Origin of the sequence: Mesorhizobium sp. B4-1-4, assembly GCF_006439395.2 — a bacterium.
In the GTDB taxonomy this organism is placed as follows: domain Bacteria; phylum Pseudomonadota; class Alphaproteobacteria; order Rhizobiales; family Rhizobiaceae; genus Mesorhizobium.
This window is the reverse complement of sequence record NZ_CP083950.1, coordinates 2319876-2431626: the sequence shown is the minus strand read 5'-3', so window position 1 is coordinate 2431626 and position 111751 is coordinate 2319876. Positions and strand designations below refer to the sequence as shown.

Annotated in this window: 109 protein-coding genes, 1 tRNA gene, 1 other RNA gene, 3 pseudogenes and 1 riboswitch (2 of these 115 only partly in view); of the genes and pseudogenes, 71 read left to right on the top strand and 43 right to left on the bottom strand. The window is 63.4% G+C overall.

Features of this window, described 5'->3' with window-relative positions; translation table 11 throughout:
- Both FJW03_RS11845 and FJW03_RS11840 read right to left on the bottom strand, forming a co-directional pair.
- Window positions 1–440, bottom strand: partial view of a hydrolase gene (locus FJW03_RS11845; protein WP_140765255.1) — the 5' portion only. Its footprint begins 217 nt before the window's first position; only the first 440 of its 657 coding nucleotides appear in the window; its start codon is at window positions 438–440; its stop codon lies beyond the left edge, outside the window.
- A gap of 381 nt (window positions 441–821) precedes the next feature.
- Window positions 822–1076 carry a LysR family transcriptional regulator gene (locus FJW03_RS11840; protein WP_413466487.1) on the bottom strand — a complete coding sequence of 85 codons (255 nt, stop codon included), beginning with the start codon at window positions 1074–1076 and terminating at the stop codon, window positions 822–824.
- A 108-nt stretch (window positions 1077–1184) separates the two neighbouring features.
- On the opposite strand from FJW03_RS11840, the gene FJW03_RS11835 reads away from it, so the two are divergent.
- The gene (locus tag FJW03_RS11835; protein WP_140765257.1) at window positions 1185–1784 is read left to right on the top strand and encodes an NADPH-dependent F420 reductase; all 600 of its coding nucleotides are present in this window, start codon (window positions 1185–1187) and stop codon (window positions 1782–1784) included.
- 162 nt (window positions 1785–1946) lie between these two features.
- Here FJW03_RS11835 and FJW03_RS11830 read toward each other — a convergent pair whose 3' ends face one another.
- Window positions 1947–2384: a MarR family winged helix-turn-helix transcriptional regulator gene (locus tag FJW03_RS11830; RefSeq protein WP_140607942.1), complete on the bottom strand. Its 438-nt coding sequence runs from the start codon at window positions 2382–2384 to the stop codon at window positions 1947–1949.
- A gap of 156 nt (window positions 2385–2540) precedes the next feature.
- On the opposite strand from FJW03_RS11830, the gene FJW03_RS11825 reads away from it, so the two are divergent.
- The gene (locus FJW03_RS11825) at window positions 2541–4334 is read left to right on the top strand and encodes a chloride channel protein (protein WP_140765259.1); all 1794 of its coding nucleotides are present in this window, start codon (window positions 2541–2543) and stop codon (window positions 4332–4334) included.
- Between the two features lie 128 nt (window positions 4335–4462).
- On the top strand, window positions 4463–5419 hold the full coding sequence (locus tag FJW03_RS11820; RefSeq protein WP_226890634.1) for a dimethylarginine dimethylaminohydrolase family protein: 957 nt from the start codon (window positions 4463–4465) through the stop codon (window positions 5417–5419).
- Window positions 5420–5458: 39 nt separating this feature from the next.
- Here FJW03_RS11820 and FJW03_RS11815 read toward each other — a convergent pair whose 3' ends face one another.
- The 6 genes from FJW03_RS11815 to FJW03_RS11790 form a co-directional block, all read right to left on the bottom strand.
- Window positions 5459–7015 carry a phenylacetate--CoA ligase family protein gene (locus FJW03_RS11815; protein ID WP_140765972.1) on the bottom strand — a complete coding sequence of 519 codons (1557 nt, stop codon included), beginning with the start codon at window positions 7013–7015 and terminating at the stop codon, window positions 5459–5461.
- Window positions 7006–8049: a hypothetical protein gene (locus FJW03_RS11810; protein WP_140765973.1), complete on the bottom strand. Its 1044-nt coding sequence runs from the start codon at window positions 8047–8049 to the stop codon at window positions 7006–7008. The genes FJW03_RS11815 and FJW03_RS11810 overlap by 10 nt, the downstream gene beginning before the upstream one ends.
- A 141-nt stretch (window positions 8050–8190) precedes the next feature.
- Window positions 8191–8448 carry a ribbon-helix-helix domain-containing protein gene (locus tag FJW03_RS11805; protein WP_140765974.1) on the bottom strand — a complete coding sequence of 86 codons (258 nt, stop codon included), beginning with the start codon at window positions 8446–8448 and terminating at the stop codon, window positions 8191–8193.
- A 10-nt stretch (window positions 8449–8458) separates the two neighbouring features.
- A complete protein-coding gene (locus FJW03_RS11800) occupies window positions 8459–8653 on the bottom strand; it encodes a DUF4169 family protein (protein WP_140607930.1) in 195 nt (64 codons plus the stop codon).
- A gap of 11 nt (window positions 8654–8664) precedes the next feature.
- A complete protein-coding gene (locus tag FJW03_RS11795) occupies window positions 8665–9201 on the bottom strand; it encodes an SspB family protein (RefSeq protein ID WP_140765975.1) in 537 nt (178 codons plus the stop codon).
- A gap of 145 nt (window positions 9202–9346) precedes the next feature.
- Window positions 9347–10036, bottom strand: a complete 690-nt coding sequence (locus FJW03_RS11790; RefSeq protein WP_140765976.1) for a TetR/AcrR family transcriptional regulator — start codon at window positions 10034–10036, stop codon at window positions 9347–9349.
- Window positions 10037–10222: 186 nt separating this feature from the next.
- Between FJW03_RS11790 and FJW03_RS11785 the strand changes: the two genes are divergently transcribed.
- On the top strand, window positions 10223–11428 hold the full coding sequence (locus FJW03_RS11785) for a multidrug effflux MFS transporter (RefSeq protein ID WP_140765977.1): 1206 nt from the start codon (window positions 10223–10225) through the stop codon (window positions 11426–11428).
- A gap of 57 nt (window positions 11429–11485) precedes the next feature.
- On the opposite strand, the pseudogene FJW03_RS11780 reads toward FJW03_RS11785, so the two are convergent.
- Window positions 11486–12036: pseudogene (locus FJW03_RS11780) on the bottom strand (AAA family ATPase).
- A gap of 116 nt (window positions 12037–12152) precedes the next feature.
- Window positions 12153–12513: a transfer-messenger RNA gene (gene ssrA, locus FJW03_RS11775) on the bottom strand.
- A gap of 166 nt (window positions 12514–12679) precedes the next feature.
- Between ssrA and FJW03_RS11770 the strand changes: the two genes are divergently transcribed.
- A complete protein-coding gene (locus FJW03_RS11770; protein ID WP_140607920.1) occupies window positions 12680–12991 on the top strand; it encodes a DUF2853 family protein in 312 nt (103 codons plus the stop codon).
- Window positions 12992–13228: 237 nt separating this feature from the next.
- Window positions 13229–14023: a thymidylate synthase gene (locus FJW03_RS11765; RefSeq protein WP_140765978.1), complete on the top strand. Its 795-nt coding sequence runs from the start codon at window positions 13229–13231 to the stop codon at window positions 14021–14023.
- A gap of 10 nt (window positions 14024–14033) precedes the next feature.
- Here FJW03_RS11765 and FJW03_RS11760 read toward each other — a convergent pair whose 3' ends face one another.
- A complete protein-coding gene (locus FJW03_RS11760) occupies window positions 14034–14243 on the bottom strand; it encodes a TOBE domain-containing protein (protein WP_140765979.1) in 210 nt (69 codons plus the stop codon).
- 172 nt (window positions 14244–14415) lie between these two features.
- On the opposite strand from FJW03_RS11760, the gene modA reads away from it, so the two are divergent.
- The 4 genes from modA to FJW03_RS11740 all read left to right on the top strand — a co-directional run bounded on the left by modA (window position 14416) and on the right by FJW03_RS11740 (window position 17482).
- Complete coding sequence (modA, locus tag FJW03_RS11755; RefSeq protein WP_140765980.1) at window positions 14416–15210, top strand: molybdate ABC transporter substrate-binding protein; 795 nt, start codon at window positions 14416–14418, stop codon at window positions 15208–15210.
- 27 nt (window positions 15211–15237) lie between these two features.
- Window positions 15238–15942, top strand: a complete 705-nt coding sequence (modB, locus tag FJW03_RS11750) for a molybdate ABC transporter permease subunit (RefSeq protein ID WP_140765981.1) — start codon at window positions 15238–15240, stop codon at window positions 15940–15942.
- Window positions 15939–17051 (top strand): molybdenum ABC transporter ATP-binding protein, encoded by a 1113-nt coding sequence (gene modC / locus FJW03_RS11745; protein WP_140699963.1) that lies wholly within the window; start codon window positions 15939–15941, stop codon window positions 17049–17051. The genes modB and modC overlap by 4 nt, the downstream gene beginning before the upstream one ends.
- Before the next feature lie 89 nt (window positions 17052–17140).
- Window positions 17141–17482, top strand: coding sequence for a winged helix-turn-helix domain-containing protein (locus tag FJW03_RS11740; protein ID WP_140607905.1), 342 nt, complete (start codon window positions 17141–17143; stop codon window positions 17480–17482).
- Between the two features lie 134 nt (window positions 17483–17616).
- On the opposite strand, the gene cobF is transcribed toward FJW03_RS11740, so the two are convergent.
- Window positions 17617–18378: a precorrin-6A synthase (deacetylating) gene (gene cobF, locus FJW03_RS11735; RefSeq protein ID WP_140765982.1), complete on the bottom strand. Its 762-nt coding sequence runs from the start codon at window positions 18376–18378 to the stop codon at window positions 17617–17619.
- A 126-nt stretch (window positions 18379–18504) separates the two neighbouring features.
- Between cobF and FJW03_RS11730 the strand changes: the two genes are divergently transcribed.
- From FJW03_RS11730 to FJW03_RS11705, 6 genes are all read left to right on the top strand, one after another.
- Window positions 18505–19524 carry a DUF4424 domain-containing protein gene (locus FJW03_RS11730; protein ID WP_140765983.1) on the top strand — a complete coding sequence of 340 codons (1020 nt, stop codon included), beginning with the start codon at window positions 18505–18507 and terminating at the stop codon, window positions 19522–19524.
- The gene (locus tag FJW03_RS11725; RefSeq protein ID WP_140699622.1) at window positions 19524–20042 is read left to right on the top strand and encodes a dihydrofolate reductase; all 519 of its coding nucleotides are present in this window, start codon (window positions 19524–19526) and stop codon (window positions 20040–20042) included. Before FJW03_RS11730 ends, FJW03_RS11725 begins: the two co-directional genes overlap by 1 nt.
- Window positions 20043–20207: 165 nt before the next feature.
- On the top strand, window positions 20208–21323 hold the full coding sequence (gene hflK / locus FJW03_RS11720; protein ID WP_140765984.1) for an FtsH protease activity modulator HflK: 1116 nt from the start codon (window positions 20208–20210) through the stop codon (window positions 21321–21323).
- Complete coding sequence (gene hflC / locus FJW03_RS11715) at window positions 21323–22276, top strand: protease modulator HflC (RefSeq protein WP_140765985.1); 954 nt, start codon at window positions 21323–21325, stop codon at window positions 22274–22276. The genes hflK and hflC overlap by 1 nt, the downstream gene beginning before the upstream one ends.
- Before the next feature lie 6 nt (window positions 22277–22282).
- Entirely contained in the window at window positions 22283–22471 is a 189-nt protein-coding gene (locus tag FJW03_RS11710) for a DUF2065 domain-containing protein (protein ID WP_140607894.1), read from the top strand.
- A gap of 148 nt (window positions 22472–22619) precedes the next feature.
- Window positions 22620–24137: a DegQ family serine endoprotease gene (locus tag FJW03_RS11705; protein ID WP_140607892.1), complete on the top strand. Its 1518-nt coding sequence runs from the start codon at window positions 22620–22622 to the stop codon at window positions 24135–24137.
- Window positions 24138–24167: 30 nt separating this feature from the next.
- On the opposite strand, the gene FJW03_RS11700 is transcribed toward FJW03_RS11705, so the two are convergent.
- Entirely contained in the window at window positions 24168–24740 is a 573-nt protein-coding gene (locus FJW03_RS11700; RefSeq protein ID WP_140765986.1) for a GNAT family N-acetyltransferase, read from the bottom strand.
- Window positions 24737–25624 (bottom strand): phosphoserine phosphatase SerB, encoded by an 888-nt coding sequence (gene serB / locus FJW03_RS11695; RefSeq protein WP_140607887.1) that lies wholly within the window; start codon window positions 25622–25624, stop codon window positions 24737–24739. The genes FJW03_RS11700 and serB overlap by 4 nt, the downstream gene beginning before the upstream one ends.
- On the opposite strand from serB, the gene miaA reads away from it, so the two are divergent.
- Both miaA and FJW03_RS11685 read left to right on the top strand, forming a co-directional pair.
- The gene (gene miaA / locus FJW03_RS11690; protein ID WP_140765987.1) at window positions 25614–26579 is read left to right on the top strand and encodes a tRNA (adenosine(37)-N6)-dimethylallyltransferase MiaA; all 966 of its coding nucleotides are present in this window, start codon (window positions 25614–25616) and stop codon (window positions 26577–26579) included. The two genes, serB and miaA, sit on opposite strands and share 11 nt — an antisense overlap.
- A 105-nt stretch (window positions 26580–26684) precedes the next feature.
- Window positions 26685–27476 (top strand): GGDEF domain-containing protein, encoded by a 792-nt coding sequence (locus tag FJW03_RS11685; protein WP_140607883.1) that lies wholly within the window; start codon window positions 26685–26687, stop codon window positions 27474–27476.
- Window positions 27477–27655: 179 nt separating this feature from the next.
- On the opposite strand, the gene FJW03_RS11680 is transcribed toward FJW03_RS11685, so the two are convergent.
- A complete protein-coding gene (locus FJW03_RS11680) occupies window positions 27656–29488 on the bottom strand; it encodes an ATP-binding protein (protein ID WP_140607881.1) in 1833 nt (610 codons plus the stop codon).
- A gap of 154 nt (window positions 29489–29642) precedes the next feature.
- Between FJW03_RS11680 and FJW03_RS11675 the strand changes: the two genes are divergently transcribed.
- Genes FJW03_RS11675 through FJW03_RS11665 form a run of 3 tightly spaced genes read left to right on the top strand, consistent with a single transcriptional unit; the run spans window position 29643 to window position 31091 of the window.
- Complete coding sequence (locus tag FJW03_RS11675) at window positions 29643–30206, top strand: XRE family transcriptional regulator (protein WP_140607879.1); 564 nt, start codon at window positions 29643–29645, stop codon at window positions 30204–30206.
- Window positions 30207–30210: 4 nt separating this feature from the next.
- On the top strand, window positions 30211–30519 hold the full coding sequence (locus FJW03_RS11670; RefSeq protein ID WP_140699656.1) for a hypothetical protein: 309 nt from the start codon (window positions 30211–30213) through the stop codon (window positions 30517–30519).
- 41 nt (window positions 30520–30560) lie between these two features.
- Complete coding sequence (locus FJW03_RS11665) at window positions 30561–31091, top strand: GNAT family N-acetyltransferase (RefSeq protein ID WP_140607875.1); 531 nt, start codon at window positions 30561–30563, stop codon at window positions 31089–31091.
- A 10-nt stretch (window positions 31092–31101) separates the two neighbouring features.
- Here FJW03_RS11665 and FJW03_RS11660 read toward each other — a convergent pair whose 3' ends face one another.
- Window positions 31102–31989: a LysR family transcriptional regulator gene (locus tag FJW03_RS11660; RefSeq protein WP_140699659.1), complete on the bottom strand. Its 888-nt coding sequence runs from the start codon at window positions 31987–31989 to the stop codon at window positions 31102–31104.
- A gap of 120 nt (window positions 31990–32109) precedes the next feature.
- Between FJW03_RS11660 and FJW03_RS11655 the strand changes: the two genes are divergently transcribed.
- Together FJW03_RS11655 and FJW03_RS11650 are read left to right on the top strand one after the other, a co-directional pair.
- On the top strand, window positions 32110–33261 hold the full coding sequence (locus tag FJW03_RS11655) for a gamma-butyrobetaine dioxygenase (protein ID WP_140699665.1): 1152 nt from the start codon (window positions 32110–32112) through the stop codon (window positions 33259–33261).
- Entirely contained in the window at window positions 33258–33848 is a 591-nt protein-coding gene (locus FJW03_RS11650) for an HD domain-containing protein (protein WP_140765988.1), read from the top strand. The genes FJW03_RS11655 and FJW03_RS11650 overlap by 4 nt, the downstream gene beginning before the upstream one ends.
- Before the next feature lie 49 nt (window positions 33849–33897).
- Here the strand turns inward: FJW03_RS11650 and FJW03_RS11645 are convergent, their stop codons facing one another.
- Window positions 33898–35700: an NAD(P)/FAD-dependent oxidoreductase gene (locus FJW03_RS11645; RefSeq protein ID WP_140699671.1), complete on the bottom strand. Its 1803-nt coding sequence runs from the start codon at window positions 35698–35700 to the stop codon at window positions 33898–33900.
- A 442-nt stretch (window positions 35701–36142) separates the two neighbouring features.
- Between FJW03_RS11645 and FJW03_RS11640 the strand changes: the two genes are divergently transcribed.
- The 9 genes from FJW03_RS11640 to FJW03_RS11600 all read left to right on the top strand — a co-directional run bounded on the left by FJW03_RS11640 (window position 36143) and on the right by FJW03_RS11600 (window position 46934).
- Window positions 36143–37924 carry an acetolactate synthase 3 large subunit gene (locus FJW03_RS11640; RefSeq protein WP_140765989.1) on the top strand — a complete coding sequence of 594 codons (1782 nt, stop codon included), beginning with the start codon at window positions 36143–36145 and terminating at the stop codon, window positions 37922–37924.
- 78 nt (window positions 37925–38002) lie between these two features.
- Complete coding sequence (gene ilvN / locus FJW03_RS11635; RefSeq protein WP_013894763.1) at window positions 38003–38578, top strand: acetolactate synthase small subunit; 576 nt, start codon at window positions 38003–38005, stop codon at window positions 38576–38578.
- A gap of 112 nt (window positions 38579–38690) precedes the next feature.
- Window positions 38691–39287 carry a LysE family translocator gene (locus FJW03_RS11630; RefSeq protein ID WP_140765990.1) on the top strand — a complete coding sequence of 199 codons (597 nt, stop codon included), beginning with the start codon at window positions 38691–38693 and terminating at the stop codon, window positions 39285–39287.
- Window positions 39288–39500: 213 nt separating this feature from the next.
- Window positions 39501–40826: an efflux RND transporter periplasmic adaptor subunit gene (locus FJW03_RS11625; protein ID WP_140766024.1), complete on the top strand. Its 1326-nt coding sequence runs from the start codon at window positions 39501–39503 to the stop codon at window positions 40824–40826.
- The gene (locus FJW03_RS11620; protein WP_140765991.1) at window positions 40823–43984 is read left to right on the top strand and encodes an efflux RND transporter permease subunit; all 3162 of its coding nucleotides are present in this window, start codon (window positions 40823–40825) and stop codon (window positions 43982–43984) included. The genes FJW03_RS11625 and FJW03_RS11620 overlap by 4 nt, the downstream gene beginning before the upstream one ends.
- A 73-nt stretch (window positions 43985–44057) precedes the next feature.
- Window positions 44058–44663: a nitrile hydratase subunit alpha gene (gene nthA, locus FJW03_RS11615; RefSeq protein WP_140765992.1), complete on the top strand. Its 606-nt coding sequence runs from the start codon at window positions 44058–44060 to the stop codon at window positions 44661–44663.
- Complete coding sequence (nthB, locus tag FJW03_RS11610) at window positions 44660–45319, top strand: nitrile hydratase subunit beta (RefSeq protein ID WP_140765993.1); 660 nt, start codon at window positions 44660–44662, stop codon at window positions 45317–45319. Before nthA ends, nthB begins: the two co-directional genes overlap by 4 nt.
- A complete protein-coding gene (locus FJW03_RS11605) occupies window positions 45306–45671 on the top strand; it encodes a nitrile hydratase accessory protein (RefSeq protein ID WP_226890633.1) in 366 nt (121 codons plus the stop codon). Before nthB ends, FJW03_RS11605 begins: the two co-directional genes overlap by 14 nt.
- 135 nt (window positions 45672–45806) lie before the next feature.
- The gene (locus FJW03_RS11600; protein ID WP_140765994.1) at window positions 45807–46934 is read left to right on the top strand and encodes an ATP-dependent DNA helicase; all 1128 of its coding nucleotides are present in this window, start codon (window positions 45807–45809) and stop codon (window positions 46932–46934) included.
- 30 nt (window positions 46935–46964) lie between these two features.
- Here the strand turns inward: FJW03_RS11600 and FJW03_RS11595 are convergent, their stop codons facing one another.
- Window positions 46965–47393 carry an STAS/SEC14 domain-containing protein gene (locus FJW03_RS11595; protein WP_140765995.1) on the bottom strand — a complete coding sequence of 143 codons (429 nt, stop codon included), beginning with the start codon at window positions 47391–47393 and terminating at the stop codon, window positions 46965–46967.
- Window positions 47394–47551: 158 nt separating this feature from the next.
- On the opposite strand from FJW03_RS11595, the gene FJW03_RS11590 reads away from it, so the two are divergent.
- From FJW03_RS11590 to FJW03_RS11575, 4 genes and pseudogenes are all read left to right on the top strand, one after another.
- Window positions 47552–48292, top strand: coding sequence for a pyridoxine 5'-phosphate synthase (locus tag FJW03_RS11590; protein ID WP_140699860.1), 741 nt, complete (start codon window positions 47552–47554; stop codon window positions 48290–48292).
- Between the two features lie 97 nt (window positions 48293–48389).
- A complete protein-coding gene (locus FJW03_RS11585; protein ID WP_140765996.1) occupies window positions 48390–50303 on the top strand; it encodes a potassium transporter Kup in 1914 nt (637 codons plus the stop codon).
- A 184-nt stretch (window positions 50304–50487) separates the two neighbouring features.
- Window positions 50488–52407, top strand: a complete 1920-nt coding sequence (locus FJW03_RS11580) for a potassium transporter Kup (RefSeq protein ID WP_140765997.1) — start codon at window positions 50488–50490, stop codon at window positions 52405–52407.
- A gap of 131 nt (window positions 52408–52538) precedes the next feature.
- Window positions 52539–53578: pseudogene (locus FJW03_RS11575) on the top strand (SDR family oxidoreductase).
- 122 nt (window positions 53579–53700) lie between these two features.
- Here FJW03_RS11575 and FJW03_RS11570 read toward each other — a convergent pair.
- On the bottom strand, window positions 53701–54615 hold the full coding sequence (locus FJW03_RS11570; protein ID WP_140765998.1) for an SDR family oxidoreductase: 915 nt from the start codon (window positions 54613–54615) through the stop codon (window positions 53701–53703).
- 147 nt (window positions 54616–54762) lie between these two features.
- Here FJW03_RS11570 and FJW03_RS11565 point away from each other — a divergent pair, with 147 nt between their 5' ends.
- Both FJW03_RS11565 and FJW03_RS11560 read left to right on the top strand, forming a co-directional pair.
- On the top strand, window positions 54763–55173 hold the full coding sequence (locus tag FJW03_RS11565; RefSeq protein WP_140610442.1) for a winged helix-turn-helix transcriptional regulator: 411 nt from the start codon (window positions 54763–54765) through the stop codon (window positions 55171–55173).
- An 82-nt stretch (window positions 55174–55255) separates the two neighbouring features.
- Window positions 55256–55501 (top strand): annotated as a pseudogene (locus tag FJW03_RS11560) (FAD-dependent monooxygenase); the annotation flags it as partial.
- 8 nt (window positions 55502–55509) lie between these two features.
- Here FJW03_RS11560 and FJW03_RS11555 read toward each other — a convergent pair.
- Entirely contained in the window at window positions 55510–55941 is a 432-nt protein-coding gene (locus tag FJW03_RS11555; RefSeq protein WP_181173299.1) for a DUF1772 domain-containing protein, read from the bottom strand.
- A gap of 151 nt (window positions 55942–56092) precedes the next feature.
- Here FJW03_RS11555 and FJW03_RS11550 point away from each other — a divergent pair, with 151 nt between their 5' ends.
- Window positions 56093–56743: a TetR/AcrR family transcriptional regulator gene (locus tag FJW03_RS11550; RefSeq protein WP_140766000.1), complete on the top strand. Its 651-nt coding sequence runs from the start codon at window positions 56093–56095 to the stop codon at window positions 56741–56743.
- 26 nt (window positions 56744–56769) lie between these two features.
- Window positions 56770–57789, top strand: coding sequence for a ketol-acid reductoisomerase (ilvC, locus tag FJW03_RS11545; protein ID WP_010910140.1), 1020 nt, complete (start codon window positions 56770–56772; stop codon window positions 57787–57789).
- 134 nt (window positions 57790–57923) lie between these two features.
- On the opposite strand, the gene FJW03_RS11540 is transcribed toward ilvC, so the two are convergent.
- Complete coding sequence (locus FJW03_RS11540) at window positions 57924–58478, bottom strand: BA14K family protein (RefSeq protein ID WP_140766001.1); 555 nt, start codon at window positions 58476–58478, stop codon at window positions 57924–57926.
- A gap of 189 nt (window positions 58479–58667) precedes the next feature.
- Here FJW03_RS11540 and FJW03_RS11535 point away from each other — a divergent pair, with 189 nt between their 5' ends.
- Window positions 58668–59783 (top strand): endonuclease/exonuclease/phosphatase family protein, encoded by a 1116-nt coding sequence (locus tag FJW03_RS11535; protein WP_140766002.1) that lies wholly within the window; start codon window positions 58668–58670, stop codon window positions 59781–59783.
- A 21-nt stretch (window positions 59784–59804) separates the two neighbouring features.
- Entirely contained in the window at window positions 59805–60521 is a 717-nt protein-coding gene (locus FJW03_RS11530) for a hypothetical protein (RefSeq protein WP_140766003.1), read from the top strand.
- A 23-nt stretch (window positions 60522–60544) separates the two neighbouring features.
- On the opposite strand, the gene FJW03_RS11525 is transcribed toward FJW03_RS11530, so the two are convergent.
- The 3 genes from FJW03_RS11525 to FJW03_RS11515 are packed head-to-tail and all read right to left on the bottom strand — an operon-like array spanning window position 60545 to window position 63768.
- Window positions 60545–61762: an ABC transporter permease gene (locus FJW03_RS11525; protein WP_140766004.1), complete on the bottom strand. Its 1218-nt coding sequence runs from the start codon at window positions 61760–61762 to the stop codon at window positions 60545–60547.
- 2 nt (window positions 61763–61764) lie between these two features.
- Complete coding sequence (locus FJW03_RS11520; protein ID WP_140766005.1) at window positions 61765–62472, bottom strand: ABC transporter ATP-binding protein; 708 nt, start codon at window positions 62470–62472, stop codon at window positions 61765–61767.
- 3 nt (window positions 62473–62475) lie between these two features.
- Entirely contained in the window at window positions 62476–63768 is a 1293-nt protein-coding gene (locus FJW03_RS11515; RefSeq protein ID WP_140766006.1) for an efflux RND transporter periplasmic adaptor subunit, read from the bottom strand.
- A gap of 102 nt (window positions 63769–63870) precedes the next feature.
- On the opposite strand from FJW03_RS11515, the gene FJW03_RS11510 reads away from it, so the two are divergent.
- The 4 genes from FJW03_RS11510 (at window position 63871) to map (ending at window position 66189) form a co-directional block, all read left to right on the top strand.
- Window positions 63871–64779, top strand: coding sequence for a PhzF family phenazine biosynthesis protein (locus FJW03_RS11510; protein ID WP_140766007.1), 909 nt, complete (start codon window positions 63871–63873; stop codon window positions 64777–64779).
- 128 nt (window positions 64780–64907) lie between these two features.
- Window positions 64908–64983 (top strand) — tRNA-Lys (locus FJW03_RS11505).
- Window positions 64984–65200: 217 nt separating this feature from the next.
- Window positions 65201–65413 (top strand): ParD-like family protein, encoded by a 213-nt coding sequence (locus FJW03_RS11500; protein WP_140610451.1) that lies wholly within the window; start codon window positions 65201–65203, stop codon window positions 65411–65413.
- The gene (gene map / locus FJW03_RS11495) at window positions 65410–66189 is read left to right on the top strand and encodes a type I methionyl aminopeptidase (RefSeq protein ID WP_140766008.1); all 780 of its coding nucleotides are present in this window, start codon (window positions 65410–65412) and stop codon (window positions 66187–66189) included. Before FJW03_RS11500 ends, map begins: the two co-directional genes overlap by 4 nt.
- Before the next feature lie 78 nt (window positions 66190–66267).
- On the opposite strand, the gene cobT is transcribed toward map, so the two are convergent.
- The 7 genes from cobT to cbiE are packed head-to-tail and all read right to left on the bottom strand — an operon-like array spanning window position 66268 to window position 72600.
- Window positions 66268–67278, bottom strand: coding sequence for a nicotinate-nucleotide--dimethylbenzimidazole phosphoribosyltransferase (cobT, locus tag FJW03_RS11490; protein WP_140766009.1), 1011 nt, complete (start codon window positions 67276–67278; stop codon window positions 66268–66270).
- A 24-nt stretch (window positions 67279–67302) separates the two neighbouring features.
- The gene (cobS, locus tag FJW03_RS11485; protein WP_140766010.1) at window positions 67303–68079 is read right to left on the bottom strand and encodes an adenosylcobinamide-GDP ribazoletransferase; all 777 of its coding nucleotides are present in this window, start codon (window positions 68077–68079) and stop codon (window positions 67303–67305) included.
- Window positions 68076–69395 (bottom strand): cobyrinate a,c-diamide synthase, encoded by a 1320-nt coding sequence (locus FJW03_RS11480; RefSeq protein WP_140766011.1) that lies wholly within the window; start codon window positions 69393–69395, stop codon window positions 68076–68078. The genes cobS and FJW03_RS11480 overlap by 4 nt, the downstream gene beginning before the upstream one ends.
- The gene (gene cobA, locus FJW03_RS11475; RefSeq protein WP_140766012.1) at window positions 69392–70210 is read right to left on the bottom strand and encodes a uroporphyrinogen-III C-methyltransferase; all 819 of its coding nucleotides are present in this window, start codon (window positions 70208–70210) and stop codon (window positions 69392–69394) included. The genes FJW03_RS11480 and cobA overlap by 4 nt, the downstream gene beginning before the upstream one ends.
- Window positions 70207–70971: a precorrin-4 C(11)-methyltransferase gene (gene cobM, locus FJW03_RS11470; RefSeq protein ID WP_140766013.1), complete on the bottom strand. Its 765-nt coding sequence runs from the start codon at window positions 70969–70971 to the stop codon at window positions 70207–70209. The genes cobA and cobM overlap by 4 nt, the downstream gene beginning before the upstream one ends.
- On the bottom strand, window positions 70968–71354 hold the full coding sequence (locus FJW03_RS11465; protein ID WP_140766014.1) for a cobalamin biosynthesis protein: 387 nt from the start codon (window positions 71352–71354) through the stop codon (window positions 70968–70970). Before FJW03_RS11465 ends, cobM begins: the two co-directional genes overlap by 4 nt.
- A 19-nt stretch (window positions 71355–71373) precedes the next feature.
- On the bottom strand, window positions 71374–72600 hold the full coding sequence (gene cbiE / locus FJW03_RS11460) for a precorrin-6y C5,15-methyltransferase (decarboxylating) subunit CbiE (protein WP_140766015.1): 1227 nt from the start codon (window positions 72598–72600) through the stop codon (window positions 71374–71376).
- A 149-nt stretch (window positions 72601–72749) separates the two neighbouring features.
- On the opposite strand from cbiE, the gene FJW03_RS11455 reads away from it, so the two are divergent.
- Window positions 72750–73514 carry a cobalt-precorrin-6A reductase gene (locus FJW03_RS11455; protein ID WP_140766016.1) on the top strand — a complete coding sequence of 255 codons (765 nt, stop codon included), beginning with the start codon at window positions 72750–72752 and terminating at the stop codon, window positions 73512–73514.
- On the opposite strand, the gene FJW03_RS11450 is transcribed toward FJW03_RS11455, so the two are convergent.
- The 8 genes from FJW03_RS11450 to FJW03_RS11415 form a co-directional block, all read right to left on the bottom strand.
- Complete coding sequence (locus FJW03_RS11450) at window positions 73478–74242, bottom strand: precorrin-3B C(17)-methyltransferase (protein ID WP_140766017.1); 765 nt, start codon at window positions 74240–74242, stop codon at window positions 73478–73480. The genes FJW03_RS11455 and FJW03_RS11450 overlap by 37 nt on opposite strands.
- A complete protein-coding gene (locus tag FJW03_RS11445; RefSeq protein WP_140766018.1) occupies window positions 74239–74997 on the bottom strand; it encodes a precorrin-2 C(20)-methyltransferase in 759 nt (252 codons plus the stop codon). The genes FJW03_RS11450 and FJW03_RS11445 overlap by 4 nt, the downstream gene beginning before the upstream one ends.
- A complete protein-coding gene (locus tag FJW03_RS11440; protein ID WP_140766019.1) occupies window positions 74994–75626 on the bottom strand; it encodes a precorrin-8X methylmutase in 633 nt (210 codons plus the stop codon). Before FJW03_RS11440 ends, FJW03_RS11445 begins: the two co-directional genes overlap by 4 nt.
- A gap of 2 nt (window positions 75627–75628) precedes the next feature.
- Window positions 75629–77113 (bottom strand): precorrin-3B synthase, encoded by a 1485-nt coding sequence (gene cobG / locus FJW03_RS11435; protein WP_140766020.1) that lies wholly within the window; start codon window positions 77111–77113, stop codon window positions 75629–75631.
- The gene (gene cobN, locus FJW03_RS11430; RefSeq protein ID WP_140766021.1) at window positions 77110–80742 is read right to left on the bottom strand and encodes a cobaltochelatase subunit CobN; all 3633 of its coding nucleotides are present in this window, start codon (window positions 80740–80742) and stop codon (window positions 77110–77112) included. Before cobN ends, cobG begins: the two co-directional genes overlap by 4 nt.
- Before the next feature lie 19 nt (window positions 80743–80761).
- Window positions 80762–81799, bottom strand: coding sequence for a cobalamin biosynthesis protein CobW (gene cobW / locus FJW03_RS11425; protein ID WP_140766022.1), 1038 nt, complete (start codon window positions 81797–81799; stop codon window positions 80762–80764).
- A gap of 2 nt (window positions 81800–81801) precedes the next feature.
- Window positions 81802–82230: a DUF1636 family protein gene (locus FJW03_RS11420; protein ID WP_140766023.1), complete on the bottom strand. Its 429-nt coding sequence runs from the start codon at window positions 82228–82230 to the stop codon at window positions 81802–81804.
- A 38-nt stretch (window positions 82231–82268) separates the two neighbouring features.
- Window positions 82269–82475, bottom strand: a riboswitch (cobalamin riboswitch).
- Window positions 82476–82504: 29 nt separating this feature from the next.
- Window positions 82505–83704 (bottom strand): winged helix-turn-helix domain-containing protein, encoded by a 1200-nt coding sequence (locus tag FJW03_RS11415; RefSeq protein ID WP_226890632.1) that lies wholly within the window; start codon window positions 83702–83704, stop codon window positions 82505–82507.
- Window positions 83705–84033: 329 nt separating this feature from the next.
- On the opposite strand from FJW03_RS11415, the gene FJW03_RS11410 reads away from it, so the two are divergent.
- The 19 genes from FJW03_RS11410 (at window position 84034) to FJW03_RS11320 (ending at window position 103653) form a co-directional block, all read left to right on the top strand.
- A complete protein-coding gene (locus tag FJW03_RS11410) occupies window positions 84034–84399 on the top strand; it encodes an NADH-quinone oxidoreductase subunit A (RefSeq protein WP_140610469.1) in 366 nt (121 codons plus the stop codon).
- Window positions 84390–84971 (top strand): NuoB/complex I 20 kDa subunit family protein, encoded by a 582-nt coding sequence (locus FJW03_RS11405; RefSeq protein WP_015317338.1) that lies wholly within the window; start codon window positions 84390–84392, stop codon window positions 84969–84971. Before FJW03_RS11410 ends, FJW03_RS11405 begins: the two co-directional genes overlap by 10 nt.
- 4 nt (window positions 84972–84975) lie before the next feature.
- Window positions 84976–85581 carry an NADH-quinone oxidoreductase subunit C gene (locus FJW03_RS11400; RefSeq protein WP_140610471.1) on the top strand — a complete coding sequence of 202 codons (606 nt, stop codon included), beginning with the start codon at window positions 84976–84978 and terminating at the stop codon, window positions 85579–85581.
- Window positions 85582–85590: 9 nt separating this feature from the next.
- A complete protein-coding gene (locus FJW03_RS11395; protein ID WP_140767072.1) occupies window positions 85591–86781 on the top strand; it encodes an NADH-quinone oxidoreductase subunit D in 1191 nt (396 codons plus the stop codon).
- A complete protein-coding gene (locus FJW03_RS11390) occupies window positions 86782–88083 on the top strand; it encodes an NADH-quinone oxidoreductase subunit E (RefSeq protein ID WP_140767071.1) in 1302 nt (433 codons plus the stop codon).
- Between the two features lie 10 nt (window positions 88084–88093).
- Window positions 88094–89398: an NADH-quinone oxidoreductase subunit NuoF gene (gene nuoF / locus FJW03_RS11385; RefSeq protein WP_140767070.1), complete on the top strand. Its 1305-nt coding sequence runs from the start codon at window positions 88094–88096 to the stop codon at window positions 89396–89398.
- A 63-nt stretch (window positions 89399–89461) separates the two neighbouring features.
- Entirely contained in the window at window positions 89462–90157 is a 696-nt protein-coding gene (locus FJW03_RS11380) for an NADH-ubiquinone dehydrogenase (protein ID WP_140610475.1), read from the top strand.
- A 73-nt stretch (window positions 90158–90230) separates the two neighbouring features.
- Window positions 90231–92312 (top strand): NADH-quinone oxidoreductase subunit NuoG, encoded by a 2082-nt coding sequence (gene nuoG, locus FJW03_RS11375; RefSeq protein WP_140767069.1) that lies wholly within the window; start codon window positions 90231–90233, stop codon window positions 92310–92312.
- A 2-nt stretch (window positions 92313–92314) separates the two neighbouring features.
- Window positions 92315–93358 carry an NADH-quinone oxidoreductase subunit NuoH gene (nuoH, locus tag FJW03_RS11370; protein WP_140610477.1) on the top strand — a complete coding sequence of 348 codons (1044 nt, stop codon included), beginning with the start codon at window positions 92315–92317 and terminating at the stop codon, window positions 93356–93358.
- 205 nt (window positions 93359–93563) lie between these two features.
- Window positions 93564–94055 carry an NADH-quinone oxidoreductase subunit NuoI gene (nuoI, locus tag FJW03_RS11365; protein WP_140610478.1) on the top strand — a complete coding sequence of 164 codons (492 nt, stop codon included), beginning with the start codon at window positions 93564–93566 and terminating at the stop codon, window positions 94053–94055.
- 232 nt (window positions 94056–94287) lie between these two features.
- Window positions 94288–94908 (top strand): NADH-quinone oxidoreductase subunit J, encoded by a 621-nt coding sequence (locus tag FJW03_RS11360; protein WP_140610479.1) that lies wholly within the window; start codon window positions 94288–94290, stop codon window positions 94906–94908.
- Window position 94909: 1 nt separating this feature from the next.
- Entirely contained in the window at window positions 94910–95218 is a 309-nt protein-coding gene (nuoK, locus tag FJW03_RS11355; protein ID WP_019858930.1) for an NADH-quinone oxidoreductase subunit NuoK, read from the top strand.
- 9 nt (window positions 95219–95227) lie between these two features.
- Window positions 95228–97201 (top strand): NADH-quinone oxidoreductase subunit L, encoded by a 1974-nt coding sequence (nuoL, locus tag FJW03_RS11350; protein WP_140767068.1) that lies wholly within the window; start codon window positions 95228–95230, stop codon window positions 97199–97201.
- Complete coding sequence (locus FJW03_RS11345) at window positions 97201–98706, top strand: NADH-quinone oxidoreductase subunit M (RefSeq protein WP_140610481.1); 1506 nt, start codon at window positions 97201–97203, stop codon at window positions 98704–98706. Before nuoL ends, FJW03_RS11345 begins: the two co-directional genes overlap by 1 nt.
- Window positions 98707–98725: 19 nt before the next feature.
- On the top strand, window positions 98726–100162 hold the full coding sequence (gene nuoN, locus FJW03_RS11340) for an NADH-quinone oxidoreductase subunit NuoN (RefSeq protein ID WP_140610482.1): 1437 nt from the start codon (window positions 98726–98728) through the stop codon (window positions 100160–100162).
- Between the two features lie 168 nt (window positions 100163–100330).
- A complete protein-coding gene (locus tag FJW03_RS11335; RefSeq protein ID WP_140767067.1) occupies window positions 100331–101152 on the top strand; it encodes a biotin--[acetyl-CoA-carboxylase] ligase in 822 nt (273 codons plus the stop codon).
- 22 nt (window positions 101153–101174) lie between these two features.
- The gene (locus tag FJW03_RS11330) at window positions 101175–102845 is read left to right on the top strand and encodes a ribonuclease J (RefSeq protein WP_140767066.1); all 1671 of its coding nucleotides are present in this window, start codon (window positions 101175–101177) and stop codon (window positions 102843–102845) included.
- Window positions 102846–102967: 122 nt separating this feature from the next.
- The gene (mce, locus tag FJW03_RS11325) at window positions 102968–103372 is read left to right on the top strand and encodes a methylmalonyl-CoA epimerase (RefSeq protein ID WP_140767065.1); all 405 of its coding nucleotides are present in this window, start codon (window positions 102968–102970) and stop codon (window positions 103370–103372) included.
- Window positions 103369–103653 carry a DUF1467 family protein gene (locus FJW03_RS11320; protein ID WP_010910093.1) on the top strand — a complete coding sequence of 95 codons (285 nt, stop codon included), beginning with the start codon at window positions 103369–103371 and terminating at the stop codon, window positions 103651–103653. The genes mce and FJW03_RS11320 overlap by 4 nt, the downstream gene beginning before the upstream one ends.
- Window positions 103654–104072: 419 nt before the next feature.
- Here the strand turns inward: FJW03_RS11320 and FJW03_RS11315 are convergent, their stop codons facing one another.
- Window positions 104073–104309, bottom strand: coding sequence for a hypothetical protein (locus FJW03_RS11315; protein ID WP_140767064.1), 237 nt, complete (start codon window positions 104307–104309; stop codon window positions 104073–104075).
- Between FJW03_RS11315 and proS the strand changes: the two genes are divergently transcribed.
- The 4 genes from proS (at window position 104308) to FJW03_RS11295 (ending at window position 108023) form a co-directional block, all read left to right on the top strand.
- Window positions 104308–105636: a proline--tRNA ligase gene (proS, locus tag FJW03_RS11310; protein WP_140767063.1), complete on the top strand. Its 1329-nt coding sequence runs from the start codon at window positions 104308–104310 to the stop codon at window positions 105634–105636. The two genes, FJW03_RS11315 and proS, sit on opposite strands and share 2 nt — an antisense overlap.
- Window positions 105633–106919 carry a lipoprotein-releasing ABC transporter permease subunit gene (locus FJW03_RS11305; protein WP_140767062.1) on the top strand — a complete coding sequence of 429 codons (1287 nt, stop codon included), beginning with the start codon at window positions 105633–105635 and terminating at the stop codon, window positions 106917–106919. The genes proS and FJW03_RS11305 overlap by 4 nt, the downstream gene beginning before the upstream one ends.
- Entirely contained in the window at window positions 106916–107599 is a 684-nt protein-coding gene (locus FJW03_RS11300) for an ABC transporter ATP-binding protein (protein WP_181165635.1), read from the top strand. The genes FJW03_RS11305 and FJW03_RS11300 overlap by 4 nt, the downstream gene beginning before the upstream one ends.
- 130 nt (window positions 107600–107729) lie before the next feature.
- Window positions 107730–108023, top strand: coding sequence for a GYD domain-containing protein (locus FJW03_RS11295; protein WP_140610489.1), 294 nt, complete (start codon window positions 107730–107732; stop codon window positions 108021–108023).
- Window positions 108024–108364: 341 nt separating this feature from the next.
- Here the strand turns inward: FJW03_RS11295 and FJW03_RS11290 are convergent, their stop codons facing one another.
- Window positions 108365–108841 carry a tetratricopeptide repeat protein gene (locus FJW03_RS11290; RefSeq protein WP_140767061.1) on the bottom strand — a complete coding sequence of 159 codons (477 nt, stop codon included), beginning with the start codon at window positions 108839–108841 and terminating at the stop codon, window positions 108365–108367.
- 1205 nt (window positions 108842–110046) lie between these two features.
- On the opposite strand from FJW03_RS11290, the gene FJW03_RS11285 reads away from it, so the two are divergent.
- Window positions 110047–111297, top strand: a complete 1251-nt coding sequence (locus tag FJW03_RS11285; RefSeq protein ID WP_140767060.1) for a site-2 protease family protein — start codon at window positions 110047–110049, stop codon at window positions 111295–111297.
- Between the two features lie 16 nt (window positions 111298–111313).
- Here FJW03_RS11285 and lipB read toward each other — a convergent pair whose 3' ends face one another.
- A protein-coding gene (gene lipB / locus FJW03_RS11280; protein WP_140767059.1) for a lipoyl(octanoyl) transferase LipB crosses the window boundary here: on the bottom strand, window positions 111314–111751 show its 3' portion. It continues 306 nt past the right edge of the window; the window shows 438 of its 744 coding nt (coding positions 307–744); its start codon lies beyond the right edge, outside the window — the gene reads right to left on this strand; its stop codon occupies window positions 111314–111316.

Below are 111751 nucleotides of genomic sequence, written 5' to 3'. Positions count from 1 at the left end.
CCGCCGGAAGCGTCGGTCACAAAGTAGACTTCCCAGCCTTCGCCAAGCGCCTGGATGACGGGGAAAGCGAGGCATATTTCGGTCCACAGGCCCGCGATGACGACTTTCTTCCGACCGGTCTTCTTCACCCAGTCGACGCAGGCCTTGTCCTCCCAGGTGTTGATAGTGGTCCGGTCGATCGGAACCTGATCGGGAAACACGTCCTGGATCGCCTTGAGAAGCTCGCCACCGCGATCCTTGATCGCCGTCGTCAGAAGTGTCGGCACATTGAACGCTTTGGCCACCTTTGCGAGAGCAACCGTGTTGTTGATCATGATTTGCGGGTCGATGTTTCGAACACCCGCAACCTGGAAGGCCTGATGATCGATAAGCACAAGGACGCAATTTTCGGGCGTCAACATCGCCTCGAGACCAACCTTGGGGAATACTGCAGCCGCCATGTAATTTCCTTTTGTCGTTTTCGCAGACGGGCCTGCGCCCATCCGCATGGTGGTTCAATCTTCAATTCAAGTGATCGAATAGCTGTTTCGTACGGGATCAGATTTGACCGCAGTTGCATCAGGCGAACAGTCAGATACGGTCGAGCGTGACGTTCGATGCCATCGACAAGCCGTTACGAGGCGTGTGGATCATCGAACCAAATTGACTGTCTTGCAGCGAGGCCGGCGCTACGCGCCGACTGGAGTCAGCGCTCCAAGCGCGTCGTCTCTCAACGGATTCAGGCGACCGGCCTCAGGTCCTTGTCTTAATGCATGTCGTGTTGCCAAACCGAAATCACTTTTGGGTGACATGCATTCGCTCGCTATTCCCGGTTCATCTGCTCAATTCGACGTCTGCTGCTCGGGCGACATTGCGCGCTCCCGAAAGCAGCGCTTTCCCGTCGTCAGTGAGCCGGGCCGGCGGGTGGAATCTCGTTCGAAAGCGTGACGCCAAGCTGTGCTCAGATTGGTGATCGTGTAGCTGATAACCGAAGTGGCTCGGTTGAGCTGGCGCGCCGTGCGCGCGAAACTTCCAACGTCGATCACGGTCAGAAACACTCGCAATTGATCAAACGTTGGCGTGCCGGGATCAGACATGACGATTTCCTCGAATAGAAGACTCGAAATTTTACAAGTTTCGTACCCCAGGTCAGGGGCGCTACCATTCGCGACAGACGACTCCACCGACTTCAGAGGACCTAGCAAATGACCTATGTGATAATCGGATCTGGCGCCATCGGCCATGCCATCGCCACGCAATTCGCGCGCCAAGGCATCGATGTGATGGTGGCCAACAGCCGGGGACCGTCGTCGCTCACCGACATGGCACGCGCACTCGGTCCCAACATCAAGCCTGCCACCACCGGTGACGTGGTCCACGCTGATGTGGTGATCTTGGCGATTCCGTTTGGTGCCATTCAGGCGTTCGCCGGGAGCGCGGGTGCAGATTGGAACAACCGTGTGGTGATCGACGCGAGCAACGCGGTCGATTTTCCAGCGTTCAAGCCCGCCGATCTGGGCGGCCGTCTCTCAACCGAAATCGTTGCGGAGGCTTTCCCTGGCGCCCGTGTCGTGAAGGCCTTCAATACGGTCCCGGCGGCAAAACTGGAAGCGCCGCCAGCGCAGGCGGGCGGGCGGCGCGTTGTGGTGTTGTCCGGTGATGACGGCAGCGCGAGGTCCCAGGTTGCCGCTCTCATCGAGCGACTCGGCTATGCGGCGCTTGACCTCGGCACGCTGCGGCAGGCCAGCCATCTGCAGCAGTTTGGCGGCACGCTGGTGGCTCAGGACCTGATCAAGCTGGCCTGATCTTGCCATGCACCGAGACAGCGCCGCTGGCGGCAACGGGGACAGCCGTTGATTTCACGGCATCGGCTGCTTTGGCTGTCCTGCGTCCAAGACGCTGCGGCGAAGCCACAGGATTCGGGCGCCGGGAAATAATCAGTATCGTTCCACCCAAGACCCGAGACGTCACTCGCGGTCCCGATCGAGCAGGCGCCTCAGCACGGGTTCGATGCGCGAGAGCTCGTCGAGATGCGCCGCCGACAGCTCGGCCAGGCAATCGTCGGCGCGCTCCGTCAGCCGCAGCAGCACACGGCGATGGTCGTCCGTGTCCTGATCCCGCACGACCAGTCCCGCCTCGCTAAGGCGGTTGACCAGTTCGACGGCGCTGTGGTGGCGGATGCGCAGGCGCTCCGCCAGATCGCCGACCGTCACCGGTCCGCCGCCGGGATATCCCTTGATCGCCAGCAGCGCCTGATGCTGGCGCGGTGTCAGGCCGGCGTCTTCCGCCTGCAGCTGGCTGAATTCGAGAAAGCGGCGGATCAGATAGCGAAACTCGGACAGCCGCTGGTAGTCGGTCTGTTTGATGGCGGGGCGAGGTTTTGCGGGCTGCGTCATGCCAGACATTTGTTCGTTTTCCGGCGAAAGCTCAAACGGATTTCAGGCGAAACCGGCTTGAATAATTATGTCGTGTTACGATACATAGCCAGCCGACAATCCGGCTGGCCGTTTCGACCGTGCCGCATATCCCAGACACGGCCCGCCGCCAGGAAGCAAACCACGATGAAGACCCATCAACCCAACCCCGGTCATCTCAGGGATTTCACCACCGATGCACGAGTGCTGTTCATCGCGGCAATAGCCGTTGTGGTCGCCACGGCGGGGCTGTTTGCCGGCATCGCGCTGCTGAAGCTGATCCGGCTCGCCACCAATATCGCCTATTTCGGCCAGTTCTCACTCGCCGAGCTGAAGCTGCAGGACACGCCGCTTGGGCTTGCCGCCGTCATCGTCCCGGTCATCGGTGCGCTGATCATCGGCCTGATGGCGCGCTATGGCAGCGAGAAGATCCGAGGCCATGGCATTCCCGAGGCCATCGAGGCGATCCTGCTCGGACGTTCAAAGCTCGATGCCAAGGTGGCGATCTTGAAGCCGCTGTCGTCGGCGATCTCGATTGGCTCCGGCGGGCCGTTCGGCGCCGAGGGGCCGATCATCATGACCGGCGGCGCCATCGGCTCATTGATCGCGCAGATGCTGCCGGTCAGCGACAATGAGCGCAAGACATTGCTGGTGGCGGGGGCGGCGGCGGGCATGACCACCGTGTTCGGCACGCCGATCGCCGCGATCATGCTCGCGGTGGAGCTGCTTCTGTTCGAATGGACGCCGCGCAGCTTCATTCCGGTGGCGGTTGCCGTGATCATCGCCGAGGTCGAGCGCACTCTGCTGCATCTGCCTGGGCCGATTTTCCTGTTCCAGGGCGGCATGGCGGTCTCGTTCCTTGGGCTTGGCGGCTGGGTTCTGGTCGGCATCTGCGCCGGCTTGTTATCGGGGCTTTTGACGCGGTTGGTTTATGCCTGCGAGGACGGCTTCCAGAAGCTGCCCATCCACTGGATGTGGTGGCCGATGCTCGGCGGCTTGGTGGTCGGCATCGGCGGGCTGATCGAACCGCAGGCGCTTGGTGTCGGCTACGACAATATCGCCGACATGCTCGATGGCCGCACGCTCGCCACCGCGGCACTGCTCCTGCTCGTGGTCAAGGCCATCATCTGGTCGGTGGCGCTCGGTTCGGGAACATCCGGAGGCGTGCTCGCGCCGCTTCTGATCATGGGCGGGGCGATGGGAGCGGTACTTGCCGGAATTCTGCCTCCGGCCGATCCGGGTTTCTGGACGCTGCTGGCCATGGCCGCCACGATGGGCGGCACGATGCGCGCGCCGCTGACGGCGACTTTCTTCGCCGTCGAGTTGACCGGCAACACGCATGTGCTGGTGCCGCTGATCACGGCCTGTGCGGCGGCGCACGCCGTGACGGTGCTGCTGATGAAACGTTCGATCCTGACCGAGAAGATCGCCAGAAGAGGACATCATCTGGTTCGTGAATATCGTGTCGATCTCTTCGCGCTGACCAGGGTGCGCGAGGTGATGACCTCGCAGGTCGAGAGCGTGCCGGCGACCATGACGCTGCATGGCGCGGCGGCTTTCCTGATCGCACCGGAAACGCGGCATCCGAGCTTTCCTGTGGTCGACGAGAACAGGCAGGTGCTCGGCCTCATCGATCCGCCGGCAATTTTGCGCTGGCGCCGTGCCGGCAAGCACAGGACGACGACGCTCGGCGACTTGCTCGCCGGAAGCAAGGTGACGCTCGCCTATCCCGACGAATATCTGGAAGGCCTCTCCGACAAGCTGCTGATGGCCAACGTGTCCCATCTGCCGGTGGTCAATCCCGAAAGCCTGCAGCTGGTCGGCTATGTCGGCTGGAAGGATCTGATGCGCGTACGGTCTCGGAAACAGGCCGAAGAACGCGACCGCTCGACCTTGCTCGGCTTCGGCACCCGCCGCGGGAAACAACAAGGCGTTGCTTGACGAAGCCCGATTGCCGATCCGATGCCGGTCGCCAGCAGTCGGCTGCTGACGGCCGCCCATGGCGGTTGGAACGTCTAACGTTTTGTGAGGATATCGGACTTAACATGCGTGCCCGAAGGGGTGCTGCCTTGGATACGACCGGTGACGATTTTTCCGAATATAACGTGCCGCCGCGGCGCATCCTCATGCATCATCCGCGCCACGGCTCGTCGCTGGAGCGTTTGAGCAGGGAACGGCTGGTGGAACTCAATTTCCTTGAGTTGCCGCATACCCCCGAGCTCTACACCGAATACGACGCCTTCGCCGCTTTGCTGGGAACGCATGTCGAAACACTTTATCTCGATGATGTGATTGGCGACCACGAGCCGTTTCATGCCGAGGCGGCAAACAATCCCAATCTCATTTTCATGCGCGACAGTTCGGTGACGTTACCCTGGGCGCCCGACAAATTCATCCCGACCCGCCCGGCCTTGCCAAGCCGCGCCCGCGAAGCGGTCGTGGTCAGCGCCGCGCTGCAAAGACTTGGCATGAGCCCGCTCACGCAGTTCGAGCACGACGAATATCTGGAAGGCGGTGACGTGCTTCCGGTGACCTTCAACGACAAGCGCGTCCTGCTCGTCGGGTTCGGGGTACGCACGACCAAGGCGGCCGCGATAAAACTGGCGCTCGATCTGATCCCGCAGCATGTCGACTATATCATCGGCCTCTCGCACGATCCTGAGCTGCTTCATCTGGATACCGGGTTCACCGTCCTACCTGAAAAGGTGATCCTGGCCGCGGCCGGAATGTTCGGCGCCGGGTTCCTTATCGATGAGGAACGCAGGCTGAGCGCCGTCAATCCGCTGGCCTATGCCGAGGCGTTGGGCTGCTCGATCATTCGCTGCAACAAGGCCGATGCGATCGCCCACGAGCGGTGCAATCTGCTGCCGCTTGGCAACCGTCGCTACCTCGCCTTCGATCTTCCCGGCGAGTTGAAGGCTGTTCTCGAAAAGGCAGCCGGCATCCGCATCGATGTCGTCAAGGGCACCGAGATCGCCAAGGCGACCGGCGGCGTTCACTGCCTTACCCGGCCGCTCTACATCTAGGAATATCCAGAACTTGCCGAGACTGCTTGAACGGGCGCCTCAAAGCTTGTCGTAGGTTATTTTGGAAGCGACATACTCATTCTTGAGCCGCCGCTGGCCACCTTCGAATGGTCCGGTGTTGAAGGCATATATTTTGAGCTCCGGCATGTTTTCAGGGGTCGCCGTGCGTTTCCAGGCATTCAGGAAATCGCCGCTCATTGCTGCCAGTTTGGTGAAGACCGTATCTTGCAGCGTCTCGATGGGATGGGCGAAGACAGCGGCGTCGACGAGCTCGATGGCGACCTCCATGCGCTTGTTGTGCGCTGCGTCCTCATAAGAGATCAGCCGGAAGGTGCTCAGCACCGGTGCCAGAATATCGAGGCTGAACAGGATTTCTCGAAGGCTGTCAGGGGTAACCTTGGCGCCGTAGTATTCGATGGACATGTCCGAGCGGCCATAGATGAACAGCAGCGGCAGGTCGAGATTGCGGTTGCTTGCCCTCAGGATATCCTCGCGGCCAAGTCTTTTGAGAATGCGCCTGAGGTCCCCGAAACGCAGCACATGCCCGCGATCGCGGATGTTGTAACGGATTTTGGGTGAGATGTTGTAGGGCCGCGAAATCGTCGCCACCAATTCGCCCTTGGCGTTTTCCTCCAGATGATAGGCAAGCGGATTGTACTGGAAGATCATCGGTGTGACGCCGTAGCCAACCCGGATAATGGCTTCGCGCAACCGCTCATCCGTCAGAAGCGCGCGCCGCAGATTGATGGTGAGTTCGCTCTCGAGCGCCATGTTGACCTCAAGGTCGGAGGCGCCGTAGCTGCCAACCACGCGCTGGAATTTCTTGAGCAGATAGCCGCGCAGGCTCTCCGACACGCCTTCGCCGCCGAAGGCCGCATCGATGGTAAATTTGGACCAGTCAAGTCGCGGATCGTCGGCGAGCGTCTTGAGGAAAGGCGGATAGCCCATGACCACGTAACGAAAACGAGGGCCGAATTCGTGGATCGTGTTGATGATCTTATCGAGATTGGGACCCGTCGATTTGAGGATCGTGGTGTCGCTGAGCGAAATCGCGACGTTCATCCCGGTTGCCCATGCGCCGAGCGCGAAGGCGTTGAGAATGAAGATGGTCTCGCCCTCGCCGGTGATACGATGGAACGTCATCTGCATCATACGCGTGGTGATCCGTCGCTCGGTCCTGCCGCGAACCCAGCTTGTCGGCGTGCCGCTGCTGCCGGAGGATTCATCGACGGTGACACCCGTAGACGGCAAGATGCCCCCCAGGACCCGCTCTTCCTGGCTGTACTTGCGGACGTAGGATTCCTTGTCCATCTCGGGGATCGACGTGAGGTCGGGCTTGGTGACGTGATCGAGCAGAATCTCAGGCTTGCCGCCGAGAGAATCGATATAGGCGCGGTAGGCCGGCACCCGATCGTAGGCGTGGTAGAAATTGGCCCAGGCGCGCCAGGCGCCCAAACCCCAGCGCACGCGCTCGAAGCCGGGAACGAGCAGGAGCCTGTAGGCGTGGCGCGACGACGCAAAGGCGCCTTCAACCAGATTGACCACTGCAACCAGGAACAGGAAGAACGGCCGTGCCAGATGTTTCATCAACCGCATAGCACGATGTCCTCGAAGGGTAGCCTGTTGCTGATCGGCGGGGCCTCGCTCCTGCCCAGTCGCAGCAGCAACCAGACCATGTCGGTTCCGCCTTTTTCATCGGGCATGCCGAAATAGCGGATCATGTTGAGGCGCGCCTCGTCCGATGTGATCACCGAGCCATAGGGCTGCCAGTAGTAGCCGTGGCGGGCCACAATCAACCACAGACGGATCATAGTGATGCCGGCGCGATACCAGTCGTCGATGCCGACATAGGGACCCCGCAGCCAGCCGATGGTGCCGACGCCCTTCATGCTGCGTGCGTAGAGAAAACTGACCAGGCTGCGTATGCCCGGCATGGTCCAGAACCGCGGCCTGCTGAAGAAGCTGTGCAACAGCGGACCCGAGAAGCCGAGACAGCGTGCCGACAGTCCGTCGCCGGTGATGTCTTCCTCGCGGCCACTGAAGCGGAGCCAGCGCACCAACTCCAGGCGGATCGGGTCGTTCAGCATGTCATGGAACAGGGCCTGACGGTTGAGCTCGATGACCCAGTCGATGGCTTCACGGTCGCTTCGCGATTCGAAACTGTGGCCGGTACGTCGCGCTTCCGTTCGTAGGTCGGCCAGCAATTGCTCGGAGATCGGGTGCCCATCGTAGGGCAATCGTGATGTGTGCCGATCAAGGATCAGCGCAGGATCAAAATCCGCGATGGGCCCGGAAGCTCGCCGAAGGGTCAAGCGGGCGATCGTCTGAGGTGTTTCGGTGTCGTTGTCGGGATACATCGGCGAGAAGTGAGTTTCCCGATCGAGCTCAAATCCCAAGCCGTGCGCCGCGATCGAACAGATTTCGACGAAGATGCCGGCCGTGAGCCAGGTAAAGCGCCCATGTGGATCGGCGACCCAGAGCCCGCGGCGCGGGAGAAAGATGACGTCTGCCTCGCTGTCGCTGCGGATGCGAAGCCGGAATGGCTGGGTGTTGTGGGGGCTTGGGCAACTGACTGCATAGCGGGCGATGTCCAGCCATGCCGCGCCCGTAGGCGCTTTGATCGGTTTCAAGCCTACCCCCAAGTTACCAAGTAAACTCGGGTACCGTAGCGAAGAATTGATACCGAAATGTGAGCGGCGGTGGCTAACAAATCCTATCCGCGATCGGAAAATTTAAGGCGGGCGACATGATTGTGTTGCCACGCCCGGCATTCAAGGCGGCTCCATTGATGTATTTCTTGTTGGCGTGCTGGCTGTGCCGTGCTTCGCCCACGCCAGTACATGGAGCCTGAGCGCCGAGGACAGGTTGGTGTCGCGAGGCCGGGCCTCGTCGACTTCAGCGACAAGCGCGGCGAGTGTCAGCTTTCTCTCCGCGGCAATGGCGACGAGATCGTCATAGAAGGGTTTTTCGAGGGAATAGCTGGTGCGGTGGCCGCGAATGGTCACCGAGCGCTTTTCGACGGCGCTCACGGCCAAAGGCTCATTGTTCGTCCTTGCCGGAGGGGTCGAGGCGATGGCCGGCGACAAATTTCTCGGCCTTGTCGGCAATCAGCCGGTCGCGCTGCCTGTCCGCCTTGGACCGGCCGTGCAGCGCCCGGTTCTGTTCAGCAACGCGCGCCTTGTCGTCCCGCGCCTTCTGCTTGCGAGCCTGGCGGAGATTGACGATGTCGGCCATGGCCCGCGAGACTATTTCTTGCGGAAGGCGTCGAGCGAAACCACTTCGGCACCCTTGGTGCCGGCGTCAGCCGCGGCGGGTTTCTTCTCCGGTTCGGCCGGGGCCTTCTTCTCGGCTTTCGGCTTCTTCTCCGTGACGATGGTCAGCGGTTCGGGGGAAGGTTGGACCGGCTCCTCGTCGGCCTGCGCGTCGGTTTTGACGTCGAATTCCAGCTCGAAATTGACCGAGGGATCGTAGAAGCCGCGCACGGCCGAGAACGGGATCTCGAGCTTCTCCGGCACGTCGGAGAACGACAGGCCGACCTCGAAGCCGGTGTCGGTCACCTTCAGGTCCCAGTACTGGAACTGGATGACGATGGTCATCTGCTCGGGGTAGCGCTCGCGCAGGCGCGACGACACGCGCACGCCAGGCGCGCCAGTCAGGAAGGTGATGAAGAAGTGGTGATTGCCGGGGAGGCCGGTGCGCGCGACTTCGGCCAGGACCTTGCGCATGACGCCGCGCAACGCCTCCTGGGCCAGAATGTCGTAGCGGATGTGGTCGTCGGCCATGTGGTGGTCGGGTTCCGTTGAATCGTCCGTATAGCTGTAATCAAGCTTGAGCGCGGCGTAAACCGCATATAGACCGCAGCCGCGTCGAAGCGAGGACTATTGGCGACGATTTGATCGGCGAAGCCGGCTTCATCAATCGCAAATGTTATGCGCTGGCCAGCGCGCTTTGCTTTTTGACGCTGCTCGGGGAAGGACGCTTGCCGAAAGCACGCAGGAAAGTGCGCACGCCATTGGTCGCCGATTGCACCACCTCGTCCTCGCGCGGCGTGCCGCCGAGCATGAAGGTGGTCTGCAGTTCGGCATTGACCAGGCCGAGGAACTGGCGCGCCGCGACATCGGGGTCCTCGATTGCGAGATAGCCGCCATAAGCGAGGCGGGCGAAGCGGGCGGCGATTGCCGGCCATGTCCTGCCCGGACCCTGTTCGCGCCACTCGGCAAACAATTCGGGATAGCGCTCGCCTTCGGTCTGGATCAGCTTGCGCAGGAATTTTCCGTCGCGGTTGCAGATGCAGTTCTGGTTCAAACGGACGGCAAAGCCGATCAGGTCGGCTTCGAGATCTCCGGGCTGATCGGGGAAGGTGGCAATGGTGGCGAAGATGCCGGCGTTGCAGCGCTCGGTAAGGTCGCGCACCACGGCCATGAAGAGCTTCTCCTTGTCGCCATGGTGATTGTAGACAGTCTGGCGCGACACGCCTGCCTCGGCGGCGATCAGGTCGATATTGGCGCCGGCGAAGCCCTCGCGGCAGAATACGCCGGCCGCAGCTCCAACGATCGACAGCCTCTTGGCCTCGTGGCCGCGTGGCGGGAAAGTGTCAGGAGAAACGCCCAATCTCATCGAAATCTATATAGGAGTGATTGACGATTTGGACAAGCCTGTCTAAATTTGTGGGCATAAGATAAAAGGGATTTCATCCCGAAGCGGATATTTTCGTGCTTGGGGAGTCGGAATCTTACGGGATGGAACGTCCTAGGGTTACGTGCTGCTTCGGCGCGGCAACCAGATTCGAAAGAAGCCGATATCATGAGTCCCAAATTCCTCCGCATCGCGGTCGTGCTCGGCCTGTTGTCCGCCATCGGCCCGTTCGCGATCGACATGTATCTTCCCGCTTTGCCGTCGATCGGCGCGGATCTGCATGCCGGCACCGCCGCCGTGCAGATGAGCCTGCTGATCTTCTTCCTGTCGATGGGGTTTGGCCAGATCGTCGTCGGGCCGATCTCCGACATGGTCGGCCGCAAGCTGCCGCTCTATGGCGGTTTGACGCTGTTCATGGTCGGTGGCATCGGCTCGGCAATGAGCCCGACCATCGAGTGGTTGATCGCCTTCCGCTTCCTGCAAGGGCTTGGCGCCAGTGCCGGCATGGCCGTGCCGCGCGCCATCGTGCGCGATCTGCACACCGGCAACGAGGCCGCCAAGCTGATGTCCTTGCTGATGCTGGTGTTCTCGGTGTCGCCGATCCTGGCGCCGCTGACCGGCAGCCAGATTATCGAGAATTTCGGCTGGCGCGCCGTCTTCTGGACGGTGACCGGCGCGGCGGCCCTTGCCACTATTTTGCTCGCGACCTCGCTCAAGGAGACGCGGCCGGCGGAAGAACGCCTTGGCTCCTCCTTTGGCACCGCCCTTGCTGGCTACCGCTTCCTGATGGGCGACCGCAACTTCCTTGGCCTGGTGGCGATCGCCGGCTTCGGCATTGCGAGCTTCTTCGTCTATCTGTCGAGCTCATCCTTCATCCTGATCGACCACTACGGGCTGTCGCCTTCGGTCTACAGCGTGTTCTTCTCGATCAACGCGGTGGCCTTCATCGGCATGTCGCAGCTGACGGGGCTGCTGGCCGAGCGCTTCGGGCTGCGGCGCGTGGTGCGCGTCGCGGTGACGGGCTATGCGACCACGATGGTGGTGCTGCTGGCGGTGATGGCGACGGGTGTCGACCGGCTCGACGTGATGGCAGCCTTGCTGTTCGTCGGCTACGGCTTCCTCGGCCTGGTCATCCCCACCACTTCGGTGCTGGCCATGGAAGAGCATGGGGAGATCGCCGGCACTGCTTCGGCGCTGATGGGCACGCTGCACTTCGCCATCGGCGCGCTGGCGATGGGCGTTGCCGGCGTGTTCTTCGACGGCACGCCGCTGCCGATGGTCGCCGGCATCACGCTCTGCGCGGTGATTTCGTTCACGCTGGCCAAAGTCACGCTCGGCCGCTCGCGCGAAGCGGTCGAGGCGCCTGCGGAATAAGCAGCCGCAAACGCACGAAAAAGGCCGGGTTCGTCCCGGCCTTTTTCATGTCCGCTTTCATGTCTGGAGCCCCGCCTCTTCAAGGATGAAGCGAACACGCTCGTCGACCGGCACAAGCGGCAGGGGCACCAGTTCGTAGCCGAGTTCGGCGTAGACGCCAGCCACCGAGTCATGGGTGCGTCTGGCCTCGTCCAGCATCTGCTTGCGCTCTTCATCCTGCACGAAGATTTCCGGCCATGGCGGTGCGATGAAGACACGGCGCGCATAACGGAATTTCTCCGCCGCATTGACGAGGTGATCCGGCACCGGCAGGCCGCAAAGCCTGAGGTAGCCGACCGTGTCCGGCACGCCGCGATCGAAGAAAACCGGGCCTCGGAGTGCGCGGCATGCCAGGAACGCAGTTCCCATAACAGCATCAGTTCGGCAAAGAGCGCACGGTCCTGCCAGGGCAGGGCGGGACCGCCGATCGCCATCTGGTCGCGAATGATGCCGCGCCCGGCTTCCGGCGCCGTCGCAAACCCAGCCTGTCTCAGCGCCTCGATCAAAGTGGTCTTGCCGGAGCCCGGGCCGCCGGTCAGCACGAAGAATCGATCGGAATCGTTCTGCATCTCTTTGTCCATTGAGAAGGGTACGCGACGCGGCGGCTTCGCGGCCAGCAGGTCGAGCGAAGTCCGGACAGCAAGAGCCTTGCCGTCGTGCGTGACGTATATTGAAGGAGGGGAGAAGTGGAGGTTTCTGTTGCCAGGTACCTCCGAACCCCGCCTAGAAGTGCGAACCCCTAGGGCTTGATTTGAAGCTATCGCACTGCATTAAGCAGCGAGACGTGCTTCCGCATAGTTGTCGTTGGCAACTATAAGTTTAGCCCGATAACGGTGGTACAATGCCGGGCAAAAGTACGATCTTTACACCTTCGTCGATCCTATTTCGCCCCCAGCAAAAACCGCTCTGTCGTCAACAGCGGCTTTTGGTGGAGGCGCCGGGTACCGCCCCCGGGTCCGAACGGCTTATTTCATCGCCTGTTTATCGCCATAGTCGGTCAAGCCGACAAAACGAATATAGGGGGCGTTTCGCGGAAATGAAAGGCCGCAATGGGGCTTTGTCCCTGTGTCAAATTGCGACGGCAAGGGTTGACTTGGGCACGGTCTCAACCGAAGCTTTGCGGGCGGTGAGGAGTTACCGACCTAGCGCACAAGTTGCGAAGCGCCACAGCCCTCATCGATCGGATCCGTGGCGCCGACGAGGGGAATTTTGATGGCCGACTATCTTGCGGATGTGAAGAAATACGACGCGGGCGCCAGCGCCGACGCCGTCGAAAAGATCGTCAAGCATCTGGGTATTGCGCTGAGGAACCGCGACTCCTCGCTGGTGTCCTGCACGGATCCGAAAGAGCTTGAGCGCGTCAAGGAGAGCTGGGTTGCCAAGAAGCTCGGGGTTAGCGACGGGGCGAAAGCCGACGCCGCGATCGAGAAAACCTGCAAGGCAATGCATGCGGACCACAGCAAGGGCCGGGTGACCTTCTATTATCTGGTGGCCAAGGAACTGGGCAAGCTCGGCTCGCTTTGACTGTCGTGTCGGGTTACGAAGGGTTGGCGTGGCTGACCGATTGCTTCAGCTTTGAATTTGCGGTTCTCCGGACGGTGGCGCTGCCCCTCACCTGCCTGCCGGCATCCCCTCCCCGTATAGAGACGGGGAGAGGGAGGCTGCGATTGCCGTGGTACCAGCAACGCTGACATCGTTTTGAGTGTTCGGCCGCCTGTCTGGCAGCTATAATGCCTGAACTTTCGAATCGAGCCGGAACCGATGCGCCAGTATCTCGACCTCCTGCAGCATGTGCTGGAAAACGGCGCCGATCGCGGCGACCGCACCGGTACCGGCACGCGCTCCGTCTTCGGCTACCAGATGCGGTTCGACCTCTCGCGCGGCTTTCCGGTCACCACCACCAAGAAGCTGCATTTGAAGTCGATCATCCATGAACTCCTGTGGTTCCTGGCCGGCGACACCAACATCAAATACCTGACCGACCACGGCGTTACGATCTGGGACGAATGGGCGGATGAGAATGGCGATCTCGGCCCGGTCTACGGCAAGCAGTGGCGTTCCTGGCCGGATGGCCATGGCGGTTCGATCGACCAGATCGCCAATCTTCTGAAAGAGATACGCCGTAATCCTCAATCGCGGCGGCTGATCGTTTCGGCCTGGAATCCGGCCGAGGTGGAGGCGATGGCGCTGCCACCTTGCCACTGCCTGTTCCAGTTCTATGTGTCCGAAGGCCGGCTTTCCTGCCAGCTTTACCAGCGTTCGGCCGATATCTTCCTCGGCGTGCCGTTCAACATCGCGTCTTACGCGCTGCTGACCATGATGGTGGCGCAGGTGACCGGGCTGAAGCCGGGCGATTTCGTCCACACGCTCGGCGACGCGCATCTCTATTCCAACCATTTCGAACAGGCGCGCGAACAGCTGCGGCGCACGCCGAGGGCGCTGCCGACGATGTGGATCAACCCGGAGGTGAAGGACCTGTTCGCCTTCCGCTTCGAGGATTTCCGGCTGGAAAACTACATCGCCGATGCGTCGATCAAGGCGCCGATCGCGGTGTGAGCCACCAGGCTCAATCGATCGCCACCATGACGTCCGAAGCCTTGATGACGGCGTAAGCCGGCTTGCCCGCCTGGAGCTTGAGGTCGGCCACGGCTTCGTTGGTGATCGAGGCCGTCACGATGGCGTCGCCGCCAATGTCGATCCTGACATGCGAGGTGGTGGCTCCCTTGACGATCTCGATGATCGTTCCCTTGAGAAGGTTGCGGGCGCTGATCTTCATGCGGTCAACTCTTTTGCTTTTCGCTGTATCCAAACCAGCCCTATCGTAGGTCGGCCCGACGCCCGCGTGCAATGCCGCCGTCGGGTGAAACGTCTTCCCTTGTTATGTTCAAACGGATATATCGATCGGCAGGCCAAGAGCCGATCGGATTTCAAACCAGGGAGAGTTTTCGATGACGCGCGAAGGTTTCGGATCGAGGGCGATCGCCATTGGCGGTTTTGCGGCGGCACTGATGGTCGCGGTGCCGGCGGCACACGCGCAAGACAAGGTCGTGGTGTTCGCGGCGGCCAGCCTCAAGGATGCGCTCGACGCGGTGAACAAGGCCTGCGAGGCCGATGTCGGCGAGGTCGCGACGGTGTCCTACGCCGCGAGTTCGGCGCTGGCCAAGCAGATCGAGGGCGGGGCGCCGGCCGACGTGTTCATCTCGGCCGACCTCGACTGGATGAAGTATCTCTCCGACAAGAAGCTGACCAGGCCCGACACCGAAGTGAAGCTGCTCGGCAATGAAATCGTGCTGGTGGCACCAAGCGATTCGACGGTCGAAGCCAAGATCGAGAAGGGGTTCGACCTGGCCAGGCTGATTGGCGATGGCAAGCTCGCCATGGGTGATTTCAAGGCGGTGCCTGCCGGCAAATACGGCAAGGCCGCGCTGGAATCGCTCGGCGTCTGGTCCTCTGTCGAGGGCAAGGTGGCGCAGGCGGAGAATGTTCGCGCAGCCCTGAAGCTGGTTTCGATCGGCGAAGCGGCGCTGGGCATCGTCTACGCCACCGACGCGCATGCCGAAAAAGGCGTCAGGGTGGTCGGCACCTTCCCGGAGGATTCGCATGCGCCGATCATCTATCCGGTTGCCCAGACCGCCGATTCGAAGGACAAGGACACGCCGGCCTTCCTGAAGTGCCTGCAGTCGGCCAAGGCCGGCGCGCTCTTCAAGGAGCAGGGCTTCACGGTGCTCACCCCGAGCAACTGAGTTTCGAAAAGGACCTGATGCCTCGACATGACCTGGCTGCTGGACCTCACTCCCGACGAATGGAATGCGGTCCGGCTGTCCATCAAGGTGGCGACTGTCGCGATGCTCGCCAGCCTGCCGCCCGGCATAGCGATCGCGCTGCTGCTTGCCCGGAGCCAGTTCTGGGGCAAGACGCTGCTCAATGGCGTGGTTCACCTGCCGCTGATCCTGCCGCCTGTCGTGACCGGCTATCTTTTGCTTTTGACTTTCGGCAAGCGCGGCCCGGCCGGAACCTTCCTGGCCGACCATTTCGGCCTCGTCTTTTCGTTCCGCTGGACAGGTGCGGCACTCGCCTGCGGTGTCATGGGCTTTCCGCTGATGGTGCGGGCGATCCGGCTGTCGATCGAGGCGGTGGACCGCAAGATGGAAGCGGCGGCGGGAACACTCGGCGCCAATCCTTTGTGGGTGTTCGGCACCATCACGCTGCCGCTGATCCTGCCCGGGCTGATCGCCGGCGCCATCCTGTCTTTCGCCAAGGCGATGGGCGAGTTCGGCGCGACCATCACCTTCGTCTCCAACATCCCCGGCGAGACGCAGACGCTGCCGTCGGCGATCTACACCTTCACGCAGGTGCCGGGCGGCGATGAGGGCGCGCTGCGGCTGACGCTGATCTCGATTATCATTTCGATGGCGGCACTGGTCGCCTCGGAAGTGCTGGCGCGGCGGGTCGGCCGGCGGATGGATATCGAATGAGCGTCCTCGTCGATATCCGCCATCGGCTCGGCGATTTCGCCATCGACGTCCGCTTCGAAAGCGCCGGGCGGCTGACGGCGCTGTTCGGGCCGTCCGGTTCGGGCAAGACGACGCTGATCAACATGATCGCCGGGCTGATCCGGCCCGACAAGGGGCGCATCGAGGTCGAGGGCCGCGTGCTGGTCGACACCGATGCCGGCATTTTCGTGCCGAAGCACAAACGCCGCATCGGCATGGTGTTCCAGGACGCGCGCCTGTTTCCGCATATGAGCGTGGCTGGCAATCTGCGCTACGGCCGTTGGTTCACGCCGGCAAAGGAACGCTACGCCGACATGGAGGCTGTTGTCGACCTGCTCGGCATCGGACCGCTGCTGGACAGGCGCCCGGAAAAGCTCTCAGGTGGCGAGAAGCAGCGGGTGGCGATCGGGCGGGCGTTGCTGGCCAGCCCCAGATTGCTGCTCATGGACGAGCCGCTGGCTTCGCTCGACGAGGCGCGCAAGGCCGAGATCCTGCCCTATATCGAGCGGCTGCGCGACGAGACGAAGATCCCGATCGTCTATGTCAGCCATTCGGTCGCCGAAGTGGCGCGGTTGGCCAGCGACGTGGTGATGCTGGCGCAGGGCAAGGTCGTTGCCTCAGGTCCGACCGAGGCGGTCATGCAAAGGCTCGACCTGTTGCCGGCCGAAGAGCGCGGCGAGGGCGGTGCGGTTCTGGATACCAAAGTGCTGCGTCACGACGAGGCTTTTGGCATGACCGTGCTCGGCTCGGCCGCCGGCGAGATCCGCGTGCCGCGCCTTGCAATGAAGCCCGGAGCGCCTGTGCGTATCCGCATTCGTGCCCGCGATGTGATGATCGCGACGGAGGAACCAACGGGCCTCAGCGCGCTCAACATTCTGCCCGGCATGATCGTGGCGATCAATCCGGGCGAGGGGCCGACCGTCGAGATCGGCATCGATTGCCATGGCGCGACCGTGCTGGCCCGGATCACCGAACAGTCGCGGCAGGCGCTGAGGCTGCGGCTTGGCGGCAAGGTTTTCGCGGTGGTCAAGACAGTGAGTTTCGACCGCGCCAACACCAGCGCCGGCTTGCCGCTCGAAGCGCATGGCTGACAGGGGCGGCGAGCGTCGCTATATTGTTTTGGAATAACGATATCACCCAAGCAGTTCCGACAGGCTGGGGTGATCGCGGAGAAGCAAAAATGCCGTCGCTGAGCTTGCGGATAAATCTCGATCCCGACGGGCGAATCGGTCCGGGCAAGATCGAACTCCTGGAGCAGATTGCCGCTTTCGGCTCGATTTCGGCCGCCGCGCGCGGCATGGAGATGTCCTACAAGCATGCCTGGGATCTGGTCGAGGACATGAACCGGGTGTTCGGCAAGCCGCTGGTTTCGGCGCAGACCGGTGGCCGCAAGGGCGGCGGTGCGCAGCTGACGTCCGTTGGCCTTGCGGTGGTCAGCCGCTTTCGAGCCATCGAACGCGCGGCGACCGCCGCGGCGGTGACGCATATGGAGGCATTGCAGGCGGAGATTGATGCGGGGTAGGCAATAAGAGAGTAGGCAGTAGGCACTAGGCAGTTGGGTGGCAGCACCGTTCTCGACGGTCGGAGCTTTTTGTTCGAACAGATGACTTACTTCACTTCGGGAATATCATTCCCTACTGCCTACTGCCTACTGCCTCATTCCGGCTTGCGCAGAAGATAGGTGTCCATGATCCAGCCCTTTTCCTTGCGGACCTCTTCGCGACGCTTTTCGATCTCGGCGCCGACATCGCGGAGACGGCCGGAGATGATGATCTCGTCCGGCGTGCCGAGATAGGCGCCCCACTGGATGACGACATCCTGGTCGGCCAGCGTGTTGAAGGCGCATTTGCCATCGAGCATGACGACGGTGCTGCCGGCATTTTCGGGCAGCCCCTCGTCGGTAAGCCTGCGGCCGGTGGTGATCAGGATGGAATCGCCGATCCGGTTCAGCGCCGTCTTGTGGCTGGCGGCAAGCGCCTGGATGGCTGTGATGCCGGGGATGACGTCCAGTTCGAAGACGACATTGCCTCGCAGGCGCACCCGCTCGAGGATGCGTAGCGCGCTGTCGTAGAGCGAGGGATCGCCCCAGATCAGGAATGCGCCGCAGCCGTCGTCGCCGAGCTCGTCGCCGATCAAGCCTTCATAGATGGCGGCGATGGCTTCGTGCCAGTCGTCGACGGTCGAGCGGTAGGAGGATGTCGGCTCGGCGCGCACCGGCACGTCGAACTCGACCCGGCGTGACTTGGGGTTGGTGACGAAGCGGTCGCAGATCTCGCGCCGCAGTTCGGCAAGGTCGTTCTTGTCAGCCCCTTTGTCGGGGATGAACAGCACATCGGCCCGGTTCAGGCCTGATATGGCCTGCACGGTCAGGTGGTCGGGATTGCCGGCGCCGATGCCGATGACGAGAAGTTTGCGCATGGAGCGAACTCCTGCCTGATCGGAACCTGATAGTCCAGACCGGCGTGCCTCGGATGCGGAAGGGCTTTGAAACGCCACGTCGAAACGGCTAGGGTCATTCCAGGCATTCCAGCCGAGGGGGCTTCGATGTTGCGATATGTTCTGGGCGGAGCGTTAGCGTTTTCAATCGCGCCTGCCTTTGCCAACGACTCGATTGCCGAACTCGGCACTGGCGGCCTGATCCTGTCGCGCAGCGACGCCGTGGCGATGCAAAGCGAGGACCTCTTCATCTCGCCAGAAAAGGTGGCAGTCGACTACGTCTTCCACAACAACACCGACAAGGACGTTGACGCGATCGTCGCCTTCCCGATGCCCGACATCTCGGGCGATCCGGAGGAGATGCCGGCGATCCCCGAAAACCAGAGCGACAATTTCCTCGGTTTCGAGGTGACGATCGACGGTGCCGCGGCAAAACCGCAGCTCGAGCAGAAGGTATTTGCGCTCGGCATCGACATCAGTGCCGACCTCAAGGCGCAGAATGTGCCGTTCAATCCGTTCGGCGATGCGGCCAAAGCGGCACTGGCGAAGCTGCCGCAGGCGGTTGCTCGGGACTGGGAGAGCCGCGGCATCATCATCGAGGATCCAGAGGCGGACAGCGGCCCGGGCGCCACCCCAGCCTATACACCCTTCTGGCAATTGCGCTCGACCTATTGGTGGCGCTCGACCTTTCCGGCGAACAAGGACGTTCATGTCTCGCACCGCTACAAGCCCAGCGTCGGCGGTACGTCTTCGGTCAGTTTCTTCTACGACGGCAAGTTCCAGGGGCAGTACGCGGCCTACAAGACCCGCTACTGCATGGACGACACGTTCGAGAATGCGGTGCGAAAGGCCGCCAAGGACAATGCGGACGGTTATCCCCGGTATTACGAGCGCCGTATCGCCTATATCCTGACCACCGGCGGCAACTGGGCGGCCGGCACTATCGGCAAGTTCAAGCTGACCGTCGACAAGGGCAATCCGAAAGCGCTGGTTTCGTTCTGTGGCGACAATGTCAAAAAGGTCGGGCCGACGACCTTCGAGGTGACGGCGGACGATTTTTATCCCGAGCACGATATCGATATCCTGCTGCTCGAACCGTCGGACAGCAATGGCGGGGATGCGAACTGATGCACGTCGCGATCTACGTTGCCATCGCAGAGAATGGCGTGATCGGCCGGGACGGTGGATTGCCCTGGCGGCTCTCCACCGATCTCAAGCGTTTCAAGGCAGACACGATGGGCAAGCCCATCATCATGGGCCGCAAGACCTATGAAGGTATAGGCAGGCCATTGCCGGGCCGGCTGAACATCGTCGTCACGCGCGACAAGGCCTGGCGCGCCGAGGGCGTCGAGGTGGCGCATACGCTGGAAGCCGCGATTCAGCTGGCAACGGTGCGCGGACGCTGCATGGCTGGCGTGGACGAGGTCTGCGTTGTCGGCGGCGGCGAGATCTATGCCCAGGCGCTGCCGTTGGCCGACCGGCTGCACGTCACCCATGTGCTGGCCGCCGTCGACGGCGATGCGCATTTCCCGCCGATCGATCCGAAATCCTGGCGCGTGGTGAGCACGCAGGATGTTCCGGCCGGCGAAAAGGACAGCCATGCAACACGCTATACGGTTTACGAGCGCCGCAGCGAGATACTTTGAAAGACAAAAACGGTATTGAGGACGACAAAGGGTCGCTATCGGCCCAAAACGGATGAAGTCGGCGGCGCATCGCGTTGAAAGCGTGCGGTGGCGTCCCTATAGAAGAACAACTGGATTTGCGCCGCAACGCCGGCGCTTGAGGGAATTCCAAGCGAAAGGACATTCATGCCCTGGAACGACAAGAGTGGCGGAGGCGGCGGCCCGTGGGGGGGCGGCGGCAACAATCAGGGACCCTGGGGGCAGGGGCCAAAGGGACCGAGCGGCCCGCAGGGCTCGCCTCCCGATCTTGAAGACATCATCCGCCGCGGCCAGGACCGGCTGCGGCGCGCTCTGCCCGGCGGCGGTGGCACCAGTCCGGCCGTGTTCGGGCTGATCGCCGCGGTGCTGGTCGTTCTGTGGGCGTTCCAGGCTGTCTATACGGTGCAGCCCGACGAGGTTGCGGTCGAACTGCGCTTTGGCAAGCCGAAGGCCCAACTGTCGCAGCCCGGCCTGCATTTCCATTGGTGGCCGCTTGAAACCGTCGAGACGGCCAAGATTTCCGAGCAGCTCGTCGATATCGGCGGCGGCAACACCAGTGGCAACGGCCTGATGTTGTCGGGCGACCAGAACATCGTCAACGTGCAGTTTTCGGTGGCCTATCAGGTCTCCGATCCCCGGGCCTATCTGTTCGACGTCTCCGATCCGGACGGCATGCTGCGGCAGGTCGCCGAAAGCGCCATGCGCGAAGCCGTCGGCCGCAGGCCGGCGCAGGATATCTTCCGCGACGACCGCCAGGGCATTGCGGCCTCGGTGCGCGAGATCATCCAGACGACGCTGGACGGCTACAAGGCCGGTCTGCAGGTCAACGCCATCTCGATCGAGGACGCGGCACCGCCACGCGAAGTGGCTGACGCGTTCGACGAGGTGCAGCGCGCCGAACAAGACGAGGACAAGTTCGTCGAGCAGGCCAACCAGTATTCCAACCAGAAGCTGGGTCAGGCGCGCGGCGAGGCCGCACAGATCCGCGAAGACGCGGCCGCCTACAAGAACAGGGTGGTGCAGGAAGCCGAAGGTGAGGCGCAGCGCTTTATCTCCGTCTACGACGAATACGCCAAGGCGCCCGACGTGACGCGCAAGCGCCTCTATCTCGAAACCATGGAGAGGGTTCTGAAGGACTCCGGCAAGGTCATCGTCGAGCAGGGCAACGGGCAAGGGGTCGTTCCCTATCTGCCGCTGCCGGCATTGCAGCAGAAAGCGCCTGCATCAGCCGCGCCTGGCGCGAACACGGGAGGTAACCGGTGATGGGCAACCGTCTTCCCGTCTTCGTCGTTATCGCGGCGGTTATCCTGTTCCTGATCTATTCGTCGGTTTTCGTGGTCAATGCGCGCCAGCAGGCGCTGGTGCTGCGCTTCGGCGAAATCGTCGACGTCAAGACCGAACCCGGCATCTACTTCAAGGCGCCGTTCTCGTTCTTTGACGCCGACACGGTGCAACTGATCGAGAACCGGGTGCTGCGTTTCGACCTCGACAACATCCGCGTCCAGGTTTCGGGCGGCAAGTTCTACGAGGTCGATGCCTTCATCGCCTACCGCATTTCGGATCCGCGTGTGTTCCGTGCTGCCGTGTCCGGCCAGATCGAACTGGCCGAAGCCCGGCTGAGGACCCGTCTCGACGCCGCCTTGCGCCGCGTCTACGGTCTGCGCGACTTCGAGGCCGCCCTCTCCGAAGAGCGCGCGGTAATGATGCGCGAAGTGCGCGATCAGCTCCGGCCCGACGCCACCTCGCTCGGTCTGCAGATCGAGGATGTCCGCATCCGCCGCACCGACCTCACGGCCGAGGTCTCGCAACAGACCTACGATCGCATGAAGGCCGAACGTCTGGCCGAGGCCGAAAGACTCAGGGCACGCGGCAACGAGGCGGCGCAGCGCATCCGCGCTCGCGCCGACCGCGAGGTCGTCGAGATTATCGCCGAAGCGCAGAAGGAGTCCGAGATCCTGCGCGGTGAGGGCGAGGCCCAACGCAGCGCCACCTTCGCCGACGCTTACAAGCGCGATCCGGCCTTCTTCGATTTCTATCGGTCGATGAACGCCTACGGCACGGCGCTGGACAATACCGGGACGACCATGGTGCTGTCGCCGAGTTCGGAGTTCTTCCGCTACTTCCGCGACCCCGATGGCAAGGAAGGGCCGGCGAAACCAGCGCCGACACCTGCCGCACCTGCCGCGCCGACGACACAACCCAGCACCGGCCAGTAACGGCCGGTGCAGGATTTCTTCGCGGCGATAGGCCTGGTCCTCGTCATAGAGGGCCTGGTCTATGGCGGCTTCCCCGCCTTCGCGAGGAAGCTCGCGGGCGAGGTGCTGTCGATGCCGGAGAATGCGTTGCGGATCGCCGGGCTGGCCGCGGTCGCCATCGGTGTCGGCATCGTCTGGCTGGTGCGAGGCGGGTGAGGCGGCCGGTTTTCGTCTTGGCGCTAACGGAGGATTTATCCTCCGCGGATAGTCCTAGCCGCAAACGTGCCGTATTTTTTGCCAACATGGCGCAGCACGGTGTTTTCGCCGTTGCGCTTTCTTTCTCAGAATACCGGGAGGCCTCTCGATGACATCCACACTGCTTTTGCGCACGGTACGGCGGACGTTCATCGCTGGCACGGCAGCGCTTCTTGTCGGCACCGTCGCCATCCCGTCCTTCGTGACGCCGACATTCGCCAATGACGGGCCTGCTTCGGTGGCCGACCTCGCGGCAGGCCTGCTCGGCGCGGTGGTCAACATCTCGACCTCGCAGACGGTGAAGGGCACGGAGGGTCCGGGTGCCGTGCCGATGCCGCAGCTTCCCGAAGGCTCGCCGTTCCAGGACTTCTTCGACGATTTCTTCAAGAATCGCGGCGGCGGCAAGGACAATAGCGCGCAGAAGGTGCAGTCGCTGGGCTCGGGGTTCGTCATCGACGCCGAACAAGGCATCGTCGTCACCAACAACCACGTGATCGCCGATGCCGACGACATCGAGGTCAATTTCTCGGATGGGGTGACGCTGAAGGCGACGCTGGTCGGCACCGACACCAAGACCGACGTCGCCGTGCTGAAGGTCGATCCGAAAGGCCACAAGCTCACCGCAGTGAAATTCGGCGATTCCACCAAGATGCGCGTCGGCGACTGGGTGATGGCGGTCGGCAATCCGTTCGGCCTTGGCGGCACGGTCACGGTCGGCATCGTCTCGGCGCGCAACCGCGACATCAATTCCGGTCCTTATGACGACTTCATCCAGACTGATGCCGCGATCAATCGGGGCAATTCGGGCGGACCGCTGTTCAACAGCGCCGGTGAGGTTATCGGCATCAACACGGCGATCATTTCGCCGTCCGGCGGCTCGATCGGCATCGGTTTTTCCATCCCCTCGCAGCTCGCCTCGGGTGTTGTCGACCAGTTGCGCCAGTATGGCGAGACGCGGCGCGGCTGGCTCGGCGTGCGCATCCAACCGGTGACGGACGACATCGCCGAAAGCCTCGGCATGACCACGGCCAAGGGCGCGTTGGTCGCCGGCGTCATCAAGGGCGGTCCCGTCGACAACGGCACCATCCAGGCCGGTGACGTCATCATCAAGTTCGATGGCAAGGACATCCATGAAATGCGCGACCTGCCGCGCGTGGTCGCCGAAAGCCCCGTCGGCAAGGCCGTCGACGTGCTGATCGTGCGCAAGGGTGTCGAGCAGACCGTGAAGGTGACGCTCGGCCGGCTTGAGGATGGCGAGAAGCTCGCAAGCGGCGAGCCGGGCAATACCAATCAGGACAAGGGCGGCGACAAGGCTCCGGCCGTCTCGACCGCCTCGGTGCTTGGCATGACCGTTGGCGAGCTCAACGACGAGACGCGCAAGAAGTTCAGCATCGCCGCCGATGTCTCCGGGGTCGTCATCACCGACGTGGCAAAGGACTCGGCCGCCGCCGAGCGCGGCATCCAGCCGGGCGAGGTGATCACCGAGATCGCGCAGGAATCGGTCGCCACGCCCAAGGATGTCATGGACCGGATCGGTGCGCTGAAGGAGCAGGGCCGAAAGAACGCGCTGCTGATGCTGGCATCGAAGACCGGTGAGTTGCGCTTCGTGACGATCCGGATGGATTGAGCTTTCAATCGAGCGACTTCTAAAAGGCGGCTAACCGGCCGCCTTTTTTCGCGCCTGCCACTCGGCGCGCGAGAGCCGATAGAGCACATGCCGCTTGAGCGCGGAGTGGCTGTCGGGGATGCCGGGATGATCGAAATCGGCCGACGGGTCGGTCGTCATGCCGAGGCGTTTCATGACGGCGGTCGAGCGGTGGTTTTCCGCAACGGCGAAGGACACTATCTCGTCGAGGCCAAGCGTCTCGAACCCATAGGCGAGCCATGCCTCGGCGGCCTCGGTGACATAGCCCTTGCCCCAGAATTCGGGCGCCAGCCGCCAGCCGATCTCGATCGTGCCAGCCGGCAGGACGTCCATATCCTCGGTTCCTGAGAGCCCGACAAAGCCGATGCACTGACCGGTGGCGGCAATCTCGGCAGCGGCGAAGCCATGGCCGTCCGCATCGACCCAGGCACGGACCTGGTCCATCTTGGCGTCGGCGGCGGCGCGGTCGCGGCGGAACGGGAAGAACTCCATGATGCGGTCATCGGAGTTGATGCGATGGAAGAGCTCACGATCGCGCTCTTCCCAGTTGCGCAGGACGAGGCGCTCGGTGCGCATGGGTTTCATTGCACAAACTCTTCCTGACGATAGCCTTGGACATAGAGCAACGCGGTGAGGTCGCCATGGTCGATGCGAACCCTGGCCTGCGCCGCCACGGCTGGCTTGGCATGAAGCGCCACACCGGTGCCGGCGAGGCGGATCATGTCGAGATCGTTGGCGCCGTCGCCAACGGCAATGGCGTCGGCCGGTGTCAATTCCAGGCGCGCCGCGATTTCGAGCAGCGCCTCGGCCTTGGCGGCGCGGCCGAGGATCGGCTCGCCAACCAGCCCGGTGAAGCGTCCGTCCTGTTCGAGCAGGCGGTTGGCGCGGTTTTCCTGAAAGCCGAGCATATCGGCGATGCGCGTGGTGAAGACCTCGAAGCCACCCGAGATGAGCGCTGTCCAGGCGCCGTTGGCGCGCATGGTCCGGACCAGCGCCCGGCCGCCCGAGGCCAATGTCAGGCGGTTGGCGACGATGCGGTCGACGACGGCGGCATCGAGGCCCCTGAGCAGCGCCACGCGTTCGCGCAGCGCCGGCTCGAAGGCGATCTCACCGTTCATCGATCGCGCGGTGATCGAGGCGACGTGCTCCTTGACGCCGATCTCGTCGGCCAGTTCGTCGATGCATTCCTGATCGATCATGGTCGAATCCATGTCGGCGAGGAGGATTTTCTTGCGACGCGTTTCGGCCTGCTGGACGATCACATCGACCGGTTCGGCGGCCAGTGCGGTGCGCAGCGTAGCGGTGATATCGGCGGTGTCGACCGCCTGCGGCAAAGCGAGATCGCAGGCAATTCCTTCTGCCAGCCAGACGACAGTGCTTGCGCCCACCGAGCGCGAGGCCATATTCGCAAGCGACGGCGACAGGGCGCGGTCGGCGGGACGGGAAACAAGCGTGGCAATGAGCGGCATCGAAAATTCCGGCACGGATGCGGGCGAAGGCCGCGTGAAGAACGCGATCCTGATAGCCGGGCCGACCGCCAGCGGCAAGTCAGCACTGGCGCTCGATCTGGCCGAGCGCGCAGGCGGCGTCATCGTCAATACCGATTCCATGCAAGGCTATTCTGTTCTCGACGTGTTGACCGCGAGGCCGGAGGCGGCCGAGCTTGCACGCGTGCCGCATTTTCTCTACGGGCACGTCCATCCCGGCAGCGCCTATTCGACCGGCGCCTGGCTGCGCGACGTGATGAAACTCATCGACGACGGAACGCTCTCGCGGCGGCCGATCTTCGTCGGCGGCACCGGCCTTTATTTTCGCGCGCTTGCCGAAGGCGTTTCGGAAATGCCCGATATTCCGCAGCCGATCCGCGACCGTTGGCGCTATGAGCTGAAGGAGCAAGGCGCGGTCAAGCTGCACGCCCTGCTGCTGCGCGAGGATTCGAGAGCCGCCATGCAGCTGAAGCCAACCGACAGCCAGCGCATCGTACGGGCGCTGGAGGTTCTCGACGCCTCCGGCCGATCGATCCTGGACTGGCAGGCCGCGCGCGGTCGCCCTCTCATCGACAGGCAGACGGCCGGTTTCCTGGTCATCGAGCCGGACCGGGCGGCGCTGGTTGATCGCATCGAAAGGCGCTTCGACCAGATGCTGGACAAGGGTGCGCTGGAGGAGGTCAGGCAATTAGTGGCCCTTCGCCTCGATCCGGATCTGCCGGCGATGAAGGCGATCGGCGTTCGCGAACTGCAGGCCGCGATGGCCGGACAATCCAGTTTTCCCGAGGCGATCGAACGCGCCAAGATCGCAACACGGCAATATGCCAAGCGGCAGGCGACCTGGTTTCGACATCAGCTGGGGCCTGAATGGCAAAGACTGTGCCCGGGTGACGATCTCGAAACCAAGATTTCAACGCTGGTTGCTAATGCAACTTAAAAAGTCGACATCGAGGGAAGGGTTCCCGCCGAAGTTGTTGGAATTAACGCTCCGTAAGTCGGTCCGTGCCATAAGGTCGATGGGTACTTTTCCATCGGGGAGCAGATGCGTTTCCATAAGGCGGAATCCGCTTTCTTCGTCTTTATCTTCGTGATCCTGGCCGCCGGCCTGGTGACGCTGCACGCTTATGGGCTCTTGCAATCCTTCGCCACCGAACTCCATACGGCCTCGGGCCTGGACAAGGTCATCTACCTCAACAAGCTGTTGTTCGCGACGGGCGTGCTGCTTGCGACCGCGCTGTTTTTCGGCATCTTCTTCATCTATCCGCTGATCCGCAAACAGGCGACGGAAGAAGGCAAGCTGCGCGCCATGACTGTTTCACTCAGCGCCCGCTCCGAAACGCTCGAGCACGCCGCCCTGACAGACGGCCTGACCGGCATGCAGAACCGGCGCTATTTCGATGATGCGCTGAAGGAATATCTCGAGGAGTTCCGGCGCATCGAAAAGCCGGTCGGGCTGATGATCCTCGATCTCGACCATTTCAAGCAGGTCAACGACACCCATGGCCACGATGTCGGCGACGAGGTGCTCAGGGCTGTCGCCAACTGCCTCAAGGACATGACACGCTACCACGATGTGGTGGCACGGCTGGGCGGCGAGGAGTTCGCCGTGGTCACGCCCAATATGGAGGCGGAACTGCTGGCCAAATTCGCCGAGCGCATCCGCAGGGCGGTCGCCAACATGTCGATCCTTTCGGGCAATGTCCGGCTCAAGATCACGACAAGCGTGGGCCTTGCCGTCTGGGACCGCAAGGAGACCGCCGAGGAATTCTATCGCCGGGCTGACCGCCAGCTCTATGAAGCGAAGAGGCAAGGCCGCAACCGCGTCTGCGCCTAAAATCCCATCATTGAATTCGTGAGGCTGGCCGTCTGCCGCTGTTTTCTGCGCTTCCGGTGCTCACGGACTGAATGTCCGCTCCGCTCCGGTTCTCGAAAACAGCACCACCCGGACTCAGCCTGACGAATTCCCTGACGGGATTTAACCAAGGTGGCCTACGAAGTCCGCAAGCTGCAGGTTCAATCGTTCTGGGGACGCAGGCCGAAGGTGGCGGGCTTGAGGCCATAGCGCGTGTCGAAATCGTCGTCCGACTGGACGCGAGCGGTTGCCGGCTTGCGATAATCAGGATCACCGGCCTGCCGGCCGGAATCGACCACCTCGGCGAAGGCCATCGCCTGCTGCTGTGGTTTTGGCACGTTGCGCAGTCGCTCGACGATCGCCACCAGGTCGACATCGTCGCCGCTCTTCGGCGACGCGGTTTCTTCGCGCCTGGACGTGCCGGGGATCAAATGCGCCGGCAGTCTTTCGAATTTCAGCCGCATCGTCGTCGCCACGCCTTCGCCGAAGGCGATGGCTTCGCGCTGGCCCATGGACGACAGGAAGGCAAGCGTGGAGGCGGACGAGTCGGCGATGGCCGAGCGGATGATCGCCTGGTCCTGCTCGTTGGCGAGCCGCATGGCGAAGAAGGTCGAGCACTGTGACAGGATGGTCGGGTCGAGCTCGCCCGGACGCTGGGTGACGACGCCGAGATAGCAGCCATATTTGCGGCCTTCCTTGGCGATGCGCGACAGCGCGTGGCGTGTCGGCGCAAAGCCGAGGCGCGCATCGGCCGGCATGTAGCGGTGGGCTTCCTCGCACAGCAACAGGAGTTGCAGCTTGCCCTCGCTCCACAGAGCGAGGTCGAAGGCCAGGCGCGCCAGCACCGAACAGACGGAGTTGACCACTTCGGAGGGCATGCCGGCCATCTCGAAGCAGGTTACCGGGCGGCCGTGATGCGGCACGCGGAAAATGTTGCCGATCGTCTCGTGGATGGTGTCCTCGATCAGGCGCGAGCTGAACATGAAGCGGTAGCGCGGATCGGCGGCGGCCGATTCGATCCGCGTCTTCAGCGATTTGAGCGTCGGGCGGTCGTTCTTGCTTTCGAGCATGCCCATGCGCTCGTCGATCTGCTTGAGCAGGTCGGCGATGCGGTAAGGCACAGGCGTATCGGCGGTCAGCGCATCGTTGCCGCGCCTGAGATAGGTGCCCGAGCTCGGGTTGCGGTAGAGATTCTTGGCGAGCGGAATGAGATCGCGCAAAGCGTCGATTTCTTCCGGGACCGTTTCACGGCCCCGAAACAGCACTTCGGCGAATTCCTCCAGCCGGAACATCCAGAACGGCAGGTCGAGCGTCTTGGAATCGACCTTGACGCAATATTCGGGCAGCGAGGCCGCGAACTCGTTATGCGGGTCGAGGATCAGGATGCGCAGGTCGGGTCGCGCCGTGATCGATTTGCGCAGCAGCAGCGAGACGGCGGTGGACTTGCCGACGCCGGTGGTGCCGACGATGGCGAAATGGCGCGCCAGCGTGTCGTCGATGGCGATGTTGGCGGCGATCGCGTCGTCCTGCGACAGCGAGCCGATGGTGATGGAATGCCGCCCGGCCAGGTCGTAGACGGCCTGGAGATCGCGGCTGCGGATGCGGTGCGCGATGGCGCCAATGTGCGGATAGGTGGTGATGCCGCGGTCGAAGATCGGCTTGGCGCCGGGTTCGGCCGCGTCGCGGACTTCGCCGATCAGCTCGATGCTGACCTCGATAGCGTTCTGGCCCTCATTGCTCCAGGCGCGGTCCGATTTGCCGATGGCATAGACCAGGCCGACGGTTCGCGTCGTGCCCAGATTGATGGAGATCATCTTGCCGACCGTCCACAGGCCGGTGACGGCGCCATCAATGTCGTCGGCATAGGCGCTGATGGTGGCGCGCGCGCCGTCGCATTGCACGACATTGCCCAGGATGCGCCGGTCGTTCTGCTCTGCGTTGCGGCGCTCCTGCGATGTCGGTTCTCCGACGGAAGCTTCGCGTTCGACATACATGGACAGGCCAATCCCTATTTTCCCTGGAGCATGGACCCTAGCGGGATGGGGTTAAGGTCGGATGAGGCTGGATGGTGTAAGGAGGATTAAGCGCCTGTTGAAAATTGTCGCAAATGGCTCTTCTGCATCGTCTGAGTTTCGCTATAATGTACGAATGAATAATATAGCGAACGATATTTCCTTGGGCATCGGCAGCCGAATCCACACCGAACGGACCATGCGGGACTGGTCATTGGCCGAGCTCGCCGAGCGGTCCGGCGTTTCCAAGGCGATGCTGAGCACGATCGAGCGCGGCATGACCAGCCCGACGGCGACCCTTCTGGTGCGCATCGCGGCGGCCTTCGGGATGACGCTGTCGACCCTCATCGCACGGGCGGAATTGCAAGGCGGCGGGGTGCTGCGCGAGGCCGACCAGCCGGTGTGGCGCGATCCTGCCACGGGCTATGTCAGGCGGCATTTGTCGCCGGCCAGCGACATGCCGCTCGAACTGATCAAGGTGCATTTGCCGGCGGGCGCCAAGGTGAGCTTGCCCGCGGCCTCCTATGCCTTCATCAAGCAGCAGATCTGGCTGGTTTCCGGGCGGCTCGAATTCACCGAGGGCGATGTGGTGCACCGGCTCGAATCTGGTGACTGCCTGGCACTCGGCGCGCCGTCGGACTGCACCTTTCATGCCCTGGAGGCGGACGCCGACTATCTCGTGGCGCTGGTCAGGGGCTGACCTCATGGCAAGACGGCCAAAGCGCTCCCACAATGGGGGGCCGCCGCTTGACGACTACAAGGGGCCGCCATGGGGCAGGGGCGACCCCTACATCTTCCTGGCCTGGCAGGCCGCGCACGCAAAGGCATGGAAGGCGCCGAGCCACGAGGTCATGCTAATGCGCACGGACAAGGCCGAACGGCTGGGCCTGACCTATGAGGAATACACGCTCGAGATCCTGGTGCGCGGACAGCATCTCAGGGAAGACGACACCGAGCGCATCAGTGCCATCAAAGCCGCTCGCAAGCGACGGCGCGTGCGCCATCTCGGCTGACGGCCTCGAGCCCACGTCGCGTCATCTCCAGAGGACCAGGCATGAATTCCATCGAAATCGGAACGCTGAGCGCCAATGCTGAAACGCTGGCGATGCTGACTGACCTGCTTGTCGAAACGGTTGCCGCCGGCGGTTCGGTCAGCTTCATGCATCCGCTCGCGCCGGAGGCGGCAAACGCATTCTGGGAGAGGTCGCTGGCCGCGGCGGCAAGAGGCGAGAGGGTGGTGCTTGGCGCGTGGGATGGCAGGGCACTGGTCGGCACCGTCACCTTGCTGCTCGATTGCCCACCCAACCAGCCGCACCGGGCCGAGATCGCCAAGCTGATGACATCGGCCGAACACCGGGGCAGGGGCATCGGAACGCGCCTTATGAAGGCGGCCGAGCGTCTCGCCGCCGAGAGGGGGCGCACGCTGCTGGTCCTGGACACGGCGACCGAGGAAGGTGCTTCGGGCCTCTACGAAAAACTCGGCTTCACCCTGACCGGCGAAATACCGGACTATGCGCTGAAGCCGCATGGTGGGCTGACAGGCACGCTGATCTACTGGAAGCGTATCGCCTCATCGTCCCGGTAGTTCCGCGCCGTCAGGCCGAAGCCGCACTGGAGAGGCGGCTCAGCAACCAGCGGCGGAAATCCTGCTCGGCACTGGTCAGGCGCACGGTCGGTGCCCTGGTCAGAAAATGGCCCGAGGTGCTGGAGAGCTCGAAGTCGGAAAGCGGCACCAAGGTCCTGTTTTCGAGTGCCGCGTCGACGAGCGGCCGCGACCCCAGAAGCACGCCGGCGCCGGCACTCGCCGCTTCCATCGCGGCGACGAAACTGTCGAAGCGGTGGGATCGCTGGGGGTGGCCGGCCAATCCGGCCCCCGCGAACCATTCCGCCCACATCTCGCGCGCGCCGGCGACCAGAAGCAGCGGCAGGGATGCCCAGTCGGCGGCGCCGGCCAGGGCCGGGCTGGCCACCGGCACAAGCCGCTCGGCCGTCAGCCTGTCGGCTTCGCGTCCTGGAAAGGATCCGTTGCCGAAACGGATGTCGAGCGCGGAGCCCGGCAGGTCGTAGTCGGTCGGGCGATGGATCGTCACAAGATCGAGTTGGATGCGCGGCAGCGCCTCGGCAAGATCGGGCAACGCCGGGACCAGCACCAGCAGGGCGAAGGAGATCGGCACCCGGATCGAGACGGTCTGGACGGCGCGGGGTTCGAACAGTTCCGTTGTGCTGCTGGAGATGGTGGCGAAGGCCGACTGGATGTGCGGCAGATAGGCGGCGCCCTCCGGCGACAGCGCGACACCACGCGCCAGTCGTGAGAACAGGCGCGTCTTCAATCGTTCCTCGAGCAGCCGGATATGCTGGCTGACGGCTGCCTGTGTCAGGCCGAGTTCGGCCGCGGCCGCCGTGAAGTTCGACAGCCGTGCCGAGGCCTCGAAACTGCGCAGCCAGTCGAGTGGGGGCAGGGAGGGAATGGATTTTCGAGCCATTAGCTATTTGCGGTCATTGGCCAAAAAACGATAATTTGAGTTATGCCGTTCGCGCGGTCAACATGCATTCGAAACCCACGGATCGGCCCGTGGGCCGTAACGGACAGGAACAGTATTTCCATGTTGACCCACGCGCTGGTTGGCGACGACGGCAGAACAATCGAACTTGGCTGGCAGGACGGGAGGCACACCCGCTTTCATGCCATGTGGCTGCGCGACAATGCGCTGGACGACAAGACGCGCAGCGCCGGCAACGGCCAGCGCCTGATCACCATCCTGGACATTCCGGCCGACACGAAGATCGGTGCGGCCGCGATCAAGGGCGATGCCCTCGAGATCAGCTTCGTGCCGGAGCAGAAGACCGTCAGCTTTCCGGCTGCCTGGTTGAGCGCCAATGCCTATGATCGCGATACGACGCGCGGGGCTGGCTGGACCGGAGAGGATATTGTGCGCTGGACCAAGGCCAGCGTGCAGAACTCGGTTCCACGCGCCGGCTACGCTGCTGCCAGCCATGACCGTACCGTCCTGCGCGAGTGGCTTTCGGCGGTGAGGACCTATGGCTTTGCCGTGATGGACGGCCTGCCAGCGGAATCCGGGGCATTGTGCAAGGTCTCCGATCTGTTCGGCTATATCAGGGAGACCAATTACGGCCGCTGGTTCGAAGTGCGCGCCGAGGTCAATCCCAACAATCTCGCCTACACCAATCTCGGCCTCCAGGCGCATACGGATAACCCCTATCGCGATCCCGTGCCGACCCTGCAGATCCTTTCCTGCATCGAGAATACAGTGGAGGGTGGGGAATCCAGCGTTGTCGACGGTTTTGCCGTCGCGGCGGCGTTGCAGGCCGAGAACCCTGAAGGCTTCCGGCTGTTGAGTTCCTGTCCGGCGCGCTTCGAATATGCCGGCTCATCCGGCGTGCGGCTGCAATCCAAGCGTCCGATGATCGAGCTTGGACCGGATGGCGAGTTGATCTGCATCCGCTTCAACAACCGCTCGCTGGCGCCTGTCGTCGACGTGCCGTTCGCAGACATGGACGCCTACTATGGCGCCTATCGCCGGTTCGCCGAACTGATCGAGGATCCGTCCTTCGAAGTGACCTTCAAGCTGGAGGCGGGCCAGGCGTTCATCGTCGACAACACACGGGTCATGCATGCCCGCAAGGCTTTCTCCGGCACAGGCAAGCGCTGGCTGCAGGGATGCTACGCCGACAAGGACGGCCTGTTGTCGACGCTGGCGGCGATCGAGCACGGCTTCAAGGAGGCCGCGGAATGAGCGGTCAGGATCTGAACGCGGGCAATATCGTCGAATTCATCGCCGACATTTTCGAGCGCCGGGGTGCGGAATCCTATCTCGGCGAGCCGGTGACGATGTCGGAACACATGCTGCAGGGCGCCTGGCTGGCGGAGCAGGATGGAGCGCCGGAGGTGCTGGTGGCCGCCGCCCTGCTGCACGACATCGGCCATTACACCAGCGAGTTCGGCACCTATTCGCCCGACGATGTCGAGGACAAGCATCATGACGAAGCCGGCGGCGAGGTGCTGGCGCCGTTCTTCCCGCCGGTCATCGTCGAGTGCGTGAGGCTGCACGTCGCGGCCAAGCGTTATCTCTGCGCCACCGACCCGACCTATTTCTCCAAGCTGTCGCCGGCTTCGGTGCATACGCTGTCTCTGCAGGGTGGGCCGATGAGTGCCGAGGAGGTGGCCGAGTTCCGCAGCAACCCGTTCCATGAGGAAGCGGTGCGGGTCCGCATCTGGGACGAGGGCGGCAAGATCGCCAATATGAAGACGCGGGCGTTTCGCGACTATGTACCCTTGCTACAGCGCGTCGTGGAAAAGTTCGCGGCCCAAAGGATGACATAAGGACGAAGCCCGACACGACCGGGCTTCCGTCCCACTCCACCTTTTTGCTTCAGCCCTTGTGGTGGACTTCCTGCAACCCGTAGACCGGCGTCGGCACACCGACTTGCCTGGCTTTCAGCTGCAGCGACAGGAACTGCGAATAGTGCCGTGACTGGTGCAGATTGCCGCCGTGGAACCACAGCGCCTCTTGCTGGGTCGGCTTCCACATGTTGCGCAGTTCGCCTTCCCACGGGCCGGGGTCCTTGGTGGTGTTCGAACCGAGGCCCCAGCATTTGCCGACCCTGTCGGCGGTTTCACGCGAGATCAGGTCGGCCGCCCAGCCGTTCATCGAACCATAGCCGGTCGCGTACACGATGAGATCGGCGGGCAGTTCCGTGCCATCGCCAAGCAGCACCGAATGCTCCTTGATCTCCTTCACGTCGACACCGCTCTTCAGCTTGATCGACCCGTCGATGATCAACTGCGAGGCGCCGACGTCTATATAGTAGCCGGAGCCGCGCCTGAGGTACTTCATGAACAGGCCAGACTCGTCATCGCCCCAGTCGAGCATGAAGCCGGCCTTGTCGAGCCCCTCGTAAAAGGCCGCGTCGCGTTTCTTCATCTCGGCATAGGCCGGGATCTGGAATTCATGCAGGATCTTGTAGGGCAGGGAGGCGAAGATCAGGTCGGCTTTGGCGGTGGTGATGCCGTTTTGCACCGCTTGTTCCGAATAGAGGGAACCCAGCCCGATTTCCATCAGCGTGTCGGACCTGGAGATATGGGTGCTCGAGCGCTGCACCATGGTCACGTCAGCGCCCGCTTCCCAAAGTGCCGCTGATATGTCGTGGGCGGAATTGTTCGAACCGATAACCACCGCCTTCTTGCCGGCATAGGCATCGGCACCGGGATGTTGCGAGGAGTGGTGCTGGTCGCCCTTGAAATTTTCCATACCCTTGAATTTGGGCAGGTTTGCTTTGCCGGCCTGCCCGGTGGCCAGCACCAACTGCTTCGGTTTCAAGGTGATGTCCTTGCCGTCGCGGTGCACCACGACAGTCCATTCCTTTTCCTTGTCGTCGTAGGACGCACTCTTGGCCTCTGTCGACGACCAGTAATTCAGCTCCATCACCTTGGTGTACATTTCCAGCCAGTCGCCGATCTTGTCCTTGGGCGAGAACACCGGCCAGTTTCTGGGGAAATCGATATAGGGCAGATGGTCGTACCAGACCGGATCGTGCAGGCAGAGCGACTTGTAGCGCTTGCGCCAGCTGTCGCCGGCGCGTTCGTTCTTCTCGATGATGATGGTCGGCACGCCGAGCTGCCGCAGGCGCGCACCAAGCGCGATGCCGCCCTGGCCGCCGCCGATGATCACCGTGTAGGGCTGTGTCTTGAAGCCGAGTTCCGCCGCTTCCTTCTCGCGTTCTTCCTTCCAGGTTGGGCGGTTCTTGCCGGAGCCATGCTTGGCGCCCATCGGCCGCGCGAAACCCGCCGGCTCCTCATGGCCTTTCAGTTCGACCATGGTGGTCAGCAGCGTCCAGATCTTGCCGTCCTTCAGCCTGATATGGCCAAAACCGCGCGCAACCTCGGTCTCGAAGCTGATCCAGCCGTCGATCACTCCACCGCTCTCGGTCGCATCCTCGCCCTCGGCGAGGGCGAAGTGCGAGGGTTTCGTCCTCGACAACTGGCTATTCAGCATGTGGCGGACCTGGTCACGGCCTTCCATGGTCTTGATGTTCCAGGTGAAGGTGACGAGGTCGCGCCAATAGCAGTCTTCCTGGAAACAGCCGACCGCCTTGTCTATGTCGCCGGCGGCAAGAGCGCCACCGAACGCATCGAGCAGGTCGGAAAGCTTTTTGTTGGGGGCTTTGTCGAGCATGAATTTCCTCCGGATTCGAAACGCTTCTTGGTCGAGCTATTGTGGCCGGGTGGGGCGGTCCGACATGGACAAAGTATCCCGTCAAAAGCTTCGCTGCGTCACGCCCTCCAATAGTTTGGCATGTTTTCAATGGCTTACCGAAACCCGACCGGGTATTTGTCTCGTGACGACTGATCACGCCGTCCGACCGTAAGCCCGCCGCTCATTCGCGTTCATGCCATTCACATTCGCCGTTGACAGCGGCGTGGAACCAATCCTATTGTCCGCCACCATGAAAAAGGCACTCATTCTCGTAGGAAGGCGCGTGGGCAAGGCGGTGTAACCGCCGGGCGAAAACCTCCCATGCGCAACACACAGGCTCCCTCGGGGGCCTTTTTTATTGCCTGAAACACGACTAAACGACCAGCAAACGCCAGATGGCGGACAGTACGGGACCAGACCGATGAGCAATGGACAGAACGGGCGACGTGAAATGACGGGCGCCGAAATGGTGGTGCAGGCGCTGAAGGACAATGGCGTCAAGCATGTCTTCGGTTATCCCGGCGGCGCGGTCCTTCCGATCTACGACGAGATTTTCCAGCAGGACGAGGTCGAGCACATTCTGGTCAGGCACGAACAGGGTGCCGGCCACGCCGCCGAGGGCTATGCCCGTTCGACCGGCAAGGCCGGCGTCATGCTGGTGACCTCCGGGCCCGGCGCCACCAATGCGGTGACGCCGCTGCAGGACGCGCTGATGGATTCGATTCCGCTGGTCTGCCTGACGGGGCAGGTGCCGACCTCCTTGATCGGCTCCGATGCGTTCCAGGAGTGCGACACGGTCGGCATCACGCGCCCCTGCACCAAGCACAACTGGCTGGTGAAGGACGTCAATGATCTCGCCGCGACCATCCACGAGGCCTTCCATGTCGCCACGACCGGCCGTCCCGGCCCGGTGGTGGTCGACATTCCGAAGGATGTGCAGTTCGCCAAGGGGTTTTATGTCCCGCCGCAGATCGCGCCGCGCACCAGCTACCAGCCGAAGGTCCAGGGTGACCTCGAGAAGATCAAGGCGGCGGTCGAATTGATGGCCGGTGCCAAGAAGCCGATCATCTATTCGGGCGGCGGTGTCGTCAATTCCGGCCCGGAAGCGAGCCACCTGCTGCGGGAACTGGTCGACCTCACCGGCTTCCCGATCACCTCGACGCTGATGGGGCTTGGCGCCTATCCGGCATCAGGCAAGAACTGGGTCGGCATGCTGGGCATGCACGGCACCTACGAAGCCAACATGGCCATGCACGACTGCGACGTGATGGTCTGCATCGGCGCCCGTTTCGACGACCGCATCACCGGGCGGCTCAACGCGTTTTCGCCGAACTCGAAAAAGATCCACATCGACATCGATCCGTCCTCCATCAACAAGAACGTTCATGCCGATGTTCCTGTTATCGGCGATGTCGGCCGCGTGCTGGAGGACATGGTGCGGCTGTGGCGGGCGACCGCCAAGACCGACAAGAAGGCGCTTTATCCCTGGTGGGAGCAGATCGCCAAATGGCGCGGGCGCGACTCCCTAGCGTTCAAGATGAACCACGACGTGATCATGCCGCAATACGCCATCCAACGGCTCTACGAACTGACCAAGGACAGGGACACCTACATCACCACCGAGGTCGGCCAGCATCAGATGTGGGCGGCGCAGCACTATCATTTCGAGAAGCCGAACCGCTGGATGACGTCAGGCGGACTGGGCACGATGGGTTACGGCCTGCCGGCCGCACTCGGCGTGCAGATCGCGCATCCCGACGCGCTGGTGATCGACATCGCCGGCGACGCCTCGGTGCAGATGACGATGCAGGAGATGAGTGCGGCGGTGCAGTATGACGCGCCGATCAAGATCTTCATCCTCAACAACCAATATATGGGCATGGTGCGCCAGTGGCAGCAGCTGCTGCACGGCAACCGGCTGTCGCATTCCTATACCGAGGCGATGCCGGACTTCGTCAAGCTGGCCGAAGCCTATGGCGGCCACGGCATCCGCTGCGAGAAGCCGGACGAGCTGGATGACGCCATCAAGGAAATGATTTCGGTCAGGAAGCCGTTGCTGTTCGACTGCCGCGTGGCGAACCTCGCCAATTGCTTCCCGATGATCCCCTCGGGCAAGGCTCATAACGAGATGCTGCTGCCGGACGAGGCGACCGACGAGGCCGTGGCCAACGCCATCGATGCCAAGGGCAGGGAACTGGTGTAGACGACGAGCCAGGGCAGGCCTTGTCGAATGAGGCCGTGCGCAAGCAAACAGTTAGATCAAGAATTTGAGATCCAGGTCATGAACGCACAGCACCTTCAACCCACCGGTTCCGCCTACTTTATCGCCAAGGAGACGGAGCGGCCGGAAAACCACACGCTTTCCGTGCTGGTCGACAATGAACCAGGCGTTCTTGCCCGGGTCATCGGCCTGTTTTCCGGGCGCGGCTACAACATCGAGAGCCTGACCGTCTCCGAGACCGAGCATGAGAAGCATCTGTCGCGCATCACCATCGTGACGCGCGGCACGCCGCATGTGCTGGAACAGATCAAGCACCAGCTCGAGCGCATCGTGCCGGTCCACCGCGTGGTCGATCTCACCGTGCGGTCGCACGAATTCGGCCAGGAGCGGCCGCTGGAGCGGGAACTGGCGCTGGTCAAGGTTGCCGGCACCGGCGAGGCCCGCGTCGAGGCTCTGCGGCTGGCCGACGCCTTCCGCGCCAGCGTCATCGACGCCAACACCGAGCATTTCATCTTCGAGATCACCGGCAAGGGCTCCAAGCTCGACCAGTTCATCGCCATCATGAAGCCGCTCGGCCTGGTCGAAATCTGCCGCACCGGCGTGGCGGCGATGAATCGCGGCCCGCAAGGCATGTAGGGCGCGCGGTAGCCGGAAACGCCTTTGCTGAAAAGCATGGCTTGCCACCGCCCGGCGGCTGGCCTTTGCGAGGCAGCCGACAAGAGTAAACATTGCAGACCTTGTGATCCCGATGTCCCTCGATGCATTCCTCGCTCTGCTGGTCTACGCCTTCGTGACCTCGATCCCGCCGGGGCCGAACAATCTCATGTTGCTGGCTTCGGGCGTGAATTTCGGCCTGGTCAGGAGCGTGCCGCATATGCTTGGCATCAGCATCGGCTTTCTTGTCCTGCTGCTTGCCGTGGGCCTTGGTCTTGGCGCGCTGCTGACGGCGTTTCCCGCACTGCACACCGCGCTGAAGATCGCGGGCGCCGTCTATCTGCTCTACCTTGCCTGGAAGATCGCCATGTCGCGTTCGCTCAGCGGCAAGGGAGAGGCAAAGGGGCAGCCGATGCGTTTCATCGATGCGGCGGCGTTCCAGTGGGTCAATCCCAAGGCCTGGGTGATGGCGATCACCGCCATGGCCGTCTACAGCAATCCGGAGCACCCATTCCTGTCTGTGGTGCTGATCTCTGTAGCCTTCACCATCGTCAATCTGCCGAGCGTCTCGGTGTGGGCAGGCTTCGGTACGGCGTTGCGCGGTTTCCTGTCGGATCCGGCGCGGCTGAAATGGTTCAACATCGCCATGGGCGTGCTGCTGGCGGCGACGCTGTGGCCGATGCTGCGGTAGCACAATCCGGGGGTCGATAGACCCTGATCCGCGGATGCGGCAGCCTGCACAGCGATTGTGCAGTGCACATTAAATCTTCGTAATGCCGTGTTTTGGCCCTTTTCCGCCCAACGCGTGTCCTATCTATTCAGCGAAATTGCGGCAGGGTGCCGTGAAATGAGCTAGAATACGACCGCCTGGCTATGGCGTGTCGGACGGAGCGGACCCTTGACGATGCGTGGAAAAGTCATTCTTTCATTGCTGGCAGCCGCCTGTGCAGGCGCGGCCTGGCTCTATGTGTCTCCCGATACGCTGGGAAAGGTCGAGCAGTTCATCGGCGCAAAGCAGGCCGCGGTAGCGGACAAGGCGGCAACCGGCACGCAGACAGCCGACAAGACAGCAGCCGACAAGACAGCAGCAGACAAGGGGGCAACGGACAAACAGGCGGCCGGCGGCAATGGCGCCCGCTCGGCCTCGATCGTTTCTGCGACCGCGACGACGGCTGATTTCCCGATCCGGCGTTATGCCATCGGCTTCGTCTCCTCTCCCGCCGTGGTCAACATAAACGCGCGCGTCTCCAGCCAGATCGTGTCGATCGAGGTCAAGGACGGGCAGATGGTGAAGGCCGGCGACGTCCTGTTTTCGCTCGACGACCGGGCGCTGAAGGCGCAACTTGCCAAGGACCAGGCGACGCTCGCCAAGGACCAGGCCATGCTGACCAGCGCCACGGCCGATCTCTCGCGCGCCAAGGATCTCGTGGCCAAGCAGGCCGGCACGCAGCAGACCTATGACCAGGCGCTGGCGGCGCAGAAAGCGGCGACCGCAACCATCGATGCCGACAAGGCAACGATCGACGCCGATACCGTCCAACTGAGCTATGCCACGATCACGGCGCCGATCGCCGGCAGGCTGGGCGCGGTCAACGTCGCCGTCGGCGATCTCGTCACCGTCAGCAATGGCAACAGCAGCACGGCGACCCCGCTCGTCACCATCACCCAGATCGACCCGCTGCAAGTGAACTTCAATCTGCCGGAAAGCAATCTGGCACTGCTGCACAAGGCGCTCGCTGATCCGCAGCAAGGGGCGGTGACCCTGACCAAGGACGACGACCCGAAGCCGATCGGCAAGGGCACGCTCGACTTCGTCGATTCCAGCGTCGACACCGCGTCTGGCACAATCGCCACGCGGGCCAGCATTCCAAATGCCGATCTTTCACTGTGGCCCGGCCAGTATGTAAATATCGTCCTGGAAGCCGGCATCATGCCGCACATGACATCCGTTCCGACCGTCGCGGTACAGCCCAGCCAGAAGGGACCGTTCGTCTATGTGGTCAAGCCGGACAACACGGTCGAGATGCGACCGGTGCAGGTGGCGCTGACCGTTGGCCAGAGCAGCGCCATCAGCGATGGTGTGAAAAGCGGCGAGAAGGTCGTTGTCGAAGGCCAGACGCGATTGAAGAATGGTGCCGCGGTGCATGAAGGCAAGGCGGCGGCCGGGTCCGGCGACCAGGCCTCAGCCAAGGTCGCACAAGCCGGCAAGGCCGGCGAGGCGGCCCAATGATTTCCGAATTCTGCATCCGCAGGCCCGTCGCCACCCTTCTGATGTCGTTCGCCCTCATTCTGGGCGGATTGTTTGCCTACAAGTTCCTGCCTGTGGCGGCGCTGCCCAGCGCCGAATTCCCGGTGGTCAACGTCTCGGCCCAGTTGCCCGGCGCCTCACCGGAAACCATGGCGACATCGGTGGCGACGCCGCTGATCAAGCAGTTCGCGACCATCGCCGGCATCGATTCCATTTCGACCACGAACTCGCTCGGCCAGACCTCGATCGCCATCCAGTTCGTGCTCAACCGCAACATCGACGCGGCCGCGGCGGACGTTCAGGCGGCGATCGCGCGCACGCAGAAATCATTGCCGCCGCAGATGACCTCGCCGCCGAGCTATCGCAAGGTCAATCCAGCCGACGCGCCGATCCTCTTGATGTCGCTGGTCAGCGACACGGTTCCGCTGACCGATCTCGACGCTTTCGCGGAAAACGTCATCTCACCATCGCTGTCGACCATCGACGGGGTGGCGCAGGTCTCGATCTTCGGCCAGCAGAAATATGCCGTGCGCATCCAGATCGATCCGACCGCGCTCGCCGCGCGCGGCATCTCGATCGACCAGCTGCAGGCGGCGATCTCGTCGGCCAACAGCAACACGCCGCTCGGCGTGCTGCAGAACAACAAGCAGCAGCTCACCATCACCGCAAACACGCAGCTGACCAACGCAGCGGGATTTTCCAACCTCATCATCGCCACCAAGAACGGTCACCCGGTGCGGCTGGGGGAGGTGACGCGCGTCGTCGATTCGGTGCAGACCACGACGACGGCAAGCTGGTACGATGGTACCCGCGCGATCATCATGGCGGTGCAGCGCCAGCCCGACGCCAACACGGTCGACGTCGTCGACAGAGTCAAGGCTATGTTGCCGTCCTTCCAGGACCAGCTGCCGGCCGCCGCCAACATCAAATTGCTCAATGACCGTTCGACCTCGATCCGCCAGGCCGTCAACGACGTCCAGTTCACACTGCTGTTGACCATCGCGCTGGTGGTCATGGTGATCTTCGTGTTCCTGCGCCGGGTGACGGCCACCATCATCCCGGCCGTGGCGGTGCCGATCTCGCTGATCGCCACGCTCGGCGCGATGTTCCTGTTCGGCTTTTCCATCGACAACATATCGCTGATGGGCCTGACGCTCGCCGTCGGCCTTGTCGTCGACGATGCCATCGTGATGCTGGAAAATATCTTCCGCCACATGGAAGAGGATGGGCTGTCGGCCTTCGACGCGTCGCTGAAGGGCGCGCGCGAAATCGGCTTCACCATCATCTCGATCTCGATCTCGCTGGTGGCGGTGTTCATTCCCGTGCTTCTCATGGGCGGCGTGATCGGGCGCATCTTCAACGAGTTCGCCGTCGTGGTGACGGTCGCCATCCTGGCGTCGATGTTCGTGTCGCTGACGCTGACGCCGATGCTGTGTTCGCGGTTGCTGTCGGTGACCAAGGCCGATCGCGAGGCGCACAGCGCTGGCCACAGGCGCGATCTCGTCACACGCAGCTACGACTGGCTCTTGAGCTTCTGCCTGCGGCACACCTTCCTGGTATTCCTCATCTTCATCGGCACCGCGGCGGCGTCGGTATGGCTGGTCCAGATCTCGCCGAAAGGCTTCTTCCCGCAGGAGGACATCGGCCAGATATCGGTGACGACCATCGCGCGCCAGGACATCTCGTTCGATGCCATGGCCAAGCTGCAAGGGCAGGTGGCCAGCGTCTTCTCGCATTCGCCCTATGTCGACCATGTGGCGTGGTCGGCCGGCAGCGGCAACAATGCGCTCAACCAGGGGCAGCTTTTCGTCCAGCTCAAGGGCAAGGACCAGCGGCCGAACATTGAAAAGGTGCTTTCGGATCTGCGCAAGCAGCTGGCCGGCGTGGCAGGCATCGAGACCTACATGCAGCCGGTGCAGAACCTGAGGCTCGGTTCGCGCTCGTCGGCCAGCGCCTATCAGCTCGTGGTTCAGGGCCTCGATACCGGCCAGACCGATATCTGGGCGCAGAAACTGAACGATGCGATGGCCGCCGACCACACGACCTTCACCGACGTCACCAGCGATCTGCAGAACAATGCGCTGCAGGCGTCGCTGGTGGTGGATCGCGACAAGGCCGCCCAGCTCGGCATCGATACCGACACGCTGCGCTCCGCCCTCTATGGCGGGTTCGGCACCGACCAGGTTTCGACGATCTTCGGCTCGGCCGACAGCTACGAAGTCATCACCGAGCTCGATCCCAAGATCGAATGGTCGCCCGAGCGCATGCTCGCCATCCAGATGAGGACGGCGAGCGGCTCTCTGGTGCCGCTTGGCGCCTTCGCCCGGGTGGACCGCACGGCCGGTGCCTTGACGGTCAACCAGCTCGGCCAGCTTCCGGCCGTGACGATTTCCTACAACCTGCCGCAAGGCGTGGCGCTCGGCGACAGCGTGACGCGCATCAACGCGCTCAAAGAGCAGATCGGCATGCCGACGGCGATCTCGACCACCTTTGCCGGCACGGCCAAGACCTTCCAGGATTCGCTTGCCAACCAGGGCCTGCTGATCGGCGGCGCGATCCTGACCATCTACATCGTGCTCGGCATTCTGTACGAGAGCTTCATCCACCCGCTCACCATTCTCACCGGCCTGCCATCAGCGGTGCTGGGAGCGCTCGTTGCGTTGCGCTTCGCCGGCATGGACCTGTCAGTCATCGCGGTGATCGGCATCCTGATGCTGATCGGCATCGTCAAGAAGAACGGCATCATGATGGTCGACGTGGCGCTGGAGCTCCGACGTGAAGGCATGTCAGCCAGGGATTCCATCCACAAGGCCTGCCTTATGCGTTTCAGGCCGATCATGATGACGACGCTGGCAGCACTTATGGGCACGTTCCCGATCGCGCTTGGCACCGGCGCCAGCGCCGAATTGCGCCAGCCGCTGGGCGTTGCCGTTGTCGGCGGCCTGCTTGCTTCGCAGGCGCTGACGCTGTTCGTGACACCCGTGATCTACGTCTACATGGAAAATTTCTCGGGCTGGCTGCTCGGGCTCATGCCGAAGCGCAAGGCCGAGTTGCGCCTGGTCGAATCAGGGGATCAGCCCTCGCTGTTCGACGCCGACGACGAGACGCAAGGCGAGCCGCAAAAGGCGGCCGCGGAATAGAGAGTTCGCTTCGTCCTCGCTGGCCCAAGCCGCCTTGCTTGCGGCCGGCGGACCGGAGCCGTAATTTGTGGCCATGTCCCATGATCATGACCACGACAACGAACTCGATCCGTTTGCTGCCCGGGTTCGGGCGCTGGAAACCATCCTGACCCGCAAGGGTCTGATCGACCCCGCCGCGATCGACGTCATCGTCGACACCTACGAGACCAAGATCGGTCCGCGCAACGGCGCCAGGGTGGTGGCCAGGGCCTGGACCGACCCTGAGTTCGCCGCCTGGCTGCAAAGCGACGCAACCGCGGCGATCGCATCGCTCTCCTACGCCGGGCGGCAAGGCGAACACATGCAGGCTGTCTTCAATACGGAGGACACCCACAACCTCGTCGTCTGCACGCTGTGCTCCTGCTATCCATGGTCGGTGCTCGGCCTGCCGCCGGTCTGGTACAAGGCACCGCCCTATCGGTCGCGCGCGGTGATCGATCCGCGCGGCGTGCTCGAGGAATTCGGGCTGACGTTGCCATCCGCAACAAAGATACGCGTCTGGGATTCGACCGCGGAGCTGCGCTATCTCGTGGTGCCGATGCGGCCGGACGGCACCGAAGGCTGGAGCGAGGAACAGCTCGCCGAGCTGGTGAGCCGGGATGCGATGATCGGCACGGCGCAGGCGAGGGAGCCCGCATGAACGGGCCGCAGGATCTCGGCGGACAAATGGGGTTCGGGCCGGTGGCGCCCGAAAAGGATGAACCGTATTTCCATGCCGATTGGGAAAGGCGGGCGCTCGGCGTGACGCTCTGCGCCGGCGCCATGGGCGCGTGGAACATCGACGAGAGCCGGCACGCGCGGGAATCGCTGCACCCGGCCGATTATTATACTTCAAGCTACTATCAGATCTGGATCAAGGCGCTGGAGACCCTGCTCAAGCGCCATGGGTTCATCAGCGACCGCGATCTCAGGGCGGGCGAGGCGCTCGATGCGGCGGCAACCCCGAAAAAGGTGCTGAAGGCAGCCGATGTGCCCGCCGTGCTGGCCAAGGGCGGTCCTTGCAACCGCGCGGTCGGGACAGCACCGCGCTTCAAGGCCGGCGATGTCGTGCGGACGAAGAATTTCAATCCGGCCGGCCACACCAGGCTGCCGCGCTACGCGCGTGACAAACAGGGCCTCGTCGAGGCGGTGCATGACGGCTTCGTCTTTCCCGACACCAACGCGCATGGGCGGGGCGAGAATCCGCAATGGGTCTATACCGTGGTTTTCGAAGGTGGTGAGATCTGGGGCGAGGGCGCCGACCCGACCCTGACTGTCTCCATCGACGCCTGGGAGAGCTACCTTGAGCCGGCCTGAGGCGACCATGCCGGCCACCGATCTGCCCGCCGGTTTCGACGCGCCCGTTTTCGCCGAACCCTGGCAGGCCGAAGCCTTCGCCATGACGGTGGCGCTGCACGACAAGGGCCTTTTTTCATGGGGCGAGTGGGCACAGGCGCTGTCGGCCGAGGTGAAGAAGCCGGGCGCGGCGGCGGACGGTCATGACTATTACGAGCATTGGCTGGCGGCGCTGGAAAGCCTGCTTGCGTCCAAGGGACTGGCCGCCAAGCCCGATGTCGATGCGATGGCACAGGCTTGGGAACGCGCCGCGCATGCCACGCCGCACGGCAAGCCGATCTTGCTGGAGAACGATCCGCGCGCTTCCAGGTGATCACGCGGGGAGATCGCGTTCCCTTTACGTTCTCAATCGTGGCTGATAGGTAGCCATGGGGAGTTCGCCGCCGATAATAGCGATGATGGTGGCGGCTATCTTGTCTTTGCCTTGCGAATCCGGTCACACGATCAGATGGAATTTTCACCCCAACAGGACGAGGCGCTGCAGGCCGTCGCCCGCTGGCTCAAGACCGGCAAGCCGCAGCTGTTCCGGCTGTTCGGCTACGCCGGCACCGGCAAGACGACGCTGGCGCGCTATTTTGCCGAACATGTCGACGGACAGGTGCAGTTCGCCGCCTTCACCGGCAAGGCCGCGCAGGTGCTGCGCTCCAAGGGTGCGGTCAACGCCCGTACGATCCATTCCCTGATCTACAGGCCCAAGGGCGAGGAGTCGGTCGAGGACGAGGTGACCGGCAAGACCTCGATGTCGCCGACCTTTTCGCTCAACCGGCAGAGCCCGATCTCGCGCGCCAAGCTGGTCATCATCGACGAATGCTCGATGGTCGACGAACAGCTCGGCCGCGACCTGATGAGTTTCGGCACGCCTATCCTGGTGCTGGGTGACCCGGGCCAGTTGCCGCCGATCTCGGGCGGCGGCTTCTTCACCGATCACGAGCCGGACTTCCTGCTCACCGAAATCCACCGGCAGGCGCGCGACAATCCGATCCTGCGGCTGGCGCTCGACGTGCGCGAGGGGCGCGAATTCATGCGCGGCGACTATGGCACGGCGCAGGTGATCGGCAAGGAAGACGTCAACCAGGAACTGGTGCTGAAGGCCGACCAGGTGCTGGTCGGCACCAACCGGACGCGCCGCCGCTACAACCAGCGTCTGCGTGAACTCAAGGGGTTCAACGCCGATTATCCGCAGGCTGGCGACAAGCTGGTGTGCCTGCGCAACGATCCCGCCAAGGGGCTGCTCAACGGGTCGCTTTGGAAAGTGATGACCTCATCGCGCGAGACAGTGAAGCCCGGCATCAATCTTCTGGTGTCGCCGGAAGAGGACGATCCGGACCGCGGCGTCGCCAAGATCAAGCTGCTCAAGGCGGCGTTCGAGGATCCGGACGCCGACATCCCCTGGCAGCAGAAGAAGCGCTTCGACGATTTCGACTATGGTTATGCGCTGACGGTGCACAAGGCGCAGGGCTCGCAGTGGAACGAGATCGTGCTGTTCGACGAAAGCTGGGCCTTCAAGGAAACGCGCCAGCGCTGGCTTTATACGGCGATTACACGGGCCGCCGAACGGCTGACCATTGTCAGATAGAAGGGATCGGCGGTAGCCCGGAGAACCGTTTCATCCTCTTTCTGGAGCGGCCGTGGCCTCCTCACTCGTCGGCCGCGCCCCGAGCCACTCCCAGGCAGCGGCTTCGTCCTCGAGCTCGAAATGCCTGAATTCGACGGGCGATGAAGCAGGCAAGGCGTGTCGTGCGTTCGGCGTCCAGTCAGGGGCGCCGATCGCCGCGCAACGGCCAATATGTTCCAATGCGTGGACGGCACCCTTCTTGATGGTCTCATCGGAGATGTCGGCCCAGTCGACGCCCTCGTGATCGACTATGCGCACGGCCACGTCGATCCGCGGATGGAGCAAATAGGCCGCCTCCAGCAGGCCGAACAGGTTCTCGGCATCGGCGGCCGAGACATGGCCGACCACATCGATGGCAAAGAGGTCGTCGCGGCTGGTCTCGATGCGGCGGATCGCCGGCACGGATTGGAGGAAATTCAAGGTGGTGCCTCCGTTTCGTGGAGTATTTGGTCTTCTGGAACACCGGAAAGGCCCTATCTGTTCCCGTCAAAGACGCTATAGATGCGCCGTCTCAATGCGCCGTGCCGGAACGAATGAGCGTGGCGCGCCTCGATCGCCTGTTTCACGGACGCCAAACCATGCCCGCCAAGCTTTCTGTCAACCTCAACGCCATCGCCATGCTGCGCAACCGGCGCGACCTGCCATGGCCTGATATGATCGGGCTTGGCCGCATCGCGCTCGCGGCTGGAGCCCATGGGCTGACCGTCCATCCGCGTCCCGACGAGCGTCACACGCGGCGTTCCGACCTGCCCAAGATCAGGGCACTGATCGACGATGAGTTCCCCAAGGCGGAATTCAACATCGAGGGCCATCCAACCGAGGATTTCCTGGCGCTTGTGGAAATGCACCAACCGGAGCAGGTGACGCTGGTTCCCGACGATCCGGCGCAGGCAACCTCCGACCATGGCTGGAACTTCGTCGCCGACGCCGCGTTCCTGTCACCGATCGTCAAACGTCTGAAGAAGGGCGGTTTCAGGGTGTCGCTGTTTTCCGATGCCGATCCCGCCGGCATTGCGGCCGCGCGTGATACGGGTGCCGACCGGATCGAACTCTATACCGGTCCCTATGGCAGTTACCATTCCGATTCCGCAAAGGCGGCCAAGGAGCTGGAAAGATTGGGGAAAACAGCCGACACGGCATTTGCCGCCGGCCTTCAGGTCAATGCCGGGCACGACCTGACGGTAGGCAATCTGCCTGACCTTGTCCGACGCATACCGGCATTGGCCGAAGTGTCGATAGGACATGGGTTGACAGCCGACGCGTTGGAGTATGGCATGGCCGGTACGGTGGGTCGGTTCCTGAAGGCCTGCGGGTGGTAGGGGTAGCTTCGCTTTGCGGATATTGGCGGCCATGGCGTGCAATTGATATCGTATCGCAGCATGCATGAAGCGCCCCGAGCTTGTCAGGGAGTGGTCGATGGACCTTGCCAATCGCGGTAGCGAGGCTGAACCCGTCGAGCAATCGAGTCATTCCGGGGTTGAGCAGCACAGCACCAAGGTTCTGATGCTGGGCGCGCTCGGCGTCGTCTATGGCGATATCGGCACGAGCCCGATTTACGCCTTCCGCGAGGCGCTCCATGCTTCGCCAGGCATCGATACACGGGTTCACGTGCTTGGCGTGCTGTCGCTGATCGTCTGGGCGCTGACGATCATCGTGACCATAAAATATGTCGCCTTCGTGCTTCGTGCCGATAACAAGGGCGAAGGCGGCACGCTCTCGCTGATGTCCTTGGCGCGCAGCGCCTATCCCAAAGGCGCGCGACTGATCCTCGTCATCGGCCTTTGCGGGGCGGCGCTGTTCTTCGGTGATTCGATCATAACGCCAGCCATCTCGGTGCTGTCCGCGGTCGAAGGCCTCGAAGTGGTGACTCCGACATTGGATGCCTATGTCGTGCCGATCACGCTTCTCATCCTGGCCGTCCTGTTCTCGGTGCAACGCTTCGGCACCGGAAAGGTGGCGGCGGTGTTCGGGCCGGTGACGGCGTTGTGGTTCCTGGCCATCGGCGTTGCGGGGCTCTACCACCTGATGGATGATCCATCGATCCTCCTGGCCATCGATCCCTATTACGCGGTTGCTTATCTCGTCAGCACACCCACAGCTGCCTTCGTCACTGTCGGCGCGGTGTTCCTGGCGGTGACCGGGGCCGAGGCGCTCTACGTCGATCTTGGCCATTTTGGTCGCAAGCCGATCGTGCTGGCATGGTTTTCCGTGGTGTTCCCCTGCCTGCTGCTCAACTATTTCGGGCAGGGCGCGTTTGTGCTCGCCAATAACGGTAAACCGACCAATCCATTCTTCCAGATGCTGCCTGACTGGGCACTGATGCCGATGGTGGGGCTGGCCACGGCCGCGACGGTCATTGCCAGTCAGGCGGTCATTTCGGGTGCCTTTTCGCTGACCCGCCAGGCGGTGCAGCTCAACCTTCTGCCACGCATCGAGGTGCAGCATACCTCCGAAATGCAGCTTGGGCAGATTTATATGCCCCGCGTCAACCTGCTCATCGCGTTGGGGGTGATGCTGCTGGTGGTCGGCTTCGGCAGTTCGAGCTCGCTGGCCTCCGCCTATGGCATCTCGGTGACCGGCGAAATGCTGATGACGACGATCCTGCTGTTCGTGGTGATGCGCAAGATGTGGAAATGGAAGCTGGCGCTCGCTTTGGCGCTGACCTTGCTGTTCGGCGTCATCGACAGCGGCTTCTTACTGGCCAATGTCGTCAAGATCCTCGAAGGCGGCTGGGTTTCGATCACCGTTGCCTGCCTCATGGGGCTGATCATGTGGACGTGGATACGCGGCAGCCGTTATCTCTTCGACAAGACGCGTCGCAACGAGATCCCACTCGATTTCCTCGCCGGCAATCTGTTGAAAAAGAAGCCGCAGCTGGTTTCCGGCACCGCCGTGTTCCTGACCAGCGATCCGCTCAGCGCGCCAACCGCGCTGATGCACAGCCTGAAGCACTACAAGGTGCTGCACGAGCAGAACGTCATCCTTTCGGTGGTGACGGCGCCGCAGCCGGTGGTGCCCGACAGCGAGCGGGTCAAGATGGAGACGGTCAACGAGCTGTTCATGCGGGTGACGCTGACCTTCGGCTACATGGAACAGCCCAACATTCCGCGCGCGCTGGCCATCTGCCGCAAGCAGGGCTGGAAGTTCGACATCATGACGACATCCTTCTTCCTGTCGCGGCGTTCGCTGAAAGCCTCGCCCAATTCCGGCATGCCGGTGTGGCAGGACCGGCTGTTCATCGGCCTGGCGCGCACGGCGGCCGACGCGACCGAATATTTCCAGATTCCGACGGGCCGCGTCGTGGAAATCGGCACGCAAGTGGCTATTTAAGGCCTATGCGGCAAATCCTGCTGGCGCCAGCAACGTAGTGTCGGTGGTTTTGGTCCGCGCATGTCGGGTGCCCGGCCGTTTGCCGAGCAGCCCAGCGCTTCCGGCATGGGAGCCATCACGCAGCGGCACTTGATATTGCATTGCAGCAAGCGTAGAGCACCGCGCGCTTATCGGAGTGTCGTCCATGGCCCTTGCCAACCCTGGTAGTGAGGCAGAACCCGTCGAACAGTCGAGCCATCCCGAAATCGAACAGCACAGCACCAAGGTGTTGATGCTGGGCGCGCTTGGCGTCGTCTATGGCGATATCGGCACCAGCCCGATCTATGCCTTCCGCGAAGCCCTGCATGCCTCGTCCGGTGGCAATGTTGCCAATCGTGCCGATATTCTCGGCGTGCTGTCGCTGATCATCTGGTCGCTGACGATCACGGTAACAATAAAATACATCATGTTCGTGCTGAGAGCGGATAACCGCGGCGAGGGCGGGGTGCTGTCGCTGATGGCGCTGGCGCGCGGCAGTTTCCCAAAACGCTCGGCTGTCATTCTCGGCATCGGCATCGTCGGCGCCTCATTGTTTTTCGGCGACGCCGTCATTACGCCGGCGATTTCGGTGCTGTCGGCGGTGGAAGGCATGAATGTCGTCACGCCCGCGTTCCAGCCCTATGTCGTGCCGCTTACACTGGTCATCCTTGCCGCGGTGTTCGCGGTACAGCGTTTCGGCACCGGCGGCGTCGGGCTGGTCTTCGGCCCGGTCACCGCTGTGTGGTTCCTTGCCATCGGCCTTTCCGGCGTCAACCACATCGTCGCCGACCCGGAAATCCTCTGGGCGATCAGCCCGCATTATATCGTCGCCTTCCTGATCCATTCGCCCGACGTTTCCTTCGTGACGATCGGCGCTGTTTTCCTGGCTGTCACCGGCGCTGAAGCGCTTTACGCCGATCTCGGCCATTTCGGCCGCAAGCCGATCGTGCTCGCCTGGCTGTGGATCGTGTTTCCTTGCCTGCTGCTCAATTATGCCGGACAGGGAGCTTTCGTGCTGGCCAATGGCGGCATCGTCGGCCATCCGTTCTTCGAAATGAACGAGGGTTGGGCACTGATCCCAATGGTCGTGCTGGCGACCGCTGCGACGGTGATTGCCAGCCAGGCGGTGATTTCGGGCGCTTTCTCGCTGACTAGGCAAGCGGTGCAGCTCAACATGCTGCCGCGTCTGGAAATCCTGCACACGTCGGAAAAGCAGTCCGGCCAGATCTACATGCCGCGCGTCAACCTTCTGCTGGCGCTGGTGGTGATGATGCTGGTGGTCGGATTCGGCGAGTCCAGCAGGCTGGCGTCGGCCTACGGCATATCGGTTACCGGCAACATGCTGGTGACGACGACGCTGCTGTTCGTCATCATGACGCGAATCTGGAAATGGAACCTGTGGCCGGCGATTGGACTGACGGCGCTGTTTGCGCTGATCGATGTCGGGTTTTTTGCCTCCAACATCGTCAAGGTGTTCGAAGGCGGCTGGGCCTCGCTGGTCGTGGCCTTCGCGATCGTGCTGGGCATGTGGACCTGGGTGCGCGGCAGCCGTTATCTCTTCGACAAGACGCGTCGCAACGAGATCCCGCTCGATTTCCTCGCCGGCAACCTGTTGAAAAAGAAGCCGCATCTGGTTTCCGGCACCGCCGTGTTCCTGACCAGCGATCCGCTCAGCGCGCCAACCGCGCTGATGCACAGCCTGAAGCACTACAAGGTGCTGCACGAGCAGAACGTCATCCTTTCGGTGGTGACGGCGCCGCAGCCGGTGGTGCCCGACAGCGAGCGGGTCAAGATGGAGACGGTCAACGAGCTGTTCATGCGGGTGACGCTGACCTTCGGCTACATGGAACAGCCCAACATTCCGCGCGCGCTGGCCATCTGCCGCAAGCAGGGCTGGAAGTTCGACATCATGACGACATCCTTTTTCCTGTCGCGGCGTTCGCTGAAAGCCTCGCCCAATTCCGGCATGCCGGTGTGGCAGGACCGGCTGTTCATCGGCCTGGCGCGCACGGCGGCCGACGCGACCGAATATTTCCAGATTCCGACCGGACGTGTGGTAGAGATCGGAACGCAGGTGGCGATCTGACGAGCTCGATCATCAAGCGTGGTTCAGGGGCCTGAACCACTTTGATTTCTGGGTTTAGGCAACTCCGAACGGAAAACCGCACGCACTTTTCCTGGAATTGCTCTTGACCTGAACAGGGTGCGGAGGCGGGCATGAGCGGCGAATTAGTGCTTGTCACCGGCGGATCAGGCTTCCTCGGCGCTCACTGTATCCTCGAATTGCTGAAGGCGGGCTACCGCGTGCGCACGACAGTGCGCTCCGCCAAGCGTGAAACCGATATCCTGGCCATGCTCAAGGCTGGCGGCGCCGAACCGGCCGACAGGCTGTCCTTTGCCATCGCCGACCTCATGAGTGACACTGGCTGGCCGCAAGCGGTGGCCGGCTGCGACTATGTGCTTCATGTCGCTTCGCCATTTCCGTCCGGCGTGCCCAAGCACGAGGATGAGCTGATCGGTCCGGCGCGTGAGGGTGCATTGCGGGTGTTGCGGGCGGCACGGGACGCCGGCGTCAAACGCGTCGTGCTGACCTCATCCTTCGCGGCCATTGGCTATGGCGAGATGCCGCCCGACGGGCGGCCGTTCACCGAGGAGAGGTGGACAGATCCGACGGGCAAGGTCAGCGCCTATGTGAAATCGAAGACGCTTGCCGAGCGCGCGGCATGGGATTTCATCGCCGCAGAGGGCGGCAGGCTGGAGCTTGCGGCTGTCAATCCTGTCGGAATCTTCGGGCCGGTTCTGGGATCGGACCACTCGACCTCCACCGAATTTGTCCAGCGCATGATGAAGGGTGCCATGCCGGGGCTGCCGCGCCTGTCCTTCGGCGTTGTCGACGCACGCGATGTGGCGGAGCTGCATGTGCGTGCCATGACCAATCCCGTTGCCAAGGGGCAGCGGTTTCTCGCCGTCGCCGGCGATTTCATGACGGTGCGGGAAATGGCGCGGACCTGAAAACGCGGCTCGGCGGTGCGGCGGCGCGCGTCTCGACAAGGCAGCTTCCCGATTGGCTGGTGCGGGTGGTCGGATTGTTCAACCCGGAAGTCGCGCAGCTCGTGACGGAATTGGGCAAGGTCAAGAATGCCACCAACGCCAAGGCGGTCAGCATGCTCGGCTGGGTGCCGCGGTCTCGGGAAGACGCGCTGGCGGCGACCGGCGAAAGCCTGATCCGGCTTGGCCTGCTCAAGACATCGAAATAGCGCGGCGGGAACCTAATCCGATTTCCCGCCGGGCCGACTTAGAGCGTTCAGCGTTCGATAGAATCGTCGACCCGCTCTAACTCCTTAACTCCTTGTTTTGCGCAACCCCGAACGGGGAACCGCTACGCAATTTTCCTTGAATTGCTATAGCCCGCCAGCACGGACTCGTTGGCCTTCAGGAACTGCTTCAGCGACGTCGACTTGCGGCCGGACAGCGTTTCGACCGAATCCGTGACCATGCCGAGATCGCCGGCACGGGCGGCGGCATCGAAGGAGACGAGAAGCCGGGCAATCGCGTCCGGCAAGCCTGCCGCCTTCATTCCCTCGGTCAAGGCCTCGTCGGACAGTTGCACAACCTCGATCGGCTTGCCGGTGATTTCGCTGACAAGCGTCGCGACCTCGGCGACAGTGTAGGCCTGGGGGCCGGTCAGTGTGTAGGTCTTGTTCTCACCGTTGCCGGAGTTGAGCCCGGCGGCGATGGCGGCCGCCATATCGTCGCGTGCGCAATAGGAAATACGGCCGTCGCCGGCCGAGGTATACCAATGTCCGGACGCCATGATCTGTGGCAGGGCCATAAACAGGTTCTCGGCGTACCAGCCGTTGCGGAAGATCGTGTAGGCGATGCCGGTCGCCTTGATGGCCTGTTCCGTGCCGTAGTGGTCGGGCGCGAAGAGCACGGGCGAACCGGGCTCGGTGTTGGGCAAGGAGGTGTAAAGCAGGTGCTTGACGCCGGCCTGCCTCGCTGCCGCGACCGCTGTGACCTGCTGCGCGCGCCGCTTTCCCTGGATAGCCAATTCGTTGGTCGAGATGATCAGCGCGCGGTCGGCGCCCGCGAAGGCCGTTGGGAGGGATGCCTGATCGTCGAAATCGGCTGCCCGCACGGTGACGCCGCGCGCGGCGAGATCTGCAAGGCTCGCCGGCGTGCGGGTGGTGGCGATGATCCGGGATACCGGCACTTTGAAGGTGTCCAGCAGGTGGTTGACGACGCTGCGGCCAAGCTGGCCGGACGCGCCGGTGACGAGAAGGGTTTCGGGCATGGAAGGATCCTGATTTTGTGCCGAAGGGGCGGGATTCTCTTTGGTTTTTCGTAGGTCTCTAAAAGAGACCAGCTCTAAAATAGGAATTGACCAGTCCCCGTAAAGAAGGCAGTTTTTCGGGAGGTAGGCACACGCAGGGAACCAGCCATGGACAGCCGGATCGTCAGCCTGAAATCGAAACTGGACATCTACAAAGCGATCACCGGCGGCGGCGATCTATCCGACTGCCCGGTCAGAGACGTGATCCAGGGTCTTAGCGGCAAATGGAGTTCGCTGCTGATGGCAGCGCTCGCCGAACAACCCTATCGCTTCGGCGAGCTGCGGCGGCTGGTGCCTGATATCTCGCAGCGCATGCTCACCCAGACACTCTATGACCTGCAGCGCGACGGCTATGTGCATCGCGAAGTGTTCCCGACCAAGCCGCCGAGCGTCGAATACAGCCTCACCGATCTGGGCCGGTCGATGTTCGGCGCCTTACATCAATTGCTCCAGTGGGCCGAGCTCAACCACGATGCAGTGCGCGAGGCGCGCAAGGGATTTGATGCCGCCCAAGCCTGAGCCCGGCTTGCGCCTGATGTAAGCGTAAAAGCGCCAGCTTGCCTTGGCTGCCTCCATGAGGGACTGTGCCGCCAGTTGGCGCACGATGAAGCTTCCCGTCGGCCGGAGGTAGGCTGTCATCGGCGATGCCGCGCATTCGACGAGCCCCAACCCGGGCAAGGGGCCAACGTGGCGCTGCCCTTTCATCCGCGACCGGCTGGTGGCGACCATCGCGAAGATCCCGCCGGTTCCGCGGTTCCTCGCCTCGATGGTCGCCGGCACGGCGATCGATCCGTTCAGGCAGGCTGGGCTTGCCGAAGCGCAGTGGCCTGACCGTTTCGTTGGATGAACCCGACATCAGCCCAGACGACTGCCCCAGACGAAGGCCAGCGTCGCCAGCACGCCGAGTGCCACGCGAACGAGGTGCAGATTGCCCCATTTGACGATCAGGGGCCTGGCCCGCGGATTGTCGGCGCCGACATCCATCGCTTCCAACACCCTGTTGGTTGGCATCATCGCGATCAAGGTCCATGGCCATGGCAGGATGATCAATATCGCGCCAGCCAGGAAAGCGTGCCCGCCAGTCTGCCACCAGGCGATAAGACCAAGGACGCAGGCGACGATTGCGATCGACGCCTGCATCGCTGCGCCGCGCTTGTAGGAAGGTTGCCATTCCCGCAGCAGCGCCCCGTCATCAAGGCGAAGCCGCGCCGGCTGTTCGGCGACGCTGACATAGATCGCGGCGCCGGCGAAAACGGCGGCTATGGTCAAGGCAAGCAACCCGATCAGCATTCTTCGCCCCAGGGGTGGCCGACAGCGAAAACCGTCCGGATAGAAATAGAGCTTGCAAGGTCCGGTGCAATACGCCATAGCATGCCGAACCGTAACGTACGGTACGGCTGGCCTGCTGGCCAGCCCGCCTGCCCGAGGAACGAACGTATTGCTGGCAAACGCCGACATCGACAACAGCCAGGCGCTGACGGAGCGGCAGAAGGCCGTTCTGGACGCGGCATTGCGGCTGTTGGTCGAGGAGGGCGACAAGCTGACCATGACAGCGGTGGCGCGGCGGGCAAGCTGTTCGAAGGAAACGCTCTATAAATGGTTTGGCGGCCGCGACGGGTTGCTGACGGCGACGGTGCAGTGGCAGGCCTCGAAGGTGCGTGTTGCTTCGGTCGACGGCAAGGGGCTGGATCTTGCCTCGCTGACGGCGAGCCTCGAGCGCTTCGCGTCTGACTGGCTCAGTGTCATTTCCAGCGATACCTCGATCGCACTGAACCGTGTGGCGGTCAGTCATGCCGGATCGGGGAAGGACGATCTTGGCGCCGTCGTGCTGGAGAATGGCCGTTTCGCGCTGGCGAGACGGCTGAAGCCGGTGCTTGAAGCCGGGCGCAAGGCCGGGCTCCTGGAGTTCGCGGATGCCGAGACGGCGTTCCGTACCTTTTTCGGGCTGGTAGGCCGGGACGTGCAGATCCGTCTGCTGCTCGGCGACCGGCTGGAATTGACTGAGGCGGCGATCGGCGGCGACGCCGCCCGGGCGACGCTGCAGTTTCTCGCTCTTTTCGGAGCAAAAACCGGGCCACGGGGCCTTTGACCTTAGAAAACGGGAAGGAAGTAAAAATGCGCGTTTATTACGATCGTGATGCCGATCTGAACCTGATCAAGGGCAAGAAGGTCGCCATCATCGGCTATGGCAGCCAGGGCAGGGCGCATGCGCTCAACCTGAAGGATTCCGGCGCCAAGGAAATCGCCATCGGCCTCAAGGCCGGCTCGGCGACCGCCAAGAAGGTCGAGGCCGACGGGCTCAAGGTGATGAGCGTGGCCGATGCCGCCAAATGGGCCGATCTGATGATGATGGCGACGCCTGACGAACTGCAGGCCGACATCTACAAGAACGAGATCGCGCCGAACATTCGCGATGGCGCGGCGATCGCCTTCGCGCACGGCCTCAACGTGCATTTCGGCCTGATCGAGCCGAAGTCGACCGTCGATGTCGTGATGATCGCGCCGAAGGGCCCGGGCCACACGGTGCGCGGCGAATACCAGAAGGGCGGCGGCGTGCCGTGCCTGGTCGCCGTCAACCAGGACGCGTCGGGCAACGCACTTGACCTCGCGCTCTCCTATGCCTGCGGCGTCGGCGGCGGCCGTTCGGGCATCATCGAGACCAATTTCCGCGAAGAATGCGAAACCGATCTGTTCGGCGAGCAGGTCGTGCTGTGCGGCGGCCTGGTCGAACTGATCCGCGCCGGCTTCGAGACGCTGGTGGAAGCCGGCTACGCTCCGGAAATGGCCTATTTCGAGTGCCTGCACGAGGTCAAGCTGATCGTCGACCTGATCTATGAGGGCGGCATCGCCAACATGAACTATTCGATCTCGAACACCGCCGAATGGGGCGAATACGTATCGGGTCCGCGCATCATCACCGCCGAAACCAAGGCCGAGATGAAGCGCGTGCTGAAGGACATCCAGACCGGCAAATTCACCTCGGAATGGATGCAGGAATACCGCGCCGGCCTGTCGCGCTTCAAGGGCATCCGCCGCATGAACGACAGCCATCAGATCGAGGAAGTCGGCGCCAAGCTGCGGGCCATGATGCCGTGGATCTCGAAGAACAAGCTGGTCGACAAGGCCAAGAACTGAGGGCTTCGCCTAGCGCGGTCGCAGGTATCTTCAGTACCAAGCTGGTGGACCAGGCCAGAGACCTGGGTGATATCAAGCCAAAAACGGCGCCTCGCGGCGCCGTTTCATTTCGACCCGACCGGTTTGGTCGCACCTCACCTATAAGGCGACCAGCACTGCTGGCGCGGGCCATTGTAGGGCTGGAACGTATTGTCCCAAGCGCGATACGACCGGTACCTGTTATAGCACCACCGGACATGGGCACTCGAAAGCCGGCCCGCGCGATAATAGCGGCGCGGCGGCGGCGCATAATAGTCGTAGTTATTGTACAGGCTGCCAAGGCCGAGCCCCAGGCCAAGGCCCAGGATTGCGGCACCCGCGCCATCATCGTAGTAGCCGCCGCGATAGTGGCGATGGCGCCAACGCCAATTGTCGCCGCGGTTCCAGTCGCCACGATTCCAGTTGCCGCGGTTCCAGTTGCCACGGTTCCAGTTGCCAGACCGGCGCCATCTCCATTCGTTGTTGAACGTTCCGTTGTTGTTGCCCGCCCAGTCTTCGCGGACCGGCGTGACGGTCGGCGCCGCTGTGCTGGCGGGAATCGACAGGTCCGGCTGCAGGATCGGTCCGGCGGCGGACGGCGCCGTTATGCCGGAGACAATGCCGAGCGCAATCAGCCCGGATTTGATGGTGGAAGAAAAGAGCGAGTTCATTGCACTCTCCAAGAGGTACAGGCCCCACGCCTACCCTGGGAATGGAGCCAATGTGGATGTTTGCGTCTGAACGGCGGATGAACGGAAAGGTTCCGTCAACCATGGCGCGAAATGCCGCAGGTCCAAACGATCTGGGCTTGTGGCCCTGCCAGCTTGTTTTCTCCGCCGCTTGCAGGCAAAGGTCACGGCATGTCGCTGCGCCTTGCCACTTTCAATGTCGAGAACCTGATGAACAGGTTCGATTTTTCCGGCTATCGCAATCAGCTCAACGAGGATCGGACGCTGGCGCTGTTCGATATCCAGAGCGAGGCCGAGTACAAGATGCTGGAGCAGGCCCGCGCCATCGCGCAATCAGACGACACGCGCCAGCTGACGGCGCTGGCGATCGCCGCCACCCGGGCCGACATCATCTGCATGCAGGAGGTCGACAACATCGAGGCGCTTAAGGCCTTCGAATACGGCTATCTGTTCAAGATGGTGGGGCAGGGCTACCGCCAGAAATACACCACGTCAGGCAATGATTCGCGCGGCATCGACGTCGCCGTGATGATGCGCAACGAGACCGCGCAGGGACAGCCGATCGAATTCGTGCGCATGACCAGCCATGCCTATGTCACCTACGAGCAGTTCGGGCTGCACACGCCGGAACTCGAGGCGCTCGGCAAGCAGGCCAATGAGCGCATCTTCCGGCGCGACTGCCTTGAAGTCGACATCACCGTGGGCGGTGCCCCATTGACGCTCTACCTCGTCCATTTCAAATCGATGGGGCCGCCCCGCAACGGGCTCGACGGTCGCGAGGCGACGATGCCGGTCCGCATCGCCGAGGCGCAAGCGGTGCGCCGCATCATCGAGGAGCGCTTCGGCAAGGAGCACGCCTCCGCAAAGCGGTGGGCGATCTGCGGCGACATGAACGATTACCGCCAGCGGGTGAAGATTGCCGGCGATGATGTCGGCGGCTACCGTTTCGAGGTGGTCGACGAGGCCCGGTCCAGCATCGACGTGCTGACGGCTGGCGGCTTCTGCGAGAACGTCGTCGAGCGGCGACCGGAAATGAACCGTTGGACCTTTTACCATACCCGTGGGCCCGAAGAGCGGCATCTCTGCCAGCTCGACTATATCCTGCTCTCCAGGGGACTGGCGGCCAGGAATGCCACCGCCGTTCCCGACATCATCCGCAGTGGCCAGCCCTGGCGCACGATCTTTCCGGCAGGCCAGGAGGTCGAGCGCTTCCCACGCGCCGGCTGGGACCGGCCAAAGGCGTCCGACCATTGCCCGGTGGCGATCGCACTGGACATGGTTCGATAGGCGGCACTGGGGTTGATATAGATGAGTTTCGACCTGCCGCGCAATGTCATCCTGCCGGTCGATACCATCGACGTCCGGCTCGATCCCGGCACGCACCCTTTCGCGCGGGACAATGAATGCGCAATCGCCGAAAACTGGCAGCGCGAGATAGCAGCCAATCCGGCGCTGTTCGACGGCACCGTGGTGTTGCTCTCGCGACTTGCCTGGGGCGACAACCGCCTCGTCGGCCGCTGCCATGCGGTCAACTATTCCACCTTCATGCTCTGGCGTAAGCGGCGCGAGAATTCCGGTGCCGAGCACGCCTATGCCCATGCCATGCTGGTGGCCGGCGACAATGCGCTGGTGGCGATCCGTATGGGCGCGCGAACGGTCAGTCCCGGCCGCGTCTATTTCGCCGCCGGCTCGTTCGAGCCGCTCGACTTCCGCGACGGGCGGGTCGATGTCGATTTCAACATGGTCCGCGAGGTGCGCGAGGAAACCGGCCTCGACCTGTCGAATGCCAAACGAGGCAAGCGCTACCATGCCCTGTCGACGGCAAGCGGTACGGTGATCTTCCGCCGCTATCACCAGACGGAACCGGCCGACGAGATCGCGCGGCGAATCTCGGCCTTCGTTGCCACCGAAACCGATCCGGAGATCGAGGGGCCGGTGATCATCCGCCATGCCGCCGACCTTCCGGATGGCCTGGCGCCGCACATGAAGCCGCTGGTCGAGTGGCATTTCGAAAGCGGCAAGTAGGATAGTCCTGGCCTCGGTGCCTTCTACTCGTGCCGCAGCGCGTCGATCGGGTCGAGCCTGGCGCCGCGTAGCGCCGGAAAGAAGCCGAACACCATTCCGATCAGCGCGGAGAAGCCGACGGCGAGCAGGATGACGGCCGGGCTTGGCGCGAAGGGGATGGTCAGGGTCACCGAGGCGAGGCCGGCCAGTGCCAGGCCGATGAGGATGCCGATGATGCCGCCGAGCAGCGACAGCACCGTGGCCTCGACCAGGAACTGGATGAGGATGTGCTTTTCATGCGCGCCGATGGCGAGCCTGATGCCGATCTCGCGCGTGCGTTCGGTGACCGAGACCAGCATGATGTTCATGATGCCGATGCCGCCGACCAACAGGCTGACGCCGGCGACCGCGCCCAGCATGCCGGTCATGGTGGTGGTGGCGCTGGCCATGGCGTCGGCGATCTGCGTCATGTCGCGGATGGCGAAATCGCTTTCGCGGTCGGGCGTGACGCGGCGTGCGTCACGCAAAATGTCCTCGACGCGCGGCTGCAACTCGCTGGTTGGCGTGCGATCGTCTGCGGCGATATAAATGTTGTCGATATCGCGGTTGCCGGCGATGCGACGCTGATAGGCATGCAGCGGCATCAAAACGACATTGTCCTGGTCCTGGCCGAAGCCGGTATAGCCCTTGGGCTCGAGCAGGCCGATGATCTTGCAGGAGGTCCGGTTGACGCGGATGATCTCGCCCTCGGGATCGCCGGCGCCGAAGAATTGCTGGCGCACCGTCTCGCCGATCAGGCACACGCCGGTGCCGGAACGGGTTTCGGAATCGCTGAAGGGGCGGCCGGACACCAGCTTCCAGTCGCGTGCGTCGAGATAGGCACTGTCGGTGCCGGTGACGCCCGAAGTCAGGCTCTCGGTGCCGAAGATGACGCGCACCTGTTTCTGCGAGGCTGGCGAGATGGCGCGCGCGCCGGTGAGATGCGCGACCAGTGCCGCCAAGTCCTTCTCGGCCAACGGACGCACCGCCTGGTCAAGTCCGCCCGGGCCGCCAGGACCGGCGGGGCGCCCGGCACGGACGACCAGCAGATTGCTGCCGAGCTTGGAGATATCGGCCTTGACCTTTTGCGTGGTGCCGGAGCCGATGGTCAGCATGGCGATGACGGCGGCCACGCCGATAACGATGCCGAGCAGCGTCAGGAACGAGCGCAGCACGTTGCGGCGGATGGAACGAAGCGAGAGGCGGACGGTTTCCCAGATCATGGTCAGGCCGTCTCCAGATTCATGGTGTCGGAGGCGACGTGACCGTCCAGGAAGCGGATTGTGCGTTCGGCGTATTCGGCGACATCGGCCTCATGCGTGACCATGGCGATGGTCAGGCCAAGCTCCTTGTTCAGCTGCGTCAGCAATTCCATGATCTCATGGGTGCGGGCAGTGTCGAGGTTGCCGGTGGGCTCGTCGGCGACGAGCAGCGTCGGCCTGGTGACGATGGCGCGCGCGATCGCCACGCGCTGCTGCTGGCCGCCGGAGAGTTCCGCCGGCGTGTGGTGTTCGCGGCCGACAAGGCCGACCTGGGCCAGCGCTTGCATGGCGAGGTCGCGGCGCTCGCGGGCGGCGACGCCGCGATAGATCAGCGGCAGTTCGACATTCTCCGCCGCGGTGGTGCGCGCCAGCAGATTGTAGCCCTGGAAGACGAAGCCGACATAGAGGTTGCGCAGCATGGCGCGGCGGTTGCGGTCGAGCCGGCCGGCGTCGACGCCCATGAAGGAATAGGTTCCGGCCGTCGGCGTGTCGAGGCAGCCGATGATGTTCATTGCCGTCGACTTGCCGGAGCCGGACGGCCCCATGATGGCGACGAATTCGCCACGCCGGATCGCAAGGTCGACGCCGGCCAGCGCGTGCACCCGAGCCTCGCCCTGGCCATAGCTCTTCCAGACCTTGTCGAAGGTGATGAGGGGCGCGGCCATGGCCACGGCTTAGCTCCGCAACTGAGAGGCGGTGATCACCTGCGCGCCTTCCTCAAGGCCGGACGTGATCTCGGTCAGTTCGCCATCGGTCGAACCGATCTTGACGTTGACCGGATGCGGCCGGCCGTTCTCCAGCACATAGAGCGTGCGCGAGCCGTCAGTGGGGGCCGTGGCCGCCTGACGCTGGCGATTGCCGCCGGGACGCCCCATGCGGCCGGTGAACAGATCGCTGAGACTCCAGCCACGCGCGCCCTGTTGCGCCGGGCGGTAGCGGAAGGCGGTTGCGGGTACGGTGAGCACATCCTTGGCTTGCCTTGTGACCACCGAAACGGTGGCGGTCATGCCGGGGCGCAGCAACAGCTCGTTGTTATCGACCTCGAGCCGCGCATTGTAGGTGACGACGCCATCGGTCGTGACCGAGGCATAGGAGATGTCGCGGATCTCGGCATCGAATGGCCGGTCCGGGAAGGCATCGACGGTGAAGCGCGCGTGCTGGCCTGGCTTGACCGCGCCGATATCGGCCTCGTCGACCGCCGCCACCAGTTCCATGTTCCTCAGATCCGCGGCGATGATGAACAGCACCGGCGCCTGCAGCGAGGAGGCAACCGTCTGGCCGGGGTCGACCGAGCGCGTCAGCACGATGCCGTCGATCGGCGCGTAGATGGTGCTGTTGGCAAGATCGGTCTGCTGCGACTTGAGATCCGCGTTGGCGATGGCGAGATTGGCCTGGGCGCTGTCGAGCGCCGCCTTGGAGCGGTCGCGCGTCGCGGTCGCCGCCTCCAGCGACTGGTCTGTCGCCATGCCACGCTTGGTGAGCGCCGCCGCGCGCACCAGCGCGCTTTCGTTTTCGGCGAGCGTCACCCTTGCATCCTCGACGTTGGCGGCGGCTGCCTTGGCCGAGGCCTGCGCCCGCTCGATCTGGACCTGCAGCTTGGCGGTGTCCAGGGCGGCCAGCACGTCGCCCTTCTTCACCTGCTGGTTCTCGTTGACCGAGACTGTGCGGATGATGCCGGAGAGCTGGCTGGAGATATCGACCTGGGTGAGCGGCTGCAGCGTGCCTGTCGCCGACACCTGGACGGTGAGGTCGGCCCTGGCTGCTGGCACCGTGGTGTAATCGATCCTGGCCGGCGTACCCGCATACCACTGGTAGAGGCCAAGACCGGCGGCCAGCGCGATCAGGGTCAGCAGCGCATAGAGCCAGCCGCGGCGGCGCGTCTTGCGCCGGCCCTTGCTGTCGAGGCCGAGCGCCGTCTCGATGGCGGAACCCGATTCCGTCTTTGGCGGATTGACAACCTGGTCCACGTCGGACCCCTATTGAAGCGCAATGTCCCTATCCGTGCACAGATCAGGCTTGACGGTTCAAATATCAAATTAAATTTCGCCCATGTTGGGATTGAGGCAGGAATGCAAACCCGGAATTACTTGCTTTACGATGTGTTTACGACCGAGCGACTGGCCGGCAACCCGTTGGCCGTGGTGCTGGATTGCAAAGGCCTGGACACGGCCGCGATGCAGGCCATAGCGCGCGAGTTCAATCTGTCCGAAACGGTTTTCGTGCTGCCGCCGGACAACCCCAAGCATAGAAACCGCATCCGCATTTTCACACCCGACTATGAAATGCCGTTCGCCGGTCATCCGACTGTCGGGTCGGCCATCGCGCTGACGGAATTGGAGGGGGAGGGCAGCGCCGGCATTTTCGTGCTGGAAGAGAATATCGGACCGGTGCGCTGCGCCGTCAGCAAGCATGATGGCGCCACCTTCGCCGAGTTCGATCTCGCCAAACTGCCGGAACCCCTGGACCTGTCCGCCGATCCGCAGGCGATCGGCGCCGCGCTCGGGCTGGCGCCGCATGAGATCGGTTTCGAGAATCACCGTGTCGCGTTCTGGTCGGCCGGCGTGCCCTATGTGACCATTCCGGTTGCCAATCTCGAAGCGGCGGGTCGGATCAGGCTGGATAACCAGGCCTGGTCCGAACTGGCGCCGCGCAAGAGCGAATGGGCCTTCGCCAGCCCGTACGTCTACTGCCGCGAGACCGTGAATCACGAAAGCGCGTTCCATGTCCGCATGATCGTGCCCGGCACGCCCTCCTATGAAGACCCGGCGACCGGTTCGGCGGCGGCGGCCTTCGCCGGCGCCATCATGCATTTCGACGGCCCGACGGATGGCATTTCCCAGCTGTGGATCGAGCAGGGGCTGGAAATGGGCCGGCCGTCGCGCATCCGCCTGGAACTCAACGTGGAGGGCGGAAAACTGGCCTCCGCGCGTATCGGCGGCAACGCGGTCAAGGTGGCGGAAGGCAAGCTTTTCGTGTGATGCGCCGAGGTTCTCCAGAGGTTTGAGAGACCCTTGGTACGATTTGTCGGGAAATGATTCCGGCAGGGCTGGACAGGATCGGTATCGGCGGCTATATGCCCGCCAACGCCGGTTTTTGCCGGCCGAGTGGGTGCGTAGCTCAGTTGGTAGAGCAGCTGACTCTTAATCAGCGGGTCCACAGTTCAATCCTGTGCGCACCCACCAAATTTCTTCAAAGACTTGGTGGATAGACCCTGAAAGCGAGACACGTTTAGCGCGTCTCGGGCCATACGTCTTGTCGTGATCTTTTGACCTGCAACGATGCTCGGCCGGCCTGTAGTCAGGGCCTGTTGAGCGGCTTGCGGTGGTGAGGCCGACGCCCTTGGCTTTCTCGGTTGCTCTATATATATACTTCATATACGAACCGTATATGGAGGTGCCGATGGGCATCGTGAACATTGATGATGACTTGCACGACCAGCTGCGCAGGGCGAGCAAGGTATCGTATCGTTCGATCAACGCGCAGGCCGCCTATTGGATCAAGGTCGGCATGCTGTGCGAGACCAATCCGACGCTCAGTTTCACGGAGATCATCGAGCGCGAACTCAGTTCCGCAGGTGTTTCGGCTCAATCACTGGCTTTCAGCGAAGCATGACGAAGCAGCCCCGGGAACTGGCCTTGCTCGCCGAATCCGGCCGGCTGCTGGCATCCGTCTTCGGGCTGCTGGATCGAACCTCGCTCGCCGGTGTGTCGACACTTCAGATCAATGACATGGTCGAGCGTTTCATCGTTCACGATCTCCAGGCCCGACCCGCGAGCAAGGGCCAATATGGCTATGGTTTTGTGTTGAATTCTTCGGTGAACGATGTGGTCTGCCACGGCATTCCGTCGCAATCGGACGTGCTTCGGGACGGCGATATCGTCAATTTTGACATCACGCTGGAGAAGAACGGTTATATCGCCGATTCCAGCAAGACTTATCTCGTTGGCGAGGTCACTCCAGCCGCCGGGAGGCTGGTCCAGACCACCTACGAGGCCATGTGGATGGGCATCCGGGCTGTTCGCCCGGGCGCACGGCTCGGAGACATCGGCTGGGCGATCGAACGCCATGCCAAGCGAAATGGCTATTCCGTGGTGCATGACTATTGCGGTCACGGCATCGGCAGGGAGATGCATGAGCAACCGCAGGTTCTGCACTTCGGAAAACCGGGAACCGGCCTCGTGCTCCGCGAGGGCATGGTCTTCACGATCGAGCCGATGCTCAATCGAGGCCGACGGACTGTCAGAACCGAGGCTGACGGCTGGACTGTCCTGACAAGAGACGGGTCGCTTTCCGCGCAGTTCGAGCACACCGTCGCCGTTACAGCTTCCGGCGTATCGGTGCTGACGCTGCGCCCTGACGAACCGGCCGCGCTGAAAAACGCGGCTTAGAAACGGCCCAACCGGAAAGCAATGCTCTTTCCAGGGCAGCAGCATCGTCAGCGCCAATTCCGCCTTTGCTGCCTGAGCCTATTTCTCCGAAACACCTGCCTCGGCAAAGCTTGCCATGCGCGCATGGCACTCCAGCGCCGAGCGGACGATGTTGACGGCGAGGCAGGCGCCGGAGCCTTCGCCGAGGCGCATGCCGAGATCGAGCAGCGGCGGCAAGCCAAGAGCTTCGAGCAGGCCACGGTGGCCCGATTCGGCCGAAACATGGGCGGCGATGGTGTGGGCGAGCCCGGTCGGATGCAGTCTTGCCAGCGGAGCGGCCGCGGCGGTGCAGACGAAGCCGTCGAGCAACACGGGTATGCCCAGATGCCGTGCGGCCAGCGTGGCGCCAAAGATCGCGGCGAGTTCGCGCCCGCCAAGGGCGGCCGCGACGCCCAGCGGATCGGCGAGGGCGGCGGCGTGGCGCTTCAGGCCGGCTTCGATGGCCACCACCTTGCGCTTCAGGCCGGCATCGTCGACGCCGGTGCCGCGCCCGGTCCATTTCTCCGCGCCACCGCCGAACAGCGCCGCCGAAATGGCGGCGGCCGGCGTGGTGTTGCCGATGCCCATCTCGCCAAGGCAGACGAGGTCGAGGTCTTTTGTCACCGCGTCATAGCCGGCCGAGACGGCGGCAAGGAATGTTTTCTCGTCCATTGCCGGCACTTGCGTGAAGTCGCCGCTGGGATGATCGAGATCGAGCGGGATCACGTCGAGTTCGGCGCCGGCGACGCGGGCGAGCTGGTTGATTGCGGCGCCGCCGCCGGCGAAATTCGCCACCATCTGCACGGTGACTTCCGATGGATAGGCCGACACGCCCTGCGCGGTGACGCCGTGGTTGCCGGCGAAGACGAACACCTTCACCCGGTCGAGTTTCGGCAAGTCGCGGCCTTGCCAGCGCGCCAGCCATGCGGCGATGGTCTCAAGTCTGCCGAGGCTGCCTTGCGGCTTGGTAAGCGTGTCCTGGCGGCGGGCGACGGCATTGGCCGCTATGTCGCTGCCGGCGGGCAGGTCAAGGCAGGCCGCGCGCAATTCGTCGAGGGATTTGAGGGGCATCGGGGCAAGGTCTCCAAAAGAGAATCAGGAAAGGGCTACGGAAGCGACGAGCAGCACCGCGATTTCGCTCACCTGTTGCAGGGCGCCGATCGTGTCGCCGGTCTGACCACCGATCTGGTTGAGGCAAAGGGCGTGGAACGCGGCAAACAGCAGGCCAAGCAAGATCAGCGCGGCGATGGCGCCGCCGGGGCCAAGCAGGAGCAGGGGAAGCGCGCCAAGCACGGCGCCGGCTATGGCGGTGTCGAGCGAGACAGGACCAGCGCCGGCCGACAGGCCGTCGGAGCGCGCCGCCGGCAAGACATGCATGAAGGCGCCAAGCACCCCGCGCGAAGCGGCGTGGGCAGCCACAAGGGCAAAGAGCGCCTGTGTGGGGTCGACGAATTCCGAAAGCACGTTCCAGCGGATCAGCAGCGACAGAGCCAGGGCCACCGCACCGTAAGCGCCGATGCGGCTGTCGCGCATGATCTCGAGTTTGCGGCCGCGCGACTTGCCACCGCCGAAACCGTCGGCGACGTCCGAAAGTCCGTCCTCATGCAGGCAGCCTGTGACAACCACGGTTGAAACAAGGCCAAGGACGGCCGCCGGCCCCATGGCAAGGCCAAACCGGTCCGCCGTGGCAAAGACGATGGCGCCGATCAGGCCGACGACGATGCCGGCAACCGGTGCGGCCCAGATCGCGGCGGCGAGACTGCGGCCGCGAAAGTCGAGGATGGGCAGGGGCAGGCGGGTAAAAAACACCAGACAGAGCGCGACATCGTCGAGGATCTGCCGGGGCGAAAGGGTAAGATTTGGAAGCTTCACGCGCCAGCCCTCGCTATCGCATGGAAGAAGGTGCCACAGACATGGCCGCGCCGGTAGCCGGAAGCGCCGATCGGATTGCCCTGGCCATCGGCGAGGTCGGCCAGCGGTTCGTCATTGCCGGTGGCCGTCATCTGCGCATAGTGGAATTCGTGGCCACGGATCAGCGCGCCTTGCGGCCCCAGCGGACAGTCCGCACGCAGCCGCGCCTCGCGATAGCCGAGGTTCATCTTCCGCCTGGCGAAGCTGGTGGCGTGGCCAAGCAGGCCCAGCATGCGATGCGTTTCGCCGGAGGCATCCTCCAGCGCTTCCCCAAGCACCATGAAGCCACCGCACTCGCCATGGACGGGCTTCGCCTCCGCGAAGCGAGTCATCCCGGCACGGAAATTCGCGGCAGCGGCGAGCCGCCCGGCGTGAAGCTCGGGATAGCCGCCGGGCAACCAGCAGACATCGCAATTCTCTTCGGGCGCTTCGTCGGCGAGCGGCGAGAACGGAACGATTTCCGCGCCTGCCTTGCGCCAGTAGGCGGCAACATGCGGATAAAGAAAAGTGAAGGCGGCATCCTCGGCCAGCGCGATGCGTTGGCCAGGTGGCTGCAGCGCGTCGGCGAAATCGCCGACTGCCGGATTGAGCGGCATTGCCAGCGCCATGACGGCATCGAGATCGAGCGACTTCTCCGCCATGTCGGCCAGCCTGTCGAGATGCGCCATCAGGTCATCATATTCGCCGGCCTGGACGAGGCCGAGATGGCGCTCGGGCAGATTGAGCGTGGGATCGCGCAGGATAGCGCCGACCACCGGCAGGCCGGTCGCCTCGATGGCGTCGCCGGAAAGCCGCCGGTGCCTCTCGCTGCCCAGCCGGTTGAGCACGACGCCGGCCATGCGCACATCCGGATCGTAAGTGGCAAAACCCTTGGCGACGGCCGCCGCCGTGGTCGACTGGCCGGAAACGTCGAGCACCAGCAGCACCGGCAGGCCATAGAGCCGGGCGAGATCGGCGGCCGAACCGGTGCGCCCCGGCGCGGCCGGAATGCCGTCGAACAGGCCCATGGCGCTTTCGAGGATAACGAAATCGGCATCGTCGGCTGCCTGTGCGGCCAGCGCGTTGAGCAGCGACGGCGGCATCGCCCAACTGTCGAGGTTGACGCCGGACAGGCCCGTAGCAGCGGCATGGAAGCCGGGATCAATGTAGTCGGGCCCCGATTTGGCACCGCGCACCTTCAGGCCGCGCCGGGTGAGCGCGCGCAGGATGCCGATGGTGACACTGGTCTTGCCCGAGCCGGAGCGCGGCGCGCCGATGATGATGGCCCGCGCCGTCATGCCCCGCCCGCCAGTGCCGCGCGCATGGCGACGATGCCGCCGACGACGATCAATGCCGGCGAGGCGAGGCCGGCAGCGGCGGCTGCCTCGGCAATGGTGGCGAGCGTGGCGACGACGGTCCGCTCCCGCGGCGTGGTCGCGGCGACGATCACAGCCGCCGGCGTCGACGGCGCCAGGCCGCCATCGAGCAGTGCCGCTGCTATCAGCGGCAGATTGGCCATGCCCATATAGACCACGACAGGCTGGCCGGTGCGGGCGATTGCCGCCCAGTCGATGTCGTCGTCTGTGCCGGCGGCGTGACCGGTCGCCAGGATGACTGCCTTGTTGATGCCGCGCATGGTGGCTGGAATGCCCGTGGCGGCCAGCGCGCTGAGGCCCGATGTCAGGCCCGGCAGCACACGGAACGGTATGCCCTCGCGGGCCAGTGCCAAAGCCTCTTCACCGCCGCGACCGAAAATATAGGGGTCGCCGCCCTTCAGCCTGACGACGCGGCGGCCTTCACGTGCCAGCCGCACCAGCAGGGCGGTGATGTCGTCCTGTTTCATCGAGGGCTTGCCGCCGCGCTTGCCCGCAAAGAAACGCTCGGCATTTCCGGCAACAGCCACGACATCAGGTGAAACCAGCGCGTCGTAGACCAGCGCATCCGCTTCGGCCAGCGCCGCCAGCACTTCCAGGGTCAGGCAGCCGGGGTCGCCGGGACCGGCGCCGGCCAGCCAGACATGGCCCGGCTCAAGCGGACGCGGCTTGAAGTTCAGCCGCGCGAGCGCCTGTTCGAGCGTTGCGTTTTCGCCTTTGTTGCTGGTACTGCCGTTCACAATCCGTCCCGTCCGCGAAAACGCCGCTGGTAGTGGGCGTCGTACAATGAACTCTCGCCGAAACCTTCCGCCGCCAGCGAGCGGCCGACGAAGATGATCGCCGTGCGCTCCATCGGATCGGCCGCGAGCCGTGCCTCTATCGTCTCCAGCGTACCGGTCAGCACGCGCTCGTCCGGCCAGGAGGCGCGAAAGACGATCGCGACCGGGCAATCACCACCATAGTGCGGCGTCAATTCGGCGACGACGCGGTCGATGGCGTGGATGGCAAGATGAATGGCCAGCGTGGCGCCGGTGCGGCCGAAGCCGGCCAATGTTTCGCCGGGCGGCATTTTCGAGGCGCGGCCGGAGACACGGGTCAGCACTAGGCTCTGCGCGACTTCGGGAATGGTCAGCTCGCGGCGAAGGGCCGTGGCCGCGGCCGCGAAGGAAGGAACGCCCGGCGTCAGCGTGTAAGGGATGCCGTGCTTTTCCAGCCGGCGGATCTGCTCGGCAACGGCGCTCCATACCGACAGATCGCCCGAGTGCAGCCTCGCGACATCATGGCCGGCTTTGTGGGCATCGAGATAGGCAGTCTCGATCTCATCGAGCGACATCGGCGCGGTGTCGATCAATTTTGTGCCCGGGGCGCAGTGCTGCAGCAATTCGGGTGCCACGATCGAACCGGCGTGGAGGCACACCGGGCAGCTTGCCAGGAGCCTCGCACCACGCAGCGTGATGAGGTCGGCCGCACCGGGACCGGCGCCGATGAAATGGACGGTCATGGCGCGTCTCCGCTGATGGCGATGGCACAGGTGACCGGACCGAGCACGGTGCGGGGACCGAGCAGCGTCGCGCCCTTCCCGGCAACCGCAAGGGCCGATGCTTCGGAAACCGATGGCGTGCCGGCCAGTTTCTGCGACAGGCTTGAGTTGCTGAGCGTCCCCGACGAGGCGGCCTGTAGGGCAGCGTCATCGACGATGATGACCGGGAGGTTCAGCGTGCGACCGGCGGCAGCAACCGCTTCTTCATCCTTCTTGAGCGCGGCGGTGGCCAGCGCCGAAAGAGCCGACATCGCCAGCCCATGCGCTTCGAGCGCTGTTTCTATCGCGGCAAGCACGTCTTCAACGCTGACGCCTTTCCGGCTGCCGATCCCCGCGACCATCATGGCTTCACCCGGCTCCCCATCATGGCTTCACCCAAGCCCACTGCGTGACCGGCATCGCCGGCCGCCAGGCCTGCATTGAGCCGACCGGCGAGGCGCGCGAAATGGCGATGCGGGTGAGATCGCCACCCAATTTGACATGTTGGGCAAGAAGCAGGGCTTCCATCTCCAGCGTTACCGCATTGGCGACCAGGCGGCCACCGATGCGCAGCGCCTTGATGGCGGCGTTCAGCACGCCGGTGTCGCTGCCGCCGCCGCCGATGAAGATCGCGTCGGGTGTGTCCAGCCTGGCCAGCGCCTTGGGCGCGCTGCCCGCCACCACGATGAGGCCGGGAACGCCGCAAGCGGCCGCGTTGCGGGTGATGCGGGCGGCGCGGCCGGGGTCGGCCTCGATGGCGATGGCGCGCATCGCAGGGTGGGCGAGCATCCATTCGATGCCGATCGAGCCGGAACCGGCGCCGATATCCCAGAGCAATTCGCCGCGCCTTGGCGCCAGCGCCGAAAGGGTGACGGCGCGGATTTCGCGCTTGGTGATCTGGCCGTCATGGTCGAACAAGTGATCGGCAAGGCCCGATGTGAGCGGCAGGACGCGGGCCTGCGGATTTGAATCAATCTCGATGGCCAGCACGTTGAGCGGATTGATGTTTTCGAGGTCGAAGGCATCGGCGCGGGCCGAACGCTGGATCTCGTCCGGTCCGCCCAGAGCTTCCAGAACGGTAAGCCGTGATGCGCCGAAGTCGAGTTCGGCAAGCAGGCGGGCGATTGCCGCCGGTGCATCGCCATCGGATGTCAGCGCCAGGATGCGTGCGTTGGGCTGCAGCAGCGGTCGGATCAGGTCGAGCGGCCGGCCATGCAGCGAGACAGTCTCTATATCCTGCAGTGCCCAGCCAAGCCGCGCGGCGGCCAGGGAAACGGCCGACGGCGCCGGGATGACATGCATCTCCCGCGCCTTGACCTTTCGGGCGAGGGTGGCGCCGACTCCGTGAAAGAACGGATTGCCGGAGGCGAGCACGCAGACGCGCCTGCCGGCCAGCGCCAGCACGTCGCGCATCTCGGCATCGAAAGGCACCGGCCACGGGTGCGGCTCGCCCTTGGCGAAGGGGGCGACCAGCGCCAGATGCCGCTTGCCGCCGAAGATGATTTCCGCCTTGGCAATCCGCTGCTTGGCCTCGTCGCCGAGACCGGCTAGACCGTCCTCGCCGATGCCGACGATCGTGAGCCATTGGAGTGTTGGCTTCTTGTTTGACATGCCAGCGCTGCCCCTCATCCGCCTGCCGGCACCTTCTCCCCGTATAGGGACGGGGAGAAGGGACCAGCCGCAACGCTGGCGATCCCCCTCTCCCCGTCTTTACGGGGAGAGGGTATGGGTGAGGGGCAGCGCCGACATGGTCCACTAGGATGACTATGAAGACGATCCTGATCCTTGGCGGCACCACCGAAGCCCGGCAACTGGCGGGAAAGCTGGTCACGCGCGCCTCGGTCACGCTGTCGCTGGCCGGCCGCACGGAAAGTCCGGTTGCTCAAGGCGTTCCGGTGCGAAGCGGCGGATTTGGCGGCGCCGATGGTTTGGCCGCTTATCTCACGGACAGGTCTATCGACCTGCTGATCGACGCCACGCATCCCTATGCGGCGCGAATCTCCACCAACGCCGCGCAAGCCGCGCAGTTGACCGGTGTACCGATCCTTGCCTTGCGCCGCCCTGGGTGGCGGCCTGTCCAAGGCGACCGCTGGATTGAGGTCGATACGGTCGGCGCTGCCGTGCAGGCGCTTGGCGATACGCCACGCCGGGTGTTCCTGGCGATCGGCCGGCAGGAGGCCGGCGCGTTCGAAGCCGCCCCGCAACACCATTACCTCATACGCAGCGTCGATCCGGTCGAGCCAGAGTTGGCGGTGCCGGATGCGACCTACCTGCTGGCGCGAGGGCCGTTCCGCGAATCGGAAGAGTGTGCGCTTTTGGAGGGGCAGAGCATCGACATCGTCGTGTGCAAGAACAGCGGCGGTGCGGCCACTTACGGCAAGATTGCCGCCGCCAGGGCGCTTGGCATCGATGTGGTCATGATCCGCAGGCCCGATCTGCCACAGGTGCCTTCGGCTGAGAGCGTCGATCAACTGGCCGCGATGGTGGATCATTTTGTCGAGCCCGCGGCCGAACGCGGCGTATAGACCAGCGCCGGCTTGTCGCCGCGCTTGATGATGCGGGTTTCTGGCGAGCCGATGATGATGCAGGTCGCCATGTCGGCCTTTTGCGCGTCGACATTGGCCAGCAGGAAAACCTCGATGCGTTCGTCCGGGCGGCCGGCGGCGCGGCCGAAGATCACCGGCGTGGTGCCGGGCAGGATCGCGGTGAGGCACTCGAAGGCGCGGCCAAGCTGCCAGGGGCGCGCCTTGCTGATCGGGTTGTAGAGCGCGATGACGAAGCCGGCGCCGGCCGCCGCCAGAAGACGCAGCTCGATCAGCTCCCATGGCTTCAGATTGTCCGACAGCGAGATGGCGCAGAAATCATGGCCGAGTGGGGCGCCGATGCGGGCGGCGACGGCAAGCATGGCGGTGATTCCGGGAACGACAGCGACATCTATCGCGCGCCATTCGTCCGGACCGGCCTCGATCGCCTCGCAGACTGCGGCAGCCATGGCGAAGACGCCGGGATCGCCACCTGAGACCACGGCGACGTCATGGCCCTCGGCGGCTTTGACCAGCGCATCCTTGGAGCGGGCGAGCTCCTCGCGATTGTCGGAAGCGACGCGGGTCTGGTCGGGGCGCAAATCGAGCCGGTCGAGATAGGGCTTGTAGCCATAGAAGAATTTTGCTTCCGCCACAGCGCGGCTGGCTTCCGGCGTGACCTGATCGGCATTGCCGGGGCCGAGGCCGATGACGGTGAGGCGGCCGCTCATGCCTGCGCTCCGAGGATGCCGGGCCGGCCGGACCAGCCGGCGACCAACACGATGGCGAAGTAGGGCGCCTTGTCATCCGGCTTGTCGGACAGCCGCATCGAGACGCTGCCGGCCATGGTGCCACGCTCGACATAGACGGCGCGTGCCAGCTTGCCGGTCGCCTCCAGCGCCCGCCTGATCTTGGGCAGGTTGCGACCGACCTTCATGATGACGGCGGCATCGGTGTCGGCGAGGCGACGCGTCAGCTCGAATTCGCTCATCGTGCCTGGCAGCACGGTCAGTACGTCGTCGCCCTGGACGATCGGCAGGCCGGTCGCCGACCAGCAGCCTGACATGGCGGTGATGCCGGGGATAACCTCGGTCGGGAAACGATGGGCGAGGCGCACATGCAGATGCATGTAGGAGCCGTAGAACAGCGGGTCGCCCTCGGACAGGACGGCAACCATTTTGCCGGCTTCGAGATGTTCGGCGACTTTCTCGGCCGACTCCTCGTAGAAACCGGCGATCTGCGAGCGGTAGTCGTCGTGATCCTTGTCGATCTCGGTGGTCACGGGATAGAGCAGCGGCAGTTCCAGCATATCCGGACGGAAGCGCGCTTCGACGATGGCGCGGGCGTTGCTGTTGTTCCCGCGCTTGGCGAAATACGCCACCACATCGGCTTCCGCCAAGGCGCGCGCGGCCTTCAGCGTCAGCAGTTCGGGGTCGCCGGGACCGGTGCCGACGCCGACGAGACGTCCTTTAGGAGATGCGTTCACAGGCCCGGCCTCGCCAGCGAATTTAGCGCGGCGGCGGTCATAGCGCTGCCGCCAAGTCTGCCGCGCACGATGGCATAGGGCACGCCGTAGGAATTCTCGGCCAGGGCATCCTTCGATTCGGCGGCACCGACGAAGCCGACCGGCATGCCGATGATGGCCGCCGGTTTGGGTACGCCGTCACGTAGTTTTTCCAGCAGGTAGAAAAGTGCTGTCGGCGCGTTGCCGATGGCGACCACCGCGCCGGCCATGCGCTCGCCCCACAGGTCGATGGCCGCGGCCGAGCGTGTGTTGCCGATCTCCCTGGCGATTTCATGCGTGCGCGGATCGCGCAAGGTGCAGATCACCTCGTTACCGGCCGGCAGCCTGGCGCGGGTGACGCCATGGGACACCATCTCCGCGTCGCAGAAGATCGGTGCGCCGGCGGCAAGTGCCTTGCGCGCGGCGGCAACAAAATCGGGGGAGAAAACAAAATGCCTAGCGGCTTCGACCTGGCCGCAGGCATGGATCATGCGGATGGCGACATCGGCCTCGGCTTCCGAAAAGCGTGACAGATCGGCCTCGGAGCGGATGATGGCGAAGGAGCGCTCGTAGATCGCCGTGCCGTCGTGGATGTAGTCGTAGGCGGCCATGCTCATTCCCGTCGGTAAGCCTCTGCGATGCCGGCCAGCCCCAGCCTTGTAAGGCAAGCTGCGGCGGTTTCGCCTGGATATCGTGCGCTGCGGATCACCGCCGCGACGCGGCCGATGCCGCGCGCGGCGTCATAGCTCGGCCTGTAGCTGGCAGGAAGGGCCTTTGCCGTCGCGTTCACGACAAGTCCGGCTCCGTTTTCGCCGCCGACGATTGTTAGTGCCGCCGGGCCGGGATGCGCGCAGCCCTTGGCACAGCCCGAAATGTGCAGGGTAAAGTCGAGAATATCGGCATTCTCGGCGGCAATCGTTTCGGCAATGTCGCGCGTCGCGATCCGGCCGGAGGCGCAGGCCGGCGTGCCAGGGCAAGCGGCGATGCGGGTACGTGGGTCGGCGGGGGTGGTAACGAAGCCGAGGGAGAAGGCGGCGTCCTGAAGGGGTTGGTTGGTGTGCGCCGGCTGACCGAGGAAGAGCAAGGCACGGCCCGGGGCGAGGCGGATTTCGGTGGTGCCGAGGTTCGATGCTTGGCTGGCGAGGTCGATCAGCTTTTGGGCCGGCATGCTGCCATAGGGGAGGCCGATGCCGACAGTGTGGCCGTTGCTTAGGTCGAAAAGGCCAATCGGCGTGCGAGGGCGCTCTACGGCGCCCCCCTCTGTCCTGCCGGACATCTCCCCCACTGGAGGGAAGATCAGCAGTTCGGCCGACGGCGCTTCTTCCTCCACGTTGGAGCTTGGCTCGACGTTGGCGGTTGGCGAAAGCGGTGGTGACCGCGCAATCTCCCCCCTTGTGGGGGAGATGTCCGGCAGGACAGAGGGGGGCGCGAAGGAATGCCAGCCTGCGAGAGATGCCAATTGCCTCTCCGACAAATCTCTCGCATGAGCTTCTCGACCTTTCTCGGCAACCATCCTGAGTGCACCAACAGCGATGTCGCACGCTGCGTCCTCATCGACCATGCCGACCGGCTTCGCTTGCCTTCCGTCTCCTGCAATCGACAGCTGCCACTGAACTTCGTCACCCATTTGAACAGCAACCACCCTGATATCGGCCGTCACCGCATCCATCGCCAATTGCCCGCCGCCGTCCACGACCACCGAAACCTTCGGGCCAAGCCTTGCCGTCAGCCCGGCGTCCTCGATCGCGCCCCTGATCCGCTCAGCCAGCGGTCGCGGATCGGCGATCTCCTGGGGATCGATGCCCGCCAGCGGCCCGGTTTCGACCGGCACGCCGGTCCGGACCGCGATACCCAGCGCGTCGACTTCCGCCGCCAGCGACCGTGCGCTTTCCGTTGTCAGCCCACGTATCTGCAAGCTGCCACGTGCCGTCACCTCCATGATGCCATTGCCATGCCGCAGGGCGGATTCTGCAACCTCAATCAAGAGCTTCGGCGACAATCCTCCAGAGACCGGGTTGAGCCGCACCAATAGCCCGTCCCCGGTCTGCATCGGCGCGGACAGGGCCGGGCAGGCGCCGCGGCGCGAAAAGGCGTTCATGCCGCCACCCCAAGCGCCTCGGCCTCGGCAATCAGCGCGGCGAGGTCGTCGTCGACCGAATTGCGCAAGGGGTGCCAGAGACCGCGCCGGCGCGCCGACAGGAAGCGTTCGGCGATGACTTTCGCGGCGGCGGGATTTTCGCGCAGGATGAAGGCGCGAACTTCGGGATCGCCAACATAGGCGTCGTGCACGGCCTCGATCAGCGCGCCTGAAATGGCATGGGTGGTCTCGGCGAAGCCGACCAGCCGGTCGACCGTTTCGGCGAATTCCGATGCGCCGCGCGGGCCATGGCGCATCTGACCAGCGATAAAGCGTGAATTGACCGCACGGGCGCGCACCACCCGCGCTACGGCTTCGCCGACAGAGCGTGGCTTTGGCTTTTGCGGATCGCTCGTGTCGAGCACGATGACGTCGGCATTCCGGCCGATAGCCGCAAGCGCGGCCGAAAAGCCGCCGATGAAAGCGACATCGGCCGACCCTTCGAGAATGTCGCGGCCGGGATCGTCGCCGGTGTGGACGAGAAGATCGGCGTCGGCGATGCGCCCCTCGAAAGCGCCGGGCGCTGAGATGCCTTCACCCCCGGCACCGCCATAGGCATGCGAGGTGGCATCGAGATAGGCGCGCCCGATCTCTTCGCGCGCGCCCCAGTCGCCGCTCGACAACAGCTCCTCGACGCCGGCGCCGTAAGTGCCGGGCGAGGTGCCGAAGATGCGGGGGCTGACCTTGCCATCGGCGCGGGTCTTGGCGGCGAGCGGGTTTTCCGAATCGTCCTCGTCACGCGCGGCAACGGCGCCGGCGGCAGCATCGATCAGGGCGATCTGGGTCGGGAACATGTCGCGGAACAGGCCTGATATTCGCCAAGTGACGTCGACGCGGGGGCGGCCAAGCGTGGCCGGCGGCAGCACCTCGATGCCGGTTATGCGGCCGGTGGCGGTGTCCCATTGCGGCCGGCAGCCCATCAGCGCCAGGCCTTGCGCGATCTCCTCGCCGCCGGTGCGCAGCGAGGCCGAACCCCAGAGGTCGATCACCAGCGAGCGCGGCCAATCCCCATGCGACTGTATATAGGCGCGAACGACCTCCTCGGCCGCTGCTTTGCCCAGGTCATAGGCGGTCGGCGTCGGCACGGTGCGCGGGTCAGACGTGAACAGATTGCGGCCGGTGGGCAGCACATCGGAGCGGCCACGCGCGGGTGCGCCGGCAGGGCCGGCCTTGATGTGGCGGCCATCGAGTGCGGCAAGCAGCGCGGCCTTTTCGGCGTTCGCGCTCTGGCGGCGCATCGCGTCGGGCTCTTTTTCGGAGGCGCGGCCATAGATATGGAGCCCGTCCTTGATAGCGAAATCCTTGAGATCGCATAGCCAGGCATCGATACGGCGCAACGCCTCGTCGGGCGCATCGGTCTTGGCGACACCGGCTTCGGAGGCGAGGCCGGTCTTTTGCGCGGTTTCGACGATCAGCCTGGCCAGACGGTCGCGGCGGCGGCGGTCAAGGCCGTCGGCCTGGGCATATTCGTCGACCAGGCGTTCGAGCCGGTGCTGGTCTTCGTCCAGGCCGGCGCCGGTCAGCGGCGGCGGCAGATGGCCAAGGGTGACGGCGGCAATGCGCCGCTTGGCCTGCGCCGCCTCGCCGGGGTTGGAGATGATGAAGGGATAGATGACGGGCAGGGGTCCGGCGATGATTTCGGGGAAGCAGTTTTGCGACAGCGCGACGGTCTTGCCCGGCAGCCATTCCAGCGTGCCGTGGGCACCGACATGGATGAGGGCATGGACGCCGAGCGATTTCCGGAGCCACAGACCGAAGGCGATCAGGGCATGGCGGGGTGGAAGCGTCGGATCGTGGTAGTCGGCGCGGCGGTCGGCGGAGCGGCCGCGATCCGGGGCGAGCGCTACGGTGACGTTGCCGAAGGTCGCGGCGCGAAAGGGGAATTTCGCCGGGGCCGGCGCTTGAACACCCCCCTCTGTCCTGCCGGACATCTCCCCCGCAAGGGGGGAGATCGGCAGTTTCGACGCTCCGCCTACTCCGGCAACATTGGAGATTGGCGAAACCGGCAATGACAGCGCAATCTCCCCCCTTGCGGGGGAGATGTCCGGCAGGACAGAGGGGGGCGTCTCGCGCAAACCTGTCTCGCCTTGGGCCTTACCCCAAGCTGCTTCGACTGCGGCAATTGCAGCAGTCGGTAACTCTGTAGAAAGACCGAGATAGTCCTCCAGCCCCAATCCTTCTTCGCCGCACTCCAGCAAATCCAGCAGTTCCCGCGGCGTTCGCGGAATCCCGTCAACGGCATAGCCCTCTTCGCTGAGGTCATGCAGCATGGCCAGCACGCTGGACGGCACGTCAAGGCCGACGGCATAGCCGGTGCGGCCGGGGGCGCTCGGGTAATCCGGGATCAGGATGGCGAGCTTGCGCCGGGCGCGAGATGTCTCCTGCAGGCGGACAAAAGCTGCTACACGATCGGCAACCTGCGCTACCCGATCCGGCTCCGGCCGGTTGGCGAAAGCGCGGTGGCCGAGTGCCGGATCGACATCGCTTTCGCCCTTGAAGGAAAGGGCGCCGGCGAGGATGCGGCCGTCGAGTTCGGGCAGCACGACATGCATGGCGAGGTCGGCGGGTGCCAGGCCGCGCTGATTGTTTTCCCAGACGTCGCGGCGGGTGGTGGCGACGATGACCTGGAAGACGGGGACGCCGGCGCGGTCGAACAGGGTTTCGACGCCGGGCTCCGCGCCGGATGCGAAAGCGGTCGCGGTGATGATGGCGGCCGGTTTCAGTTGGGTGAGGGCGGTTTCGACGAAAGCGAGGGATGCCGGGTCCTTCAGGCTGGAGACGAAGATCGGCACGGCGGTGATGCCGCGCTGCTGCAAGGCGTCGAAAAGCGCATCGATTGGCGCGACATCGGCGGCGAGCAGCATCGAGCGATAGAACAGGATGGGCACGACCTTTCCGTCCCCCTCGAGGGGAGGGTGGCCCGCAGGGCCGGGTGGGGTCGGTGCGACTGGATATGGCGTTTCTTGAAGTCGGTGCACTTCACCGGCGACCCCGCCCCCAGCCTGCGGCGGGACCCTCCCCTCGAGGAGGAGGGGGCCACGTCCTGGCTCGTAGTAGCCCGCTTTGGGCACAGTTACCGGCGCGGCTGCTGCTTCCTCCTGTCCCGCCAGCCCTGCCAACCTCCACACCAGCGAACTCATATTGGCCGGGCCGCCCTCGCGGAAATAGCCGAGCAGCGCATCAAGTTCCGCGCGCGGCAGCGTCGAGGCTTCGATCAGCCTGAGATCCTCGTCGTGGCTTTCACCGGGCAGCAGCGCCAGTTTTATGCCGCGTTCCCGGGCGGTCGCGGCAAGCTGGTCGCAGCCATAGCGCCACCAGTCGTAGCCGCCGAGGATGCGGACGAGAATAACCCGGGCGTGGCGGGCGACGCTGTCGATCCAGAGATCGACGGACATCGGGTGGCGCAGGTCACGCAGCGCCGCCAGCCGCATCGAGGGCAGGCGGCCGGCATCCGCCTTCCACGCGGCCGCCAGTCCGGCGAGGTCGCTGTCGGTGAAGGACAGGGCCACGATATCCGCCGGCGTCTGCCGCAGATCGACCGGCTCGGCGAGATCGTCGAGCGAGGCGGATGTCGTGGTGAGGATGTGCATCGCGGCCCGTGCCTGAAAATCAGCCGGCGAGTATACGCTCGATCGCAGGGCGGTTCAGCCCCTTGAGGCCGATGACGACAAGGCGCGAGCGGCGGTCGTCCTCGGCGGTCCAAGCGCGGTCGTAGTAATGGTTGACGCGCGGGCCGACGGCCTGCAGCAAAAGCCGCATCGGCTTGCCGCCCACCTCGACGAAACCTTTCACCCGCAGCACGTTTTCCTGTTCGGCGGCGTCGGCGACGCGTTTTGCCAGCTCGTCCGGATTGGCGATCGAGGGGATGTCGACAATGAAGGTGTCGAAGTCGTCATGCTCGTGGTCGAATGCGCCGTCGTGATGGGACTTGCGGTTCTCGATGTCGTCCTCGACGGCGAGGCCGAGCCCGAGCAGTACGGAGGGATCGACCTTGCCATGGGACGTCGGCACGATCTTGACAGCCCGGGCGGAGTGTTCGTTGACGATTGCGTTGGCGCGGGCTGAGCCGGCGGCGTCCATCAGGTCACTCTTCGACAGGATGATCAGGTCGGCGCAGGCGATCTGGTCCTCGAACACTTCCTCGACAGGGTCGTCATGGTCGAGGCTGTCATCCCCGGCGCGTTGGGCCTGCAGGGCGTCCATGTCGTTGGCGACTCGGCCTTCGGCCAGTGCGGGGCCGTCGACCACGGCGATCACGCCATCGACGGTCACGCGGCTCTTCACCGTCGGCCACTGGAAGGCCTGGACCAGCGGCTTGGGCAAAGCAAGGCCCGAGGTTTCGATCAGGATATGGTCGACCTTCGGCGTCAGCGACAGGATCCGGTCGAGTGCCGGCACGAAATCGTCGGCCACGGTGCAGCAGATGCAGCCATTGGCCAGTTCGACGATGTTTTCCTCCGGGCAGGTGTCGATGCCGCAACCTTTCAGGATCTCGCCGTCGATGCCGATGTCGCCGAACTCGTTGACGATGATCGCGATGCGCTTGCCGCCGGCGTTTTCGAGGAGATGGCGGACCAGCGTCGTCTTGCCGGCGCCGAGGAAGCCGGTGACGACAGTGCAGGGAACACGGGAGACGGAAGTGGTCATGGTCAGTCTTTCAGCAGGTTGAGGGGAGGGATGCGGGCAACGAGGCCGCGCTTCAGGGAATCAGGGCGGCCGCGCCAAGGGATGAGGCCGTCGCTCGAGGTGGCGAAGAGTTTGGCGCCGGTAACGAGGTCGGCGCCGCTGCCCGTGGTCAGGTCGCCGAACACATAACTCCAGCAGCCGTCGCGCAGGATTGCGGCGCTGAGCCGGCGTTTGCAGTTGCCGAGGCATTCGACCGCGCGGACGCGGACGTGCTCGGATGCCGCGGCGCGGCGTGTGTCCCGTGCCAGGAGTTCGCCGGCGCGGGGATGGGCGTCGGAGCCGGTTTCGTCGCGGCAGGACGCGCAGACGATAACGGTGACGCCGGACAAGGCGTCACCATCGGCGGACGATATATCCGCTGCACCAGCCGAAAAACTGCCGTTGTGGTCCAAAAACCGGGCTCCTTGCCCGGAAACCCGCCGGGCGATCGGATTCTTCTGTCGCAGACGGCAGGTCTCCTGGCTCGCGAGTCGTCGTCTTTGGTTAGCCGCCTTCCCGGGAACTCCCAGTGGCTTTCGGCCTTGGCTCTTCGCTTACAGTTGCGGGGACAGCCGCGGATTTGAGATCGAAATCCCGCACCGCATTCCCTCTTAGCCCCAGCCGTTGCGGGCAGGGGACCGTCTGGAGCGGATTTAGGCTTTTGCAGGCAGCTGTGTCAACGCGCGGCTACGACATGGCGATGTCGACCAGCGCCGGGCCCAGATCGCCGGCCGGCGTCACGTCGATACGTTCAAGGCCAAGCCAGACCTGCATCTGCTTCAATTCCTCGAAGAGCTGGGCGGCGGTTTCAGGCGGCGCTCCGGGCTCGGCATAGGCCGCAGGCACGCGCAGCACGCTTGCCGGTCGGTCGGCTCTCAGGTCGACGCGAGCGACGATCCTGTCGCCAAGCAGGAAGGGCAGGACGTAATAGCCGTACTGGCGTTTTTCGGCCGGAGTGTAGATCTCGATGCGGTAATGGAAATCGAACAGCCGCTCGGTGCGCGAGCGCTCGAAGACGACCGGATCGAACGGTGCCAGCAGGGCGCGCGCTTCGATCTTGCGCGGGAGACGGGTATCTCTATGGAGGTAAGCCGGCTTGTTCCAGCCCTCGACACGCACCGGCAGCAACTCGCCCAATTCGACCAGTTCCTCCAGCCGGCCCTTCATGTCTGCGGGCGACAGGCGGAAATAGTCGCGCAGGTCGCCGGCTGTAGCCACGCCATGGGCGCGGGCGGAAATGCGCAGCAATTCGCGATGCGCGTCCTCGGCAGCGGGCACCGGCAGATCGAGGATCGCTTGCGGCAGCACGCGCTCCGGCAGGTCATAGAAGCGCTCGAAGCCGCGGCGGTGCGCGGTGGTGATGCGGCCGGCCCAGAACAACCATTCGAAGGCGTGCTTGGCGTGGCTCCAGCCCCACCAGCCGCCCGAACCTTTCTGGCCCTCAAGCGCCGAGGCGGCGATCGGGCCGCGATCGGCGACTTCCCGATAGATCTCTTCGATGTAGGCGGCGTGCTCGCGGCCCCATTTGGCGAGGCCCAGATACATTTCGTCGCCTTGCTCGGCGCGCTGCATGCGCCAGCGCATCAACGGGTATGTCTCGACTGGCAGGAACGAGGCTTCATGCGCCCAATATTCGAACACCGTGCGCTTGCGCGTCACGGCGGCATTGTCGAGGAGCGCGAGCGGGTAGGGGCCAAGCCGCGAATAAAGCGGCATATAATGCGCGCGCACCACCGCGCTGACGGAATCGATCTGCAGCAGGCCGGTGCGGGAGAGCACGCGGGCGAAGTGGCGGCGGTCCGGCGTGCCATTTGGGCGGGGGTCGAGAAAGCCCTGAGCGCCGAGCGCGATGCGCCGGGCCATAGCGAGCGAGATTTTTTCCTTCATCGGGAGCCCTTGCCCTGATCGATTTGCGGATTTTAGCCGGTGATTCCGGCATGCTAGCAGGCAAATGGCGGTAGATATGTCAGGAGATAAAAGTGGAGTAGAAAGTGAAGGAAATCAAACAGGAGCGCATCGGACCAGTTTCTTCCGTTATGCCGTCCAGCCCGGCGTTTTGAACAAGGTTTGACTTGCTTCGCTGGAAGTGCTGCGCTAACCCTCGCCGCGTTGCAGCATAGGCCCCTTAAAACGGTTCAGCGGTTAAACTGTCACGCTTCCGCATTAAGGTCCGGTGCTGTAACAAAAGTGGATTGGCGCCAACGGAAAGCCGCTGCATGAACGCACTTCTCAGTTCGTACCTGCCCATCGTCCTGTTTATCGCAGTGGCGGCGGTCGTCGGCATCGCGCTTATCGCGGCGCCGTTTCTGGTGGCCTACCGCAACCCCGATCCTGAAAAGCTTTCCGCCTACGAGTGCGGTTTCAACTCGTTCGACGACGCCCGCATGAAATTCGACATCCGTTTCTACCTGGTGTCGATCCTGTTCATCATCTTCGACCTGGAAGTGGCCTTCTTGTTTCCCTGGGCCGTGTCCTTCTCGAAGATCGGCATGCTCGGCTTCTGGTCGATGATGGTGTTTTTGGCAGTGCTGACCATCGGCTTTGCCTATGAATGGAAAAAAGGAGCGCTGGAATGGGATTGAACGACAGTTCAGGCACCCTCGTCGCGCCGAAGCCCAAGGGCATTATCGATCCCAACACCGGCAGGCCGGTGGGGGAGGACGATCCCTTTTTCCTCGAAATCAACAATGAGCTCGCCGACAAGGGATTTCTGGTCACCTCGACAGAGGCGCTGATCACCTGGGCGCGCAGCGGCTCGCTGATGTTCATGACCTTCGGCCTCGCCTGCTGCGCGGTCGAGATGATCCACACCTCGATGCCGCGCTATGACTCGGAGCGGTTCGGCGTGGCGCCGCGTGCGTCTCCGCGCCAGTCCGACATCATGATCGTCGCCGGCACGCTGACCAACAAGATGGCGCCGGCACTGCGCAAGGTCTACGACCAGATGCCGGAGCCGCGCTACGTCATCTCGATGGGCTCCTGCGCCAATGGCGGCGGCTATTACCACTATTCCTACTCGGTGGTGCGCGGTTGCGACCGCGTCGTGCCGGTCGACATCTATGTGCCCGGCTGCCCGCCGAGCGCCGAAGCACTGCTCTACGGCATTCTTCTCCTGCAGAAGAAAATCCGCCGCACCGGCACGATCGAACGGTAAATCCATGGCCGCATCACTGAGCGAACTGTCGAGCTATCTCGGCGAGAAAATGAGCGGACGGATCTCGGACGCGGTGTTCGCCTATGGCGAACTCACCATTCATGTCGAACCACGCGACCTCGTCGAAGTGATGACTTTCCTGCGTGACAATGCGCACTGCCAGTTCATCTCGATCATCGATATCTGTGGCGCCGACTATCCGTCGCGGGCCAAGCGCTTCGACGTCGTCTATCATCTCCTGTCGCCGAAACAGAATGTGCGCATCCGCGTCAAGGTGCAGGCTGACGAGGAGACGATGGTGCCGTCGATCACCGGCGTCTATCCCGGCGCCGACTGGTTCGAGCGCGAGACCTACGATCTCTATGGTGTGCTGTTTTCGGGCCATCCCGACCTGCGCCGCATCCTCACCGACTATGGCTTTGATGGTCACCCGCTGCGCAAGGATTTCCCGCTGACCGGTTTCGTCGAGCTGCGCTACGACGACGAAGCCAAGCGCGTCATCTACGAGCCGGTCGAGCTCAAGCAGGAATTCCGCAATTTCGATTTTTTGTCTCCTTGGGAAGGCACGGACTACGTGCTGCCTGGAGACGAAAAAGCCAAGACGAATTGAGGCGCCAGAATGGCCGAAACCTCCGTCCGCAATTTTAACATCAACTTTGGGCCCCAGCACCCCGCTGCCCATGGTGTTCTGCGGTTGGTTCTCGAACTCGATGGCGAAGTCATCGACCGCGTCGATCCGCATATCGGTCTACTGCACCGCGGCACCGAGAAGCTGATGGAGCACAAGACCTATCTGCAGGCCGTGCCCTATCTTGATCGGCTCGATTACTGCGCGCCGATGAACCAGGAGCACGCCTTTGCGCTTGCCGTCGAGCGGCTGCTCGGCATCGAAGTGCCGAAGCGAGGCCAGCTGATCCGCGTGCTCTATTGCGAGATCGGCCGCATCATGTCGCACATCCTCAATGTGACGACGCAGGCGCTGGACATTGGTGCGCTGACGCCGCCGCTGTGGGGCTTCGTCGAGCGCGAAAAGCTGATGGTGTTCTATGAGCGCGCCTCCGGCTCGCGCATGCATGCAGCCTATTTCCGCCCGGGCGGCGTGCATCAGGACCTGCCGCAGAATCTGGTCGAGGACATCGGCAAATGGATCGATCCGTTCCTGAAGTCGATCGATGATCTGGATGCGCTGTTGACCGGCAACCGCATTTTCAAGCAGCGCAACGTCGACATCGGCACGGTTTCACTGGCCGACGCCTGGGCCTGGGGCTTTTCGGGCGTGATGGTGCGCGGTTCGGGGGCGGCGTGGGATTTGCGCAAGTCGCAGCCCTACGAATGCTATTCGGAAATGGATTTCGACATCCCGATCGGCAAGAACGGCGACTGTTTCGACCGCTACCTCGTGCGTATGGAAGAGATGCGCCAGTCGGCCCGGATCATGCGCCAGTGCATCGATCTGCTGCTCGGCAAGGAAAGCATCGGTCCGGTGTCGAACCTCGACGGCAAGGTGGTGCCGCCGAAGCGAGCAGCGATGAAGCGTTCGATGGAAGCGCTGATCCATCACTTCAAGCTTTACACCGAAGGTTACCGCGTACCGGCCGGCGAAGTCTACGCGGCCGTCGAGGCGCCGAAGGGCGAGTTCGGCGTCTATCTGGTCTCCGACGGCACCAACAAACCCTATCGCTGCAAGCTGCGCGCCCCCGGCTTCGCGCATCTTCAGGCCATGGATTTCCTGTGCCGCGGCCACATGCTGGCCGACGTCACCGCCGTCCTCGGCTCCCTCGACATCGTGTTTGGTGAGGTCGATCGCTAAATGTCAGTCCGCCGTCTCGCAGAAGCCAGCGTCCAGCCAGCCTCCTTCGCCTTCAACAGGGCGAACGCGGCAGCGGCGAAGCAATGGATCAAGAAGTACCCGAAGGGCCGCGAGCAGTCGGCGATCATCCCACTTCTGATGCTGGCGCAGGAGCAGGAAGGCTGGGTCACCAAGGCGGCGATCGAGACGATTTCGGACATGCTCGGCATGCCCCGTATCCGCGGGCTCGAAGTCGCGACCTTCTACACGCAGTACCAGTTGAACCCAGTCGGCACACGCGCTCACATCCAGGTCTGCGGCACCACGCCTTGCATGCTGCGCGGCTCCGAAGCGCTGATGGATGTGTGCCGCTCGAAAATCCACCACGACCAGTTCCACACCAATGACAAGGGCACCTTGTCATGGGAGGAGGTCGAGTGTCTCGGCGCCTGCGTCAACGCGCCGATGGTGATGATTTTCAAGGATACGTTCGAGGACCTGACGCCCGAACGGCTGGCCGAGATCATCGACCTCTATGATGCGGGCAAGGGGGCTTCGGTGCCGCCGGGACCGCAGAACGGCCGCACAGGCTCCGAACCGGCCTCGGGCCTGACGACGCTGACAAGCGAGAAAGCGATCCTGAAATCGACCCGGGACAGGGAAGCCAGGGCGGCGGCGAAAGCAGCCAAAGCTGCGGCCGTTCCAGCGAGCGCGCCTGTGGCCGTTGTCTCGCAGCCGCCTGCTGCTGCGGCACCGACGGCTCCGGTCGCGCCATCGAAGTCCAGCAAGCCGAAGACCGATGCGCTGGAAACGAGCCCGGCGATGATGACACCGTCGCCGGTCAAGGTCGCGCTGGCCGAGGAGAAGGCGGCAAGCGTCAGACCGCCGCGCCATTCTGCCGCTAACGCCAACCAAGCTGCCCCGGAAGTCGAGGCGGTTTCGAAGCCGCGCAGCGGGCCGAAGCCCAAGTCCGAACCAGCTGGCGCTTTCAAGTCGCCGGAAGCCAAGCAGCCTGTCGCCAAGGCGGCAAAGCCCTCGCTCGAAGACAAGAACCGTCCGGCCGGCATCGAGCGCCCGGCTTCGGTCGACGATCTCAAGCTGATCTCCGGCGTCGGGCCGAAGATCGAGGGCATTCTGCATTCGCTCGGCATCTACACCTTCGCGCAGGTCGCTTCGTGGCAGAAGGCCGAGCGCGAGTGGGTGGACGGCTATCTCTCCTTCCAAGGCCGCATCGACCGGGACGACTGGGTCAAGCAGGCCAAGGCGCTCGCCACGGGCGGTGTCGCCGAATACATCCGCGTCTTCGGCAAGAAGCCGGTCTGAGGGACGAACAATGCTTCAGGACAAAGACCGTATCTTCACCAACATCTACGGCCTCTTCGACAAGTCGCTGGCCGGCGCGATGGCGCGCGGCGCCTGGGACAACACGCCCGGCATCGTCGCCAAGGGACGCGACTGGATCGTCAACGAGATGAAGGCGTCGGGCCTGCGCGGCCGTGGCGGCGCCGGCTTCCCGACGGGCCTCAAATGGTCGTTCATGCCCAAGCAGAGCGACGGCCGTCCGAGCTATCTGGTCATCAATGCCGACGAATCAGAGCCCGGCACCTGCAAGGACCGCGACATCCTGCGCAATGACCCGCACACGCTGGTCGAAGGCGCGTTGCTCGCCGGCTTCGCCATGGGCGCGGTTGCCGCCTACATCTATGTGCGCGGCGAGTTCATCCGCGAGCGCGAGGCACTGCAGCGCGCCATCAACGAGGCCTATGAGGCCAAGCTGATCGGCAAGGGCAATACGTCCGGCTATGATTTCGACGTCTACATGCATCACGGCGCCGGCGCCTATATCTGCGGCGAGGAAACGGCGCTTCTGGAAAGCCTCGAGGGCAAGAAGGGTCAGCCCAGGCTGAAGCCGCCATTCCCGGCCAATGTCGGCCTCTATGGCTGCCCGACCACCGTCAACAATGTCGAATCGATCGCTGTGGCGCCGACCATCCTGCGCCGTGGCGCGGCATGGTTCTCGTCCTTCGGCCGGCCGAACAATGTCGGCACCAAGCTGTTCTGCGTCTCCGGCCACGTCAACAATCCGTGCACCGTCGAAGAGGCGATGTCGATCCCGTTCCGTGAGCTGATCGAAACGCATTGCGGCGGCATTCGCGGCGGCTGGGACAATCTGCTTGCCGTCATTCCGGGCGGCGCCTCGGTGCCGCTGGTGCCGGCCGAGCAGATCATTGACACGCCGATGGATTTCGACGCGCTCCGCGACCTCAAGTCGGGCCTTGGTACGGCGGCCGTCATCGTCATGGACAAGTCGACCGATGTCGTGAAGGCGATCGCCCGGCTGTCCTACTTCTACAAGCATGAGAGCTGCGGCCAGTGCACGCCATGCCGAGAAGGCACCGGCTGGATGTGGCGGGTGATGGAGCGCCTGGTGCGCGGCGAGGCGCAGAAGCGCGAGATCGACATGCTGCTGGATGTCACCAAGCAGGTCGAGGGTCACACGATCTGCGCGCTGGGCGATGCGGCGGCGTGGCCGATCCAGGGTCTGATGCGGCATTTCCGCGGCGAGGTGGAGCGGCGCATCGACGAGTTTTCGCGCAACGCGCACCGGGCCGAACCGGTGATGGTGGCGGCGGAATAGAAGAATTTGCGACTGCGGGGATAACGGGGCGGGGCCGAACGAAGAAACGACCAGGAGAACTCTATGGCGCCGTATTCGACACCCTACTCATTGATGCCCAATTTGGACCAGCTCGAGAAAATGAACCAGGACCTGACCAGGATGATGCCGAAGGAGATGGCCAGCGCCGTCAACCTTCTCGTGCACCCTGTCGCGGGCGCGGCGGCGATGTCGGCGCTTGGCATCGGGTTCGCCAACCACGCGTTCGGCGTCTGGATTGGCGCGCTTTCTGGGGCCGCCGAGGCGTCACAGCGCCTCATGCAGCCGCTGATCGAGGATTTCGAGGCGCGCGTCGATCAATTCGAGGACGCGAACTCGTCCTCCATCAGGGCGCGGGCTACGGCGAAGAGCCTGATTGCCGAGGCGCAGTCCTTCGCGCAGGAAGTCACGGATATCGCCGCCAAGGAGGCCGCCACCACGGCGCCGGTAGCTGATGCCGGTCCGGCAGCGGACGAGGCCGCCGATGTGCTGCTGCCGGAGGATTTCCGCCAGCCCAAGGCAATCGACAAGCCGGCGAAGCCTTCGGATCTGAAGGCGATATCGGGCATTGGCCCGAAGCTGGAGAAGGTGCTGAACGGTCTCGGTATCTGGACGTTCGCCCAGATCGCCGCGTGGTCGCCGCAGGAGATCGCCTGGGTCGACGACTATCTGTCGTTCAACGGCCGCATCGGCCGCGACGAATGGACTGCCCAGGCGGCGGCGCTGGCCGCGAAGACGTGAATGAAATGTCGGGCGCTGCGTCTGTCGCGCCCGGGAAATGAGATTGCGGGAAATCCGCAGGGGTTTGAGACGAATGGCAAAGCTCAAGGTCGACGGGAAAGAAATCACTGTACCCGACCACTACACGCTGCTGCAGGCGGCGGAGGACGCGGGCGCGGAAGTGCCGCGCTTCTGCTTCCATGAGCGGCTGTCGATCGCCGGCAATTGCCGCATGTGCCTGATCGAAGTGAAGGGCGGGCCGCCCAAGCCGCAGGCTTCCTGCGCCATGGGCGTGCGCGACCTGCGCCCCGGCCCCAATGGCGAGCCGCCGGAAATCTTCACCAACACGCCCATGGTCAAGAAGGCCCGGGAAGGCGTGATGGAATTCCTGCTGATCAATCATCCGCTGGATTGCCCGATCTGCGACCAGGGCGGCGAGTGCGACCTGCAGGACCAGGCGATGGCCTTCGGCGTCGATTCCTCGCGCTATCACGAGAACAAGCGCGCGGTCGAAGACAAGTATATCGGCCCGCTGGTCAAGACGGTGATGAACCGCTGCATCCACTGCACGCGCTGTGTCCGCTTCACCACCGAAGTCGCCGGCATTTCCGAACTCGGCCTGATCGGCCGTGGCGAGGACGCCGAGATCACCACCTATCTCGAACAGGCGATGACCTCGGAGCTGCAGGGTAATGTCATTGACCTGTGCCCCGTGGGTGCGCTGACTTCCAAGCCCTTCGCCTTCCAGGCGCGGCCGTGGGAACTGACCAAGACCGAATCCATCGACGTGATGGACGCGGTCGGCTCGGCGATCCGCATCGATAGCCGTGGCCGCGAAGTGATGCGCATCCTGCCGCGCGTCAACGAGCAGGTGAACGAGGAGTGGATCTCCGACAAGACCCGCTTCATCTGGGACGGACTGCGCACGCAGCGCCTCGACCGGCCCTATGTGCGCAAGGACGGCAAGCTGGTTCCGGCAAGCTGGGCCGAAGCGTTCGCCGCGATCAAGGACGCGGTGTCGAAGACATCGCCCGACAAGATCGGCGCCATTGCTGGCGATCTCGCCGCGGTCGAGGAAATCTACGCGCTGAAGCTCTTGATGGCCTCGCTCGGTTCGAAGAATGTCGACTGCCGTCAAGACGGTGCCGCGCTCGATCCGGCGCTCGGACGCGCCAGCTACGTCTTCAACCCGACCATCGAGGGTATCGAGCAGGCCGATGCGGTGCTGATCATCGGCGCCAATCCGCGCTTCGAAGCCTCGGTGCTCAACGCCCGTATCCGCAAGCGCTGGCGGATTGGCGATCTGCCGGTCGGCGTGATCGGCGAGATCGGCGACACGCGCTATGACTACGAACTGCTGGGCGCCGGGCCGGACTCGCTGAAGGATTTGGCCGAGGGCAATGGCAAGTTCTTCCAGACGCTGAAGAAGGCGACGCATCCGCTGATCATCGTCGGCCAGGGCGCGCTGGCGCGCGCCGATGGCGCGGCCGTGCTCGGCCAGGCGGCAAGGCTTGCCGCTGCCGTCAACGCCGCCCGCGCCGACTGGAACGGCTTTGCCGTTCTGCACAACGCGGCCGGACGCGTCGGCGGCCTCGATCTCGGCTTCGTGCCGGGCGAGGGCGGCAAGAACGTCGCCGGCATGCTGGGTGAAACGGACGTGCTGTTCCTGCTCGGTGCCGACGAGATCGACATGGGCAAGACCGGCGGCGCCTTCGTCGTCTATATCGGCACCCATGGCGACGCCGGCGCGCACCGGGCCAATGTCATCCTGCCGGCGGCTGCCTACACGGAAAAGTCCGGCACCTACGTCAACACCGAAGGGCGCGTGCAGCAGACCAACCGCGCCGGCTTCGCGCCGGGCGATGCCCGCGAGGACTGGGCCATTTTGCGGGCGCTGTCGGATGTGCTGGGCAAGAAGCTGCCGTTCGATTCGCTGCCGCAACTGCGCCACAAGCTCTACGGTGAGTACCCGCATCTTGCCCGCATCGATCAGGTCGCGGCCGGCAATGCCGAGGACATCACCAAGGTGGCGAAGCTCGGCGGCCGGCTGAACAAGGGTACGTTCACCTCGCCGGTCAAGGATTTCTACCTGACCAACCCGATCGCGCGGGCGTCTGCCGTGATGGCGGAATGCTCGGCGCTGGCCAAGAGCGGCTTCAAGCAAGCGGCGGAATAAGCATGGACACTTTCTTCTTCCTCTATGTGGCGCCGGCGCTCTGGATTCTGGCCGAGTCGGTGCTCCTCATCGTCGTGCTTCTGATCGGCGTCGCCTACCTGCTCTATGCCGACCGCAAGATCTGGGCGGCGGTGCAACTGCGTCGCGGCCCGAACGTCGTCGGCCCTTGGGGCACGCTGCAGGCCTTCGCCGACCTATTGAAGTTCGTTTTCAAGGAACCGGTGATCCCGTCCGGCGCCAACAAGGGCGTTTTTCTCCTCGCGCCGTTGGTTTCTGCCGTGCTGGCGATCTCGGCCTGGGCGGTCATTCCGGTCAATGAGGGCTGGGCGATCGCTAACATCAATGTCGGCATCCTCTATGTTTTCGCCATCTCCTCGCTCGAGGTCTATGGCGTGATCATGGGCGGCTGGGCGTCGAACTCGAAATATCCTTTCCTCGGCGCGCTGCGTTCGGCAGCGCAGATGGTGTCCTACGAAGTCTCGATCGGCTTCGTCATCGTCACCGTGCTGCTGTGCGTCGGCTCGCTCAACCTGTCCGACATCGTGATGTCGCAACAGGATGGGCTGGGCACCAAGCTCGGCCTGCCTAACACCTTCCTCGACTGGCACTGGCTGTCGCTGCTGCCGATGTTCGTCATCTTCTTCATCTCGGCGTTGGCCGAGACCAACCGCCCGCCCTTCGACCTGGTGGAAGCCGAGTCGGAACTGGTCGCCGGCCATATGGTCGAATATTCGTCGACGCCGTTCCTGCTGTTCTTCCTCGGCGAATATGTCGCCGTCGTGCTGATGTGCGCGCTGGCCACCATCCTGTTCCTCGGCGGCTGGCTGCCGCCGTTCAACTTCGCGCCCTTCACCTGGGTGCCCGGCGTGATCTGGTTCGTGCTGAAGATCTGCTTCATGTTCTTCATGTTCTCCATGGTGAAGGCCTTCGTGCCGCGCTACCGCTATGACCAGTTGATGCGGCTTGGCTGGAAGGTGTTCCTGCCGATCTCGCTGTTCATGGTGGTCGCCACCGCCGCCTTCCTCAAGATCGCGGGGTTTGCGTGATGAGTAATTTGTCTGTCGGCTTTTTGGGAGCAATTGTCGGCCTTCTTATCGCGTTGTTCGAATATCTGGTTCTGCTGCCTCGTATTTTGAAGCAACTAAGTGCGGACGCTGTAAAGCCGATAACATTTGTGTTTCGTGTCGTGACGCCCATCCTATTTGGATGTGCGGGCTATTTCATTGCAATAAACCTGTATGGGAGCGGCCAATGAACGCGCTAGCTCAGGCCGCCAAATCGCTGCTGCTGCAGGATTTCGTCAGCGCCTTCTTCCTGTCGATGCGCCAGTTCTTCGCGCCGAAGGAGACGATCAACTATCCGCACGAGAAGGGGCCGGTGAGCCCGCGTTTTCGTGGCGAGCATGCGCTGCGCCGCTATCCCAACGGCGAGGAACGCTGCATCGCCTGTAAATTGTGCGAGGCGATCTGCCCGGCGCAGGCCATCACCATCGAGGCCGGTCCGCGCCGCAATGACGGCACGCGCCGCACGGTGCGCTACGACATCGACATGGTGAAGTGCATCTATTGCGGCTTCTGCCAGGAAGCCTGCCCGGTCGACGCCATTGTCGAGGGGCCGAATTTCGAATTCGCGACGGAAACGCGCGAAGAGCTCTACTACGACAAGGACAGGCTGTTGGCGAATGGCGACCGGTGGGAGCGCGAACTGGCGCGCAACATCTCGCTGGACGCGCCCTATCGGTGATTGGCGTCCTTCTCCCCGTTTACGGGGAGAAGATGCCGGCAGGCAGATGAGGGGCGGCGCCAAGGTCGCCAATCTTTGCGCTGCCCCTCATCCGGCCCTTCGGGCCACCTTCTCCCCGTAAACGGGGAGAAGGAACAAGAAAGTGGACGGCGCAACGTCGCCCGTCTAAGGAACACGCGAATTCGGACCGGAGTCGGGACGGAGTCGGAATTAGGAACCCCGGGGGAACCCCATGCTGAGTGGACTAGAGGCGGCCTTCTTCTACCTCTTCGCCTTTGTCGCGGTGGCGTCGGCGTTCATGGTCATTTCGTCGCGCAACCCCGTGCATTCGGTGCTGTTCCTGATCCTGACCTTCTTCAACGCCGCCGGCCTCTTCATGCTGACCGGCGCCGAATTCCTGGCCATGATCCTGCTCGTCGTCTATGTCGGCGCGGTCATGGTGCTGTTCCTGTTCGTCGTCATGATGCTTGACGTCGACTTCGCCGAGATGAAGGAAGGCGCCCTGCAATACGCACCGATCGGTGCGCTGGTCGGGCTGATCCTGGCGGCGGAACTGATTGTGGTGCTGGGCGGCTATACATTCGCGCCGCAGCTCGCCACGGCGGTCTCGAAGCCCATTCCGGATCTCGCCGCCCGCTCCAACACGGCAGCTTTGGGCGACATCCTCTACACCGACTACCTCTACTACTTCCAGGTTTCGGGCCTCATCCTGCTGGTCGCCATGATCGGCGCGATCGTGCTGACGCTGCGCCACAAGGAAGGGGTCAAGCGGCAGTCGATCGCAGCCCAGGTCGCCCGCACCGCGGCGACCGGGATGGAAATCCGCAAGGTCAAGTCGGGCGAAGGAGTCTGAGATGGTCGTCGGCATCGCACATTATCTGACCGTATCGGCGATCCTGTTCACGCTCGGCGTGTTCGGCATCTTCCTGAACCGCAAGAACGTCATCGTCATCCTGATGTCGGTCGAGCTGATCCTGCTTGCGGTCAACATCAATTTCGTCGCCTTTTCGGCCGCACTTGGCGATCTGGTCGGCCAGGTGTTCGCGCTGTTCGTGCTGACGGTCGCGGCGGCCGAGGCTGCGATCGGGCTAGCCATTCTCGTCGTCTTCTTCCGCAACCGCGGCTCGATCGCGGTCGAAGACGTGAACATGATGAAGGGTTGACGGGCTATCATGTATCAAGCGATCGTCTTCCTTCCGCTGCTCGGCTTCCTGATCGTCGGCCTGCTCGGCAATTCGCTCGGCGCCAAGGCATCGGAATACATCACCTCGGGCTTCCTGGTGATATCAGCTGTCCTGTCGTGGGTCGCCTTCTTCACCGTCGGCTTCGGCCATGGCGAGGTGTTCACCGTGCCGGTGCTGCGCTGGATCCAGTCCGGCGGACTGGAGGCTTCCTGGGCTCTCCGGATCGACACGCTCACCGTGGTGATGCTGGTGGTGGTCAACACCGTCTCGGCGCTGGTTCACATCTATTCGATCGGCTACATGCATCACGATCCGGACAGGCCGCGCTTCTTCGCCTATCTGTCGCTGTTCACCTTCGCCATGCTGATGCTCGTGACGGCCGACAACCTCGTGCAGATGTTCTTCGGCTGGGAAGGGGTGGGCCTCGCGTCCTATCTGCTGATCGGCTTCTGGTACAAGAAGCCCTCGGCCAATGCCGCGGCCATCAAGGCCTTCGTCGTCAACCGCATCGGCGATTTCGGCTTCGCGCTCGGCATCTTCGGCGTGTTCGTGCTGTTCGGCTCGGTCAATCTCGGCACCATCTTCGCCAATGCGGCAACATTCATTCCGGCTGAAGGCGCGCCGCAGGGCCCCGCCGTGCTGACCTTCCTTGGCCATGCGCTGGACAAGCAGACGGCGATGACCGTCGTCTGCCTGCTGCTCTTCATGGGTGCCATGGGCAAGTCGGCGCAGGTGCCGCTTCACACCTGGCTGCCGGACGCCATGGAAGGCCCGACGCCAGTCTCCGCGCTTATCCATGCCGCCACCATGGTGACGGCCGGCGTGTTCATGCTGGCACGGCTTTCGCCGCTGTTCGAACTGTCGCATTCGGCACTGACGGTGGTGACCTTCATCGGCGCCTTCACTGCCTTCTTCGCGGCGACCGTCGGTCTGGTGCAAAACGATATCAAGCGCGTCATCGCCTATTCGACCTGCTCGCAGCTCGGCTACATGTTCGTGGCGCTGGGCGTCGGCGCCTATGGGGCTGCGATCTTCCATCTGTTCACGCATGCCTTCTTCAAGGCTTTGCTGTTCCTCGGTTCGGGCTCGGTCATCCATGCCGTTTCCGACGAACAGGACATGCGCAAGATGGGCGGCCTGAGAAAGCTGATCCCGACCACCTACTGGATGATGGTGATCGGCACGCTGGCGCTGACCGGTGTCGGCATTCCGGTGACCGTCATCGGTACCGCCGGCTTCTTCTCCAAGGACGCAATCGTCGAAGCGTCCTTCGCCGGCCATAATTCGGTTGCGGGCCTTGCCTTCGTGCTCCTAGTCATCGCCGCCTGCTTCACTTCCTTCTACTCCTGGCGGCTGATCTTCATGACCTTCCACGGCCAGGCGCGGGCGAGCCATGAGGTGATGCACCACGTCCATGAATCGCCGCCAGTCATGCTCGGGCCGCTTTACGTGCTGGCGGCCGGGGCGCTGTTTGCCGGCATCATCTTCCACGGCGCCTTCATCGGCGAGGGCTATGCCGAATTCTGGAAGGCCTCGCTGTTCACGCTCCCGGACAACCACATCCTGCATGAGATCCACGAATTGCCGCTCTGGGTCGAACTGTCGCCCTTCATCGCCATGCTGATCGGCCTGGCGGTGGCGTGGAAGTTTTACATCCGCTCGCCGGAATTGCCCCCGAGCGTCGCCGCCAACCATCGCTTGCTTTACGCCTTCCTGCTCAACAAGTGGTATTTCGACGAACTCTACGACTTCCTATTCGTGCGGCCCGCCAAGCGTCTTGGCCATTTCCTGTGGAAGACCGGCGACGGCACCATCATTGACGGCCTTGGTCCGGACGGCATTTCGGCGCGGGTCGTCGATGTCACCAACCGCGTCGTCAAGCTGCAGACCGGCTATCTCTACCACTATGCCTTCGCCATGCTGATCGGCGTTGCCGCACTCGTCACCTGGATGATGCTCTGATGACCGCCTGGCCAATCCTCTCGCTGGTCACCTTCCTGCCGCTGGTTGGTGTTCTGCTGATCCTGTTCATCAACGATGACAGCGAAAACGCACGCCGCAACATCCGCGCCATCGCGCTGTTGACCACGGCGTTCACGTTCATCGTCTCGCTGTTCATCTGGACGGGCTTCGACAATTCGCAAGCCGGCTTCCAGTTCGTCGAGAAGGCGGCCTGGCTCGACTCCGGAATCTCCTACCATATGGGCGTCGACGGCATTTCCATGCTGTTCGTCATCCTGACGACCTTCCTGATGCCGCTCTGCATCCTGGCGTCGTGGGACGCGATCGAGAAGCGCGTCAAGGCCTACATGATCGCCTTCCTGCTGCTGGAGACGCTGATGATCGGCGTGTTCTGCGCGCTGGATATCGTGCTGTTCTACGTCTTCTTCGAAGCCGGCCTGATCCCGATGTTCATCATCATCGGCGTGTGGGGCGGCAAGCGGCGCGTCTATGCCTCGTTCAAGTTCTTCCTCTATACGCTTGCCGGCTCCGTGCTGATGCTGCTCGCCATCATGGCGATGTTCTACCAGTCCGGCACGACCGACATTCCGACGCTTCTGACGCATAGTTTCCCGGCCAATATGCAGACATGGCTGTGGCTTGCCTTCTTCGCTTCCTTCGCGGTGAAGATGCCGATGTGGCCGGTGCACACCTGGTTGCCGGACGCGCACGTCGAGGCGCCGACGGCCGGCTCGGTGATCCTGGCCGCTATCCTCTTGAAGATGGGCGGGTACGGCTTCCTGCGTTTCTCGCTGCCGATGTTCCCGTTGGCGTCCGAAATGTTCGCGCCGCTGGTGTTCACCCTGTCCGTCGTTGCCATCATCTACACCTCGCTGGTGGCGTTGATGCAGGAGGACATGAAGAAACTGATCGCCTATTCCTCCGTCGCCCATATGGGCTTCGTCACCATGGGCATCTTCGCCATGAATCAGGAAGGCGTGCAGGGCGCGATTTTCCAGATGCTCAGCCACGGCCTCGTCTCCGGCGCCCTGTTCCTGTGCGTCGGTGTCATCTACGACCGCATGCACACGCGTGAGATCGCCGCCTATGGCGGACTGGTCAACAACATGCCGAAATACGCCACTGTGTTCATGGTCTTTACCATGGCCAATGTGGGGCTGCCCGGCACCAGCGGCTTCGTCGGCGAGTTCCTGACCATGCTTGGCGTGTTCCGCGTCAACACCTGGGTGGCCTTCTTCGCCGCCACCGGCGTCATCCTGTCGGCCGCCTATGCACTCTGGCTCTATCGCCGGGTGATCTTCGGCGCGCTAACCAAGGATAGCCTGAAGGGGCTGCTCGATCTGTCGCCGCGCGAGAAGGCAATAATCTACCCGCTGGTCGTGCTGGTCATCTTCTTTGGCGTCTATCCCGCTCCCGTCTTCGACGCGACGGCCCAATCGGTCAAGTCGCTCGTCACCAATGTCACCGCATCCATCGGCGCCGCGCAGACCGCGGCGGCGAATTAACCCAAGGGTTTTGCGAACCATGACGCCGGACCTTCTCTCCAGCCTGTCGCTCTCGACGCCCGAGCTGATCCTTGCCATCGGTGCGCTCGCGCTGCTGATGGTCGGAGCCTATTCCCGTTCCAACACCGCCAATACGGTGACTGGCCTTGGTGTCGCCGTACTGGTCATATCAGGCGCCTGGCTGATCTTTTCGACCGGGCAGGGCAATGCCTATGGCAACGCCTTCGTCCAGGATTCCTTCGCCCGCTTCATGAAGGTGCTGGCCCTGGTCGGCTCTGCGGTGACGCTGATCATGTCGATGCGCTTTGCCAAGGCGGAACGTTTCGACAAGTTCGAATATCCGGTGCTGATCCTGCTGTGTACGCTCGGCATGATGCTGATGATCTCGGCCAACGGCATGATCGGGCTCTATCTCGGCCTCGAACTGCAGTCGCTGGCGATCTACGTGCTGGCGGCGATCAACCGCGACAATCTGCGTTCGACCGAGGCGGGGCTGAAGTATTTCGTCCTTGGCGCGCTGTCGTCCGGCATGCTGCTCTATGGCATCAGCCTGGTCTACGGTTACACCGGCAATACCGGCTTCCACGAGATCGCCACCGCACTCGGCGGCGGCGGGCGTCAGCTTGGCCTCGTTTTGGGCCTGGTCTTCGTGCTGGCCGGCCTTGCCTTCAAGATCTCGGCGGTGCCGTTCCACATGTGGACGCCCGACGTCTATGAGGGCGCGCCGACACCGGTGACCGCCTTCCTGGCGGCCGCCCCGAAGATGGCGGCGATGGCGCTGATCGTGCGCGTCACCATGGGCGCATTCAAGCCGATCGCATCCGACTGGCAGCAGATCATCGTCTTCATCTCGATCGCTTCCATGGCGCTCGGTGCCTTTGCGGCTATCGGCCAAACCAACATCAAGCGGCTGATGGCCTATTCCTCGATCGGCCACATGGGCTACGCGCTGGTCGGCCTTGCCGCCAACAGCCAGGCTGGCGTGCGCGGCGTCGCCATTTACATGCTGATCTACCTGGTGATGACGCTCGGCACCTTCGCCTTCATCCTCGCCATGCGGCGCAAGGAAGGCAATGTCGAGCAGATCAGCGACCTGGCGGGCCTCGCCTCGACCAATCCGATCATGGCGACGATCCTCACCATCCTGATGTTCTCGCTGGCCGGCATTCCGCCGCTCGCGGGCTTCTGGGGGAAGTGGTATGTCTTCCTCGCCGCCATCAATGCCGGCCTCTACGCGCTGGCCATCATCGGCGTTCTGGCCTCGGTGGTGGGCGCCTACTATTATCTGCGCATTATCAAGATCATGTGGTTCGATGAGCCGGTTGGCGGTTTCGTGCCGATGGCCAGCGAATTGCGCCTCGTGCTCGGCGTCTCCGGCGCCTTCGTGCTGTTCTATGTGCTGATCGGCGGGCCGATCGGCACTTATGCCGAAGCCGCCGCCAAGACCTTCTTCTAGCTGGTGAGTAAGTTTGACATTCGCCTCTCGGGACGCACCAAGTGGTGCGCGAATGTCAAATTTGAAAACTCCACTGGAAACTCATATTTGGCTGGAGGTCCTTTGATTCTGACATTCGCTCACTGCGCTGCTGGAACGGGATGCGAATGTTAGAATCGGACCACTAGTATGGCATTTCGGCTGGCTCCAACCTCAGTCTCGGAAGGGTTCCGGCTCGAAGCGCATGACAGCGTCGGCTCCACCAATACGGTGGCGCTCGATCATGCCCGGGCAGGCGACCCGGGCAGATTATGGGTGGTTTCCAAAAAGCAGGAAAGCGGGCGCGGCAGGCGCGGCCGCGCTTGGGTGTCGCCCGAAGGCAATCTGGCGGCGACCTTGCTCGTCATCACCGGTGGTGAGCTCCGCCTTGCCGCGACGCTGGGTTTCGTTGCCGGCCTCTCGCTTGCCGATGCGCTCGACGCGGTGGTGCCCAAGGGCCGCATCGCCATCGGGCTCGATGGCGCGAGCCAGGGACAAAACCGTTTCGAGTTGAAATGGCCAAACGACGTGCTTGCCTCCGGCGCCAAGCTCGCCGGCATCCTGCTGGAATCGGCCGTTCTGGACGGCGGCCGCTTCGCGGTCGCGGTCGGCATCGGCGTCAATGTCGTGGCGCACCCCGAGGACGTACCTTATCCGGCGACATCGCTGCACGCGCTCGGTGCGGCTTGCGACGCGGAAACACTGTTCCTGGCGCTGTCGGATGCGTGGAGCGAGAATGCACGGCTGTGGGATGAAGGGCGCGGCCTTGCCGCCGTCAGGCGGCGTTGGCTGACACGCGCAGCGGGACTTGGCGGTGAGGTTGCTGTCAGAATTGACGGTAATGTGGTGCGTGGCGTGTTCGAGACCATTGACGAGGACTGTCGTTTCGTGATCCGCGACGATGAGGGGACTGTTGTGACGATCGCCGCCGGCGATGTGCATTTCGGCGCGGTCGCATCCGCCCGGGTATAGTGGGCTTGGAAAGGGAAAAATCATGGCGAAAGCGGAAAACGCCGAACTCGTCTTCGTGCCGCTCGGCGGCGTCGGCGAGATCGGCATGAACTTCGCCCTCTACGGCTACGGCCCGCCGAGCGCGCGGGAGTGGATCGTCATCGATGTCGGCGTTACCTTTCCAGACGCCGCGCATCCGGGCGTCGACCTGATCCTGCCCGACACGCGCTTCATCGAGGAGAACCTCGCCAATCTGCGCGGCATCGTTATCACCCACGCGCATGAGGATCACTATGGTGCGCTGCTCGACATCTGGCCGAGGCTGAAGGCGCCGGTATGGATGACGCCGTTCAGCGCCGGGTTGCTGGAAGCCAAGCGGCAAGGCGAGCAGGGCGCGCCGAAGATCCCGCTGACGATCTACCACGCCGGCGAGAAATTCACCGTCGGTCCCTTCCAGATCGAAGCCATTCCGGTCGCGCACTCCATTCCCGAGCCAATGTCGCTGGCGATCACGTCGCCGGCGGGCACCGTCATCCACACCGGCGACTGGAAGATCGACCCGGAGCCGACCATCGGTCCCAAGACCGACGAGGCGCGCTTTCGCGCCTATGGCGACAAGGGCGTGCTGGCGCTGATCTGCGATTCGACCAATGCGCTGCGGGAAGGCGATTCGCCTTCGGAAGTCGCCGTCGGCGAGGGCCTCAAGGGCGTCATCCAGGCCGCCAAGGGCCGCGTCGCCGTCACGACGTTTTCCTCCAATGTCGGCCGCATCGTTTCCATCGCCAGGGCGGCACGCGATGCCGGCCGCCAGTGTCTCGTGCTCGGGCGCTCGCTGAAGCGCGTCATCGACGTGGCCGACGAGCTCGGCTACATGGACGGCCTGCCGGAGTTCATCGCCGAGGAGGATTTCGGCTTCATCCCGCGCGAAAACCTGGTGATCATCTGCACCGGCAGCCAGGGCGAACCGCTGGCAGCGCTTGCAAAACTGTCGCGTGACGAGATGAAATCGGTGTCGCTGACGGCGGGCGACACGGTGGTGTTTTCGTCGCGTACCATTCCCGGCAACGAGAAGGCGATCCTCGAGATCAAGAACCGCCTCATCGATCTTGGCATCAAGATCATCGAGGACGGCGACGCGCTAGTGCATGTCTCCGGCCATCCCCGCCGCAGCGAATTGCGCAAGATGTACGAGTGGGTGCGCCCGCAGATCGGCGTCCCCGTCCATGGCGAGGCGGCGCACCTGGTGGCGCAGGGCTCGCTGATGTCGACCTCCGGTATCGGCCAGGTGGCGCAGGTGCGCGACGGCGACATGCTGAGGCTCGCGCCGGGACCCGCCACCATCATCGACCAGGTGCCGTTCGGCCGTATCTACAAGGACGGCAATCTGATCGGCTCGGATCAGGCGATGGGTATCCGCGACCGGCGCAAATTGTCCTTTGCCGGCCATGTCGCGGTCAATGTCGTGCTCGACGAGAAATATGAGCTGGCCGGCGATCCCGACCTTGTCGCCATCGGCGTCGCCGAGGCCGATGCCAGCGGCGAAACGCTGGAGGACCTGATGATCGACGCCGCCGTCGGCGCGGTCGATTCGATTCCTCGCCAGCGCCGAAAGGACCTCGACCTCGTGCAAGAGGCGGTGCGGCGCGCGGTGCGTGGCGCGGCCAACGAAGCCTGGGGCAAGAAGCCGCTGGTGACGGTTTTCGTCACCAGGTGACGAACAAGGGAGTAGGGGAGTAGGGCGATAAGGCAGTAGGGTAGGAGCCGAGAGTAGATCGGATGCTCCTCGTGGACTGTCTTCCCTGCTGCCGTACTGCCCTATTGCCTCGAAAGAAGCCAATGCTCGGACGTCTCAACCATGTCGCGCTTGCAGTGCCGGATCTGGCCGCGGCCACCGCTGCCTACCGCAACACCCTCGGCGCCGACGTGACGGAGCCGCAGGCTCTGCCGGAGCACGGCGTCACCGTGGTGTTCGTCAATATCGGCAACACCAAGATCGAACTGCTGGAGCCTTTGGGCGAGGGCTCGCCGATCGCGGCGTTTCTCACGAAGAACCCGTCCGGCGGCATGCATCATCTCTGCTACGAGGTCGACGACATCCTGGCCGCGCGTGACCAGCTTAAGGCCGCCGGCGCCCGCGTGCTGGGCGACGGCAACCCGAAGACCGGCGCCCATGGCAAGCCGGTGCTGTTCCTGCATCCGAAGGATTTCTTCGGCACGCTGATCGAACTGGAGCAATCATGAGCTGGGTTTCGTTCACCGCCCTGTTTTTCGCGACCTGGTGGGTGGTGCTGTTTGCCGTGCTGCCGTTCAGTGTCCGCACGCAGGATGATGATCACGACGTGACGCTGGGCACTGTTCCAAGCGCGCCGCGCGGGCCGCACATGCTGCGCGCCGTGATCCGCACCACCATCGCCACGGCCATTCTCATGGGCATCTTCTATGGCCTGACGCACGGGCTGGGATACAGCCTCAACGACATCCCGCACATCGTGCCGGATTTCGGCCAGACTCCAGCGAAGTAGATCGCCCGGCAAGGGCGCTGCGCTGCATCGAGATCGTGAGGATGCGGCCCGCGATGCTGTCGCGTTTTCGCGACCATACACCTGCTGACGCAAGGTCATGTGACCTGGCAACTCACCGCGCTAACCAGATGATTGCACAAAAAAAATGCAAGGCACAAGGCCTTGCAATTAAACGCGTCCGATCTGTTTCCGGTTTCCGGCGGCAGCGAGTAACCGCGCCTAGATCGCATCCTCCCAAGACTTTGACCGCGTAGGAGAGCAGATTTTTCTCCGCCCTCTCGGTTATCGCGGCACACTAGCCTAAGCCGAATGAAAAAGTCACGAAGAATTTTGCCTCGAAACAGGCATTCTCGTGCTGCACTGCACAATAGTATGGCATGGTTTGCTTTCGAAACGACCAGCAAGGCGTGGCGCAGCCTTTACGGCATGTCCTGAATTGACGCGCGCAAAGAATTGAAGGCCAAGCCCAAAGACGATCGGTGCGCTTCATTGCCGACGCGGCCTGATCGGAAACCGAAGGATTCCGGGCTGAAACGCGGCATTGTGCCGGTGTGGCCGGGTTTCCAATCCGTCATGAAATGGATATGAAGCCGGGGCAAGCAAGCCTGCGTCGCGCCGATTCTGGCGTGGCCGTTCTCATTCACGGACCAGTCCATGCGTTTGTCGCGCTATTTCCTGCCTATCCTCAAAGAAAATCCGCGCGAGGCCGAGATCGTCTCGCACCGGTTGATGCTGCGTGCCGGCATGATCCGCCAGCAGGGGCAGGGCAGTTTCTCCTGGCTGCCACTTGGCAAGCGGGTGCTGGACAAGGTCTGCCAGATTATCCGCGAGGAGCAGAACCGCGCCGGCGCGCTGGAAATCCTGATGCCGACCATCCAGTCGGCCGATCTGTGGCGCGAAAGCGGCCGCTACAACGACTATGGCAAGGAGATGCTGCGCATCAAGGACCGCCAGGATCGCGACATGCTCTACGGTCCGACCAATGAGGAAATGGTCACCGAGATTTTCCGCGCCTATGTGAAGTCCTACAAGGATTTGCCGCTCAACCTCTACCACATCCAGTGGAAGTTCCGCGACGAGGTGCGGCCGCGCTTCGGCGTCATGCGCTCGCGCGAGTTCCTGATGAAGGACGCCTACTCCTTCGATCTCGACTTCGAGGGCGCGAGAGCCGCCTATAACAGGATGTTCGTCTCCTATCTCAGGACCTTTACACGCATGGGCTTGCAGGCGATCCCGATGCGCGCCGACACCGGGCCGATCGGTGGCGATCTCAGCCATGAATTCATCATCCTGGCCGACACCGGCGAGAGCCAGGTTTTCTGCCATCGCGACTATCTTTCGCTTGCCGTGCCCGGCGCGAACACCGACTTCGCCAATGACGGCGAGATCGCTGACATCGTCAGGACGTGGACGACGCCTTACGCCGCCACCGACGAAATGCATGACGAGGCGGCCTGGGAAAAGGTCCCCGAGAGCGACAAGGTTTCGGCACGCGGCATCGAGGTTGGCCACATCTTCCATTTCGGCGAGAAATATTCGAAACCGATGGGCGCCAAGGTGACCGGCCCCGATGGCAAGGATCATTTCGCCTCCGGCGGCTCCTACGGCATCGGCCCGTCGCGGCTGGTCGCGGCAATCATCGAGGCCAGCCATGACGAGAACGGCATCATCTGGCCGGAAGCCGTGGCGCCCTTCGACATCGGCCTGATCAACATGAAAGTGGGTGACGCGGACTGCGACCGTGTCTGCGACGAGCTCAATACAGCCTTCACCGCTGCAGGCAAGGATGTGCTCTACGATGACACCGACCAGCGGCCGGGCGGCAAGTTCGCCACCGCCGACTTGATCGGCCTGCCCTGGCAGGTGATCGTGGGCCCACGCGGCGTGGCCGCCGGCGAGGTCGAAATCAAGAATCGCAAAACCGGCGAGCGCGTGACGCTGCCGGTCGCCGACGCGAAAAAACGCTTCGGTGTCGCCGCATGAGCGACGCGGCCACGGCAAGGTCGGCGGGCGCCGGCCCCTTTTCCATCTTCGAACGCACGGTGGCGTGGCGCTACCTGCGTTCGCGGCGCAAGGAGACGGTGATCTCGGTCATCGCCTCGATCTCGTTCCTCGGCATCATGCTGGGGGTGGCGACGCTGATCGTGGTCATGGCCGTGATGAACGGGTTCCGCGCCGAGCTTTTGACGCGCATCCTTGGCGTCAACGGCCACCTGATCGTACAGCCGCTCGATTCTCCGCTCGAGGACTATGCCCAGGTCGCCAGCCGCATCAACGGCGTGGCCGGCGTCAAATATGCTCTGCCGTTGATCGATGGCCAGGTGCTGGCGCAAGGCAATGTCGGCGGCGGCACGGGCGCGCTGGTGCGCGGCATTCGCGGCGAGGATCTCGGCAAGATCGCCATCGTCGCCAGCAACATCAAGCAGGGCACGCTCGCCAATTTCGATGCCGGCGAGGGCGTGGCCATCGGCAAGCGCATGGCCGAGAATCTCGGCCTGACGCTCGGCGACACCATCACGCTCATCTCGCCGGACGGCGACGTGACGCCGCTCGGCACGACGCCGCGCATGAAGGGCTACAAGATCGCGGCGATCTTCGAAGTCGGCATGTCGGAATATGACAGCTCCATCGTCTACATGCCGTTCTCCGAGGCGCAGCTCTATTTCAACATGGACGGTCGCGCACAGACGATCGAGATCTATGTCGACAATCCCGACGATGTCGACGCGTTGAAGCCGAAGATAGAGGAGGCGGCGCAACGGCCGATCGACCTCGTCGACTGGCGCCAGCGCAACGAGACGTTCTTTTCCGCGCTTCAGGTCGAACGCAACGTCATGTTCATGATCCTGACGCTGATCGTGCTGGTGGCGGCGCTCAACATCATCTCCGGCCTTGTCATGCTGGTGAAGGACAAGGGGCACGACATCGCCATCCTGCGCACGATGGGCGCCTCGCGCGGCGCCATCCTGCGCATCTTCCTGATGACGGGCGCCGCGATCGGCGTGACCGGCACCGTTGCCGGCGTGCTGCTTGGCGTGGTCATCTGCCTCAATATCGAATCAATCCGCCAGTTCTTTTCCTGGATGACCGGCAAGGTGCTGTTCAATCCCGAGCTCTACTTCCTCAGCCAACTGCCGGCGAAAATGGATCCGCGCGAGACGACCTATGTCATCATCATGGCGCTCGGCCTGTCCTTCCTGGCAACGGTGTTTCCGGCATGGCGGGCGGCCCGTCTCGATCCGGTCGAAGCCTTGAGGTATGAATGATGGCCGAGGCCATTATCGAGCTGAAGAGCGTCGAGCGGCATTATGTCCAGGGGCCGCGCAAGCTCACGATTTTGAACGGCGCCGATTTTTCGCTGCGGCGCGGCGAGATGGTGGCGCTGGTGGCGCCATCGGGCACCGGCAAGTCGACGCTGCTGCATACGGCGGGCCTGCTGGAGCGTCCCGATGCCGGCGATGTCATCCTGTCGGGCCGGGCCTGCGGCCGGCTGTCCGACGACGAGCGCACGGCGATCCGCCGCAACGATGTCGGCTTCGTCTACCAGTTCCATCACTTGCTGCCGGAGTTTTCCGCGCTGGAAAACATCATGATGCCGCAGCTGATCAAGGGGCTGCCGCGCAAGGAAGCGGCTGAACGCGCGGCGCAGTTGCTCGACTATATGCAGATCGGCAAGCGCGCATCGCACCGGCCCGCCGAGCTCTCCGGCGGCGAGCAGCAACGCGTCGCCATTGCGCGTGCGGTTGCCAATGCGCCGCTGGTGCTGCTGGCCGACGAGCCGACCGGCAATCTCGACCCGGTCACCGCTTCCTATGTCTTCGAGGCACTGGAGGCGCTGGTCCGGCAGTCGGGCCTCGCGGCGCTGATCGCCACTCACAATCACGAGCTGGCATCGCGCATGGACAGGCGCGTCACCCTGGCCGACGGCAAGGTTGTCCCATTGTAGGCTACGCAATGGTGCGCGATGGCGTGTCTGGCCGCCTGTGGTTCGCATCCCCGGCTCGTGTTATCGTAGGCTCTGGGAGACGGCGGACGCGCCGTGAGCGCCCGCCCGCTCCCCATTGTGGGAGGAATGAATGGCTTACTACGTGCTGCTCTCGAATTTCACAGACCAAGGTATCAAGAGCATAAAGGATACCCAGAAGCGTGCCGAGGCCTTCAAGGCGATGGCCAGCAAAAGCGGCGTCAAGGTACACACCCTGTTGTGGACACTTGGCCAACATGATGTCGTGGCGATTGCCGAAGCCGACGACGACATTGCCGCGACCGCACTATCCCTGTCGATCGCATCGCTGGGCAACATCAGAACTCAGACTCTGAGGGCGTTCGACACGGCAGACATGGCCAAGGTAATGGCAAAGATGGCCTGACCGGTGGCCGTGCTGCCGTGCGCGAGCAATGGGAGCCGGCGCCGTGGGCTGGAGATAGAAGAAAATTTTGCACCTCGGCTGGCAGCTATCGGCCGCACAAATGGTGCAGCGGCAATCTGCTGCGACAGCCAACCTCAATGGCATAGGTATTCATGCCATCCGGTTAGAGCGGTTTACAGTTTCACGAAAACGGTGAACTGCTCTAACTCTTTGTCGCAATTCCGGACGGAAAACCGTTCACACTTTTCTTGGAATTGCTCAGGCTCTTTGTTTTGACGCAATTCCGAACGGAAAACCGTTTCACACTTTTCCTGGAATTGCTCAAGTCACCGCGCCTCTCATCAAGGCGTTGAAGGCCGCCTACTTGCGGCGGGCTTAATGCCAGCAATCGCAGCCGCGACTTCCCGATCGTCGGGAACTGCCCGGCTGTAGGTGTGAAGATCGCTTGCCGCGGAGTTGAGATCACCAAGGGCGAGACGCGCCATGCCGCGCTGCTTCAGCGCGGCCAAATTGCCGGGGTCCTGGGCAATGGCGAGAGAGAGGTCCTCGACAGCCTCACTCGCACGGCCGGCTTCCATTTTGACCCTCGCACGTTCGACCATGAACCCTGCATTGTTAGGATCGAGGGAAATTGCTCGGTCGAAATCGCTCAAAGCAGAAGCAAACTGTTTTAGGTCTTCAAAAACAAGACCACGGCTGTGATAGACAAAGGCTTTGTGCGGCGCCAAGTCTATTGCGTGATTGGCGTCCGCGAGTGCTTCCTGATAAAGGCCGAGGGATCGCAGGGCGGCCATACGATTGTCGACATAGCCAGCCACGGTCGGATTAGCCACGATGAGGCGTGAGAAATCTTGACAGCTTCGGAAAATATTCCGAGTTGCATGAGCGCATTGCCTCTTCGAAGAAGGAGGCGATCGGTCATCTCTCCGCCAGGTCGACCTCTCAATGCAATCGAGCAATGGTAAACCTTGTCGTTCGGTGTCTTCGAATGAATACAGCGCTCTATGTCGGCGTTGGAGGCTTTTGCGTTCGAAGTGCCACTAAGGAAAGCGACCGGGATCAGGCCCATCGCCAAAATTCCAAAAACCCGCCAAGCCATAACAAGTCTCCCCATAGCCACACACGCGAAATATCATGAGAGATTTGCCAGTGACGAGGGTACTTTGATGAGAAGGATGCATCGAGCTCCCCAAAGTCGTCTGGGACATCGGACAGGCAGATCCCGATTGAGCGCGCCTCAAGCAAGCGGCGGCGAGCGCGTGAAGGCAAGGGAAAATACGGTGGTGCCAATCAGGCTGACCGTTGGCGAAAGCGCATGAGACAAGGCCGCCGATGGCGACTTTCCCGCGTTGGTGTCACATGGGCACTGATCGTGTTGGCGATTGCGATCTGCTCCGGCTTAATCGCATTGAAGGCTCATTGGCGGCTCTCAGGATAGGGTGATCATCATTCCGATAAACTCGCCGGGCGAAGACCCCAACAACCTCGAAGCCCGGCGAGCCTACAACCTGATCAGAGTACGCGATCAGGACCGGGATCAACCGGCAACACCTACGGAGCAAGACGGATGCCAGCCCCTTCGTCTTGAAATGAGACAGGAAGCCTGCTGGCGCGGCGCAATTGTCAGAACCATCCGTCGTCGTCATGCGCCGTGTCGGCGCGGCAGCCTTGAACGGTCTGCTGGCACCGCCTTGTCAAACGACCCTCCGGACCGGTTAACCGTTCACTAACCGTGTCAAATTCTCCTCCTATCCCCCTATGCTCGGTCGTTGACATTCGAACAAAATTAGAACAAAATACGAACATGCAAACAACAGGAGAGAGTTATGACCGATCTGGTTCAGGATGTCGTCTCGCTTGTCTGCATGAGCACGTTCCTCATTTCCATGGCGATCTGGATCGGAGCCATGTGAATTGGCGGCGTGCCGTCGCTGTTTCCTCGATGGCCAGGGCCACTCCGCCCGTTAAGCCTTTCTTGCCGCCCCGACGTTAGGGTACCCTGAAGGCAGGGAGCAACGTCCAGGTGTCGCCGATCGTTACGGCCATTCTCGTGGCCAGCAATCTCGGGCTGATCTTTCTCTTGATGACCATGCCGCTTGGTTTGCGCACGGTCAGGGTGAGCCGCGTGGTTGCCATGGACCGCCAGCGCCTCTGGCAGGCGCTGTGGCCGCTTGGCAGCGATGCCGGCTGGTCCGGTGAGATCCTGTCAGCCGAAGCGCTGGACGGGGAGGGCGTGACCCGCATCATGCTGTCGTGGGAAGGCCGCGACGGCAAGCCGATCGAGCGCAGGTCAAAGTTTGAGGACGTTGTCGAGGGCAGCCGGTTTTCGATGCGCGTCATCGAGGATACCGTGCTCGATAGTTCTTTCTGGAAGGATTATCAGGAGACCACCGAACTGGTTTCCGAGGGTCATGGCACAAGGGTGACCCTTGGCCGGACCGACCGCTACCGCGGCATCGCCTTCCTGGTGTTCCGTTACTTCGCCATGCGCCGCGAGCTCTCCAAGCTGCAGCGCTGGGCGACGACCGGGCGTTATCGCAAAGGCGGCTGGTTCGAGCATCCGCTGAGCCAGATCGGCTTTGCGGTGCTGTCGGCATTGATCCTATGGCCGTTCTTCGGTCTCCATCTCGGCGGGCTGGCGCTGGCCACGATCCTGACGTCGGTGGTGGCCTTGCACGAGCTTGGCCACATGGCGGCGTTCCGGCTGATGGGGCACCGCAAGGCACGGATGATCTTCATCCCGCTGCTCGGCGGCATCGCCATTGGCGGCCGGCCCTACAACAGCCGGTTCGAAGTGGCCTTCGTGGCATTGATGGGGGCGGGGTTCTCCGCTTTCTTGGTGCCGATCGTCATAGCCGCCAGCGCGTTTGCCGGCGGCGAGGGGCACAAGGGCGCCGCCGCGCTGCTCGCGGCGCTGGCAGGCTGCGTGGCCCTGTTCAACATCGCCAATCTGGTGCCGGTGTGGAAGTTCGATGGCGGTCAGGTGCTGCGCCAGATCTGCCCAGGGCCGATCTGGCTGGCGGTGGCCTCGTTCCTGCTGCTCTCGGCCTTGCTGATGATTGGCGGGCAGGCCGGGTTCTCCTCCGGCTTTCTGCTCGCGGCGGGAGCGGTCTTTTCGATCCTCAGCCTGCTGACCATGGGCAGCGGGGTGAAGCCGCGCCACGAACTGGAACCGATCCGCGCGGTCGACCGGTTCGCCATGGCCGGCGCGCTGCTGGCGGTGTTCGTCATCCATGGCTGCGGCGTCCTGTGGGCGTCGGCGCAATTGCTTTGAGCTGAACCCGCCAGGTTCAACCGATCTTGCGAGCAGCCTCGGCAGGCAAGGCCGCGGCGGGGCCGAAGACGTCCTCGAAGGCGGATTTGAGCGCCAGATCAAGGTCGGCCATGCCAATGGGAAGGCCGAGGTCGACGAGGCTGGTGACGCCGTGATCCTGCACGCCGCAGGGCACGATGCCGCCGAAATGGCCGAGGTTCGGCTCGACGTTGATGGCTATGCCGTGAAAGCTCACCCAGCGCCGCAGCCGAATGCCTATTGCCGCGATCTTGTCCTCTGCCGGCGAGCCGTCCGGCAGAGCAGGGCGATCGGGCCGGACAACCCAGACACCGACCCGGTCCTCGCGCCGTTCGCCGCGCACGTTGAAGACGGCGAGCGTGCCGATGATCCACTGTTCGAGCGCGGCGACGAAGGCGCGCACATCCTCGCGGCGCCGCTTCAGGTCGAGCATGAC

What these genes read in the sequence shown, in the direction of transcription:
- FJW03_RS11840 (WP_413466487.1), bottom strand. Translation starts at nt 1,076, where the DNA reads ATGTCTGATCCCGGCACGCCAACGTTTGATCAATTGCGAGTGTTTCTG.
- FJW03_RS11835 (WP_140765257.1), top strand. Translation starts at nt 1,185, where the DNA reads ATGACCTATGTGATAATCGGATCTGGCGCCATCGGCCATGCCATCGCC.
- FJW03_RS11830 (WP_140607942.1), bottom strand. Translation starts at nt 2,384, where the DNA reads ATGTCTGGCATGACGCAGCCCGCAAAACCTCGCCCCGCCATCAAACAG.
- FJW03_RS11825 (WP_140765259.1), top strand. Translation starts at nt 2,541, where the DNA reads ATGAAGACCCATCAACCCAACCCCGGTCATCTCAGGGATTTCACCACC.
- FJW03_RS11815 (WP_140765972.1), bottom strand. Translation starts at nt 7,015, where the DNA reads ATGCGGTTGATGAAACATCTGGCACGGCCGTTCTTCCTGTTCCTGGTT.
- FJW03_RS11800 (WP_140607930.1), bottom strand. Translation starts at nt 8,653, where the DNA reads ATGGCCGACATCGTCAATCTCCGCCAGGCTCGCAAGCAGAAGGCGCGG.
- FJW03_RS11795 (WP_140765975.1), bottom strand. Translation starts at nt 9,201, where the DNA reads ATGGCCGACGACCACATCCGCTACGACATTCTGGCCCAGGAGGCGTTG.
- FJW03_RS11790 (WP_140765976.1), bottom strand. Translation starts at nt 10,036, where the DNA reads ATGAGATTGGGCGTTTCTCCTGACACTTTCCCGCCACGCGGCCACGAG.
- FJW03_RS11785 (WP_140765977.1), top strand. Translation starts at nt 10,223, where the DNA reads ATGAGTCCCAAATTCCTCCGCATCGCGGTCGTGCTCGGCCTGTTGTCC.
- FJW03_RS11770 (WP_140607920.1), top strand. Translation starts at nt 12,680, where the DNA reads ATGGCCGACTATCTTGCGGATGTGAAGAAATACGACGCGGGCGCCAGC.
- FJW03_RS11765 (WP_140765978.1), top strand. Translation starts at nt 13,229, where the DNA reads ATGCGCCAGTATCTCGACCTCCTGCAGCATGTGCTGGAAAACGGCGCC.
- FJW03_RS11760 (WP_140765979.1), bottom strand. Translation starts at nt 14,243, where the DNA reads ATGAAGATCAGCGCCCGCAACCTTCTCAAGGGAACGATCATCGAGATC.
- modA (WP_140765980.1), top strand. Translation starts at nt 14,416, where the DNA reads ATGACGCGCGAAGGTTTCGGATCGAGGGCGATCGCCATTGGCGGTTTT.
- modB (WP_140765981.1), top strand. Translation starts at nt 15,238, where the DNA reads ATGACCTGGCTGCTGGACCTCACTCCCGACGAATGGAATGCGGTCCGG.
- modC (WP_140699963.1), top strand. Translation starts at nt 15,939, where the DNA reads ATGAGCGTCCTCGTCGATATCCGCCATCGGCTCGGCGATTTCGCCATC.
- FJW03_RS11740 (WP_140607905.1), top strand. Translation starts at nt 17,141, where the DNA reads ATGCCGTCGCTGAGCTTGCGGATAAATCTCGATCCCGACGGGCGAATC.
- cobF (WP_140765982.1), bottom strand. Translation starts at nt 18,378, where the DNA reads ATGCGCAAACTTCTCGTCATCGGCATCGGCGCCGGCAATCCCGACCAC.
- FJW03_RS11730 (WP_140765983.1), top strand. Translation starts at nt 18,505, where the DNA reads ATGTTGCGATATGTTCTGGGCGGAGCGTTAGCGTTTTCAATCGCGCCT.
- FJW03_RS11725 (WP_140699622.1), top strand. Translation starts at nt 19,524, where the DNA reads ATGCACGTCGCGATCTACGTTGCCATCGCAGAGAATGGCGTGATCGGC.
- hflK (WP_140765984.1), top strand. Translation starts at nt 20,208, where the DNA reads ATGCCCTGGAACGACAAGAGTGGCGGAGGCGGCGGCCCGTGGGGGGGC.
- hflC (WP_140765985.1), top strand. Translation starts at nt 21,323, where the DNA reads ATGGGCAACCGTCTTCCCGTCTTCGTCGTTATCGCGGCGGTTATCCTG.
- FJW03_RS11705 (WP_140607892.1), top strand. Translation starts at nt 22,620, where the DNA reads ATGACATCCACACTGCTTTTGCGCACGGTACGGCGGACGTTCATCGCT.
- FJW03_RS11700 (WP_140765986.1), bottom strand. Translation starts at nt 24,740, where the DNA reads ATGAAACCCATGCGCACCGAGCGCCTCGTCCTGCGCAACTGGGAAGAG.
- miaA (WP_140765987.1), top strand. Translation starts at nt 25,614, where the DNA reads ATGAGCGGCATCGAAAATTCCGGCACGGATGCGGGCGAAGGCCGCGTG.
- serB (WP_140607887.1), bottom strand. Translation starts at nt 25,624, where the DNA reads ATGCCGCTCATTGCCACGCTTGTTTCCCGTCCCGCCGACCGCGCCCTG.
- FJW03_RS11685 (WP_140607883.1), top strand. Translation starts at nt 26,685, where the DNA reads ATGCGTTTCCATAAGGCGGAATCCGCTTTCTTCGTCTTTATCTTCGTG.
- FJW03_RS11680 (WP_140607881.1), bottom strand. Translation starts at nt 29,488, where the DNA reads ATGTATGTCGAACGCGAAGCTTCCGTCGGAGAACCGACATCGCAGGAG.
- FJW03_RS11675 (WP_140607879.1), top strand. Translation starts at nt 29,643, where the DNA reads ATGAATAATATAGCGAACGATATTTCCTTGGGCATCGGCAGCCGAATC.
- FJW03_RS11670 (WP_140699656.1), top strand. Translation starts at nt 30,211, where the DNA reads ATGGCAAGACGGCCAAAGCGCTCCCACAATGGGGGGCCGCCGCTTGAC.
- FJW03_RS11665 (WP_140607875.1), top strand. Translation starts at nt 30,561, where the DNA reads ATGAATTCCATCGAAATCGGAACGCTGAGCGCCAATGCTGAAACGCTG.
- FJW03_RS11660 (WP_140699659.1), bottom strand. Translation starts at nt 31,989, where the DNA reads ATGGCTCGAAAATCCATTCCCTCCCTGCCCCCACTCGACTGGCTGCGC.
- FJW03_RS11655 (WP_140699665.1), top strand. Translation starts at nt 32,110, where the DNA reads ATGTTGACCCACGCGCTGGTTGGCGACGACGGCAGAACAATCGAACTT.
- FJW03_RS11650 (WP_140765988.1), top strand. Translation starts at nt 33,258, where the DNA reads ATGAGCGGTCAGGATCTGAACGCGGGCAATATCGTCGAATTCATCGCC.
- FJW03_RS11645 (WP_140699671.1), bottom strand. Translation starts at nt 35,700, where the DNA reads ATGCTCGACAAAGCCCCCAACAAAAAGCTTTCCGACCTGCTCGATGCG.
- FJW03_RS11640 (WP_140765989.1), top strand. Translation starts at nt 36,143, where the DNA reads ATGAGCAATGGACAGAACGGGCGACGTGAAATGACGGGCGCCGAAATG.
- ilvN (WP_013894763.1), top strand. Translation starts at nt 38,003, where the DNA reads ATGAACGCACAGCACCTTCAACCCACCGGTTCCGCCTACTTTATCGCC.
- FJW03_RS11630 (WP_140765990.1), top strand. Translation starts at nt 38,691, where the DNA reads ATGTCCCTCGATGCATTCCTCGCTCTGCTGGTCTACGCCTTCGTGACC.
- FJW03_RS11625 (WP_140766024.1), top strand. Translation starts at nt 39,501, where the DNA reads ATGCGTGGAAAAGTCATTCTTTCATTGCTGGCAGCCGCCTGTGCAGGC.
- FJW03_RS11620 (WP_140765991.1), top strand. Translation starts at nt 40,823, where the DNA reads ATGATTTCCGAATTCTGCATCCGCAGGCCCGTCGCCACCCTTCTGATG.
- nthA (WP_140765992.1), top strand. Translation starts at nt 44,058, where the DNA reads ATGTCCCATGATCATGACCACGACAACGAACTCGATCCGTTTGCTGCC.
- nthB (WP_140765993.1), top strand. Translation starts at nt 44,660, where the DNA reads ATGAACGGGCCGCAGGATCTCGGCGGACAAATGGGGTTCGGGCCGGTG.
- FJW03_RS11600 (WP_140765994.1), top strand. Translation starts at nt 45,807, where the DNA reads ATGGAATTTTCACCCCAACAGGACGAGGCGCTGCAGGCCGTCGCCCGC.
- FJW03_RS11590 (WP_140699860.1), top strand. Translation starts at nt 47,552, where the DNA reads ATGCCCGCCAAGCTTTCTGTCAACCTCAACGCCATCGCCATGCTGCGC.
- FJW03_RS11585 (WP_140765996.1), top strand. Translation starts at nt 48,390, where the DNA reads ATGGACCTTGCCAATCGCGGTAGCGAGGCTGAACCCGTCGAGCAATCG.
- FJW03_RS11580 (WP_140765997.1), top strand. Translation starts at nt 50,488, where the DNA reads ATGGCCCTTGCCAACCCTGGTAGTGAGGCAGAACCCGTCGAACAGTCG.
- FJW03_RS11570 (WP_140765998.1), bottom strand. Translation starts at nt 54,615, where the DNA reads ATGCCCGAAACCCTTCTCGTCACCGGCGCGTCCGGCCAGCTTGGCCGC.
- FJW03_RS11565 (WP_140610442.1), top strand. Translation starts at nt 54,763, where the DNA reads ATGGACAGCCGGATCGTCAGCCTGAAATCGAAACTGGACATCTACAAA.
- ilvC (WP_010910140.1), top strand. Translation starts at nt 56,770, where the DNA reads ATGCGCGTTTATTACGATCGTGATGCCGATCTGAACCTGATCAAGGGC.
- FJW03_RS11540 (WP_140766001.1), bottom strand. Translation starts at nt 58,478, where the DNA reads ATGAACTCGCTCTTTTCTTCCACCATCAAATCCGGGCTGATTGCGCTC.
- FJW03_RS11535 (WP_140766002.1), top strand. Translation starts at nt 58,668, where the DNA reads ATGTCGCTGCGCCTTGCCACTTTCAATGTCGAGAACCTGATGAACAGG.
- FJW03_RS11530 (WP_140766003.1), top strand. Translation starts at nt 59,805, where the DNA reads ATGAGTTTCGACCTGCCGCGCAATGTCATCCTGCCGGTCGATACCATC.
- FJW03_RS11525 (WP_140766004.1), bottom strand. Translation starts at nt 61,762, where the DNA reads ATGATCTGGGAAACCGTCCGCCTCTCGCTTCGTTCCATCCGCCGCAAC.
- FJW03_RS11510 (WP_140766007.1), top strand. Translation starts at nt 63,871, where the DNA reads ATGCAAACCCGGAATTACTTGCTTTACGATGTGTTTACGACCGAGCGA.
- FJW03_RS11500 (WP_140610451.1), top strand. Translation starts at nt 65,201, where the DNA reads ATGGGCATCGTGAACATTGATGATGACTTGCACGACCAGCTGCGCAGG.
- map (WP_140766008.1), top strand. Translation starts at nt 65,410, where the DNA reads ATGACGAAGCAGCCCCGGGAACTGGCCTTGCTCGCCGAATCCGGCCGG.
- cobT (WP_140766009.1), bottom strand. Translation starts at nt 67,278, where the DNA reads ATGCCCCTCAAATCCCTCGACGAATTGCGCGCGGCCTGCCTTGACCTG.
- FJW03_RS11480 (WP_140766011.1), bottom strand. Translation starts at nt 69,395, where the DNA reads ATGACGGCGCGGGCCATCATCATCGGCGCGCCGCGCTCCGGCTCGGGC.
- cobM (WP_140766013.1), bottom strand. Translation starts at nt 70,971, where the DNA reads ATGACCGTCCATTTCATCGGCGCCGGTCCCGGTGCGGCCGACCTCATC.
- FJW03_RS11465 (WP_140766014.1), bottom strand. Translation starts at nt 71,354, where the DNA reads ATGATGGTCGCGGGGATCGGCAGCCGGAAAGGCGTCAGCGTTGAAGAC.
- cbiE (WP_140766015.1), bottom strand. Translation starts at nt 72,600, where the DNA reads ATGTCAAACAAGAAGCCAACACTCCAATGGCTCACGATCGTCGGCATC.
- FJW03_RS11455 (WP_140766016.1), top strand. Translation starts at nt 72,750, where the DNA reads ATGACTATGAAGACGATCCTGATCCTTGGCGGCACCACCGAAGCCCGG.
- FJW03_RS11450 (WP_140766017.1), bottom strand. Translation starts at nt 74,242, where the DNA reads ATGAGCGGCCGCCTCACCGTCATCGGCCTCGGCCCCGGCAATGCCGAT.
- FJW03_RS11440 (WP_140766019.1), bottom strand. Translation starts at nt 75,626, where the DNA reads ATGGCCGCCTACGACTACATCCACGACGGCACGGCGATCTACGAGCGC.
- cobG (WP_140766020.1), bottom strand. Translation starts at nt 77,113, where the DNA reads ATGAACGCCTTTTCGCGCCGCGGCGCCTGCCCGGCCCTGTCCGCGCCG.
- cobN (WP_140766021.1), bottom strand. Translation starts at nt 80,742, where the DNA reads ATGCACATCCTCACCACGACATCCGCCTCGCTCGACGATCTCGCCGAG.
- cobW (WP_140766022.1), bottom strand. Translation starts at nt 81,799, where the DNA reads ATGACCACTTCCGTCTCCCGTGTTCCCTGCACTGTCGTCACCGGCTTC.
- FJW03_RS11415 (WP_226890632.1), bottom strand. Translation starts at nt 83,704, where the DNA reads ATGAAGGAAAAAATCTCGCTCGCTATGGCCCGGCGCATCGCGCTCGGC.
- FJW03_RS11410 (WP_140610469.1), top strand. Translation starts at nt 84,034, where the DNA reads ATGAACGCACTTCTCAGTTCGTACCTGCCCATCGTCCTGTTTATCGCA.
- FJW03_RS11405 (WP_015317338.1), top strand. Translation starts at nt 84,390, where the DNA reads ATGGGATTGAACGACAGTTCAGGCACCCTCGTCGCGCCGAAGCCCAAG.
- FJW03_RS11400 (WP_140610471.1), top strand. Translation starts at nt 84,976, where the DNA reads ATGGCCGCATCACTGAGCGAACTGTCGAGCTATCTCGGCGAGAAAATG.
- FJW03_RS11395 (WP_140767072.1), top strand. Translation starts at nt 85,591, where the DNA reads ATGGCCGAAACCTCCGTCCGCAATTTTAACATCAACTTTGGGCCCCAG.
- FJW03_RS11390 (WP_140767071.1), top strand. Translation starts at nt 86,782, where the DNA reads ATGTCAGTCCGCCGTCTCGCAGAAGCCAGCGTCCAGCCAGCCTCCTTC.
- nuoF (WP_140767070.1), top strand. Translation starts at nt 88,094, where the DNA reads ATGCTTCAGGACAAAGACCGTATCTTCACCAACATCTACGGCCTCTTC.
- FJW03_RS11380 (WP_140610475.1), top strand. Translation starts at nt 89,462, where the DNA reads ATGGCGCCGTATTCGACACCCTACTCATTGATGCCCAATTTGGACCAG.
- nuoG (WP_140767069.1), top strand. Translation starts at nt 90,231, where the DNA reads ATGGCAAAGCTCAAGGTCGACGGGAAAGAAATCACTGTACCCGACCAC.
- nuoH (WP_140610477.1), top strand. Translation starts at nt 92,315, where the DNA reads ATGGACACTTTCTTCTTCCTCTATGTGGCGCCGGCGCTCTGGATTCTG.
- nuoI (WP_140610478.1), top strand. Translation starts at nt 93,564, where the DNA reads ATGAACGCGCTAGCTCAGGCCGCCAAATCGCTGCTGCTGCAGGATTTC.
- FJW03_RS11360 (WP_140610479.1), top strand. Translation starts at nt 94,288, where the DNA reads ATGCTGAGTGGACTAGAGGCGGCCTTCTTCTACCTCTTCGCCTTTGTC.
- nuoK (WP_019858930.1), top strand. Translation starts at nt 94,910, where the DNA reads ATGGTCGTCGGCATCGCACATTATCTGACCGTATCGGCGATCCTGTTC.
- nuoL (WP_140767068.1), top strand. Translation starts at nt 95,228, where the DNA reads ATGTATCAAGCGATCGTCTTCCTTCCGCTGCTCGGCTTCCTGATCGTC.
- FJW03_RS11345 (WP_140610481.1), top strand. Translation starts at nt 97,201, where the DNA reads ATGACCGCCTGGCCAATCCTCTCGCTGGTCACCTTCCTGCCGCTGGTT.
- nuoN (WP_140610482.1), top strand. Translation starts at nt 98,726, where the DNA reads ATGACGCCGGACCTTCTCTCCAGCCTGTCGCTCTCGACGCCCGAGCTG.
- FJW03_RS11335 (WP_140767067.1), top strand. Translation starts at nt 100,331, where the DNA reads ATGGCATTTCGGCTGGCTCCAACCTCAGTCTCGGAAGGGTTCCGGCTC.
- FJW03_RS11330 (WP_140767066.1), top strand. Translation starts at nt 101,175, where the DNA reads ATGGCGAAAGCGGAAAACGCCGAACTCGTCTTCGTGCCGCTCGGCGGC.
- mce (WP_140767065.1), top strand. Translation starts at nt 102,968, where the DNA reads ATGCTCGGACGTCTCAACCATGTCGCGCTTGCAGTGCCGGATCTGGCC.
- FJW03_RS11320 (WP_010910093.1), top strand. Translation starts at nt 103,369, where the DNA reads ATGAGCTGGGTTTCGTTCACCGCCCTGTTTTTCGCGACCTGGTGGGTG.
- proS (WP_140767063.1), top strand. Translation starts at nt 104,308, where the DNA reads ATGCGTTTGTCGCGCTATTTCCTGCCTATCCTCAAAGAAAATCCGCGC.
- FJW03_RS11315 (WP_140767064.1), bottom strand. Translation starts at nt 104,309, where the DNA reads ATGGACTGGTCCGTGAATGAGAACGGCCACGCCAGAATCGGCGCGACG.
- FJW03_RS11305 (WP_140767062.1), top strand. Translation starts at nt 105,633, where the DNA reads ATGAGCGACGCGGCCACGGCAAGGTCGGCGGGCGCCGGCCCCTTTTCC.
- FJW03_RS11300 (WP_181165635.1), top strand. Translation starts at nt 106,916, where the DNA reads ATGATGGCCGAGGCCATTATCGAGCTGAAGAGCGTCGAGCGGCATTAT.
- FJW03_RS11295 (WP_140610489.1), top strand. Translation starts at nt 107,730, where the DNA reads ATGGCTTACTACGTGCTGCTCTCGAATTTCACAGACCAAGGTATCAAG.